This window comes from Klebsiella sp. KP20-425-1, assembly GCF_025813515.1.
In the GTDB taxonomy this organism is placed as follows: Bacteria; Pseudomonadota; Gammaproteobacteria; order Enterobacterales; family Enterobacteriaceae; genus Klebsiella; species Klebsiella pneumoniae.
Window position 1 is genome coordinate 3,547,900 of record NZ_CP109614.1, and the last position, 114,236, is coordinate 3,662,135.

The window sequence follows — 114,236 nt, forward strand, 5'->3', positions numbered from 1 at the left end:
AGAGAGCGCTTTGTCGGCCAGGCCTGCATCAAACACGTCAACGGGAACAACGATATTTTTATACATGAGATAATCCTTTTATTACCAATACAATGCGTAGTGATGAATAGCCCCTTACTTGGGGAGGAACGAAATCTCAACAACAGAAGCGGCGAGCGGAATAGATGTTATTAAACGTAGCACAGGAAAATTAACATTAGAAAATGGCGGATTAATAGACTGAAAAATATTATAAAAACCGCATATTCTCTGCGGATCTCCTGCGCTTTCCCCTCAATGCCGCCAACGCTCGCGGCATTCTCTTTTTTAACACTTCATATTTTCTCCGACTATGCTGATTACAAGCAGGCATGCCGCTCCGAATGTCCGGTGGTCACAGTGGGGGCCGAATTAAATGACATTCACGGTTCGGGTGGGAGTAAAGGGAGGAAATTATGTTGGGTTATAGCCTGTTACGCCTGGGTTTGTTTGTCGCGCTGGCCATTGTCGCCTGCACAGCGGTGGGGCTCTTCACTTATCTGGTCGTCGCCGCTCTCGCAGAATAAGCAGGCGCCATGTAATAAAAATGTAAAATAAATCCTGAATCTGAGGGGAATATTGTGAACCGTTATTTTTCTCTCATCCCGGTTGTTATTATATTTACAACCGCTTGCGATCAGAAAGCACCCACCGTCGAGTCCGCCCCGCGCATGGTTAAAGTGGCGCAGGTGACCGCCGTGGGCAATACCCAGCAGCGAACGTTTCCGGCACGCATTGAGTCTGGCGATTCCACCGAACTGTCGTTTAAGCGGGGTGGCCAGGTGGAGTCGCTAGATATTCGTCAGGGGGCAAGCGTCGCCCAGGGGCAAACGCTGGCGCGCCTGAATGCCCGCGAGGCCCAGCAACGGGTCAATGAGCGGCAAACGGCGGCCACTCTCGCCCAGCGTCAATTCGACCGCTTCCAGACTCTGGCCGGGCGCCAGGCGATTTCCCAGGCGGAGATGGACGTGCAGCGCGCCAATCGCGATGCCGCCAATGCGGCCTTAAAAATCGCTCGCGAAGAGCTGGCGCAAATGAGCCTCATCGCGCCCTTTAGCGGGATTGCCGCCGGCGTGCATATCCGCAACCATCAGGTGGTCGCCGCCGGCCAACCGGTGATCACCCTGACGCGGACCGACCTGCTGGATGTGGTCTTCAGCATTCCCGAAAATCTGTTCACCTCCCTGGATATCCGCAATACCGCCTACCGTCCCGTCGTCAGGATCAATACCCTGCCGGGCCGCGAGTTTACCGCGGAATACAAAGAGCATACCGGCAGCAGCGACAATAGCACCCTCACCTGGCAGATCGTGTTAACCATGCCGCGGCCAGATGATTTTCCCGCCGTCGGCGGGGTCAGCGGCACCGTGACGGTCAATCTCGGCAATTTACCGGCCAGCGCCGGACGGGAAACCCTCATTGTGCCAGCGGAGGCGGTGTTTAACCCCGATAACCGGCCAAAGAACGAGCCGGTAGTCTGGGTGGTGAAAGGCGATAACGCGCATCGATATCTTGAGGAGCGTAAGGTCACCGTCGGCGAGGTGACTTCGCAGGGAGTGGCGATCACCGACGGTCTCCGCGCGGGTGAACAGGTGGTTGCGGCGGGCGTGAGCGAGCTGCATGCCGGGCAGCCGGTGCGGGTCTGGACGCGTGAACGAGGATTATAAATGGATATTTCCCGTCAGTTTATTAACAACCCGACCCGCGTCTGGTTAGCCATTTTGCTGTTAGGGGTGGGTGGCCTGCTCGCCCTGCTCAATATCGGCCGCCTGGAAGATCCCGCCTTCACCATCAAAACGGCGGTGATCGTCACCCACTACCCTGGCGCGTCCGCTCAGCAGGTGGAAGAGGAGGTTACCCTGCCGCTGGAAAACGCGATTCAGCAGCTTCCCTCGCTGGATAACGTCAGCTCCATCTCCTCGAATGGCTTATCGCAAATTACGGTGAATATTGCTTCGCAGTACCATTCCAGCGAGCTGCCGCAAATCTGGGATGAGCTACGTCGCCGGGTCGGTGACGCCAGCCGCCTTTTCCCCCCTGGCGTAGTCCCCCCTTTCGTCAACGATGACTTTGGCGATGTGTTTGGCTTTTTCTTCGCTATCTCGGGCGACAGTTTTACCAACCCGGAGCTGGTGCGCTATGCCGAACAGTTGCGCCGGGAGCTGGTGCTGGTGCCGGGGGTCGGTAAAGTCGCTATCGGCGGCGTCATTCCGCAGCAGATCAATGTGGATATCTCGCTGGCGAAGATGGCGGCGCGCGGGATCACCCTCAACCAGCTCGCCGCAATCCTGGCCCGACTCAACGTGGTGTCCAGCGCCGGGGAGATCCGCGTTGGCAGCGAATCGATCCGCCTCCACCCCACCGGTGAGTTTCAGAGCATCGATGAGCTGGGAGATCTGCTGGTCAGCCCTCACGGCGCCAGCGCCACCACCCGACTGCGGGATATTGCTACGCTGTCGCGCGGGCTAACCGACTCGCCGGCCAGTATCTATCATGCCAACGGGCGCCAGGCGGTGACCATGGGAGTTTCTTTTATCCCTGGCGTCAACGTTATTGACGTCGGCCACGCTCTCGAGGCCCGCCTCCAGCAGATGGCCGCCGACAAACCGGCGGGCATCGACATCGCTATTTTTTACGATCAGGCAGCTGAGGTCGCCCACTCGGTCAATGGCTTTATTACCAATTTTCTGATGGCCCTGGCGATTGTCGTCGGCGTGCTGCTGGTATTTATGGGGGTGCGCAGCGGGATTATTATTGCTCTGTCGCTGGCGCTCAACGTTCTCGGCACCCTGCTTATCATGTATATCTGGGGGATCGAACTACAACGGATCTCCCTCGGAGCGCTTATCATCGCCCTGAGTATGTTGGTGGACAATGCCATTGTGATTGTCGAAGGGGTGCTCATCGCCCGTCAGCAAGGCTCTCCGCTGCTTGGCGCGATTAACTATGTGATCCGTCGCTCTGCCCTGCCGCTGCTTGGCGCGACGATCATCGCCATCCTCGCCTTCGCGCCGATTGGCCTTTCCCAGGACTCTACCGGGGAGTATTGCAAATCGCTGTTCCAGGTGCTGCTGATCTCCCTGATGCTGAGCTGGTTTTCCGCTCTGACCATCACCCCGGTGCTTATTAAGTGGTGGTTGTTTAAAAACGCCCCGTCGGCCGCCGCCGCGGAGGAAAAGGCCGATCCTTACCGCGGCAGCTTTTACCGTGGCTATCAGCAGGCGCTGCGAATACTGCTGCAGCAAAAGACCCTGACCCTGGTGCTGATGGGCGCGCTGTTAGCCGGAGCGATCTGGGGCTTTACCTTTGTTCGGCAGAATTTTTTTCCGTCATCGAATACGCCTATATTCTTTGTCAACCTGTGGCTACCCTACGGTACCGATATAAACGCCACGGAGAAGATGACCCGGGATATCGAGCGGTCGATAGCCGGTCAGCCGGGGGTGGTCACCACCGTCTCCACCATCGGCCAGGGCAGTATGCGTTTCATTCTCACCTACAGTGGGCAGCGCCAGTACAGCAACTACGCGCAGATTATGGTGCGGATGGATGATCAACGCGGCATCGCCCCTGTCACCCGCCACGTGGAGGACTGGATTGCCAGAAACTACCCGCAGGTTAACGCCAGCACCAAACGCATTATGTTCGGCCCCTCCGGAGATAGCGCGATTGAGGTGCGCATTAAGGGCCCAGACCCGGATACGCTGCGCGCGCTGGCGAGTCAGGTAGGCGATATCCTCGCCGCGGACCCGGCGACCGACAGCGTGCGTAATGACTGGCAGAACCGCAGCAAAGTGATCCGCCCGCAGTATTCCCCGGCGCTGGGACGCGAGCTGGGGGTGGATAAACAGGATATTGATAACGCGCTGGAGATGAATTTCTCCGGGAGTCGCGCCGGGTTATATCGTGAAGGGGCCGATCTGCTGCCAGTGATCGTCCGGCCGCCGGAAGCAGAACGTCAGGATGCCAACCATCTGAATAATGTGCTGGTCTGGAGCCAGAGTCGCCAGCAATATATCCCGCTGAGTAACGTCATCAATGGTTTCGCCCTGGAGTGGGAAGATCCGTTGATCCTCCGCCGGGATCGTACCCGGGTGCTGACGGTCCAGACCGACCCCAGCCCGCTAAGCGGCCAAACCTCGGGTGATATTCTCGCGCGGGTGAAACCGCGCATTGACGCACTGCCGCTGCCCCACGGCTACCGTATCGAATGGGGCGGCGATGCCGAGAACTCCAGTGAGGCGCAGCAGGGACTGTTTACAACCCTGCCGCTTGGCTATCTGGTGATGTTTATCATAACGGTGCTGATGTTCAGTTCGCTGAAAAACGCCGTCGCCATCTGGCTGACCGTTCCGCTGGCGCTGATCGGGGTCACACCCGGCTTTCTGCTTACCGGCATCCCCTTCGGCTTTATGGCCTTAATCGGCTTGCTCAGCCTGAGCGGTATGCTGATCCGTAACGGCATTGTGCTGGTAGAAGAGATAGAGCAACAAAAACAGGAGAAAGATCAACGACAAGCTATTATTGATGCGGCAACCTCTCGTCTGCGGCCGATCCTGCTGACCGCCTTCACCACCGTACTTGGCCTGGCCCCGCTGCTGCGCGATGTCTTTTTCCAGAGTATGGCGGTGGTGATCATGTTCGGCCTCGCCTTTGCCACCGTGCTGACGCTGCTGGTTCTGCCGGTGATTTACGCCTGCTTTCACCATAAGGATATGACGCCTCAACGATGAACAGTACCGGTCTGAGCATTATCAAGACATTAGGCTGTATGACAGCGGTGACCTTTTTCACCATCTATAACACCTGGGATCGCTTTGATTATGACTATCACTGGATCCTCGGGCTGCTGACCTTTATCTCGACCATCGCGACGCCGCTGTTTTTTGTCGTGGCCGGCTATCTTGATGCGCAGACGCGCCACGATGCCAACTGGCAAATTGGTAAAATTAAAAACGTGGTCATCGTCTTTCTGTTTTGGGTGACGGTCTATTATGTCTGGGAGCCTTACCAGCGCGGCTACCTGATCCAGCCCTGGTTTATTTTCGCCCTGATTGTCATCTATACCTTTCATCCTTTGATCGCCTGGCTCAGCCAGCGGCGCGGGCTCTTTTTCGCCGTGCTCCTGACGCTGCTGTGCTGCTCCTACGGTTACGACCTGCTCTCGGTGATCTACCCGGACAGACATCTTTTCAGTTTGCCGCCGCAGTATCGCCTGTGGATATGGCTACTGTTTTATTTAACCGGGCAGTTGTTTAACGATCCAAAGGTCGCGGAGTGGATACGCAACCCACAGGTGATTAAAGGGTCGATTATCGCCCTGCCCTTTGTCTATTTATTTACCTGGTTTTATGAACGCCATTTCTTCTTCGCCCTGTTTAAAGCAGATCGTAATGCGTTCATTCTCACGGGATCGCAAATTTATATCCTGATCGTCCTGCTGGTGATCGCCGCTAACGCCGTGCAGTTTAAAAAGAACCGCGAGTGGAAAGAGGCCGTGCTGGCGACGGTCAGTAAAGCGATGACCGGGGTTTATATCCTCCACTATTCCGTGTTTCACCTGCTGGTGATGCTCATCCCTGTGCACTCGCTAGCCACCAAGTTGGGGGTAATAGCGCTGACCTTTGTCCTGTCGGTGCTCATTTCCCTTGCCGCGCTCTCCAGTACGCTGCTCAGGAAGGTGATTACCTTGTAACCGACAACGGGACGATTTAGCGGAAGCTCCACTGGATACTGATCACAAACACGCTGGGAATAATAATGCCGCTTTCAACGGCGAAATAATCGGTGAAGTTATACTGGATAGCGTGGTAGATATAGGGTGAAAAGCCGATCCCCGTGGCGTCCTTAAAGTCTTTATAGGAGCCATGATCGCCGCAATGCTCGAAGGCGTCGAAGAAGAATTCGCCGGTATAGCCGTAAACGCCTTTGAAGGTCCACCCGCTGCCGCTGTGGTACCAGTCTCTTCTCACCCCCAGCGCCAGGCAGCGATCGTTGAAGCTGTTATTCATAGTGCCAAGCAGAAGGCTGTATTTGGAGTCTGCAGAGAATTTCCGCTCCACTGAGAAAAAATGATTTTCGAAATTCTCTGTATATTGTCCGTGATTATTGGTCAGATGGTAAACATAGGAACCGGTATTCACCGAATAGAGGTTAAGTTCGTTCGCCTGCGCGAGAGAGGCTAACCCGGCCAGGAGCATCACGCTTTTGCCGCGCATTTTCCCTCCTCAGTCCTCAAGGCCTGTCCAGGGACAGAAAGCTTTTGCCGTATTTACCGGTCGTGACAGGGGTATAAGACTCGACAGGGAAATGGGGGAAAAATAACGATGCCAAACCGCCGCGTCGTTACCAAAAAGCGTAGCACAGCCCTTATTCGCCAACAAATCGAATGGGCCGTTTACGACATGGCAGACGTTACCCCTTTACCTTACTGTGCAAAAAGCAGACAAAGCCTCATCATATTTTCCGCTATGCTCAGACTCCGACGCGGAAGAAAGCCACCTGTCGACGACAGCGTTGCTGTTTACCCCTTCGCGCGTCGGCGCAATTTCATGCATTTCGCCAGCCATGACAGAATTTTCACAATTGGCTTTCTTCTACCATCATCAGCTTCTTCCCGCTGGTTTTACAGCTAAATCCTGCACAACCCGACTTTTCTGTACAAGTTATTACTTAATAAAATTATTATAAATCAACAAATTAAAACACACACAAAAAATAAGCCGTTACGTTGTACATATAGTAATGAAAAAAGTTGTACATAGTGAAATCAGCGTCTATAGTTTTGGAGTGTTAACTGCTTGTTGCGCAACAAAGCGGGGAAGCTTGACGATTGCGCAGCGAGTCGGACGGTGGTTCCTGGTTATACATTTCCTGTTCGTGACTTGGCGCGTACCAACGGTACGCTGCGACTTTTATTGTCTGTTTGCTTTATACGTGGGAGAGTTCGAGCTATGCATATTAAAAATACCATTCCAGCAGAGTTTGTCTTCAATTCGGCCCTGATGAAGAATATTGAGAATACGCTCATTAAGCAGCACAGAACGGTAAATAATGAGCGGATGATTACGGAAATCCAGCATCGTCTGCAAACGGAAAGTAACGAAATACTTTCCGATCTCTATCTGCAGGCGCTGGATATGCTGTACAGCAAACCTCATCATTAAATAAACCCACTGTGCTGGCAGCAGGCTTCGACCTGCTGTACCGGCGCGCCTGGGTCTCTATCGGCTAACTGAGGCAAAAAAATGTCACACCATAATACTTGCTATCGTTCTGAGCATTACGATCTGTGGTTTGATAATGGTTTTCTTCTCTATGGGATGTCGCTGATCCTGAATAGCCTGCCGGCATCTTACTTCCGCAAAAAACATGTTTTCTTCACCAGCGACAATTATTTCGCGGTACTGCAGCACAACTATAATCGGCGGGATACATTATTTATTCTGTTAACCGAAGGCAACGATCTTAATTTTCTTAGTGAACTGCCTATGCTGCGCTTACCGGCCAACTCGACGCCGGAAGAGTTAAAGATATTTCTGCATCAACCCACCCGCTATTACAAAACCCATCCGGCGCCAGGCGCCTCGGTGCAGTTTACCGAGCGGGAAAAGAAAGTTATTCAACTTATCAGCAATGGCGAAGCAGTCGCCAGCATTGGCCGGTCGCTAAACCTGCATATAAAAACCATTTATCAGATCCGGCTGAATCTGATTAAAAAGCTCGGCTGCAGCGGTAGAACCGATTTTTTTAATATCAGCCGCAGCGAAACGTTCAAATCCTGGAGCCAGATTCACCTGTAACCAAGCACTCAAGCCCTGATCCGCACCACGGATCGGGGCGCTTAATTTTGGCCGTGAAAATGGATGCTGAAGCCCTGCTCCTGCCAGTGGCTGAGCAGCTCCTCCTGCAGAGGCGTGGCGGCACGTCCGGTCCAGACGAAAATATGCTGCCCGGGAAATAGCTCAGGCCGCGGCGACTCCAGCGGTTCGGCGAGAACGTTGACATGCCAGCCGCGTTGGGAAAGACGCCATGCCTCCAGCCACAGACGCGTCCTGTCCTCATTGCTCCAGCCCACCAGCAGCGTCTCTTTGCCATTTTTTTTACGCGCTTCGGCGAGAAACAACGCTACGCAGTCAATTAACAGGCCGTCCAGCATGCTGCTAATCACCAGCGAGGTATTCTGATCCAGCTTGAGACGCTGTCGTACCGGCACTAACAGGCTATCGATGAGGGTGTCGACGGGGTGTTGATGACTGAGCGCCATTAATTTGGCGCGGATTCTGGCGGGCTGCATATAACGCAGAATGGACATCATCTCTTCCTGAAGATGCGCGGATTCGTCGCGCGCCGCCGGCAGGTTATCCTCCAGCAGCGCTTTGACTTTCCCTACTGATACACCGCGCTCTATCCAGCGCTTGATCTCTTCGATACGCAGGATATCTTCTTCATCAAATTGTCGATGCCCGCCTTCGCTACGCTGCGGTTTCAGTAGACCGTAACGACGCTGCCAGGCGCGCAGTGTGACCGGATTGATTCCGCAACGTTCGGCGACTTCACCGATACTGTAAAACGCCATAGCAGCCTCACATCAACCTGATACCTTAATACCTAAACTAACGAATTCAGGCATCCTGTACAACTCTATTTTCTTGTACAGATAAAGATATCAGGTTGCGGCTCACAGCGCCCGGGAAAAAAGATGAAAAAATGTTTAGCTGATTTCGCGGTGGTTCATTTTTTCTCCGGCCATGCGACGGCGGGTAGGCCCCCCAGGCGCGCGCTGGCGAACAAATTGCCCTGAAACTGTGAAATACCGGCTGATTCCAGCCACATCCACTCTTCAGCACGCTCAACGCCGACGGCTGAGACCGCAATCTCCAGAGAAGTACAGCATTTGATAATCGCCTGTACAATCGACTGGCGCGGTCCGTCCTGGTGGATATTGCGGATCAGCTCATGGTCGATTTTAATTCTGTCGGGTTGGTATTGCGCCAGCAGCGATAGCCCGGCAAACCCGGCGCCGAAGTGATCGATGGCAAGATTAATTCCCGCGCCCTTCAGTTTGCGCACCGCATCGGTAAAATCGTCCATCCGCGAAATCACTTCCCGCTCAGTGAACTCGACAATAATCTGCTCCGGAATAAGGTCATTGCGACTAATTTCGTCGAGCAGGAAAGCCACCGCATTCGGCGCTTTGACCATGGTCATCGGCAGTAAATTAATGCTTAACGCCTTATTACGTAAACCTAATTTTCCCGCCAGCGACAACGCCACCCGTTTACTGTGCAGGTCGGCGAGATAAATATCGTCCCCGGTCAGCCCGGCAAAATAGGCGCCGGGGGATTGCCCGTCCGGTGTACGCAACAGCGCTTCCCACGAAATAATTTCGCAGGCGAAAGGGTCGACAATCGGCTGGAAGGCAAAGGAACAACCTTCCGTATTATCGATAATCGGGGTATCAGGATAGAACGTCTCCTTATCAGGAATAAAAACCCAACTATCTGCGGAAGGAATCTCAAAATAGTTCGCTTTTTCTGTGGCTTCGACAAAAGTACGGAAAAATTGCAGCGCCCGGTCATCATAGGTGAGCTGATATTTTGACGTCCCCCGGTCCATCACCGCCTGCAGAACTTCCTCGCGATCGTGTTCGCGTAAATCAAACAGTTCCATCCCGACCTTACCAAAACGACGGGACGGCGCATAATCGCAAAGCAACTCCACCAGATTATAGTGGCGAGGATCCCGGCAGATATGCTGATAAATATCCTGAACCTTTTCTTCAGGCCCCTCAATGAGTTGAAAAAAATGCGTCCCGTTAAAAAGTAAAATACCGGTGACGTCCGCCTGCCCATTTCTTTCGTTTGCCCTGGCGACCATGGCCTCGATCGATTTGAATGAGACATTGTCGCAGATATGGCTGCGATAAATGATGGTGGTTAGCATAGTGATTCCAGATGGGAGGGATAAGCATTCACAGTAGCAGTTATCAGACTAAGGGTCTCGTAAAACTACGTTTTGTCTTAACAAAAAAGATACACTAAAAATCCCTTTTTTGTGCAAGGTTTTCCCTTTTTTTCTTTCCTTGTACAACATGCAACGCTAAACCCCACCTTTACAAGCCAGAACCGCGCCAGGCAAAAAAAATTAAACAATTAAAAATCATATAGTTAAACTAACATGAATCATTATTGTGCAACTTTGTGTGTACAGGTTAATAATTATTGTATAAGTTTAATGGCAGTTAACAGATGAATGAAATGAAAGGAGCACATATGCAGCAGAATGGTTACATTCCAGATACAGCGAACGCAATTGCCCAGTATTTCAACAAAGCATCTTTGCCTTCCCAGCAGGAAACCCTGGGTCAGATCGTGATGGATATTCTTAACGAAGGGCGTCATCTCAACCGCAAAGCGCTATGCACCAAACTGTTGAGCCGCCTGGACCGCGCTCGCGCGCCGGAGGAAGAGAGCCACTATCAGACCTTAATTGGTCTGCTGTTTGCTGGCCAGGAATAACGCCATCGATCGTCGCCTGTTGCAGCGCCGCAGTAGCAGATGAGGGGCGATCGCTTCCACAAACCTGCTGCTGACCTGAATGCCGTTCGCCTATTCAGGAAAAGGGTGGCATGCATAGAGACGGTTATGAATAACAGTGAAACTGAGGAAATAACCGATGAAATCATCGGCGAGGCGGTTCTAGCGCTTCTGAAAACGAATCGCCCGATTACCACCCCGACCCTGCTGGTTCGACTTCGGTTAATGCAGGCGACAGAACCAGATCGCCAGCGTAGAAAGATCATCGCTGCCGTGATCGAAGAAATTTGCGCGAAGCTTATCCGTCAGCGGAAGTACGCGCCTTTACAGGTAAAGAAAATCAATGGCCGTTGGGAAACCAGAGGTTCGCTGGCGCCAGACAGCATGCCGTCGGAAGTTAAAAAGATCCACTGATTATCCCAACCATGGTGAATTAAACAGAGTGAGAATGTGATGAGACAGACTATGCATCAGCAACCAGATATTTACGCAAGACTGCAGGACACCGCGCTCTCCGACTATTTCCGTAACGCCGGTGATAAACTGGTTGATGAGTCCGCCGTCATGTCGCTCGCCATCAACAGTATTCTCCAGTCCGAGGGTCACCTGAACAATAAGGCCATTATTTTATGGCTGATTCAGGCGCTGGAAACCACCGATGACGTGGTGACCGCGGACGTGATCCGAAAAACGCTGGAGATTGTCGTTGGCTACACCATGGACGATATCTAACGTCGTCACGCTTCTGGCCCGCCAGGACAACGCCTTCTCCGCAGAGCCTGTCCGCTCTGAGCAAAAAAAACCTCGCTAAGGCGAGGTTTTTTCTTTTACCTGATGGCGGTTCAGTGGGCGTTGACCACCACCCACATCGGCCCCTGCCCAACCGCATAGCGGCCTTTCTCCTGCAGCAGTCCCTGCTCACCGACGATATCGTACACCGCGATATGGTGCGACTTCTGCCCGGCGGCAATGAGATATTTACCGCTGTGATCGAGGTTAAAGCCGCGCGGCTGGGTCTCGGTAGGCTGATAGCCTTCCACCGCCAGCACGCTACCATCTTCCGAAACGCTGAATACCGTGATGATGCTGGCGGTACGATCGCAGGCGTAAAGATGACGGCCATCCGGGGTGATATGAATATCCGCCGCCCAGCGCACGCCGCTAAAATCAGGCGGCATCATATCCAGGGTCTGTACACATTCGATGTTGCCCTTAGGATCTTTCAGCTCCCAGACGTCAATCGAGCTGTTTAGCTCATTGACGCAGTAACCATACTGCTGGTTGGGATGGAATACCATGTGACGCGGACCGGCGCCCTCGACGGTCGTCACTTCCGCGGGCTCCTGTGCCGAAAGGAAACCATCGTCGCTGAGGGTAAACAGGCAAATGCGATCCTGCTTCAGCGCCGGCACCCACAGGGTGCGATTATCCGGGGAGATATTGGCCGAGTGGCAGCCTTCCAGCCCTTCCACCACGGTGATGGTTTCGCCCGGCAGGCCGTCGTGCAGCGGGGTCACGCTGACACAGCCCTGATTGTAGGAGGCGCTGAAGACAAAGCGGCCATGACGATCGGTAGAGATATGGGTCGGGCTGCCCGGCAGCGCAGCTTCGCCCGCAAAGGTTAACGCCCCGTTATCCGGCGTGATGCGATAGGCCAGCACGCGAAACTCCGGACGAACGCCAACGTACAGAAATTCCTTGTTGGGGCTGACCACCATCGGCTGGACCTGCCCTGGGGCATCAACCACCTGCACCAGCGTCAGTTTGCCGTCCGCTTCAAGACTCCAGACATGGATTTGTTGGCTTTCCGGGCTGGCGGTATAAACGGTTTGTTTCATGACTACTCCTTCCCTCACTGCACGTGGAATTTTCATTTTCAGGATAACAGCACCCTGAAAATTATAAGACATCCGCCCATGATACTCGCATCGTCCGCCGAATTTCCGCCGGACGGCGGCACAAAGGGCATACAGACATTCACGACAGATGTGGAAAAATTGGTCCTGACGCCACGGCGGTGTACCATCATGGCCAGGTCACTTTTCAACATCAACCGGAAATAACACATGACAACACGCGTGATTGCCCTGGATTTAGACGGCACCCTGCTTACCAGCAAAAAAACCATTCTGCCCGCTTCGCTGGAGGCGCTGGCCCGCGCCAGAGAGGCAGGCTATCAGGTCATCGTCGTCACCGGACGTCATCACGTCGCTATCCATCCTTTTTATCAGGCACTGGCTCTCGATACACCTGCAATTTGTTGTAATGGCACCTATTTGTATGATTATCACGCAAAAAAGGTTTTGGCCGCCGATCCTATGCCGGTAGAGCAAGCGGTAAGCCTCACTGCCATGCTCGCCAAACAGCAGATCCACGGCCTGGCATATGTGGACGACGCGATGCTTTATGAACACCCCACCGGGCATGTGATCCGCACCCGCAACTGGGCGCAGGCGTTACCGGAAGATCAGCGTCCGGTTTTCGCTCAGGTCGATTCGCTGGCGCAGGCGGTTCGCGAAGTTAACGCGGTATGGAAATTCGCTCTCACCGATGACGACATTCCCCGCCTGCAGCGGTTTGCGCAGCAGGTTGGCGAGACGCTGGGCCTCGAGTGCGAATGGTCGTGGCACGATCAGGTAGATATCGCGCGCGCCGGCAACAGCAAAGGCAAACGCCTGGCGCAATGGGTGGCCGACCAGGGGCTGTCGATGCAGGATGTGGTGGCCTTCGGCGATAACTACAACGATCTTAGCATGCTGGAAGCGGCGGGCACCGGGGTGGCGATGGGCAACGCGGTGGACGAGGTGAAAGCCCGCGCCAACATAGTCATCGGCGACAATGAGTCCACGAGCATCGCCGAGTTTATCTACCGCCAACTGCTGTAATCAGGCGGCGATCGACACGCTTTTGATCTGGGCAAACACCTGCTGACCTGGCGCTATCGCCAGGTCGTCCCGCGCCCATGGGCTAATCCTGGCCCATAGCAGACGGCCACTCACTCTGAGCTGCACTTCAATCTGTCCGTTGACCTCCAGACACTGAGCCACCTCGGCGCGCAAGATATTGCGGATGCTGGTCCCGGACGGCTGGGCCAGTGTCAGCGAAACGTCCGACGCCTGAATGCGGATCCGTGCGGTGTCGCCTGCGGGACGTTCGAGCCGGTTGACCCACAGCAACTGGTCTCCCAGCGCCAGGGCCGTCATCGCATACTGCGGGTGCTGCGCGGCGACGGTGGCGCTAAGGATCGTACTCTGCTGTTCCGCCGGCAGCCAGGGGTGCATCACGCTGCTGCTCCAGACCTCCTCCAGCGGACCGAAAGCTTTCACCTTACCGGCCTCCAGCACCAGCACACGATCGGCCAGATGCTGGATCTCATCCAGCGAGTGGCTGACGTAGAGCATCGGAATATGGATCTCCTGCGCCAGCCGCTGCAGGTAGGGCAATAGCTCGCGTTTGCGCGGAATGTCCAGCGAGGCCAGCGGCTCATCCAGCAGCAGCAGCTCCGGCGCGGTCAGCAGAGCGCGGCCGATAGCCACTCGCTGCTTTTCGCCGCCGGATAACCGGCCCGGCAGCCGATCCAGCAAGGGCGCAATCCCCAGCAGATCCACCAGCTTATCGAACTGGCTGACCATGGATTTCGCCATCCCATACTGCAGATTGCCGCGCACTTTATAATGGGGAAACAGGCGCGCATCCTGAAAGACATAGCCGATACGGCGCTGCTCCGGCGCCAGGCAGATACGCTGCGCGGTGTCGTTCAGCACCCTGCCGTTGAGCACGATCCGCCCCGCCTGGGGTCGGGTCAGGCCGCTGATGGCGTTAATCAACGAGGTTTTGCCCGCGCCGGAGACGCCAAAGACGGCGGTGATCCCGCTGGCGGGCAGAGTTTCACAGATCTGCAGGCAGTGGCTACCGAGGGTCTGGGTAAAGTCCAGCTCCAGCATCATTATCCTCCCATGCGCTGGCGGCTCACGCGGGCCAGCCATTCCGAAATCAGCAGCGAAACCAGCGCCAGACCGATGGCGACGAGGCAGAGGCGGGCCGCCGCCCCCTCCCCGCCCGGGGTTTGAATCAAGGTGTACATAGCCGAAGGGAGGGTGCGCGTTTCACCGGGAATATTGGAAACGAACGTGATGGTCGCGCCAAACTCCCCTAACGAGCGGGCGAAGGCCAGCACCGTGCCGACAATAATTCCCGGCAGAGTCAACGGCAACGTAATGGTCAAAAATACCCGCCAGCGGCTGGCCCCGAGGGTTCTCGCCGCTTGCTCCAGTTTGACGTCCACCCCTTCCAGCGCCAGGCGAATGGCGCGCACCATCAGCGGGAAAGACATCACCGCCGCCGCCAGCACCGCCCCGCGCCAGCTAAAAGCAAAGCTGATGCCGAACCAGTCATACAGCCAGCTGCCAATAAACCCGCGCCGCCCCATGGCCACCAGCAGCAGGTACCCCACCACCACCGGAGGCAGCACCAGCGGCAGATGGAGAATACTGTCGAGCAGGGCCTTGCCGGGAAAGGTGCGCCGGACCAGCAGCCAGGAAAAAAAGATGCCAAAGGGCAGGCTCAAGGCCACCGCCAGGGAGGAGACTTTCAGGCTCAGCAGCACCGCCTGCCATTCGGGTTCGCTCAGAAACATCAGCGGGTGGTAAATCCGTAACGTTTAAAGATAGCGGACGCTTCCGGCCCTTTCAGGTAGTCATAGAAGGCGCTCACAGCCGCATTGCGGTGCCCATCGACAATCGCCAGCGGGTACTCGACTTTCTGATGCGAGGCTTCCGGGAAGGTGCCGACCACTTTCACCCCCTTGCTGGCCACGGCATCGGAGCCATAGACAATCCCCAGCGGCGCTTCGTTGCGCTCCACCAGCGCCAGCGCACCGCGCACGTCTTCAGCCGGGGCGAGCTTCGGCGACAACGTCTCCCAGGCACCGAGTTTCTGCAGTGCCTCTTTGGCATAGATACCGGCCGGGACATGCTGTGGATCGCCCACCGCCAGACGGCCTCCTTTCAGCAGGCTGGTCCAGTCGGTTTTCTCATCAATGGTTATCGCCCCCTGCGCACTGGCTTTCGGCGCGACCACTACCAGGCTGTTGCCAAGCAGAGTGGCGCGGGTTGCCGGATCGATGGCCTTTTTATCTGCCGCGTAATCCATCCATTTCTGATCGGCGGAGATAAACAGGTCCGCTGGCGCACCCGCTTCTATCTGCCGCGCCAGCGTCGAAGACGAGGCAAACGACGACACGACCTCGACGTTTTTTTCTTTCTTGTACGCCTGGGCAATATCCTGCATCGCGTTGGTTAACGATGCGGCGGCGAAAACGGTCACTTTACCCTCTGCCGCCAGCGCCTGACCCGCGACGCACAGCGTGAGTGATACCCCGACAACCCCGCGTAACCAAGAACCTGCCATCTTACTCTCCTGTCAATGCGTTATGTAGTCGATAATATAACGATATGCGAAGCGTTTTTATAGTGACACAGGACAATAAAACGAAGGGAAATGATACAGGAGGGAAATAGCACAGCGCCCGGTTAAACCGGGCGCCGGGAAATCAGTGATTTTGCTGGCTGCGATCTTTGTGGCCTACGCCGGAGAAGAGGTTGAACACTTCGCCAAGACCGTAAATCAGTCCCAGGATGACCGCCATCACCACCGGTACCATGATGACCGCAAAAACCAGACTTTTCAAAAGCTCTAACATGGTTCACTCCAGATAGTATGATTTCCTGATTGTAACGATTTCAGCCGAAAAAACACGTCCCATTTGTGCGGTGGGTAATGACCAACCGCGCAGAGAGGTTTTGCAAGTGGGCGACTATCGGTCACAATACCCTTTTTTGTCAGGAAACGATTATGCAGGCCGAAATTCTTCTCACCCTTAAGCTACAGCAGCGCCTGTTTGCCGATCCGCGGCGGATCGCCCTGCTCAAACAGATTGACCAGACCGGTTCGATAAGCCAGGGGGCGAAGCATGCGGGTATCAGCTATAAGAGCGCTTGGGATGCCATCAATGAGATGAACCAGCTCAGCGAACAACCGCTGGTGGATCGCGCCACCGGAGGAAAGGGCGGCGGCGGCGCGGTGCTGACCCGCTACGGGCAGCGTCTGATCCAGCTGTACGATCTGCTGGCGCAGATCCAGCAGAAAGCGTTTGATGTACTCAGCGATGACGATGCCCTGCCGCTGGATAGCCTGCTGGCGGCCATCTCGCGCTTTTCCCTGCAGACCAGCGCCCGCAACCAGTGGTTCGGCACCATTACCGGCCGCGATCGCCAGCAGGTGCAGCAGCACGTGGAAGTACTGTTGGCTGACGGAAAAACCCGCCTGAACGTCGCCATCACCGCCCAAAGCGCTGAGAAGCTGGGACTCGATGAGGGCCAGGAGGTGCTGGTCCTGCTCAAAGCGCCATGGGTCGGCATCACCCTCGATCCCGCAGCAGCCCGCCAGGCCGATAACCAGCTGTCGGGACGTATCAGTCATATCGAATGCGGGTCCGGACAGTGCGAAGTACTGATGACCCTGGCGGACGGTCAAACCCTGTGCGCCACCCTGCCACAGGCGCAGGCCGCTGGCCTGGCGGAAGGAACGGAGGCGATCGCTTACTTCAATGCCGATCGCATCATTCTCGCGACGTTATGCTGACCCCATTGACATTACGCGCCTGAAGTCGTATCCCTGATGCACATCGCTGCAAAAAATGGGATACATCATGTCATCATTGCAAATTTCGCAAGGCACGTTTCGCCTGAGCGATACAAAGACCTTAAAAATAGACCACCTGAGCGTGGCGGCGGGTGAAAGCTGGGCGTTCGTCGGCAGCAACGGCAGCGGCAAATCCGCCCTCGCGCGAGCCCTGGCCGGCGACCTGCCCCTGCTCAGCGGCCAGCGCGAAAGCCATTTCTCCCGCGTGACCCGCCTCTCCTTCGAACAGTTGCAGAAGCTGGTCAGCGACGAGTGGCAGCGCAATAACACCGACCTGCTCAGCCCAGGCGAAGAAGATACCGGCCGCACCACCGCGGAGATTATCCAGGATGAGGTGAAAGATCCTGCCCGCTGCGCGCGCCTGGCTGAACAGTTTGGCATCAGCGCCCTGCTGGACCGCCGGTTTAAATACCTGTCGACCGGGGAAACGCGTAAGACCCTGCTGTGTCAGGCCCTGATGACCGATCCGCAACTGCTGATCCTCGATGAACCTTTCGACGGTCTCGACGTCAACTCCCGCCAGCAGCTGGCTGCCCTGCTGGCCGACCTGCACAGCGCCGGCATCACCCTGGTGCTGGTGCTCAACCGTTTCGATGAGATCCCGGAGTTTGTGCAATTCGCCGGCGTGCTGGCTGACTGCACCCTCAGCGAGACCGGCGAGAAGTCTTCCCTGCTGCAGCAGGCGCTGGTCGCCCAGCTGGCGCACAGTGAAAAACTGGACGGCATCACCCTGCCGGAGCCGGATGTCCCACCGGCCCGTCATGCGCTGGCAGACTCGGCGCCGCGTATCGTGCTCAACGACGGCGTGGTCTCCTATAACGATCGCCCGGTCATCAATCACCTCTCATGGACCGTGAATCCAGGCGAACACTGGCAGATCGTCGGTCCCAACGGCGCCGGTAAATCTACGCTGCTGAGCCTGGTCACCGGGGATCATCCGCAGGGCTACAGCAACGATCTCACGCTCTTTGGCCGCCGGCGCGGCAGCGGTGAGACCATCTGGGATATTAAAAAGCATATCGGCTACGTCAGCAGCAGCCTGCATCTGGACTACCGGGTCAGCACCAACGTCCGCAACGTCATCCTGTCGGGCTATTTTGACTCGATCGGCATTTATCAGGCGGTCTCCGACAAGCAGCATAAGCTGGTGCAGCAATGGCTGGATATTCTCGGCATCGATAAGCGCACCGCCGACGCGCCGTTTCACAGTCTGTCGTGGGGCCAGCAGCGGCTGGCGCTTATCGTCCGCGCGCTGGTGAAGCATCCAACCCTGCTGATCCTCGATGAACCGCTGCAGGGGCTGGACCCCCTCAACCGCCAGCTGGTGCGCCGCTTTGTCGACGTGTTGATTGGCGAAGGGGCCACACAGCTGCTGTTTGTCTCGCACCATGCGGAAGATGCCCCGGACTGTATTACCCATCGCCTGGCGTTCGTTCCCAGTGGAGACGGTTACACTTATCAGCTCGGCCCCGTGGCCTGACGCCCCCTGCCGGGGATCGAAAGATCCCTGGTATTTTTGAGAAAAATAGCGCCAAAATAATATAATGACATGTTTTTAAATCAAAATATATTCAATGATATCATTTCGCCCTTGAGTGTAAACGATTCCACTAACTTGTGCTATGTCACACTTTTCACTTCTTTGATATGCTATCTTCCTCACAAACGATAAGCCGAATGGAGCGAATCATGAAAGTTCTGGTTACAGGTGGTAGCGGTTACATTGGAAGTCATACCTGCGTTCAACTGCTGCAGCAGGGACACGAGGTGGTGATCCTCGACAATCTCTGCAACAGCAAGCGCAGCGTACTGCCGGTGATTGAACGTCTCGGCGGCAAAGAAGCCACCTTTATTGAAGGCGATATTCGTAACGAAGCGCTGATGACGGAGATCCTCCACGATCACGCCATTGAGGCGGTGATCCACTTCGCCGGGCTGAAAGCCGTCGGGGAGTCCGTCGCCAAGCCGCTGGAATATTACGACAATAACGTCACCGGCACACTGAAATTAGTCTCTGCCATGCGCGCCGCTGGCGTGAAGAACTTTATCTTTAGCTCCTCCGCTACCGTCTACGGCGATCAGCCGAAAATCCCGTATGTCGAAAGCTTCCCGACCGGCACCCCGCAAAGCCCCTACGGCAAAAGCAAGCTGATGGTGGAGCAGATCCTGACCGACCTGCAGAAAGCCCAGCCGGAGTGGAGCATTGCCCTGCTGCGCTACTTCAACCCGGTCGGCGCCCACCCGTCGGGCGACATGGGGGAAGACCCGCAGGGGATCCCGAACAACCTGATGCCCTACATCGCCCAGGTCGCCGTTGGCCGTCGCGAATCGCTGGCCATTTTTGGTAACGACTATCCGACCGAAGATGGTACCGGCGTGCGCGATTACATCCATGTGATGGACCTCGCCGATGGCCACGTCGCGGCCATGGAAAAACTGGCTGACAAAGCCGGGGTGCATATCTACAACCTTGGCGCCGGCGTCGGCAGCAGCGTGCTCGACGTAGTCAATGCTTTCAGCAAGGCCTGCGGCAAACCCATTAACTACCATTTCGCGCCGCGCCGCGATGGCGACCTCCCGGCCTACTGGGCGGATGCTGCCAAGGCCGACCGCGAGCTGAACTGGCGCGTAACGCGCAACCTGGACGAAATGGCGCAGGACACCTGGCACTGGCAGTCCCGTCATCCGCAGGGTTATCCAGACTAAGGAACCTTCATGAGCGTATTTAACCCCGTTGACCATCCACATCGTCGTTATAACCCGTTAACCGGACAGTGGATTCTGGTTTCTCCGCATCGCGCCAAGCGCCCCTGGCAGGGGGCGCAGGAAACGCCGGCAAAACAGACCTTGCCGGCCCACGATCCGGACTGTTTCCTGTGCCCGGGCAACACCCGGGTGACCGGCGACACCAACCCGAATTACACCGGTACCTACGTATTTACCAACGACTTTGCGGCCCTGATGACCGACACCCCGGACGCACCGGAGAGTGACGATCCGCTGATGCGCTGCCAGAGCGCCCGCGGCACCAGTCGGGTGATCTGCTTCTCGCCAGACCACAGCAAAACGCTGCCGGAACTGAGCCTTGAAGCGCTGGAAGACGTGGTTAAAACGTGGCAGGAACAGACCGCGGACCTCGGGAAAAGCTACCCGTGGGTGCAGGTTTTTGAAAACAAAGGGGCAGCGATGGGCTGCTCCAACCCTCACCCGCATGGTCAGGTGTGGGCAAACAGTTTCCTGCCCAATGAAGCGGAACGGGAAGACCGTCTGCAGAAAGAGTATTACGCCGCACAGGGCCAGCCGATGCTGCTGGACTATGTGCAGCGCGAACTGGCCGACGGCAGCCGCACGGTGGTGGACACCGAGCACTGGCTGGCGGTGGTGCCCTACTGGGCCGCCTGGCCGTTCGAAACGCTGCTGTTGCCGAAAGCGCACGTGCAGCGCATAACCGATCTCACCGACGCCCAGCGCAGCGATCTGGCGCTGGCGTTGAAAAAGCTGACCAGCCGTTACGACAACCTGTTCCAGTGCTCATTCCCCTACTCCATGGGCTGGCACGGCGCGCCGTTTAACGACGAAGACCATAACCACTGGCAGCTTCATGCCCACTTTTATCCGCCGCTGCTGCGCTCCGCGACGGTCCGCAAGTTTATGGTTGGTTATGAGATGCTGGCCGAAACTCAGCGCGATCTGACCGCCGAGCAAGCTGCCGAACGACTGCGCGCCGTCAGCGACGTCCATTTTCGTGAATCCGGAGTGTAATGATGAGTCTGAAAGAGAAAACCCAAACCCTGTTCGCTGACGCCTTCGGCTACCCGGCCAGCCATGTCATTCAAGCGCCAGGCCGCGTCAACCTGATCGGCGAGCATACCGATTACAACGACGGTTTTGTGCTGCCCTGCGCTATCGACTACCAGACGGTGATCAGCTGTGCGCCGCGCGACGATCGTACCGTGCGGGTGATTGCCGCCGATTACGACAATCAGACCGATGAGTTCTCTCTCGACGCGCCGATTATCAGCCACGACACCCAGCAGTGGTCGAACTATGTCCGCGGCGTGGTAAAGCATCTGCAGCAGCGGAACAGCCACTTTGGCGGCGCGGATCTGGTGATCAGCGGCAATGTACCGCAGGGTGCGGGGTTAAGCTCATCAGCCTCGCTGGAAGTCGCCGTCGGCACCGTGTTCCAACAGCTGTATCATCTGCCGCTGGATGGCGCGCAAATCGCCCTCAACGGCCAAGAGGCGGAAAACCAGTTCGTCGGCTGCAACTGCGGCATCATGGATCAGCTGATTTCAGCGCTGGGCAAAAAAGACCACGCGCTGCTGATCGACTGCCGTTCGCTGGGCACCAAAGCCGTCTCGATGCCGAAAGGCGTGGCGGTGGTGATCATCAACAGCAACTTTAAGCGTACCCTCGTCGGCAGCGAGTACAACACCCGTCGTGAACAGTGCGAAACCGGCGCGCGCTTCTTCCAGCAGCCCGCCCTGCGCGATGTCACCCTTGAGCAATTTAACGCCGTCGCCCATGAGCTGGATCCGGTGGTCGCGAAGCGCGTACGCCATGTGCTGACGGAGAATGCCCGCACTGTGGAAGCCGCCAGCGCCCTCGAAAAAGGCGACCTGAAGCGGATGGGTGAGCTGATGGCAGAGTCCCACGCCTCGATGCGTGATGATTTCGAGATCACCGTCCCGCAGATCGACACCCTGGTGGAGATCGTTAAGGCCGCGATCGGCGATAAGGGCGGCGTGCGCATGACCGGCGGCGGCTTTGGCGGCTGCGTGGTAGCGTTAATCCCGGAAGAACTGGTCGATACCGTTCAGCAGGCCGTTGCCAACGAGTATGAAGCGAAAACCGGTATTAAAGAGACATTCTATGTCTGCAAACCGTCACAGGGGGCCGGGCAATGCTAACGCAAACCACCGCGCTGGCCCCGGACGGTCAGCCATGGCAGCAGGTGACCCTGCGCAATAAGTCGGGGATGACCGTCACCGTGGCGGACTGGGGCGCGACGCTGCTCAGCGCCGAGGTGCCGTTGGCCGATGGCAGCCTGCGCCGACCGCTGCTGGGCTGCGCAAAGTTGGAAGACTATGCTCGCCAGGCCGCATTTCTTGGCGCCTCGGTAGGCCGCTACGCCAACCGTATCGGCCACAGCCGCTTCCCGCTTGACGGCCAGGTCGTCAACGTCACGCCGTCAAACGACGCGGGCCACCAGCTCCACGGCGGCCCGGAAGGGTTTGATAAGCGCCGCTGGCGCATTGTCCGCGCCGACGAGCAGGAAGTGCTGTTCGCCCTGACCTCGCCCGATGGCGATCAAGGCTTTCCGGGTACCCTGCAGGCCACCGCGCACTATCGTCTGACCGACGATAACCGCATCGCGATTACCTATCGCGCCACCGTGGACCAACCCTGCCCGGTGAATATGACCAATCACGTCTATTTCAACCTCGACGGTGAGCAGGGCGATGTGCGCCAGCATCAGCTCCAGATCCTCGCCCAGAGGTATCTGCCGGTGGAAAGCGACGGTATCCCGGATGGCGAACTGAAAGATGTTGCTAACACCAGCTTTGATTTCCGCCAGCCGAAAACCATCGCCGCCGACTTCCTCGCGGATGCCGATCAGCAAAAGGTGAAGGGATACGATCATGCCTTCCTGCTGGATGCCAAAGGCGACGCCAGCCAGCCTGCGGCACAGGTCTGGTCGCAGGATGGCAAGCTGCAGATGACGGTCTATACCTCCGCTCCGGCGCTGCAGTTTTACTCCGGCAACTATCTCGGCGGCACCCCGTCGCAGACGACGGAGCCCTACGCCGACTGGCAGGGACTGGCGCTGGAGAGCGAATTCCTGCCGGATTCGCCGAACCATCCGCAATGGCCGCAGCCGGACTGTGTATTACGTCCGGGCCAGGAGTACGTCAGCCTGACGGAATATCAGTTTATCGCCCGATAATCGCCAGCGCCCTCCATCAGGGGGCGCTGCTTTTCGTCCCCGCCCTCCTCTCTGCCGCCTCTTTTTTCAGCAACCTGCTCTATTTTCCGTCACCAAAGGACAAAAAAATAACCTGTGTATTACAAGCACCTTACACTGCGCCACTATTTTCGCTATGGTTAGGGATAAGCATTGCCGTGCGCCAAATCACGGCAATATAATGAGAATAGTTATCAATCAATAACACATACACCATCACATTCAGCGCACCGTTCGCGGCGCGAGGGATGGCGTGTAGAGAGGAGTGAGAGAATGGCTGTAACTAAGCTGGTACTGGTTCGTCATGGCGAAAGCCAGTGGAACAACGAAAACCGCTTCACCGGTTGGTACGACGTGGATCTGTCCGAGAAAGGCGTTAGCGAAGCGAAAGCAGCGGGTAAACTGCTGAAGGCTGAAGGCTTCAGCTTTGATTTTGCTTATACCTCCGTGCTGAAACGTGCCATCCACACCCTGTGGAACGTGCTGGACGAACTGGATCAGGCCTGGCTGCCGGTTGAGAAATCCTGGAAGCTGAACGAGCGTCATTACGGCGCGCTGCAGGGCCTGAACAAAGCGGAAACCGCTGAGAAATATGGTGACGAGCAGGTTAAACAGTGGCGTCGCGGCTTCGCTGTCACTCCGCCGGAGCTGACCAAAGACGACGAGCGCTACCCGGGCCACGATCCGCGCTATGCAAAACTGACCGACGCCGAACTGCCGACCACTGAAAGCCTGGCGCTGACCATCGACCGCGTCGTGCCTTACTGGAACGAAACCATTCTGCCGCGCCTGAAAAGCGGTGAGCGCGTGATCATCGCCGCTCACGGTAACTCCCTGCGCGCGCTGGTGAAATACCTCGACAACATGGGCGAAGACGAGATCCTCGAACTGAACATCCCGACCGGCGTACCGCTGGTATATGAGTTCGATGAAAACTTCAAGCCGATCAAACATTACTATCTGGGTAACGCGGAAGAGATCGCGGCGAAAGCTGCTGCCGTCGCCAACCAGGGTAAAGCGAAGTAATTTCTCCTGGTGAGAACAAAAAAGCGTGGAAATCTCCACGCTTTTTTTATGACCTGCGCTAGCGCGGAGTAGCTTAGCCGCGGCGGGTTTTCACCGCTTCCGCCAGCTGACGCAGGATCGTTTCGGTATCCTCCCAGCCGATGCAGGCGTCGGTGACGCTCTTGCCGTAGGTCAGCGGTTCACCGCTCTCGAGGCTCTGGTTGCCTTCCACCAGATGGCTTTCAATCATCACGCCCATAATGGCGCGCTCGCCGCCGGCGATCTGCTGGCATACGTCGGCGCCCACTTCCATCTGCTTCTTGAACTGCTTGCTGGAGTTGGCATGGCTGAAGTCGATCATCACCTGGGCCGGAAGACCCGCTTTCGCCAGACCGATTTTCACCTCCGCCACGTGCTTCGCGCTGTAGTTAGGCTCTTTGCCGCCGCGCAAAATAATATGGCAGTCGCCGTTACCGCTGGTATTCACGATGGCGGAGTGGCCCCACTTGGTGACCGACAGGAAACAGTGCGGCGCGCCGGCGGCGTTAATCGCATCGATAGCCACCTTGATGGTGCCATCGGTACCGTTTTTAAAGCCCACCGGGCAGGAGAGTCCGGAGGCGAGCTCACGGTGCACCTGGGATTCGGTGGTTCGCGCGCCAATGGCGCCCCAGCTCATCAGATCGGCGACATACTGCGGGGTGATCATATCGAGGAATTCCCCAGCCGCCGGCAGGCCGCTGTCGTTAATGTCCAGCAGCAGTTTGCGCGCGATGCGCAACCCGTCGTTGATGCGGAAGCTGTTATCCATATGGGGATCGTTGATGAGCCCTTTCCAGCCGACGGTGGTGCGCGGTTTTTCAAAATAGACCCGCATGACGATCTCGAGCTCGCCCTTCAGCGCCTCGCGCAGGGTCAGCAGGCGGGCGGCATACTCTTTCGCCGCTGCCGGATCGTGAATAGAACAAGGCCCAATCACCACCAGCAGACGGTCATCGTCGCCTTTGAGGATCTGATGAATCGCTTTGCGAGCATGTGCAACGGTGTTTGCAGCATTTTCGGTAGCAGGGAATTTTTCCAGGAGCGCAACGGGAGGTAATAATTCGTTGATCTCTTTAATGCGTAAATCGTCGTTCTGATAATTCATCTTCTTTCCAGCGTTGCCATACTTATTCAATGAAATGCAATCCCTCCAATCTATCTCTTCGCTGAAATAGTGTAAACATGATTTTACAGTAGTGATGGAATAATCCTGGAAATAGGCAAAAATACGCCATAAAGTAGCGAAACCAGGCTCATGAACTACAATATTTAACTGTTAAAGCTAATTAAGTCTTACGTTTCAGGATTATATAGTGACACTGCGATCGTCTGCGGAGTCTTAAACCATAGCGAGTCAGATCCCTGGCACACTCACCGCGGGAAGCGCATTTCCCCTTCCCGGCTCAACAGGAGTATCCGATGAATATGAAAAAACTGACGACCCTTTTGCTCACCGCCACCTTAGGTCTTGCCAGCGGCGCGGCCCTGGCGGCAGACACCGGCGCCCAGTCCAATAATGGCCAGGCCAACTCTTCCGCGGATGCCGGTCAGGTGGCGCCGGATGCCCGTGAGAACGTGGCCCCGAACAACGTGGACAATAGTCAGATCAACTCTGGCTCTGGGGGCACCACGGGCTCGACGATGACCCAGGATAATATGTCGAGCGATGAGGTACATAAAAACTCGATGTGTAAAGACGGCCGCTGTCCGGACACCGGTAAAAAACTGGACAACGGCGGCAATACGACCCAAGACAACAGCAAAACCGACGGCACCACCCAGTAACACATGAGGTGGGCAGATCGAAGAAAAGGCGAGCCGGTCTCGCCTTTTCTTCGTTTTTTATCGCTCTCTGTTTATGATGTCATAGCGTAATAATGATAACTATTAAGGGACGACACTATGGCGCACTCGCATTCGCACTCCTCTGTCCAGGCTCCGGATAACAGCAACGCCCGCCGGCTGCTATGGGCGTTTATCGTCACCGCCGGCTTTATGCTGATTGAAGCCGTCGGCGGCGCGATCTCCGGCTCGCTGGCCCTGCTGGCGGATGCCGGCCATATGCTCACCGACTCCGCCGCTCTGCTGTTTGCGCTGCTGGCGGTTCGCTTCGCCAGCCGCCCACCAAATGCCCGCCATACCTTTGGCTGGTTGCGTTTAACCACCCTGGCGGCGTTTCTCAATGCTATTGCTCTGATGGTGATCACCATGCTGATTGTCTGGGAGGCGATTCAGCGCTTCCAGCATCCGCAGCCGGTAGCCGGCGTGACGATGATGGTCATTGCAGTCGCCGGTCTGCTGGCCAACGTGCTGGCGTTTTGGATTCTACATCGGGGTAGCGAGGAGCGGAATCTTAACGTACGCGCCGCAGCGCTACACGTGCTTGGCGACCTGCTGGGCTCGGTCGGCGCGATCGTGGCGGCCGTGGTGATCCTCACCACCGGCTGGACGCCTGTCGACCCGATTCTTTCCGTGCTGGTTTCCTGCCTGGTATTACGTAGTGCCTGGCGCTTACTGAAAGAGAGTCTGAATGAATTGCTGGAAGGCGCGCCGCGTTCGCTGGATGTGGCGGCCCTGCAGCGGGATATCCGTCGCTCTATCCCAGAGGTACGCGATGTTCACCACGTCCACGTCTGGCTGGTGGGGGAAAAACCGGTGATGACGCTCCATGTACAGGTCGTTCCACCGCACGACCATGACGCGTTACTCAACCGCATCCTGCATTTCCTGGAACATAAATATGAAATTGCGCATGCCACGGTGCAGATGGAGTACCAGCCCTGCAGCGGCCCGGAGTGCCATCTCAACACGATGCACGCCGGGCACGATCATCACCACCACCATTAGCCAGAAAACGCGTGAGAACCTCGCTCACGCGCGCTGTTTATCCACATCCGGCTGCCGTTCAACGCAATGAACGTCAGCAAGAGGTATTCCAGCGACATGGCATAGACGCCCTGACGGGCAAAAATCACCACGCTTATCACGTTGACGATCACCCACAGCAGCCAGTTTTCAACATACTTGCGGGTCATTAAGATCATCGCCACCACCGACAGCACCGTCATACAGGAGTCCCAGAACGGGAAAGCATCCGGCTGCAGTTCCGGCATAGTGACCTGCAAACCGAGCGCTTGCATCAGGCTGACCGCAATCCGCGTCAGGAAAGCAAAGAACGGGTTGATAAACAGGGTCAGCAAGCCGATCGCTACCACGCAGGCCGCCAGCCAGCCCAGCGCTTTGCTGCGCGGCAGCCAGCGGATCTGCAGCTCAGCCTCATGGTTGCTGCTTTGTCGCGACCATGCATACCAGCCATAAACGTTTGCGGCAAAAAAGAACAGCTGCAGCAGCAGGCTGGCGTACAGCTGGATCTGAAAGAAGATGATGGCGAACAGCGTGACGTTGACCAGCCCGAAAGCATAGTTACTGATCTTCTCCAGGCTCGCCAGCCAGATACACAACAGCCCGGCAATCGTCCCCACGGCCTCTATCCAGGAGAGATCGTACCCCCCAGCGCCGATGGGTATATGTACTAAAATATTCTGCGTGCTAAAAAAATCCATTTCCTCCCCTCAGCGTCTGGCGACGCGACAATAGGTTATCCCCGTAGTGTAGCCGCAAAATCCAGCATCCGGTTAAGGGGAATTAATGCGCCGGTTCGCAGCGCTTCGTCGACATGGATTTCATGTTCAGCGCCGCCCTGCTCGAGACCCTCGGCAATAGCTTTCAGGCCATTCATCGCCATCCACGGACAATGCGCGCAGCTGCGGCAGGTCGCCCCTTCGCCGGCGGTGGGCGCTTCCAGCAGCGTTTTCTCCGGCACCGCCTGCTGCATTTTATAGAAAATACCGCGATCGGTGGCCACGATCAGCTGGCGCTGGGGCAGGCTTTTCGCCGCCGCAATCAGCTGGCTGGTGGAGCCTACGGCATCGGCCATCTCAACGATCGCCTGCGGCGACTCGGGATGGACCAGCACGGCGGCTTCGGGATGCAGAGCCTTCATCCGCATCAACGCCTGGGTTTTAAACTCGTCGTGCACGATGCACGCCCCCTGCCAGCACAGCACGTCTGCGCCGGTCTGACGCTGAACGTAGCGCCCAAGGTGGCGGTCCGGCGCCCAGAGGATCTTTTGACCAAGACTATCCAGATGGTCAATGAGTTCCACGGCGATGCTGGAGGTCACCACCCAGTCGGCGCGGGCCTTCACCGCGGCGGACGTATTGGCATAGACCACTACGGTGCGGTCAGGATGGGCGTCGCAAAAGGCGTTGAATTCCTCAATCGGACAGCCCAGATCCAATGAACACTCGGCGTTCAGGGTCGGCATCAAAATGGTCTTTTCCGGGCTGAGGATTTTGGCGGTTTCCCCCATAAAACGCACCCCGGCGACCAGCAGCGTGGAGGCCGAATGGCGGGCGCCAAAGCGCGCCATCTCCAGCGAGTCGGCGATACAGCCGCCGGTCTCTTCCGCCAGCTGTTGAATTTCAGGATCGGTGTAGTAATGCGCCACCATCACGGCATCGCGCTCGCGCAGCAGGCGCTTGATTTTTTCGCGGTAAAACTGCTTTTCGTCGACGGTCAGCGGCTGCGGTTTAGCAGGGAAAGGATAAATCGCCGTTTCAGGATCAAACATTACGCTCATCATGCAATCTCGTTTTACTGGCTTAACTCTACAACCGTCAGTATGGCCTTTCGGCGGCTTAACACGGTCATGGTGTTTTATATGCTAAACAAGATAGCCGATTACGAGCTAAAAGTCGTGATGAATTTTGTACATCAGACCCTTTTCCCGGGGACGGTGCTGCGCATCTGCCCGAACGACCGGTTCGTATCCTGTGCAGGCACGATAAGCGCAGCGTGACCGTGGGAAAATGATGAATTAAGAAAGTATTAACATTGATGAGTGGCAGGGAAATGCAGATAGTAAAAAGGCGCCTTTAGGGCGCCTTTTTACATTGGTGGGTCGCGCAGGATGACTCGGCTTCGCCTCGCCCTGCGGGCCGTCGCCGCAAGCGGCTCCGTTGTCTCACTACGTTCGACCCGAACCTGCTGCAGGTTCGAATCGTTGAGTTCTGCGCATAGCAAAAAGGCGCCTTTAGGGCGCCTTTTTACATTGGTGGGTCGTGCAGGATTCGAACCTGCGACCAATTGATTAAAAGTCAACTGCTCTACCAACTGAGCTAACGACCCCTTGCGGGATTTTACTGCTGCCATCATTCAGGATGGTGGGTCGTGCAGGATGACTCGACTTCGCCTCGCCCTTCGGGCCGTTGCTGTCGCAACGTTATCCTTCACGTTCAGCATCTGAGTTAAATGCTGAAATTGGTGGGTCGTGCAGGATTCGAACCTGCGACCAATTGATTAAAAGTCAACTGCTCTACCAACTGAGCTAACGACCCGCTCTGGTGCTACCTGAATAATTTCACTCGACACCAATTCAGAAATTGGTAGGTCGTGCAGGATGACTCGGCTTTGCCTCGCCCTTCGGGCCGTTGCTGACGCAACGTTATCCTTCACGTTCAGCATCTGAGTTAAATGCTGAAATTGGTGGGTCGTGCAGGATTCGAACCTGCGACCAATTGATTAAAAGTCAACTGCTCTACCAACTGAGCTAACGACCCGAGTGGTGGGTGATGACGGGATCGAACCGCCGACCCCCTCCTTGTAAGGGAGGTGCTCTCCCAGCTGAGCTAATCACCCGAAACTGCGCTGGATACTACTGATACTGCCTCCACCGACCCCATCATTATAATGGTGGGTCGTGCAGGATTCGAACCTGCGACCAATTGATTAAAAGTCAACTGCTCTACCAACTGAGCTAACGACCCGGTGGTGGGTGATGACGGGATCGAACCGCCGACCCCCTCCTTGTAAGGGAGGTGCTCTCCCAGCTGAGCTAATCACCCGATACTACGCTGGATACTACTAAGCGGTGGGTCGTGCAGGATGACTCGGCTTCGCCTCGCCCTACGGGCCGTTGCTGACGCAACGTTATCCTTCACGTTTTACTATCGCGTTCCACCAGAACGATTGGTGGGTCGTGCAGGATTCGAACCTGCGACCAATTGATTAAAAGTCAACTGCTCTACCAACTGAGCTAACGACCCACTCTGGCATTGCTTTGGGTTTGTTTGATATCCCTTGGCAACGGCGGCATATATTACTGATTTCAGAATTCAGCGCAACTAAAATTTCGATAAAGATCACTTAACTGCTGGCGATTCAGGCGACAAGACCAGAAATAACGCGATTTCTGGTCATGCCGTAATCAACCAAGAGCATTAAGTCGTTTTTGCGCTTGTTTCGCACCGTCGGTGCCGGGGAATTTATTGATCACCTGCTGGTAAACCGCTTTCGCTTTCGCGGTATCACCTTTGTCCTGCATGATCACGCCGACTTTAAACATCGCGTCAGGCGCTTTTGGCGATTTCGGGTAGTTCTTCACCACCGAAGCGAAGTAAAACGCCGCGTCGTCTTTTCTCCCCTTATTGTAGTTCAACTGCCCGAGCCAGTAGTTAGCGTTTGGCTGGTAGGTTGAATCCGGGTACTTTTTGACGAAGTTTTGAAACGCCACCATCGCGTCATCCTGGCGTGAGGCATCCTTCACCAGGGCAATAGCGGCATTATAATCGGTGTTCGCATCGCCGGTCATCGCCGGGGCGCCTGAGGTGGCCGCTGGCGCTGCGCTGGTGGCAGCCGCGCTCTGATCGCCAGAAGACGACGGAGCCTGCGCACCTGATGCTGCGCCGCCACCGCTGCTCAAACTATCTATCTGCAGCAGAATCTGTTTCTGGCGCTCAACGATCTGATTCAGCTGGTACTGGTTCTCCTGGATCTGCCCGCGGAGAGAATCAATGTCAGTCTGGTTATCAGAGAGTTGTTGCTGGAGTTGGGTTAAAAGCTGGCTGTGAGCATTGGAAATACGCTCGAGTTGAGTGACGCGGTCTTCGACCGAGCCTGAGCCGACACTACTGATTGGCGCCTGAGCAAAAGCGGCCCAGGGGGCCGCTATGCCAACCAGTAACGACAGACTCAATAAATGATGTCTGAAGTTACTGCTCATGCAATTCTCTTAGTAAACCAGTACGGCGCGACGGTTTTTGGCATATGCCGCTTCGTCATGACCCAGTACTGCTGGTTTTTCTTTACCGTAAGAAACGATGGAGATCTGATCGGCAGAAACACCTTTGCCCTGCAGATACATCTTAACGGCGTTAGCACGACGCTCACCCAGAGCGATGTTGTATTCCGGCGTACCGCGCTCATCCGCGTGACCTTCTACAGTCACTTTGTAGGACGGGTTGCTGCGCAGGAAGTTAGCGTGCGCGTCCAGCATAGCAGCGAAGTCAGAACGGATATCGTACTTGTCGAGATCGAAGTAAACGATGTTGTTCTGCTGCAGCTGCTGCATCTGCAGACGAGCTTGCTCTTCAGAAGACATGTTGCCGCCGTTACCGTTAGCGTCCATACCAGTGCCGGCACCCAGCATGCCTTCACCGCTCTGGTCGTTGCTGGCGTTCTTGTTAGAAGAACATGCCGCGATTGCCATAACCGGCAGAGCGATCATCAGCCCTTTCAGCACTTTGTTCAGTTGCATTTCTTTGATTCCTTTAATAATCAATTATTTATTATCACAGATACGGCGACCAGGCAGGCGATTTTACCTGTCCATCAGTTGCCGGAAGACGCGCTTTGAAACGCCCATCTGTAGAAACCAGATTCAGCACGGATCCCATCCCCTGAGAAGAGCTGTAGATTACCATAGTGCCGTTAGGTGCCAGACTTGGCGTTTCGTCTAAAAACGTTGATGACAGAACCTGTACACCACCCGTTTCCAGATCTTGTTTGGCAATGTGCTGCTGACCGCCGGCCGAGCTGACCATTACCATGGTTTTACCATCCGCGCTCACGTCGGCGTCCTGGTTCTGAGAACCTTCCCAGGTGATACGCTGCGGCGTGCCGCCATTAATGTTGACTTTATATACCTGCGGACGACCTGCCTGGTCAGAAGTGAAGGCCAGATTCTGGCTGTCCGGGAACCAGCTTGGTTCGGTGTTGTTGCTGCGACCGTTGGTCACCTGACGAATCTGACCGGATCCCAGATCCATTACGTACAGGTTCAGGCTACCGGTTTTCGACAGCGCGAACGCCAGTTTAGAACCATCCGGTGAGAACGCCGGGGCGCCGTTGTGCTGCGGGAAGGAGGCGATCTGACGCACAGAGGCGTTCGCCAGGGTCTGAACCACCAGCGCAGAACGACCGCTTTCAAAGGTAACGTAGGCCAGTTTAGAACCGTCCGGAGACCAGGCCGGGGACATCAGCGGCTGGGAGGAACGGTGAACCAGGAACTGGTTGTAACCATCGTAGTCGGACACGCGCAGTTCGTAAGGGTACTGGCCGCCGTTTTTCTGCACCACGTAGGCGATACGGGTACGGAAGGCGCCCTTGATGCCGGTCAGCTTCTCAAATACCGCGTCGCTGGCCGCGTGCGCCGCATAGCGCAGGTACTGCTTAGTGACTTTAAAAGAACCTTGCGCCAGCGTTGTGCCCGGCGCTCCGCCGGTGTCCACCAGTTGATACGCAACCTGATAAGAACCATCCGGATTTTGCGTGACCTGGCCGACGACTACCGCGTCAATACCCAGCGCAGACCAGGCAGCAGGCTGCACTTCCTGGGCACTGGTCGGCTGCTGCGGCAGACGAGAGCGATCCAGCGGATTGAATTTACCGCTGTTGCGCAGGTCAGCTGCCACGATACCACCGACATCTTCCGGCGCAGCGCCCTGGCCGGCCCACTGGAACGGTACCACGCCGATAGGGCGCGCCGAGTCCACCCCCTGGGTGATCTCGATACGTACTTCTGCGTGCAGCACCGCCGCCCACAGCATTAAAAAACCAAATGCTACTCGTAATGCCTGCTTCATCATATCTCCCTTATCCGGGCGGAAAGCCCACGATAATTTAGCAGAATGTTAACAAACTCAAATATACAAAACTACCAAAACCCTGTGACTACCATAGATTGTTTTTCCCCGTTTGCACGGGGAAAAATGTCACTGAGGTTTGAAGTCCAGTGGCGCATTTTTGAAGACTTCATATACTGCCTGGCTAGGTGGTTTCGGAAACTTAGCCTGTCGGGCTGCGGCAAGAGCGGCCTGGCACAGAGCAGGATCACCACCTTCGGACTGTATATTTAACAACAGGCCGTCAGGAGCAAGTTTGATACGCAAGGTACATGTTTTGCCCGCATAGGACGATGCGTCATAAAACTTACTTTCAATCGCCGATTTTATCTGTCCGGCATAGTTGTTGATATCAGCCCCTGAGGCACTGTTTTTAGTATTACCACTCCCGGCAGCGGAGGCATTGTTTCCTTTGGCCCCACCGCCTGTTTTAGGCGCATTCTTACCAGAACTCAGATCGCCGAGCAGGTTGTCTACGCCGTCCGCTTCTTTCGCAGCCGCCGCTTTCTTCGCCGCCGCGGCTTTTGCTGCTGCCGCCTTGGCCGCTTTATCAGCTGCAGCCTTCTCTGCTGCAGCCGCTTTCGCTGCCGCCGCTTTTTCAGCGGCTGCGGCTTTCTCGGCGGCGGCCTTCTCAGCGGCCGCTTTTTGCGCGGCGGCTTTCTCAGCGGCTTTTTCGGCAGCCGCTTTTTCAGCTGCCGCCTGCTTAGCCGCTTCCTGCTGGGCTTTTTTCTCCGCTTCCTGTTGCGCTTTCTTCGCAGCCGCCGCTTCCGCTTTCTTCTGCGCCTCGGCCGCAGCTTTCGCCGCTTCAGCTTCCGCCTGTTTCTTCGCCTCGGCAGCGGCTTTCGCTGCAGCGGCTTCGGCCTGCTTCTTCGCGTCAGCAGCCGCCTTGGCCGCCGCCTGTTCTGCCGCTTTCGCCTGGGCATCCGCCTTCGCTTTCGCCTCGGCGGCCGCTTTGGCAGCGGCTTCCTGCGCTTCTTTTGCCTGTGCGTCCGCTTTGGCTTTTGCCGCCGCGGCGGCCTTGGCAGCCGCTTCTTCAGCTTGCTTCTGCTGCTCCTTCGCTTCTTTCGCCGCTTCCTGCGCCTGCAGCCGCTCCTGTTCGAGCTGTTTCAGCCGTTCCTGTTCCGCCGCCTGTTTCTCACGTAACTCTTCCGCCTGCTGCTGCGCCTGTTTTTCACGCTGTTCAGCGGCGCGACGTGCGCTGGCCTGCTGCTGTTGCTGACGGTTATAGTTATTTACCACCGCCCCCGGATCGACCATGACGGCATCAATCGACGATCCGCCGCCGCCGCCGGCAGAGGCATCCAGATGCTCGTCAAACGAACTCCAGATCAGCAGCGCGATCAGAATGATGTGCAGCGCGACTGAAATGATGATCGCTCGTTTAAGCTTGTCGTTTTGTTCGGTTGCCTTTGACACTATCGGTTCCCAAAAACTGTTCGCCTGTATCCGCGATGCGCACCGACGGCGAGCGATACCCGCCACCGGACGCCGCGCGGACGCACCTACCTGAAGCGATTAAATAGGTTTGGTCATCAAGCCGACCGATTTAACCCCTGCACTATGCAACAGGTTCAGCGCTTTAATAATTTCATCGTAAGGGACGTCTTTCGCACCGCCGATCAGGAATACCGTTTTTTCATTGGCTTCAAGACGACGCTTCGCTTCGGCAATCACCTGCTCCGGCGGCAGCTGGGACAGCGTCTCCTGCCCCACCTTCACGCTGTACTGCCCTACCCCGGAGACTTCCACAATCACCGGCGGATCGTCATTGCTTTTCACCGCTTGCGATTCCGTGGCGTCCGGCAGATCGACTTCCACGCTCTGCGTAATGATCGGCGCCGTTGCCATAAAGATCAGCAGCAGCACCAGCAGGACATCCAGCAGCGGAACGATGTTGATCTCGGACTTCAGTTCGCGACGTCCGCGTCCACGTGCTCTGGCCATGGCTTACCCCTTATTGCTTTCGCTGGTGGTAAAGGCCTGACGGTGCAGAATAGCGGTGAACTCTTCCATAAAGTTGTCGTAATTCAGTTCAAGCTTGTTCACGCGCTGGTTCAGGCGGTTATACGCCATGACCGCCGGGATCGCGGCGAACAGACCAATCGCGGTGGCGATCAGCGCTTCGGCGATACCTGGCGCCACCATCTGCAGGGTGGCCTGCTTCACCGCGCCAAGGGCGATAAAGGCGTGCATAATCCCCCAGACGGTACCGAACAGACCGATATACGGGCTGATCGAGCCTACGGTGCCGAGGAACGGAATATGGGTCTCCAGCGTTTCCAGTTCGCGGTTCATCGAAATACGCATCGCACGCGATGCCCCTTCGACAATCGCTTCCGGCGCATGGCTGTTAGCCCGATGCAGGCGTGCAAACTCTTTGAAACCGCTGTAGAAGATTTGTTCCGAACCGGTCAGGTTATCGCGACGCCCCTGGCTCTCCTGGTACAGACGAGAGAGCTCGATCCCGGACCAGAATTTGTCCTCGAACGCTTCAGCTTCACGCGCGGCCGAGTTAAGGATACGCGTTCTCTGAATAATGATAGCCCAGGAAGCGATAGAAAAACCAATCAAAATCAACATGATAAGTTTTACCAGAAGGCTCGCCTTCAGGAACAAATCAAGGATATTCATGTCAGTCACTGCTTAAACTCCGCGACAATAGACTTGGGAAGCGCACGTGGCTTCATTAAGAGTGGATCAACGCACACAATGAGAACCTCAGCTTCGTTTAACACTGTATTCTCGGCGTTGACGATTCGCTGCGTGAAAACCAAAGAGGTGCCGCGCATCGAGGTAATTTCCGTCTGGACTTCGAGCATGTCGTCGAGTCTGGCGGGGGCAAAATACTCCAGCGTCATTTTGCGAACCACGAAGGCAACGCGTTCAGCCAACAGCACCTGTTGACTAAAGTGGTGGTGGCGCAGCATCTCTGTGCGTGCTCTTTCATAAAAAGCGACGTAACTGGCGTGGTAAACCACACCACCGGCATCGGTATCTTCGTAGTAGACCCGAACCGGCCATCGAAACAGCGTTGTATTCACTTTACATCCCGGTAATGCAAAAAAAGGTTAGAGCTTTCAAACTTCGCTACTATACGCGCGGGAAAGGTGGTTTGGAATGGGGGAAAGTAAACGGGGCGTAAATTTTTATGGGCTTATGCAAGCCCATAGCATTAACAGAGATCTCTTATTCAAAAGAAGAAAAAGAAGAGACCTAAAGCGAGCACGATATCAGCGATAAGCGGACAAAAAATCCCCTGCCAGTGAACGGCACGCGGGCGAAAGCCCACGCCGTGAATAACGCCGCTGCAAACCGCCCACATCAGCAAGAAACCATGCCAGATTTCCAGCTCGCTGGTCTTCGCCGCAAAGCGCGACGGATCCCAGAAAATGCAGCCAGCCAGCAGCAGCGCCATCAATAAGGAAAGCGCCCGGAGCGGGCGCTTGTCCATTATCGCGTACAGAGTAGCGATAAATTTCATCAGATTTCTTCTTTCTTCCCGGCTTTGGTGGCTTCCACGTGCTCAAGCGCCAGCGCGGTAATGACCCCAAAAGCACAGGCAAGAAGCGTTCCCAAAATCCATGCGAAGTACCACATATATAGCTCCTTACCTTAGTACAGCGAGTGGGTATTCTTTTCGATGTCTTCGCGCGTGATGCGGCCAAACATCTTCCAGTAACACCAGCTGGTGTAGGCCAGAATGATCGGCACGAAAACAATCGCCACGTAGGTCATCAGGTTCAGCGTCCGCTGACTGGAGGTCGCGTCCCACATTGTCAGGCTGGCGTTCAGCATGGTGCTGGACGGCATGATGAACGGGAACATCGCGATACCGGCAGTCAGAATGATGCAGGCCAGGGTCAGCGAGGAGAACAGGAATGCCCAGGCACCTTTATCCGCTTTGGTCGAAACGACGGTCAGCAGCGGCAACACCACGCCCAGGGCAGGCACCGCCCACAGCGCTGGCATATTGTTAAAGTTCACCATCCACGCGCCAGCTTCCCGCACCACTTCCTTGGTCAGCGGGTTAGACGGGCCGGTATGGTCAATCACCGATTTCACCACATAGCCGTCGATGCCGTAGTAGACCCACACGCCCGCCAGCGCGAAGCAGACCAGCGTCACCAGCGCCGCCACCATGGAAACGGTGCGAGTACGCAGGTGCAGTTCGCCTACGGTACGCATCTGCAGGTAGGTGGCGCCCTGAGTCAGGATCATCGCCACGCTGACGATACCGGCCAGCAGACCAAACGGGTTCAGCAACTGGAAGAAGTTACCGGTATAGAACAGACGCAGGTATTCATCGACGTGGAACGGCACGCCCTGCAGCAGGTTGCCAAAGGCCACGCCAATCACCAGCGGCGGCACGAAGCTACCGATGAAGATGCCCCAGTCCCACATGTTGCGCCAGCGGGTGTCCTCGATCTTGGAACGGTAGTCAAAACCGACCGGACGGAAGAACAGCGAGGCCAGCACCAGAATCATTGCCACATAGAAGCCAGAAAACGCCGCGGCGTAAACCATCGGCCAGGCAGCGAACAGCGCGCCGCCGGCGGTGATCAGCCACACCTGGTTACCGTCCCAGTGCGGGGCGATGGCGTTGATCATGATCCGACGCTCGGTGTCGTTGCGGCCGAGGAAGCGGGTGAGCATGCCCACCCCCATGTCGAACCCGTCGGCGACGGCAAAACCAATCAGCAGAATGCCAATCAGCAGCCACCAGATAAAACGCAATACTTCATAATCGATCATTTGACGACTCCTGTCTTAGCGTGCCGACTGAATAGCCGCAGAGGACTGTTCAAAGTGATAGCGGCCGGTTTTCAGGCTGCTAGGTCCTTTGCGGGCAAACTTGAACATCAGGAACAGTTCAGCCACCAGGAACAGCGTGTACAGACCGCAGATCAGCAACATTGAGAAGATCAGGTCGCCCGCGGTTAATGATGAGTTAGCCACCGCCGTCGGCAGGACCTCACCAATCGCCCACGGCTGACGGCCGTATTCGGCAACAAACCAGCCCGACTCCACGGCAATCCACGGCAGCGGCAGGCCGTAGAATGCGGCGCGCAGCAGCCATTTTTTCTCGCCGATGCGGTTACGGATCACGCTCCAGAAGGAGGCGCCTATAATCAGCAGCATCAGGATGCCGCACGCCACCATGATACGGAAGGCGAAGTACAGCGGTGCGACGCTTGGAATGGAATCTTTGGTCGCTTTGGCGATCTGCTCTTCCGTGGCGTCAGCGACGTTCGGGGTATAGCGCTTCAACAGCAGGCCATAACCGAGGTCCTTCTTCACGTTATTGAACTGGTCACGCACGGCCTGATCGGTTGAACCGGCGCGCAGCTGTTCCAGCAGCGCGTAGGCTTTCATGCCGTTACGGATACGCTCTTCGTGCTGAACCATCAGATCCTTGAGGCCGATAACCGGTTTATCCACCGAGCGGGTAGCAATGATGCCCAGCGCGTAGGGGATCTGGATCGCAAAGTGGTTGGTCTGCGCATTCTGATCGGGAATACCAAACAGGGTGAAGGCCGCCGGCGCAGGCTGGGTTTCCCACTCTGCTTCGATAGCCGCCAGTTTGGTTTTCTGCACGTCACCCATTTCGTAACCGGATTCGTCACCCAGCACAATAACGGAGAGGATCGCCGCCATACCGAAGCTGGCTGCGATGGCAAAGGAGCGCTTGGCAAAGGCGAAGTCGCGACCTTTCAGCATGTACCAGGAGCTAATCGCCAGGATGAACATCGCGCCGGTGACATAGCCCGACGCCACAGTGTGAACGAATTTCACCTGGGCGACCGGGTTGAGCACCAGTTCAGAGAAGCTGACCATCTCCATACGCATGGTTTCGAAGTTGAAGTCCGATGCGATAGGGTTCTGCATCCAGCCGTTGGCGACAAGGATCCACAGCGCGGAGAGGTTGGAACCCAGCGCAACCAGCCAGGTGACGGCCATGTGCTGAACTTTGCCCAGACGATCCCAACCGAAGAAGAACAGACCTACAAAGGTGGATTCGAGGAAGAAGGCCATCAGACCTTCAATGGCCAGCGGCGCACCAAAGATATCGCCCACGTAGTGTGAGTAATACGACCAGTTAGTCCCGAACTGGAACTCCATGGTCAGACCGGTCGCCACACCCAGCGCGAAGTTAATACCAAACAACTTGCCCCAGAATTTGGTCATATCTTTATAAATCTGTTTGCCGGAAAGGACGTAGACCGTTTCCATGATGGCCAGCAGGAACGCCATACCGAGCGTTAGCGGCACAAACAGGAAGTGGTACATCGCGGTCAAGGCAAACTGTAAGCGCGACAGTTCGACTATATCTAACATCATGACTCCTTGCTCATCGCATGAAGACTCCGAAAATGAACCGAGAAGCTCTGGCTCATACGCATGCCCCAATACAAATTTATTTGTCGCCCGTCCACAGCAGGTTTCAATCGAAGGTAAAACCATGCCAGGGTAAGGTTACAAATACGTTAACGAAAAACCCAATTGATTCCCCAATATATTACGCCGCAATAACCTTACAATAAATATGTTTTTATTGTTCCAGTTTTACATTTTTCGACGGTGATCAATATATAGTGAAGATGGCTGAATTCAGCCAATTTGACTTGAGACAATTTAACGTTTTTTGAGGGATTTTTCCAAGGATTAAGTATTGATATAAATCAATTTTTACTCTATGTGTTAATTATGTAGCCCAATAAAGAATATTGGTGAACTTAATGTTAATTAAGTGTTTAAACTATGGCTTTTCCAGTTACTAAAAAGAGAGATATGAGAATCATAGGTAATATTATTTAACGTCGTGGAAAAAAAACAAAAAAAAGGAACCGATCCGAATAATGTTAGACCGCTCACAGTATTTTATCTGCCTCCTTATCCCCTGCCCCACGCTTTTTCGCTGCCGCTTTTGTTTCCTTACGGTACACCCGGGGTATATTTTTTTAGCCAGTACAGCGCATCGAAAATACTTATTAAATAATAAATTAAATCAATATGATAGATAGGGCTTTTCGCAGAAAATCAATTCGTTGTTGGCGCTGCGGTTCTGACGAGACGGGATAACGGTCACAAAAAAGGCCACCTGACGGTGGCCAACCATGTCGAAATCGGACAGATTTCTGCTTGCGGACAAGCAGAGAGGGTTTACTTGATAATAGCTTTCAGCGCTTCGCCGATGTCGGCCAGGCTGCGAACAGTTTTCACACCCGCCGCTTCCAGCGCTGCGAATTTCTCATCCGCTGTACCTTTACCGCCGGCGATGATAGCGCCCGCGTGGCCCATACGCTTGCCTTTCGGCGCGGTAACACCCGCGATGTAGCCGACAACCGGCTTAGTGACATGATCTTTAATATAAGCAGCCGCTTCTTCTTCCGCGCTGCCGCCGATCTCACCGATCATGACGATCGCTTCGGTCTGCGGATCTTCCTCGAACATCTTCAGGATATCGATGAAGTTGGAGCCCGGGATCGGGTCGCCGCCGATACCGACGCAGGTAGACTGGCCGAAGCCGTAGTCGGTGGTCTGCTTAACCGCTTCATAGGTCAGGGTGCCGGAACGGGAAACGATGCCCACTTTACCCGGCTTGTGAATGTGACCCGGCATGATGCCGATTTTGCACTCGCCCGGAGTGATAACGCCCGGGCAGTTCGGGCCGATCATACGCACGCCCGCTTCGTCCAGCTTCACCTTCACGGTCAGCATATCCAGCGTTGGGATACCTTCGGTGATGGTGATGATAAGCTTAATGCCCGCGTCGATCGCTTCCAGGATGGAATCTTTGCAGAACGGCGCCGGAACGTAGATCACGGTCGCGGTCGCGCCGGTCGCTTCAACGGCTTCGCGCACGGTGTTGAACACCGGCAGGCCCAGATGAGTGGTGCCGCCTTTGCCTGGCGTCACGCCGCCAACCATTTGCGTACCGTAAGCGATCGCTTGTTCAGAGTGGAAGGTCCCCTGGCTACCGGTGAAGCCCTGGCAGATAACCTTGGTATCTTTATTAATTAAAACTGACATTATTTCCCCTCCACTGCGGCAACAACCTGCTGTGCTGCGTCCGTCAGACTTTTCGCTGCAATAATATTCAGGCCGCTGTCAGCCAGTTTTTTCGCGCCCAGTTCGGCGTTGTTACCTTCCAGACGAACCACAACCGGAACGTTAACCCCTACTTCCGCTACCGCGCCGATGATGCCGTCAGCGATCAGGTCGCAACGCACGATGCCGCCGAAGATGTTAACCAGCACCGCTTTAACGTTGTCGTCAGAGAGGATGATTTTGAACGCTTCGGTCACGCGCTCTTTGGTCGCGCCGCCGCCTACGTCGAGGAAGTTAGCCGGTTCGCCGCCGTGCAGCTTAACGATGTCCATGGTACCCATCGCCAGGCCTGCGCCGTTAACCATGCAGCCGATGTTGCCGTCCAGCGCGACGTAGTTCAGTTCCCACTGCGCCGCCTGCGCTTCACGTGGGTCTTCCTGAGACTGATCGCGCATTTCGCGCAGATCCGGCTGGCGGAACAGCGCGTTGCCGTCAGCGCCCAGTTTGCCGTCGAGGCAGATCAGGTCGCCCTGCTTGGTGATCACCAGCGGGTTGATCTCGATCAGCGCCAGGTCGCGCTCAAGGAAAATGGTCGCCAGACCCATGAAAATCTTGGTGAACTGCTGAACTTGTTTACCTTCCAGACCCAGTTTGAACGCCAGTTCACGACCCTGGTAAGGCATCGGGCCCGCCAGCGGATCGATGGCGATCTTGTGGATCAGGTGCGGGGTCTCTTCCGCCACTTTCTCGATTTCCACGCCGCCTTCGGTAGACGCCATGAACACCACGCGACGGGAGCTACGGTCAACAACCGCGCCCAGGTACAGCTCTTTGTCAATATCGGTCGCCGCTTCAACCAGGATCTGGTTAACCGGCTGGCCGTTCGCATCTGTTTGATAGGTCACCAGACGTTTGCCCAGCCAGTGCTCGGCAAATGCGCGGATCTCTTCTTTGCTCTTAACTACTTTCACACCGCCCGCTTTGCCGCGGCCACCAGCGTGAACCTGACATTTCACTACCCACGGACCCGCGCCGATTTTTGAAGCGGCTTCTTCTGCTTCACGCGGAGTAGTACAGGCATAACCCACCGGCGCCGGTAAGCCATAGCGGGCAAAAAGTTGTTTTGCCTGATATTCATGTAAGTTCATGTGTTCAGTCCATCCTTCAGGGTGTAATTATCTTTAAACCTGTAGGCCTGATAACGGCGCTAACGCATGTTATCCGGCCTACGGTAGGTAATACGCTTGCTGACTACACGTCCAGCAGCAGACGGGTCGGATCTTCCAGCAGCTCTTTAATCGCCACCAGGAAGCCTACCGATTCACGTCCGTCGATCAGACGGTGGTCATAGGAGAGCGCCAGGTACATCATCGGCAGGATCTCTACCTTGCCATTGACCGCCATCGGACGGTCTTTAATGGCATGCATACCCAGAATAGCGCTCTGCGGTGGGTTGATGATCGGCGTGGACATCAGGGAGCCGAAGACGCCGCCGTTGGTAATAGTGAAGTTACCGCCGGTCAGGTCGTCTACGGTCAGCTTGCCGTCGCGGCCTTTCACTGCCAGCTCTTTGATATTCTTTTCGATATCCGCCATGCCCAGCAGGTCGACGTCACGCAGAACCGGGGTGACCAGACCGCGCGGAGTGGATACGGCCATGCTGACGTCGAAGTAGTTGTGGTACACCACGTCGTCGCCATCGATGGAAGCGTTCACTTCCGGATAGCGTTTCAGCGCTTCCACTACCGCTTTCACGTAGAAGGACATAAAGCCCAGGCGGATGCCATGACGTTTTTCGAACGCCTCACCGTACTGCTTACGCAGATCCATGATGGGCTTCATGTTGACTTCGTTAAAGGTCGTCAGCATGGCGGTAGAGTTTTTCGCTTCCAGCAGACGTTCGGCTACGCGTTTACGCAGACGGGTCATCGGGACGCGTTTTTCCGAACGGTGGCCCAGCTGCGGCGCCGGCGCGGCTGCCGGGGCGGCGGCTGGCGCTTTGGCTTCTGCCGGCGCCGGGGCTTTCGCCAGATGTTTCTCAACGTCTTCGCGGGTCAGACGGCCGCCGACGCCAGTGCCTTTGATGGCCGCTGGGTCAAGGTTGTGTTCAGCCAGCAGACGACGGATCGCCGGGCTCAGCGCGTCGTTGTTCTGCTCTTCCAGAGAGGCCTGCTGACGCTGCGCCGGAGTGGACGCTTTCGCATCGGCTTTCTCGCTGCTTTCTTTACCTGCGCTGTTGCCTTCGCGCAGGCGGCCAAGGATCTGGCGAGACAGGACGGTGGCGCCCTCGTCTTCCAGCACTGCATCCAGAATGCCGTCCGCTGATGCCGGTACTTCCAGTACCACTTTGTCAGTTTCGATTTCGACCAGAACTTCGTCACGGACGACCGCGTCGCCCGGTTTTTTGTGCCAGGTGGCGACGGTTGCGTCAGCTACGGACTCAGGCAGGTCGGGAACCAGAATATCTACGCTACTCATTGTGTATCCTTTAATTAATCGACGTTCAGCGCGTCATTGACCAGATCTTGTTGCTGTTTCTGGTGAACGGACATATACCCTACCGCCGGAGAGGCGGAGGCCGGGCGGCCTGCATAACGCAGAGAGGCCCCAAACGGAATCACTTCACGGAAGTGATGCTGGCTGCAGTACCATGCGCCCTGGTTGAGCGGCTCTTCCTGGCACCAGACAAAATCATGCACGTGCGCATACGCTTTCAGCGCTTCCTGCACCGCCTGATGCGGGAACGGATAGAGCTGCTCGATACGAACGATAGCGACATCTTTTTGCTCGTTTTTGCGGCGCTGTTCCAGCAGGTCGTAGTAAACCTTACCAGAGCACAGCACAACGCGCTTCACAGCCTGCGGATCAAGTTGATCGATTTCACCAATAGCCGGCAGGAAAGTGCCGTTCGCCAGCTCATCCATGCTGGAGACCGCCAGCGGATGACGCAGCAGCGACTTCGGCGACATCACCACCAGCGGACGACGCATACCGCGCAGCGCCTGGCGACGCAGCATGTGATAAACCTGTGCCGGCGTGGACGGCACGCAGACCTGCATGTTTTGTTCAGCGCACAGCTGCAGATAACGCTCCAGACGCGCGGAGGAGTGCTCCGGGCCCTGGCCTTCGTAACCGTGCGGCAGGAGCATCACCAGGCCGCACATCCTTCCCCACTTCTGCTCACCGGAGGAGATGAACTGGTCGATCACCACCTGCGCACCGTTGGCGAAGTCGCCAAACTGCGCTTCCCAGATGGTCAGAGTGCGCGGCTCGGCGGTGGCGTAACCATATTCGAACGCCAGCACCGCTTCTTCAGACAGTACCGAGTCCCAAACGCGGAACTGGCCCTGGCCGTTATGGACATGCTGCAGCGGCGTGTAGGTTGAACCATTGGTCTGGTTATGGATCACCGCATGACGGTGGAAGAAGGTGCCGCGGCCGGAGTCTTCGCCGGACAGACGAACCGGAATACCTTCGTCAACCAGCGTGGCGTAGGCCAGATTTTCGGCGCCGCCCCAGTCAAACAGCTTCTCGCCTGCCGCCATCGCCTGGCGGTCGGCGTAAATTTTCGCCACGCGGGACTGCATTTCGATACCTTCCGGTACCGTGCTGATGCGTTTGGCCAACTCCTGCAGACGTTTCGGCTCAACTTTATCCGGATAGCTCTCGTCCCACTCGTGGTTGAGGTACGGCGACCAGGTAAAGGAATGCATATTCATCGGACGCCATTCCTGCACCACGCATTCGCCGGCATCCAGCGCATCGCGATAGAGGTTAACCTGCTCGGTCGCATCTTCCAGAGTCGCCACCTTCTCCTGCTCCAGCTTGTCAGCATAGATTTTGCGCGGAGTCGGATGCTTTTTGATCTTCTGATACATCAGCGGCTGGGTTGCGCTCGGCTCATCGGCTTCGTTGTGGCCGTGACGGCGGTAGCACACCAGGTCAATGAAGACATCGCGTTTAAAGGTATTGCGGAAATCAAGCGCCAGACGGGTGACGAAGGCGACCGCTTCCGGATCGTCCGCATTGACGTGGAAAATCGGCGCCTGCACCATTTTACCGATGTCGGTGCAGTACGGCGTTGAGCGCGCATCCAGCGGGTTAGAGGTCGTGAAGCCCACCTGGTTGTTGATAACGATGCGCACGGTACCGCCCACTTCGTAACCGCGGGCTTTGGACATGTTCAGAGTTTCCTGAACCACGCCCTGGCCGGTGACGGCGGCGTCGCCGTGGATGGTAATAGGCAGAACTTTGTTGCTGCTTGGCTCGTCCAGACGATCCAGACGGGCGCGTACGGAACCGATAACCACCGGGCTGACGATCTCGAGGTGCGACGGGTTAAACGCCAGCGCCAGGTGCACCAGACCGCCTTCGGTTTCCATATCGGAAGAGAAGCCCATGTGGTACTTCACGTCGCCGGTGCCGAGGTGTTCTTTATGTTTGCCCGCGAACTCGTCGAACAGGTCCTGCGGTTTTTTACCCAGCACGTTGACCAGCACGTTCAGACGGCCGCGGTGCGCCATGCCCAGCACCACTTCGCGGGTGCCGCTTTTGCCTGCATGGCGGATCATCTCTTTGAGCATCGGGATCAGGGCGTCGCCACCCTCCAGCGAGAAGCGCTTCGCCCCCGGGAATTTGGCGCCGAGGTAGCGCTCCAGACCTTCCGCGGCGGTCAGTTCGCTGAGGAAGCGTTTTTTCTCTTCCGCGGTAAAGCTCGCTTTGCCAGCTACCGATTCAATGCGCTGCTGGATCCAGCGTTTTTCTTCGGTAGAGGTGATATGCATGTATTCCGCGCCGATGGAGCCGCAGTAGGTTTGCTTGAGGGCGGCAATCAGCTCGCCCAGCTTCATCGTGTCTTTACCGATGGCAAATGAACCTACGTTATAGCTTTCCTGGAAATCGGCCTCGGTCAGATCGTGGTAGGCCGGATCGAGATCCGCCACTCTCTCTTGCTTCCACAGCCCCAGCGGATCGAGATTCGCATGCTGGTGGCCACGGAAACGGTATGCGTTGATGAGCTGCAGGACTTTAACCTGCTTCACATTGGTGTCTGGGTCGGAAATCGAAGAAGTGTAACGTGAGGCATCCTTCGCCAGTCGACGGAAATAATCACGCGTTTTGGAATGAAATTGATCCGGTTTAACTCCGGTGCCAGGTAACTGCTGGAACATTGAACGCCAGTTGGCGTCAACAGAGTCAGGATCGGTTAAGAAGTCTTCATAGAGCTGTTCTATCCAGCTCTGGTTCGAACCAGAGAGGTAAGAAGAGTCCAGCCAGGCTTTCATTGCGCCGTTCTGCATCGTGATCCCTTAAGCATTCATATGCTTATTTCGCCGTAGAAACTACCACGCACACCGAGTGCACGTGCCGGGGTTCACTTGTTGCGGACGAGTTGTGGTTTCTATCCGCTAAGGAACCTTTAAAAACTGCCATTAATCTTCAGCGTTCAGGCTGCGGTTGCGTTGGCTGCCTTCGCTTACCCCGGTCACATAGTTCACTATGCTCCCGGGGATGCGCTCAGTTGCCGCCTTACCTCGCACTGAACGCCTCGATTACTGGTACATCTTGTGGCGGTTTTTAAAGATTTCCTGCTATATCCCCCGGCGGCGCTAACGCTTGCCGGGGCTACTGCTTTGGTAGCCCGGATAAGCGCTAGCGCCATCCGGGACAGACCGTGTTGCTTACGCGCTGCGCTGCAGCAGCATCGACTTAATATGGCCGATGGCGCGAGTCGGGTTCAGCCCCTTCGGACACACACTGACGCAGTTCATAATGCTGTGACAGCGGAATACGCTGAAAGCATCGCTCAGGCCGTCCAGGCGCTCGCTGGTTTCGGTATCGCGACTGTCGATCAGGAAGCGATACGCGGCCAGCAGGCCAGCCGGGCCGATGAACTTGTCCGGGTTCCACCAGAACGACGGGCACGAGGTCGAACAGCAGGCGCACAGAATACACTCGTACAGCCCGTCGAGTTTCTCACGCTGCTCAGGCATCTGCAGATGCTCGCGAGCCGGAGGATTTTGCCCATTATTCAACAAGTAAGGCTTAATCTTCTCATATTGTGCATAGAATTGCCCCATGTCCACCACCAAATCACGGATAACCGGTAATCCTGGCAGCGGACGGATAACAATCTTCTTGCCCGGCTGATTCAGCGCGGAGATTGGCGTGATGCACGCCAAACCGTTTTTCCCGTTCATGTTCAGACCATCGGACCCGCAGACCCCTTCACGGCAGGAGCGGCGGAACGACAGCGACGGATCTTTTTCTTTCAGCTGGATCAGCGCATCCAGCAGCATCATGTCGCGACCTTCTTCCGCTTCAAGGGTGTAATCCTGCATGTGCGGAGCGTCGTCAACATCCGGGTTATAGCGATAAATTGAAAACTCGAGTTTCATTTTCCTGTCTCCGCATTAGTAAGTACGAATCTTCGGCGGGAATGCCGGACGCAGTTTCGGTTCCATATTGACGCTACGACGCGTCATGGATTCCGACTCTGGCAGGTACAGGGAATGGCACAGCCAGTTTTCATCATCACGATCCGGGAAGTCGAAGCGGCTGTGGGCGCCACGGCTCTCGGTACGGAAGTTAGCGGATACGGCGGTCGCGTAGGCGGTTTCCATCAGGTTATCCAGCTCCAGGCACTCAACGCGCTGGGTGTTGAACTCGCTGGAGGTATCGTCGAGACGGGCGTTTTTCAGGCGCTCGCGGATCACTTTCAGTTGCTCCAGACCTTTGTGCATCGCATCGCCTTCGCGGAACACCGAGAAGTTATGCTGCATACATTCCTGCAGCGCTTTACGAATCGCCACCGGATCTTCACCAGAGCGGGTGTTGTTCCAGCGGTTGAGGCGATCCAGCGAGCCTTCGATATCGGATTCGCTAGCGTCGCGCAGCGTGCCCTGCTCGGCAATGGATTCCTGCAGATGCAGGCCCGCCGCGCGGCCGAAGACCACCAGGTCGAGCAGCGAGTTGCCGCCCAGACGGTTGGCGCCGTGGACCGATACGCAGGCGATTTCGCCTACCGCGAACAGGCCCGGGATCACCACGTCTTCGCCCTTCTCATTCACGGTCAACGCCTGGCCGGTGACTTTGGTCGGGATACCGCCCATCATGTAGTGACAGGTTGGGATAACCGGGATCGGCTCTTTCACCGGATCGACGTGGGCAAAGGTACGGGAAAGCTCAAGGATACCCGGCAGACGAGATTCCAGAACCTCTTTACCGAGGTGATCCAGTTTCAGTTTCGCGTGCGGGCCCCACGGACCGTCGCAGCCGCGGCCTTCGCGGATTTCGATCATGATGGAACGCGCCACCACGTCACGGCCCGCAAGGTCTTTAGCGTTCGGGGCATAACGCTCCATAAAGCGTTCGCCGTGTTTGTTCAGCAGGTAACCGCCTTCGCCGCGGCAACCTTCGGTAACCAGAACCCCAGCCCCGGCGATACCGGTCGGGTGGAACTGCCACATTTCCATATCCTGCACCGGCACGCCGGCGCGGATGGCCATCCCGACGCCGTCACCCGTATTGATGTGGGCGTTGGTGGTGGACTGATAGATACGGCCTGCGCCGCCGGTCGCCAGCACGGTGGCGCGGGCTTTAAAGTAGACCACTTCGCCGGTCTCGATGCACAGGGCGGTACAACCGACTACCGCGCCGTCCTGGTTTTTCACCAGATCGAGGGCGTACCATTCGGAGAAGATAGTGGTGTGGTTTTTCAGGTTCTGCTGATACAGAGTGTGCAGCAGGGCGTGACCGGTACGGTCAGCCGCCGCCGCGGTACGCGCCGCCTGTTCGCCGCCGAAGTTCTTCGACTGGCCGCCAAACGGGCGCTGATAAATACGGCCATCGTCAAGACGAGAGAACGGCAGTCCCATGTGCTCCAGCTCAAGAATCGCTTCCGGGCCGGTCTTACACATGTATTCGATGGCGTCCTGGTCGCCGATATAGTCCGACCCTTTTACGGTGTCGTACATATGCCATTCCCAGTTATCTTCATGGGAGTTACCGAGCGCGACGGTGATGCCACCCTGCGCGGATACGGTATGGGAACGGGTAGGGAACACTTTGGAGAGCAGTGCACAGGTCTGTCCGCTCTGGGAAATTTGCAGCGCCGCGCGCATACCTGCGCCGCCGGCACCGATGACAACAGCATCAAACTCTCTGACTGGCAATTTCATTACACACCCCACACCACAACAAATCCATAAAGAACGTAAGCCACCAGCGCCACAACGATAGCCAGTTGCAGAACCAGGCGCAGAGCCAGTGGTTTAACGTAGTCCGTTAACACCTGCCACATCCCGATCCAGGCATGGATGAGAATGGAAACGAGAGCCAGCAGAGTGAAGACCTTAGTGAAGCCGGAGGCAAAGAATCCGGTCCACACTTCCCATGAGATTTCACCGGTGGTGGCGAAGAAGCCAACCATGTAGATGATGTAGAGGGTCAGAACGATGGCGGTAGCACGGACCAGGATAAAGTCATGTACGCCGTTGCGTCCCAGTGCTGAGGCGTTGCTTACCATACGAGGACTCCTGCGAGAAGTGAAAGCACGACAGTAATAACAAAAGAAATTTTGGCGGAACGTTTCCCTGCTTCGAGGGTTTCGTCCAGGTAGCCAAAGTCCATCATCAGATGGCGAATACCGACAACGACGTGATAGGCCAGCGCGGTGAGAATGCCCCACATGATGAACTTCACAAAGAAGCTATCCATGATGGAGGCCGCCGTCAGAAAACCTTCTGGGGAGGAAAGGCTGGTGCCCAGCAGCCAAAGCAGAATTCCGACCGCCACGAAGGTGATGACACCGGAAACGCGATGGAGAATGGACGCTATCGCCGTGATTGGGAACCGTATCGTTTGTAGATCCAGATTGACAGGTCTTTGTTTTTTCACATTTCTTACCATGAATAACGCCCACATGCTGTTCTTATTGTTTCCTTCCTCCGGTCTGCTTGCGGGTCAGACAGCGTCCTTTCTATAACCAGAAGTCATGTTAAAACGTCTTTTCAGGCATTAAAACATCACTAAACAACGCTGGGTGGCTCGGGATTGCAGGGTGTTCCGGAGACCTGGCCGCAGTATAGGCCGTTCACAAAATCATTACAATTAACCTACATATAGTTTGTTGGGTTTTCTCCGGAACAGTGATCAAGGTCACGATACCAACATTTTTTTAATTTTTAATCACCTGATTTGACAAATATTAAACATTCTTGTTACAACCATTACCAGTTAAATGCAATAATGCTCAAAAGTTATGGGGTCACTCTTTCACCTGAGAATAAGTTATGTAACAGTGTGTCAGTATTGACCGATGTAATCAGGACAGTTATTAGTGGTATATAGGTTTTAATATTCGGACTGCTAAAACGCTGATTTGCTGTTGTTTCACCGCAGCCCTGAAGGACGTGCCATCAAGCGCCGTTGCTCTGTACCCTGCCCTTTTCGCTGACGCAGAGCTGTGTGCAACATAACAAACTGGTAACGTATGCAGGCGCGGGCCGAAAGCAAATCCACCACCCGGCAGTCTTAAGCAATAAAGGCGCTAAGGAGACCATAAATGTCTGATGCTAAAGCAAAAATCACCCTGGGTGGTGACACTGCTATTGAACTGGATGTGCTAAAAGGCACGCTCGGTCAGGATGTTATTGATATTCGTAGTCTTGGTTCAAAAGGCGTATTTACCTTTGACCCAGGTTTCACATCAACGGCTTCTTGTGAATCTAAAATTACGTTTATCGATGGTGACGAGGGGATCCTGCTGCACCGCGGCTTCCCGATCGACCAGTTAGCGACCGAATCTAATTATCTTGAAGTCTGTTATATCCTGCTGTACGGCGAAAAGCCGACCCAGGCCGAATATGACGAATTCAAAACTACCGTCACCCGCCACACCATGATTCATGAGCAGATCACCCGTCTGTTCCACGCGTTCCGTCGCGATTCCCACCCGATGGCGGTGATGTGCGGGATCACCGGCGCGCTGGCGGCGTTCTATCATGATTCCCTCGACGTGAATAACCCGCGTCACCGCGAGATTGCCGCCTACCGTCTGCTGTCCAAAATGCCAACCATGGCAGCCATGTGTTACAAATATTCTATCGGCCAGCCGTTTGTTTATCCGCGCAACGACCTCTCCTACGCCGGCAACTTCCTGCGCATGATGTTTGCGACACCGTGCGAAGAGTATGAAGTCAATCCGGTGCTGGAGCGCGCGATGGATCGTATTCTGATCCTGCACGCCGATCACGAGCAGAACGCGTCGACCTCCACGGTACGTACCGCGGGCTCCTCCGGCGCTAACCCGTTCGCCTGTATCGCTGCGGGCATCGCCTCCCTGTGGGGACCGGCACACGGTGGCGCCAACGAAGCGGCGCTGAAAATGCTGGAAGAGATCAGCTCCGTTGAGCACATTCCGGAATTTGTTCGTCGTGCGAAAGACAAGAATGACTCTTTCCGCCTGATGGGCTTCGGCCATCGTGTTTACAAAAACTACGATCCGCGCGCCACCGTGATGCGTGAAACCTGCCATGAAGTGCTGAAAGAGCTGGGCACCAAAGACGACCTGCTGCAGGTGGCCATGGAGCTGGAGCATATCGCGCTGAACGACCCGTACTTCATCGAGAAGAAACTGTATCCGAACGTCGACTTCTACTCCGGTATCATCCTGAAAGCGATGGGTATTCCGTCCTCCATGTTTACCGTTATCTTCGCCATGGCGCGTACCGTGGGCTGGATTGCGCACTGGAACGAAATGCACAGCGATGGCATGAAGATCGCCCGTCCGCGTCAGCTGTATACCGGCTACGCCAAACGCGATTTCCAGTCCGACATTAAGCGTTGATCGCACTGTCCGGATCATAAAAACGCGCCTGCTGGCGCGTTTTTTTATGCCTGATAACGCGCTTCATGCTGAAATCGCCCGCCAGCCGGCTTAATGCTGGCATCCTGGACACCAGTAAAATGGCCGCGAGGAGAGCGTCGTCTTCTCAATGATTCCCCCACAGCGTTCGCACCTTTCCCCATCGCGATGGAAGACCTTAAAGCGAAACAGCGCGCCATGATGCTTGTTGTCATCCACCAGACCGCGAGTACGATAGGACAGCCGCGGGATATCGAGCAGCGCGTGCGCCAGCGCATCCAGCTGACTGTCGCTCAGTTCAGCGGCTTTACGCTTCCCGCTTAATCCCACCTGCCAGAGAATTTCCACCCGCAGATAGTTTCCGAGCCCGGCAAGAAAAGCCTGATCCAGCAGCAGGCCGGAAAACTGACGATTGCGGAATTTGGCCGACAGCAGCCGCGCTTTCACCTGCTCCGCGGTTAACGTCATGTCCAGCACGTCCGGTCCGACGCGCAGCAAGAACGGATGGTTGGCAACCTGCTCCGCCGTGAGGATATCAATGTCCGACGCGCTGTAGAGCAAAATCGCCTTGCTGGCGGTCTGCAGCCTGACGCGCAGTACGCGGTTCGATTGCGGCTCAACGCCGGCATCCACCACGCGCCAGACGCCGTACAGCTGGTTATGGCTATACAGGGTCAATCCGCCGGAGAAGTGGGTTAGCAGGGCCTTGCCGCGGGTGGCGATATGGGTCACCCGCTGACCAGTTAGCTGAGTTTGATAGGGTTGCAACTGAGGAAAGGCGAACCAAACGTTGGTTAAGGGTTCGCCTTTGATTGCCGCCTCCAGTTTATCCGCCGCACGGCGGATCTCCGGACCTTCCGGCATACTGTCATCCTTCTGTTAATGGGTGGCGCCGCCGCCAATTTTGACATCGTCATCCTGTTCAAGAGCGACGGCAATCGCCGTTTCCAGCGCCGCGCGTACCGTCGCGACCGACATACTCGCCTGCCCCGGGTGGGCCGCCGCCTGTTCAGGCAGATACGGAATATGGATAAAACCGCCCTTCTGTCCGCGTTTTCCCTGCAGCTGATGCAGCAAACCATACATCACGTGATTGCAGACGAAGGTGCCCGCGGTTTGCGACACCGAGGCCGGGATCCCCTGCTGGCGCAGCGCGCTGACGATCGCTTTGATCGGCAGCGTACTGAAGCAGGCAGCAGGGCCATTAGCGACGATCGGCTCATCGATCGGTTGCTGGCCTTTATTGTCGGGGATCCGCGCATCATCGACATTGATCGCTACACGTTCGACGGTGATATCGACACGGCCGCCGGCCTGTCCGACGGCAATCGTCAGCCGCGGTTGATAGGTTTCCAGCGCCGCCTTCAGCACCGTCAGCGCTTCGCCGAATACGCAGGGTAACTGTTTAGCCACCACCTGCTGTCCGCGAATAATCATGCCATCCAGCTGCTTAACCACTTCCCATGAAGGATTAACCGTTTCGCCGCCGAACGGCTCAAAACCGGTAATCAATACGCCAGCCATCATCCCTCCTTACAGGAACATCAGGAAATAGAGTAAGAATACATTGACGATAAGCAACAGGATACCGGTCGGTATCTGGGCTTTAATCACCGCGTTTTTATCCGGCAGTTCCAGCAGCGCCGCCGGGACAATATTGAAGTTCGCCGCCATCGGCGTCATCAGCGTGCCGCAGTAGCCGGAAAACATACCAATCGCCGCCATTACCGCCGGATTGCCGCCGTGCTGCAGGACTAAAATCGGAATGCCAACTCCGGCGGTCACAATAGGGAAAGCGGCAAAGGCGTTGCCCATCACCATTGTCAGCACCGCCATGCCGATGGCATACACAGCCACGGCGATAAAGCGGTTATCGACCGCCAGATAGTGCTCGGTCAGCCATGAAATGCTGGTTCCGACGCCCGCTGCGGTAAACAGCAGCCCCAGCACCGCGAGGATTTGCGGCAGGATAAAGGCCCAGCCGACGGAATCAAGCAAACGGCGCGCTTCCTGCATTGGCTGCGCCACCGTTTCATGCGTCATACGAATCGCCATCGCCAGGCCAATCAGCGTACCGACAGTCATCGAGAACAGAGTAATCAGCGTCGCGTGGTTGCCCGGCCCGAAGAGCGCCACCTGCCATGAGGGCAGATTGTTAAACAGCAGTACGCCAATGACGGTGACGACCGGAATCGCCAGCGCCGGAAAGAAAAGTTTGTTGCCGAGGCGTTTCGCGCTGGTGGTTTTCTCTTCCTGGGTACGCTGATGGTAGCTGCCGAGACGCACGCCGCCAAAACCGGCGATCAGCGCCAGGATGACCACCACCCCGCCGACAGCGATATTCACCGTACGCTTATCGCCCACCAGTTGATATGTCCAGTCGCCGAGCAAGAACACCAGCCCGTACAGGCCCCAGAACAGACCGGTTGTCAGACGCCGCGGATTGCTTTTGTCGCGCCAGGACATGATAGCCACGACCAGCAGTACCGCGCCGGCCAGCCAGTATAAATAGGTTTGCTGGAAATTCATGCCGCACCGCCTTTCGCCTGTCCGGCGTTTATCCGGTCCAGCTCGCGCTGGAGATGGCGATCGAGTCGCCACAGGCGCGCGGCGTGGATCAGAAAGGCGCAGATCGCCGTCGGGATCCCCCACAGGGCAATATGCAACGGTTCTGTCTGGATCCCACCCGACTCCAGCATAAAGTTGTGCATGAAGATGATCGCGCCGAAGGCGACAAAAATATCTTCGCCGAAGAACAGCCCGACGTTATCGGTCGCCGCCGACATCGCGCGCAGGCGGTACCGTATATTGCCCGGCAGCGGGCCAAAGCGCTTTTCCGCCGCCCCCTCCGCCATCGGCGCCAGCAGCGGGCGCACCATTTGCGGATGTCCGCCGAGGCTGGTCAACCCCAGAGCGGCGGTGGCTTCGCGCACAAACAGATAGACGATCAGCAGACGTCCGGCGGTCGCGCTATGGATCTTCGCGATCCACGCCTGCGCCCGCTCTTTCAGACCATGGCGCTCCAGCAGCCCGATCACCGCCAGCGGCAGCAGCAGAATAAACGGCAGATTACGGGTATTCAGGAAGCCCTCGCCCAGTTTCTCCAGAATAGTGGCTATTGGCATATGCGCCGCCACGCCGGTGACGATCCCGGAGATAATCACCACCAGCACCGGGTTAAAGCGTAATACAAAACCGACCACAATCACGGCAATGCCGATTAGCGGCCAGAGGGATATCGCCTCTTGCATAATAACGTCCTGTTCAGTTGTGAGTATTGTGAGTGTTGTTAATTATTTGATTTAATTATTATTAATAACTTAGGCGGACTATTACTCGAGGTCCGCGCTGACGTCGATATTCCGCCCGGCAAACGCGGCGCGCAAGCGTCGGGCGAAATCGAGCGCGTGAGCGCCATCGCCATGCAGGCAGACCGTTTCCGCCTTTACATGCGCCCATTCGCCGCTCAGGCTGCGCACCCGATTGTGCTGCACCATTTCCAGCGTTTGCGCCAGCGCCTGCTCTTCGCTCTCAATCAGCGCGCCCGGTTGGCTACGCGGCACCAGGCTGCCGTCGGCCTGATAGCCGCGATCGGCGAAGACTTCCTGGCGCGTCGTCAACTGATAATGCTGTCCGGCGCGGATAAGCTCGCTGCCCGCCAGCCCAACCAGCACCAGGTCGGCGTCGGCATCGCGCACCGCACGGGCGATAGCGTCGGCCAAAGGCGGCTCTTTCGCCGCCTGGTTGTACAACATGCCATGCGGTTTGACGTGCCGCAGCTCGCCCCCCTGGGCGTGTACGATTGCCGCCAGCGCGCCAATTTGGTACAGCACCTGGGCGTAGACCGTCTCTGGCGGTAACTGCATCGCGGTTCGACCGAAATTTTCCCGGTCCGGGAAGCTCGGGTGTGCGCCAATAGCGACGCCGTTTTTCAGCGCCTCGCGCACGCATTGCTGCATAAGAACCGCATCGCCGGCGTGAAAGCCGCAGGCGATATTGGCGGAAGAGACCAGCTGCAGCAGCGCGCTATCGCTGGCGCAGCCTTCGCCGAGGTCGGCATTTAAATCAATTTTCATCGCTTAATCTCCAGGCCAGTTGTTCAAGGTAGCGCTGCTGGTCGGCGCGCGCTTTTAGCGCTTCCTCCAGCGAACAGGGGGTGAAATGGATCGGCTGACCTAGCGGAATTTGCGCCAGTTGGTACATATCGGCTTCAATAATGCAGGCTATACGCGGATAGCCGCCGGTGGTTTGCGCATCGTTCATCAACACAATCGGCTGGCCGTTATGCGGTACCTGTACCACGCCGGGCAGCAGGCCATGAGAGAGCATTTCCCGGTCGGTTGTGCGCCTGAGCGGCTGCCCCTGCAGGCGGTAGCCCATACGGTTGCTTTGCGGACTCAGCTTCCACGGCGAGCGCCAGAAAGACTCCTGCGACACGCTGTCGAATTCGTGATACTCCGGCCCCGGCAGCGCGCGAATAATATTGCCTATCGGCAGCTGTTTAACGCCGCGCGAGGCGCTAAAGCGGCGGGACGATTTCCCAATCTTCACTTGATCGCCATCCTGCAACCGGCGCCCTTCGATTCCGCCGATACCGACTTTCAGATCCGTAGAGCGGGAACCTAAAACTTCAGGGACATCAATACCGCCCGCGACCGCCAGATAGCTGCGGATCCCATGCTGAGGATTTTTCAGCACCAGCCGCTGCCCGGCCTTCGCCTCCATTCGCCAGCCCAACCAGACCGGCGCGCCGTCGAGCGTCGCTTCACAGGCGGCGCCGGTCAACGCGAACCAGCAGTGGCGGGTAAACTGCACATCGACCTGACCCAGCGTAATTTCCAGCGCCGCCGCCTCCGGCGCATTGCCCACCAGCAGATTGGCAATGGTCATCGCCGGTTTATCCAGCGCGCCGCAGCGGCTAATCCCCCACTGGCGCTGGCCTTCCCGGCCGCCATCCTGTACCGAGGTATACATGCCGGCGCGGATAAATTTCAACATACCCCCTCCTTCTGCGGCACAAAGCGCACGCGATCGCCGGAACGCAGCAGCACCGGCTCTTCACGTTTTGGATCGAATAATGCCAGCGGCGTGCGCCCCAGCAGCTGCCAGCCGCCCGGCGTCGCCAGCGGATAAATACCGGTTTGCGATCCGCCGATGCCGACGGATCCCGCCGGTACCAGTACGCGCGGCTCGGCGCGACGCGGCATCGCCAGCTGCTCCGGCAGGCCGCCAAAGTACGGAAACCCCGGCTGGAAACCCAGAAACCACACCATATACTCCACCGAAGAGTGCAGTTCGACCACCTGCTTTTCGCTCAAACCGCTATGGCGCGCGACGTCGCCAAGATCTGGCCCCGCCTCGCCGCCGTAGATAACCGGGATACTTATCTCACGGGATTCCGGCTCCAGCGCATCGCTCTCTTCCCACCAGCGCTGCAGCTTGTCAATCGCCTCCCACGCCATCTCCTGCGGATGACGCAGCACAACGGTGATGTTGTTCATCCCCGGGATCACTTCAACCACCTCTTCGCGATCGGTCAACCGCTGCGTCAGGCCCCAGATACGTTTTTGGCTCTCCAGGGTCACCGGAGGCTCAAGCTCCAGGACCACCGCCGTTTCACCTAACAGATAACAACGCGCTCGCTGCACTTTCTTCTCTCCCGTCAGGCAGGGTTAGGAATATCAATAAAGGTAACATCCAGATCGGTCGTTTCCGTCAGCCATTCGCTGAGGGCGCGAATGCCGCCCCGCTCGGTGGCGTGGTGGCCGGCGGCATAAAAATGCAGGCCCTGCTCGCGGGCAGAGTGAATAGTTTGTTCCGACACTTCGCCGGTGATAAAGGCGTCCACGCCAAAGCGCGCCGCGGCGTCGATAAAGCTCTGGCCGCCGCCGGTACACCAGGCGACGCGGCTGACGGTATCCGGCCCGGTATCGCCGCACCACAGCGGCTTGCGCCCCAGTCGCGCTTCGATCCACGAGGCCAGTTCGAGGCCGGAAACCGGCATCGACAGCTCGCCCCACGGCACCAGCGGTTCGATTTCGCCGAGCACGTTAATCCCCAGCAGATGCGCCAGCTGCGCGTTATTGCCCAGCTCCGGATGGGCATCCAGCGGCAGGTGCCAACCGTAGAGATTGATATCGTTGGCCAGCAGGGTTTTCAGGCGACGGCGCTTCATGCCGCAGATCACTGGCGATTCGTTTTTCCAGAAATAGCCGTGATGAACAATCACCGCATCCGCCTGCAGACGGACGGCCTCATCCAGCAGCGCCTGGCAGGCCGTCACTCCGGTGACGATCTTGTGCACCGTTTCGCGTCCTTCCACCTGCAGACCGTTAGGGGCGAAGTCACTGATGGCCGCACTATTGAGCTTGTCGTTAATCAGTTGTTCCAGTTCGCTATTTTTCATCGCCACTCCAGCAGATAATCAGGTTATACAAAGGCATAACATAACCATATCCATTCGGGTCGTCGATAGTCCGCTACCGTCACTGACCATGACTTTTTAACGAATCCCGCAATTTGTCTATTCATCCCGCCGCGCATTAGTGTATATTTATGCACTAATAAAGCATATTAAATAATCAGAAAGCCCCTCAAGCCATGAATATGACTGATAAATCGCTATTCATGCAGAACGATCGACTTTCGCTTTACGCCAGGAAACACACTTCATATGCAGACAACATCATCGCAGCCGCGGGCGATCTACTACGTCGTGGCGCTGCAAATCTGGGAGTATTTTAGCTTTTACGGCATGCGCGCCCTGCTGATCCTCTATCTCACCAATCAGCTCAAATATGACGATAACCATGCCTACGCCCTGTTCAGCGCCTACTGTTCGCTGGTCTATGTGACGCCGATCCTCGGCGGCTATCTGGCCGATAAGCTGTTAGGCAACCGGATGGCGGTCATGCTCGGCGCGCTGCTGATGGCCATTGGCCATCTGGTGCTCGGGGCCAGCGAAACCGCTCCGGTTTTCCTGTACCTGTCGCTGGCGATCATCGTCTGCGGCTACGGGTTGTTTAAATCCAACGTCAGCTGTCTGCTGGGCGAGCTGTACGAACCCGCCGATCCGCGTCGCGATGGCGGCTTTTCGCTGATGTATGCCGCCGGCAATATCGGCTCGATTATCGCGCCGATCGCCTGCGGCTACGTACAGGAGGAGTATAGCTGGGCGATGGGCTTTGCCCTGGCGGCCATCGGCATGGTCGCGGGGCTGGTGATTTTCCTCTGCGGCAACCGTCATTTCCAGTATACCGCCGGCGTCAACCGCCAGGCGCTGTGCGCGCGCCGCTTCCTGTTGCCGAACTGGGGCTGGCTGCTGGTATTGCTGGTTACCGCCCCGCTGCTGATTGCGGTACTGTTCTGGCAGGAGTGGTCGGTGTATGCCCTGATGGTCGCCACGGCCATTGGCCTCGCGGTACTGGCGCGGATCTACCTGCGCGCCGAAACCGATAAACAGCGCAAGGATCTGCGCCTGATCGTCGTCCTGACCGCCTTCAGCCTGCTGTTCTGGGCCTTCGCCCAACAGGGCGGGAGCTCCATCAGCCTGTATATTGACCGCTTCGTTAACCGCCATATCATGAGCTACGAAGTCCCTACCGCTATGTTCCAGTCAATCAACGCCTTCGCGGTGATGCTCTGCGGGATGGTGCTGGCGTGGCTGGTGAAAGAGAGCGTGAACGGCAATCGCACCGTGCGCATCTGGGGGAAATTTGCCCTCGGTCTGGGCCTGATGAGCGCCGGGTTCTGCATTTTGACCCTCAGCGCCCGCTGGTCGGCGGCCTATGGTCAGTCGTCCATGCCGCTGATGGTGCTGGGTCTGGCGGTGATGGGCTTTGCCGAACTGTTTATCGACCCGGTCGCGATGTCGCAGATCACCCGCATTGAGATCCCGGGTGTCACTGGGGTGCTGACCGGTATCTATATGCTGCTCTCAGGGGCCATCGCCAACTATCTGGCCGGCGTTATCGCCGACCAGACCTCGCAGGCGTCATTCGACGCCGCCGGAGCGGTGAACTACTCCATTGACGCCTACATTACCGTCTTCAGCCAGATCACCTGGGGCGCGCTGGCCTGCGTCGGCGTGGTGCTGGTCATCTGGCTGTATCATTCGCTGAAAGTCAGGACCCGCCGTCTGGCGGTGGAGTAATTCCTTTTCTGGCGGCCTCCCAGGCCGCCAGCGTCTCCTGCCGCGCCTGCTTGTGATCAACTATCGGGCGCGAATAGTCCAGCGTGATCCCTTGTTTATCCGCCCACGCCCACGGCTGATGCAGGGCCTTCTCCGGCACCTTTGCCAGCTCCGGCAGCCAGCGACGTATAAACACCCCCTGTTTATCAAACTTTTCGCCCTGGGTGGTGGGGTTAAATATGCGAAAATAGGGCGCGGCGTCGGTGCCCGTTGAAGCCGCCCACTGCCAGCCGCCGTTATTCGCCGCCAGGTCGCCATCAATCAGCTGGCTCATGAAATAGCGCTCGCCCGCCCGCCAGTCGAGGCGCAAATCTTTCGTCAGGAAGCTGGCGACAATCATGCGCAACCGGTTATGCATCCAGCCGGTGGCGTTCAGCTGGCGCATGGCGGCATCAACAATCGGAAAACCGGTCTCCCCGCGCTGCCAGGCCTGCAGGGCGGCCTCCTCTGCGCGCCAGGCGACCTTATCTGTCCAGGCAGTAAATGGCCGTCCTTTACAGAGCTTCGGATAGTAGACCATCAGATGGCGGTAAAACTCGCGCCAGATCAGCTCGTTAAGCCAGGTGGCGCCGGCTCCGCCGTCCAGCGCGGCGGGATGTTCCGTCAGCAGACGATGCAGGCACTGGCGGGGGGACAGCACGCCGATGGCCAGGCAGGGCGACAGGCGACTGGTCCCTTCCACGGCCGGGAAGTCGCGCTGCCCCTCGTAATCCGCCGCCGCTTGCTGACAAAACGCGCGCAGACGCGCCAGCGCCGTTTTTTCATCCGCGGCAAACAGCAGCCCGTCGAACGGCGTTTGCGGGTAGTTAAGCTCAGGCAGCGGCGGCGCCTGGCGGGCAGGCGCCTGGCGCGGCTTCGGGGCCGCCACGCACGCCGGCAGTCCGTCCCGCAGACGGCGAATAAACGCATTTTTAAACGGGGTGAAGACTTTATACATTTCGCCGCCACCGGTCAGTACGCTGCCGGGCGGCAACAGGACGCTGTCGTCGAAGCCCTGGCAAATCACGTCGCGCAAGGTGTTCTCAACGGCGGCATCGCGCTGGCGTTCATTGAATTCGTACTGATAGTTGTAGAACAGGTGACTGACCTGATGCTGCTGGCAAAAATCGGCCAGCCGTTCGACGCTGGCGGTAAAATCGTCCGCCTCTTCCACCCACAGCGGTATACCCCGTTCCGCCAGCGCGGCATGCAGACTCTGTAAATGGCTGGCGATAAAAGCGGCCTGCCGTGGCGCCAGGTGATGTTCACGCCACTGCCCCGGGGTGGCGATATACAGCGCCAGCACCTGCGCCTGCGGATCGCGGCAGGCGGCAGCCAGCGCCAGGTTATCGTGAATGCGTAAATCCGTGCGTAACCAGACCAGATGGGTGGCCATATCACTCCTTATTATCCGTCAGCAATACTCATCTTATGATCTAAGCCGGCAAAAATAGCGCGCTCCGGCAAAATACGCACCTGCCAATTCCAAGGCGGCGCATAAAAACGAGTGTAGACAAGCGGCGAAAAAAAACCGCCGGGGCAACCCGGCGGTCTTGTTATTTTCTTCGCAGCAGGAGGATTAATAGAAATCGTGAGCGGCTTTCTCCGCCTGCGCCATCCACACCGGCTGCTCGCTGGTTTTCGACCACACCCGGTGCAGCCAGCTGTAGTAGCGGGCGCGATCTTTCCAGAACAGCATCACCGGCAGCGCCGCGACGCCAGCCACGACGGCGAAAGCACGACGCAGCAAAATAATATGAGCAGGATAAGCTTTGTACAACGCCATCATTTCTCTCCCCTTTGTCAGGCCGGCAAGCAGCGCCGGTAAAATTAATCATGTTTGTCTGAGCAAAATAATACCGCTCTGCTTGTAATTTTACTACTCATCCGACCACTAAAAAGCACGTATTTATACTTAATTTACATTCGCCACGTAAATTAGTTACGAAAAAGTTAAATTAATACTAACCATCAGTTAATTTGTGCCTTTGTCATTTTTATACTTTTTTTACACCGCACCCGCGGATTTTTGCGAAATCTTTGCGCCGTAATTTCTATCCTCCAGGTAAATCGAAAACACACCCGGAGGTGGATTGTGACTGCAGGCGTACTCACTGGCGTTGGGCTGGTGTTCCTGTTACTGGCTTATCTGGTTTATGCCTTGATACATGCGGAGGCATTCTGATGGCTGCCCAGGGATTTTTATTATTAGCCAGCTATCTGCTGGTATTGCTGGTGCTGGCGCGCCCGCTGGGGATGTGTCTGGCGAGAATGGTGAATGACATCCCGCTTCCCGGCCTGGCCGGGGTCGAGCGCGTCTTGTGGCGCGTGGCCGGGATCCGCGCCGAAGAGATGGGCTGGCTGCAGTATTTGCTGGCGCTCCTGCTGTTTAACGCCCTCGGCGGCCTGGCGCTGTTTGCCCTGCTGATGCTCCAGGGCGTGCTGCCGTTTAACCCGCAGCACCTGCCGGGGCTGTCATGGGATCTGGCGCTCAATACCGCGATCAGCTTTGTCAGCAATACCAACTGGCAGGCTTACGCCGGCGAAAGCACCATGAGTTATCTCAGCCAGATGGTCGGCCTGACGGTGCAGAATTTCCTCTCCGCCGCCACCGGCATCGCCGTGGTCTTCGCCCTGACCCGCGCCTTCGCCCGGCAGAAAATGTCGACCCTCGGCAATGCCTGGGTCGACCTGACGCGCATTACCCTGTGGCTGCTGCTGCCGCTCTCTCTGCTGGTGGCCCTGTTCTTTATTCAGCAGGGTGTGCCGCAGAATCTGCAGGCCTACCAGCCCTTTACCACCCTCGAAGGGGTGCACCAGCTGCTGCCGATGGGGCCTGTCGCCTCACAGGAAGCGATTAAGCTGCTGGGCACTAACGGCGGCGGTTTCTTCAATGCCAACTCCGCCCATCCGTTTGAAAACCCGACCGCGCTGACCAATCTCGTGCAGATGCTGGCGATCTTCCTGATCCCGGCGGCGCTGTGCTTCGCCTTCGGCGAGGTGGTAAGCGATCGGCGTCAGGGACGCGCCATCCTGTGGGCAATGACGCTGATCTTTATCCTCTGCGTCGCCGTGGTGATGTGGGCGGAGACCCGCGGCAATCCGCATCTGCTGACGCTGGGCGCCGACAGCAGCCTGAATATGGAAGGAAAAGAGAGTCGCTTCGGTATTCTCGCCAGCAGTCTGTTCGCGGTGATCACCACCGCCGCCTCCTGCGGCGCGGTCAATGCCATGCATGACTCCCTCACCGCGCTGGGCGGCATGGTGCCGATGTGGCTGATGCAGATTGGCGAAGTGGTATTCGGCGGCGTCGGCTCGGGCCTGTACGGCATGCTGCTGTTCGTTATGCTGGCGGTATTTATCGCCGGGCTGATGGTCGGCCGCACCCCGGAGTACCTCGGGAAGAAAATCGATGTCCGGGAAATGAAAATGATCGCCCTCGCCATTCTGGTCACCCCGACGCTGGTGTTGCTCGGCACGGCGCTGGCGATGATGACCGACGCCGGCCGCGCCGGGATGTTCAACCCTGGACCGCACGGCTTTAGCGAAGTGCTGTACGCCGTCACCTCGGCGGCCAATAACAACGGTAGCGCCTTCGCTGGCCTGGGCGCGGCGACGCCGTTCTGGAACCTGCTGCTGGCGTTCTGCATGCTGGTCGGCCGCTTCGCCGTCATCATTCCGGTGATGGCCATCGCCGGCTCGCTGGTGGCGAAGAAAATTCAACCGGCCAGCCCCGGCACCCTGGCCACCCACGACGCCCTGTTTATCGGTTTACTGATCGGCACCGTGCTGCTGGTGGGCGCCCTGACCTTTATTCCTGCGCTGGCGCTTGGCCCGCTGGCTGAACACTTTTCCTTACTTTGAGCGATGCGGAGCACCCTGTTATGAGTCGCAAACAATTAGCCCTGCTGGAGCCGACGCTGGTGCGCCAGGCGCTGCTGGATGCCGTGAAAAAACTCAGCCCGATGGTGCAATGGCGCAATCCGGTGATGTTTATCGTCTGGGTGGGCAGTCTGTTAACCACCCTGCTGGCGATCGCCATGGCTGGCGGCGCCCTGACCGGTAGCGCCACCTTTACCGCCGCCGTCAGTATCTGGCTGTGGTTTACCGTGCTGTTCGCCAACTTTGCCGAAGCGATGGCGGAAGGCCGCAGCAAAGCCCAGGCCAACAGCCTGAAAGGGGTGAAAAAAACGGCCTTCGCCCGCAAACTGCGCGCCCCGCAGCATGACGCGCCGGTCGATCACGTGCCGGCGGAAGACCTGCGCAAAGGCGACGTGGTACTGGTGGAAGCCGGGGATATTATCCCCTGCGATGGCGAAGTCATCGAAGGCGGCGCCTCGGTGGACGAAAGCGCCATTACCGGCGAGTCTGCCCCGGTGATCCGTGAATCCGGTGGCGATTTTGCCTCGGTGACCGGCGGGACACGCATTCTCTCCGACTGGCTGGTGATCCGCTGCAGCGTGAACCCGGGAGAAACCTTCCTCGACCGGATGATCGCCATGGTGGAAGGCGCCCAGCGCCGTAAAACGCCGAACGAGATCGCCCTGACGATCCTGCTGATCGCCCTGACGCTGGTGTTCCTGCTGGCCACCGCCACCATCTGGCCCTTCTCGGCGTGGAGCGGCAATGCGGTCAGCGTTACCGTACTGGTCGCCCTGCTGGTGTGCCTGATCCCGACCACCATCGGCGGGCTGCTGTCGGCCATCGGCGTCGCCGGGATGAGCCGTATGCTCGGCGCCAACGTGATCGCCACCAGCGGCCGCGCGGTGGAAGCCGCTGGCGACGTCGATGTCCTGCTGCTGGATAAAACCGGGACCATTACCCTCGGCAACCGCCAGGCTTCCGCCTTCCTGCCGGCTCGCGGCGTGGAAGAGCGAACCCTCGCCGACGCCGCCCAGCTCTCCTCGCTGGCGGATGAAACCCCTGAGGGGCGCAGCATCGTGGTGCTGGCGAAACAGCGCTTTAATCTGCGCGAACGCGATCTGCAGTCGCTGCACGCCACCTTTGTCCCCTTTACCGCGCAAACGCGGATGAGCGGCATCAATATCGATCAGCGCATGATCCGCAAAGGGTCGGTGGACGCCATTCGCCGCCACGTGGAGGCCAACGGCGGCCACTTCCCTGCCGATGTCGATAAACAGGTGGAAGAGGTCGCCCGCCAGGGGGCCACGCCGCTGGTGGTCGCCGAAGGGGAAAAGGTGCTGGGGATTATTGCGCTCAAAGATATCGTCAAAGGCGGCATCAAAGAACGTTTCGCCCAGCTGCGCAAAATGGGCATTAAAACGGTGATGATCACCGGCGATAACCGCCTGACCGCCGCGGCGATCGCCGCCGAGGCCGGCGTCGATGATTTCCTCGCCGAAGCGACGCCGGAAGCCAAGCTGGCGCTGATCCGCCAGTACCAGTCGGAAGGTCGGCTGGTGGCGATGACCGGCGACGGCACCAACGACGCGCCCGCGCTGGCTCAGGCCGACGTGGCGGTAGCCATGAACTCCGGTACCCAGGCGGCGAAGGAAGCGGGCAACATGGTCGACCTGGATTCCAACCCCACCAAGCTGATTGAGGTGGTCCATATCGGCAAACAGATGTTAATGACGCGCGGTTCGCTGACCACCTTCAGTATTGCCAACGACGTGGCGAAATATTTCGCCATTATTCCGGCGGCGTTTGCCGCGGTCTATCCTCAGCTGGCCATGCTGAACGTGATGGGCCTGCATTCGCCCTCATCGGCGATCCTCAGCGCCGTTATCTTCAACGCGCTGATCATCGTCTTTCTGATCCCGCTGGCCCTGAAAGGCGTCAGCTATCGCCCGCTCTCCGCCTCGGCGATGCTGCGCCGCAACCTGTGGATCTACGGCCTCGGCGGTCTGCTGGTGCCCTTTATCGGTATTAAAGCCATCGACCTGCTGCTGACCCTGAGCGGTCTGGTGTGAGGAACAAACTATGTCATTGATTCGTTCGGCACTTGTGCTATTTATTCTGTTAACGCTGCTCACCGGCGGCGTCTATCCTCTGCTTACCACCAGCCTGGGACAATGGTGGTTTAACTCACAGGCCAACGGCTCGCTGATCCGCCTGAACGGTGAAGTGCGCGGCTCGGCGCTGATTGGCCAGAACTTCACCGCCGCAGGCTATTTCCAGGGCCGCCCGTCGGCCACCGCGGAGACGACGGATAATCCCATGGCCTCTGGCGGCAGCAACCTCGCCGCCAGCAACCCGGCGCTGGATAAAGCGGTGAGCGAGCGCGTGCAGGCCCTGCGCGCCGCCAACCCGGACGCCGACCCGCGGGTGCCGGTCGAACTGGTCACCACCTCGGCGAGCGGTCTCGATAACAACCTGACTCCGGCCGCCGCGCTGTGGCAGGTGCCCCGGGTGGCTCAAGCGCGCCAGCTGAGCGTTGAGCAGGTAACCCAGTTGGTGAATCAGGCCACACAAACCCCGCTGCTGAGCTTCCTTGGCCAGCCGGTGGTCAATATACTGCAACTCAATATGGCGCTGGATACCCTGAAGGATAAGTAAATGAGTGACGAGCCGCTGCGCCCGGACCCTGACCGCCTGCTGCAGCACACCGCCGCCCCGCATCGCGGCAAACTGAAAGTGTTCTTTGGCGCCTGCGCCGGGGTGGGGAAAACCTGGGCGATGCTGGCGGAAGCGCAGCGGCTGCGCGCCCAGGGGCTGGATATTCTGATTGGCGTGGCGGAGACCCACGGCCGTAAAGAGACCGCCGCGATGCTGCAGGGCCTGAGCACTCTGCCGCCGCGGCGGCTTGCCCATCGCGGGCGGTACGTCTATGAGTTCGATCTCGACGCCGCCCTCGCCCGCCGTCCGGCGCTGATTCTGGTGGATGAGCTGGCGCACAGCAATGCGCCAGGCTCCCGCCATCCAAAGCGCTGGCAGGATGTGGATGAACTGCTGGAGGCCGGGATAGATGTTTTCACTACCGTTAACGTCCAGCATCTGGAAAGCCTGAATGACGTCGTCAGCGGGATCACCGGCGTGCAGGTGCGGGAAACGGTTCCCGATCCCTTCTTTGACGCCGCGGACGACGTGGTGCTGGTGGACCTCCCCCCTGACGATCTGCGCCAGCGGCTCAATGAGGGCAAAGTCTACATCGGCGGCCAGGCCGAGCGCGCTATCGAAAACTTTTTCCGCAAGGGCAATCTGATTGCGCTGCGCGAGCTGGCCCTGCGCCGCACCGCCGACCGCGTCGATGAGCAGATGCGCGCCTGGCGCGACCGCCAGGGCCAGGAGAAAGTCTGGCACACCCGCGATGCGATCCTGCTCTGTATCGGGCACAACACCGGCAGCGAAAAGCTGGTGCGCGCCGCCGCCCGGCTCGCCGCCCGCCTGGGCAGCGTCTGGCATGCGGTGTATGTCGAGACCCCTTCCCTGCACCGGCTACCGGAAGGCCGGCGGCGGGCTATTCTCGCCGCGCTGCGTCTGGCCCAGGAGCTGGGGGCCGAAACCGCCACCCTCTCCGACCCGTCGGAAGAGAAAGCGGTCCTCCATTACGCCCGCGAACATAACCTCGGCAAAATCGTCATTGGCCGCCAAAGCAAGCGCCGCTGGTGGGATCGCAGCGGCTTCGCCGATCGTCTGGCTCGCCATGCGCCGGACCTCGATCTGGTGGTGATCGCCCTCGATGAGAAACCCTTCCCCCTTGCCGCACGCGCCAGCGACAGCCGTCCGGCGCTGGAGAAATGGCGCCTGCAGCTGCAGGGCTGCGCGGTGGCGGTGGCGCTATGCGCCATCATTACCCTGGTGGCCATGCAGTGGTTGATGGCTTTCGAAGCCGCCAACCTGGTGATGCTCTATCTGCTGGGGGTGGTGATCATCGCCCTGGTCTATGGCCGCTGGCCGTCGGTGCTGGCGACGGTGATCAACGTCATCAGCTTCGATCTCTTTTTTGTCGCCCCGCGCGGGACGCTGGCGGTGTCGGATGTCCAGTATCTGCTCACCTTCGGCGTGATGCTCACCGTGGGCCTGCTTATCGGCAACCTCACCGCCGGCGTGCGCTACCAGGCGCGGGTGGCGCGCTACCGTGAACGCCGTACCCGCCATCTGTATGAGATGTCTAAAGCGCTGGCGGTGGGTCGCAGCCAGCAGGATATCGCCACCACCAGCGAGCGATTTATCGCCTCCACCTTTCAGGCCCGCAGCCAGCTGCTGCTCCCGGACGCCCAGGGAAAACTGCTGCCCTTAACCCACCAGCCAGGGCTGACCCCGTGGGATGATGCCATCGCCCGCTGGAGCTTTGATAAGGGCCAACCTGCCGGCGCCGGCACCGATACCCTGCCCGGCGTGCCGTATCAGATCTTGCCCCTGAAGAGCGCCGCCCGCACCTGGGGACTACTGGTGGTGGAACCGGAGAATCTGCGCCAATTGATGATCCCGGAGCAGCAGCGGCTGCTGGAGACCTTTACTCTGCTGGTGGCCAGCGCCCTGGAGCGCCTCACCCTGACCGCCAGCGAAGAGCAGGCCCGGCTGACCAGCGAGCGGGAAAGCCTGCGTAACTCGCTGCTCGCCGCCCTGTCGCACGATCTGCGTACTCCGCTAACCGTGCTGTTTGGCCAGGCGGAAATTCTGACCCTCGATCTGGCCAGCGAAGGTTCAAAACATGCCCCGCAGGCCAACGAAATCCGCCAGCATGTGCTCAACACCACCCGGCTGGTGAACAACCTGTTGGATATGGCGCGGATCCAGTCCGGCGGCTTTAATCTGCATAAGGAGTGGCTGACGCTGGAGGAAGTGGTCGGCAGCGCGCTGCGCATGCTCGAGCCAAGCCTCGGCGGCCAGCATATTCAGCTGGATTTACCCGATCCCCTCCAGCTGGTGCATGTCGACGGACCGCTGTTCGAGCGGGTGCTGATCAACCTGCTGGAAAATGCCCATAAGTATGCCGGCGCCCGGGCGAGCATCGGCATCCGCGCCGAGGCGGACGCCCGGCAGCTGTCGCTGGAGGTATGGGATAACGGTCCTGGGATCCCGGCAGGCCAGGAGCAGACTATCTTTGATAAATTCGCCCGCGGCAACAAAGAGTCGGCGATCCCTGGCGTCGGGCTGGGCCTTGCCATCTGTCAGGCCATCGTCGACGTCCACGGCGGGACCATCTCCGCCAGCAACCGGCCCGAGGGCGGCGCCTCATTCCGTGTTACACTGCCGGGAGAAACGCCCCCTGAACTGGAAGAGCTACCTGAGGAATTGTGATTAACGTTCTGATTATCGAAGACGAACACGCTATCCGACGCTTTCTCCGCACCGCGCTGGAAGCCGACGGCATGCGCGTATTTGAAGCGGAAACCCTGCAGCGTGGGCTGATTGAAGCCGCCACCCGTAAGCCCGACCTCGCGATCCTCGATCTCGGCCTGCCGGATGGTGACGGCATTGATTTTATTCGCGACCTGCGTCAGTGGAGCCAGATGCCGATTATCGTCCTGTCAGCGCGTAGCGAAGAGCATGACAAAATTGCCGCCCTGGATGCCGGCGCCGATGACTACTTAAGTAAACCCTTTGGCATCGGCGAGCTGCAGGCCCGCCTGCGCGTCGCGCTGCGTCGCCACGGCGCGGCGCAGGCCGATGAGCCGGTGGTGCGCTTCGCTGACCTGGAGGTCAATATCCCCGCCCGCCGCATCCTGCGCGGCAGCGAAGAGATCCACCTGACGCCTATCGAGTTTCGCCTGCTGGCGGCGCTGTTGAATAATCCCGGCAAAGTGCTTACCCAGCGTCAGCTGCTGAATCAGGTGTGGGGGCCTAACGCCGTGGAGCACAGCCACTATCTGCGGATCTATATGGGTCATCTGCGACAAAAGCTGGAGGCCGATCCGGCACGGCCGCAGCATTTGCTGACCGAAACCGGGATTGGCTATCGCTTTATGCCCTGAATCCCGCCTCTGCAGTACCAGAGGCTGGCGATTTTCAGCCCTTCAGAGAGCAGCAGAAAGCCTGCCAGGATCGCTACATGCCTGATGCCGGCAGCCTGAATCAGCCACAGGCCCAGCGATAGCGAAGGCTGCATAAACAGCAGCCTGAGCGGCGCCTGCCCCCAGGCCAGCCACAGCGCATAGCGGCTCTGGCGGAAAAAAAAGATCATCGATAGCGGGATGCTGATAATCAGCAGAACATTCAGCGGGTACAGCCAGACCGCCGCGGAGCCCCAGGTGTGCAGCAGCTGGAGATAAGCCAGCAGATCGTCGTAAAAAGGGAGGCGGCGGTGGGCAATATTCCACCATAAGAATTGCAGGACGAAAAAGAGATCCATCCACGCCCAGAACAAAAACAGGGACTTCCGTTGTATTTTCATCGCTATCCTTGCGAAAAAAATCAGGCCCGCAAGGGGCCTGATGGTAGTGCGTCGTTAAGCGTTCTTCAGCACTTCGCTGACAATCTCCACCGCTTCTTTTTCAATCTGCTTGCGATGCTCTTCGCCGAGGAAGCTTTCGCAGTAGATCTTGTAGGCGTCTTCGGTGCCTGACGGACGCGCCGCGAACCAGCCGTTGTCGGTCATCACCTTGAGGCCGCCAATCGCCGCCCCGTTGCCCGGCGCCGCGGTCAGACGGGCAGTGATCGGATCCCCCGCCAGGGTGTCAGCGCTGACCATTTCCGGAGAGAGCTTGGACAGCGCCGCTTTCTGCGCGGAGGTCGCGGAAGCCTGCAGACGGTTGTAGCTCGGCGCGCCGAAGCGTTCCGCCAGTTCGTTGTAATGCTCCTGCGGGTTTTTCCCGGTCACCGCGGTGATCTCCGCCGCCAGCAGGCACATGATGATGCCGTCTTTATCGGTGGACCACGGCGTGCCGTCGAAGCGCAGGAAGGAGGCCCCGGCACTCTCTTCGCCGCCGAAGCCGAAGCTGCCGTCGAACAGACCGTCGACAAACCACTTAAAGCCCACCGGCACTTCCACCAGCTTGCGGCCCAGATCGTTCACCACGCGGTCAATCATCGCGGAGGAGACCAGCGTTTTACCCACCGCCACCTCTTTGCCCCACTGCGGACGATGCTGGAACAGGTAGTTGATCGCTACCGCCAGGTAGTGGTTCGGGTTCATCAACCCCGCCGGGGTCACAATCCCGTGGCGGTCGTAATCCGGGTCGTTAGCAAACGCCAGATCGAACTTATCGCGCAGCGCCAGCAGGCCGGCCATCGCACACTCTGAGGAGCAATCCATGCGGATGGCGCCGTCTTTATCGAGGTGCATAAAGCGGAAGGTCTGATCCACCTGATCGTTAACAATGGTCAGATTGAGCTTGTAGTGCTCGCCAATGCGCTTCCAGTATTCGATACCGGACCCGCCCAGCGGATCGACGCCCAGCGTCAGGCCGGCTTTCTGGATTGCGGCCATATCGACGATATCCGCCAGCCCTTCGATGAACGGCTGCACCAGATCCTGTTCTTTAACGTGGCCAGAAGCCAGCGCCGCGTCCAGAGAAATGCGTTTCACGCCCTGCAGGCCCGCGGCCAGCAGTTCGTTGGCGCGGTTTTCCACCACTTTGGTGACGTTGGTATCAGCCGGGCCGCCGTTTGGCGGATTGTACTTGATACCACCATCTTCCGGCGGGTTGTGTGACGGGGTGATCACAATGCCGTCCGCCAGCGGACCGCCTTTTTTGTTATGCACCAGAATCGCGTTGGAGACCGCCGGCGTCGGGGTGAAGCCGTTGTTTTCCTGCACGATCACGTCGACGCCGTTGGCGGTTAACACTTCCAGCACCGAAATAAACGCCGGCTCGGAGAGGGCGTGGGTATCTTTGCCGACATAGCACGGACCGGTGATCCCGTTTTTCGCACGATCTTCCGCAATGGCCTGGGCGATGGCCAGGATATGCGGTTCGTTGAAGTTGTGGCGCGCCGCGCTACCGCGATGGCCAGAGGTGCCGAATTTTACCGCATGCTCCGCATTACCGACTTCAGGCTTCAGCACGTAGTACTGAGCAGTCAGTTGGGCGACGTTAATCAAATCACTCTGTTGCGCAGGCTGCCCCGCACGTTTATCGATTGCCATTGCCTGATCCTTCTGGTGCAAATGTTAAAAAGCTAGATCGTGCCGCAAACCTTTTCAATCAGCTCCGCAGGGAACTGCATCGACTGCATGATGTGCTCAATCATGCTGCATTTACGGCCGGTATTGGTATTGGTGATCACCCACCACGGTGTACCAGGAACCTGTTTCGGTTTGGTCTGATTACCGCTTTTCAGCAGCGTACGCGCATCTTCCGCGAAGTAAACGCGCGTGCGGCCGTGCAGAGACTCGGTGGCCTCGGCAAATGCTTTACTGTCCAGGGAGTAGAGGGTCGTCAACACCAGCATAAAACGGTTCACCGCGCGCTTCTGCTCGGCGTATTCATCAGATAACAGCATCTCGCGCATGGCGCGGACTTTATCTTTCACCGGGTTAGCGGGTTTCACCTCAGCGACAGGCGCTGACGCCAGCGTCGGCGAGGCTTTGCTGACCGGTGTAGCCGGTTGGGAAACGGCGGAAAATTTCAGCATACGCCGTAAAATGTCGGATGCGCTCTCGCCGATATGCAGAGTGTGGCTGGCAATATAGCGATAGAGTTCATCATCAACTTCAATTGTTTTCATCTTAATCCAGTGCGATATCTTTTCTGAATACAAATCGTTGGGATTATAAGTACAAATCCCAACCGCGGATAGCGTCAAACCAGGATGGCGGTAAAACTCAGAAAACTTCTGGGTCTTGCAGCCGGATGGCAGAATGTCCAACATAATACCCTAACCCGACGGAGCGAAAAAAAGAACTTTGCCATGAAATTAAATAGCCGAGCGCAATCTGCACAGAATCCGCACAACCACTCCCCGATCGTGCTGGTCCACGGTCTGTTTGGCAGCCTGGACAACCTGGGCATCCTCGCCCGCGACCTGATCGCCGACCATGATATTGTGCAGGTCGATATGCGCAACCACGGTTTGTCGCCGCGGTCGCCAGAGATGACCTACCCCGCCATGGCGCAGGATCTGCTTGATACGCTCGACGCGCACCAGATCGAGCGCGCCACCTTTATCGGCCATTCGATGGGCGGGAAAGCGGTAATGGCGCTTACCGCCCTGGCGCCTGAACGCATCAGCGGTCTGGTGGCGATCGATATCGCGCCGGTGGATTATCACGTTCGCCGCCATGATGAGATCTTCGCCGCTATCCGCGCCGTCAGCGAATCCGCCGCCAGCACCCGCCAGCAGGCGGCGCAGGTGATGCGCGAGCACCTGCAGGAAGAAGGCGTGATTCAGTTCCTGCTGAAATCATTCGTCGACGGCGACTGGCGCTTCAACGTGCCGGTGCTGTGGGACCAGTATCCGCATATCGTCGGCTGGGAAACCATCCCGGCCTGGCCGCACCCGACGCAGTTTATTCCCGGCGGCAACTCGCCCTATGTGACCGACGCCTACCGCGACGCGCTGCTGGCCCAGTTCCCGCAGGCCCGGGCCCACGTCATCGCCGGCGCCGGACACTGGGTCCATGCTGAGAAACCCGAGGCGGTGTTACGCGCCATCCGCCGCTATCTGACGAGCATCGCCGCCTGATTGGCTAAAATATGCCCGACCGCGCCGCAGAATGCCCACGGTCGTTGGCGCAGCCGTTCGCCTGATGTATGATGGCGCGCTATCTGCGCCGGCTAGAGCCCGGCAGCTTGTTTCCCCGAAGTCACTCAGAATCATGGCAAAAGAACAAACGGACCGTACGACATTAGATTTGTTCGCAAACGAGCGTCGCCCGGGAAGACCGAAAACCAATCCGCTGTCGCGCGATGAACAACTGCGCATCAACAAACGTAACCAGCTGAAACGCGATAAGGTTCGCGGGCTGAAGCGCGTGGAGTTAAAACTCAACGCCGATGCGGTCGATGCGCTCAACGAGCTGGCGGAAGCGCGTAATATGAGCCGCAGCGATCTCATTGAAGAGATGCTGATGACCCAGTTAACCGCCCTGCGCAGCCAGGGAAAAGTCTAACTTTCCGCGAAAAACCCGCATTCATGTAGCAGAGTGTGCAGTCGGGCGTGATTGCTGTTTCCGCGCCCTTGCCTGTTCTGCTATGATTGCCGTTATCTATGGGCATTGCGTCCCTACCACATCATTTAAGTTTCAAGAGGTTATTTTACTCATGGCAATCATCGGCATCTTTTTTGGCAGCGACACCGGCAACACCGAAAATATTGCAAAAATGATTCAAAAGCAGCTTGGTAAAGATGTTGCTGATGTTCACGACATTGCCAAAAGCAGCAAAGAAGACCTGGAAGCCCACGACATCCTGCTGCTCGGTATCCCGACCTGGTACTACGGTGAAGCGCAGTGTGACTGGGATGACTTCTTCCCGACGCTGGAAGAGATCGACTTCAATGGCAAACTGGTGGCGCTGTTCGGCTGCGGCGACCAGGAAGATTACGCAGAATACTTCTGCGACGCGCTGGGCACCATCCGCGACATCATTGAGCCGCGCGGCGCGACCATCGTCGGTCACTGGCCAACGGCGGGGTATCATTTTGAGGCTTCCAAAGGCCTGGCGGATGACGACCACTTCGTCGGCCTCGCCATCGATGAAGACCGCCAGCCGGAGCTGACCAACGAGCGCGTTGAGAAATGGGTGAAGCAGGTTGCCGAAGAGCTGCACCTCGAAGAAATCAAAAACGCCTGATGATTAAGCGGCGCAATCATTGAGTTGCGCCGCATTAATAGACAAAAGCAATCAAACTAATAGCTACAAGTTTTTAACTTTTAATCACATATCTGTACAATGTCCTCTGATTCTACGAGGCACGTGACGCAGTTTGTAGCTGGTGCCTCGTTTTTGACAGCAAACCAGGCCTGATGCTTGCAGTTTTCATTTACCAGTGGCAGTTCTATAATGAGACGCATTACGTCGGGTTAATTTCTGTATGACTTCCGTTGAAGGAAGTAGATCGTTTAGCAACAGGACAGATTCCGCATGACTGACAACAATACCGCATTAAAGAAGGCTGGCCTGAAAGTCACACTTCCTCGACTAAAAATCCTTGAAGTGCTGCAGGAACCGGATAACCATCATGTCAGTGCGGAAGACTTATATAAACGCCTGATCGACATGGGCGAAGAGATCGGTCTGGCGACCGTTTACCGCGTCCTCAACCAGTTTGATGACGCCGGCATCGTGACTCGTCATAATTTCGAAGGCGGAAAATCCGTTTTCGAACTGACCCAGCAGCATCACCACGATCACCTGATCTGCCTCGACTGCGGCAAAGTGATCGAATTCAGCGACGACTCGATCGAATTACGCCAGCGTGAAATTGCCTCCCGCCACGGCATCCGCCTGACCAACCACAGTTTATATCTGTACGGTCACTGTGCGGAAGGGGATTGCCGCGAGGACGAACACGCCCACGACGCGGTGGAAAAATAATTCCCCGTTTCGCTGAGACTGAAAAGCCAACCTGCCGGTTGGCTTTTTTATGGGCGCCTCTGGCACCCTTCCCGCACACGCCCCTGGGGTGACTTTCCTCATCCCCGCTTTGTCCGGAGAGTTGATATGGAACTTCGCCAGCGGGGCGATCTCTGATCGGATCGGTCGTCGTCCGGTGCTGATGGGCATTACCGTGCTGGCCCTGCTCACCACCTGGCCGGTGATGCACTGGCTCACCGTCGCGCCCGATTTCACCCGTATGACGCTGGTCCTGCTATGGTTCTCGTTCTTCTTTGGCATGTATAACGGCGCGATGGTCGCGGCGCTTACCGAAGTGATGCTGGTACACGTCCGCACCGTGGGCTTTTCGCTGGCCTTTAGTCTCGCTACTGCCATTTTCGGCGACCTGACGCCAGCTATTTCCACCGCACTGGTCGAGCTCACCGGCGATAAAAGCCCGCCGGGCTGGTGGCTAATGTGCGCCGCGCTGTGCGGATTCATTGCCACCGCGCTACTGTTCGTGCGGCTGAGCCGCGGCTATCAGCCGGCGGAGAGTCAGCGCAAAAAAAACAAACGGGCGGAGATATGCCCCGCCCGTTTGCCGCTGTCGTCTGATTTAATGGGTCGTATTATTGCTGCGGATCTCCTTCCAGATCTGATCGCAGCGCGCTTTCACCGCCTGATCGTTGCCGGTGCGGGTGGCCTGAATACACTGTTGGTAATCCAGGACGCGAACGCTCTCCTGGTTGGCGAACTGCTGGTGCTGTTTATCCTTTTTCAGCACATTCAGTACGCTCTGGCAGGCTTCAATCTTGTCCGGATTCCCTTCCGCCGTATTAATACAGGCGCTATAGGCATCTTTCAGTTTGGTGTCTTCTTTCGGCGCCGGCGACGTGGTGCAGGCCACCAGGCCCGCTGCCATCATGGCAATAAGCAGCATTTTTTTCATTGTCGTTCTCCCAGAGGTGCGGCAGGCTCACGCCCGCCGCGCAGGCATCAGAAAATAGTGAACGGGGCGATAACCATGAACTTCACGTCGCGCTCATCCTGGAAGATGTTGCCGTAGCCGCCGCTCCAGCTCGGAATATCGGAATGGTTGTCGTATTGGGTAAAGTGCAGTTTGAACAGGGTGCCCTTCGCCCGCCCTTCCTGTACGGTATACATTGCATCCAGGCTATAGGCCGACTCTTTCAGGCGATAGTCAGGGTCATAGTACGCATCCGGAGAGGACATTCGGCCCGGCTTCGCATCCCAGGCGTAGACATAAGACGCGCCGAACGCCCAGCCCGGCATATCCCAGTTTTTCATGTCATACATCGCGCCAAAGAAGACCGCTTTTTCGCCGTTGGCGTTAAAGTCGGAGCGGTTATCCCACCAGATATCGAGACGACCATTGGAAGAGGCGTAGGTCGGGGTCATACGCTGCAGGAAGTAGCCCTGCTGGCCATCAGCCTTCACCCAGGTTCCCTCGAGACGCAGATCCAGGACATCCGCCACCTTATAACCAAAGGTTAACGCCTGCAGCCATGCGGTGCCATCATAGATGTCGTTGACCCCGCCGTTGCTGACCTTATCGCGGGTGCCGTAGAACTGGTAGCTGGTGCTCAGCGGCGCGCCGGCGACATCAAACTTGTAGCTGGCTTTAGCAAAGTACTGATCGATATAGCCCTGAGCCTGACCAAATGCCGCCTCCAGCACCAGGTCATTTTTGAAATCATATTTAGCGCCGACGGAGTGGAGATAATCGACTTTGGTCTTCTTATCGTTCTGATAGAAATCGTCCATCTCGATATGCCATGGCGCTTTATACTCGTTCGTCCACATATAGGAGAAACTTAACGCGCCCGCCGTGCCATAGTCGAAGTTAGCCCCGGCCTCCGCCCCCTGATAGGTACCTGGCATAAAACTCCAGTGCGGGGCCAGCAGAGTCTGGCCGGTTGGCTGGATATAGCCCGCACGTGCCCACGCCGGACCATATTTGAATTTCGCTGCGGCTTTATACAGGCTGATGCCGCTCTTATCGCCGGAATAGTCTTCGTCATAGGCTTTGTTACGTGACGAGAAAGCAATTTCGTTCGGGTGACCGCTATCGCCGTTCTCCGCCATTTCAATCGCGGTAAACGCGGCAATATCAAGGCCAAACATATCGGCGGCATAGCCGGACTGGAAGTCCAGGTTGGCGTTCCAGGTGGAGTGGGAAAGGTTGGTTTTGTATTTGTCGCCGTCGGTCACATCTTTACGGTCACGCTCACGCTGCCAGTAATAGATACCGCCGGTTAAGGTTGAATCATCGATAAAGCCTGCTGCGCTGGCATGTGGAGCCACAACCCAGCCCGACATCGCGGTGACGGCGGCAATAGCCAGCGCCAGCGTACTACGTTTGCCACTAAACGTACGCATGTGCATATCCTCTTTGACGTTTTAAAAGGCGAAGACCAGCGGTCAATCGCTAAAAAATAAATAAAACTGCAAAATGTGGGGCGGTAAAAAAGACCGCGAAACCACTGTAGATAGACTATTTTTCGTGGCGCGAATTATCAATGTTTTTCGTGAGGCAAAGCTTAAGATTATGACAAAGCGCACATATTTTATGTCGTTTTGTTACAGTCTTATCTCTGATGATTTTGTTATGGAAGTCATTGCAAAATCAGGGAAAAACGCAATCATTGAAAGCGATTACATTGGTTTTTTGTATGTGACAGGAAACATCAGAAGCGCTATTTATTACCGCGCAGAAACAGAATTAATTCGCATCGCGAAAATGAAAAGTTTAATTAGCTGATTCTGAAACAAAAAAAGCGCCGCTGGGAGCGACGCTTTGACAGAAAAGAAATGTTATTCGCCCGCTTTCGCCCAGGTATCACGCAGCCCGACGGTGCGGTTGAACACCAGATTGGTTGCGGTTGCATAGCGGCTGTCGAGGCAGAAATAGCCTTCACGCTCAAACTGGTAAGCTTTACCGGCTTCGGCCTGCGCCAGGCTCGGCTCCGCGTACCCCTGTTTGATCACCAGCGATTCCGGGTTGATCACTGCGAGGAAATCGTCCGCCGCGCCCGGGTTTGGCACGCTGAACAGACGATCGTAGAGACGGATCTCTACCGGCAGCGCATGCGCCGCGCTTACCCAATGGATCACGCCTTTGACCTTGCGGCCATCGGCCGGATCTTTGCTCAGGGTGTCGGCATCGTAGGTGCAGAAGATGGTGGTAATATTGCCTTCGGCATCTTTCTCCACGCGTTCCGCTTTGATGACGTAGGCGTTGCGCAGACGCACTTCTTTACCCAGCACCAAACGCTTGTACTGTTTGTTGGCTTCTTCGCGGAAGTCCGCGCGATCGATCCAGATTTCGGCGCTGAACGGCACTTCACGACTGCCCATTTCCGGCTTGTTCGGATGGTTCGGCATCACCACCATTTCGCTTTCGCCCTGCGGATAGTTCTCGATAACCAGTTTCACCGGATCGATCACCGCCATCGCGCGCGGGGCGTTTTCGTTCAGATCTTCACGAATGCAGGACTCCAGCGACGCCATCTCGATGGTGTTGTCCTGCTTGGTCACGCCGATGCGCTTGCAGAACTCGCGGATGGATTCGGCGGTGTAGCCGCGACGACGCAGACCGGAGATGGTCGGCATACGCGGGTCGTCCCAGCCTTCCACGTGCTTCTCAGTCACCAGCTGGTTCAGCTTACGCTTGGACATCACGGTGTATTCGAGATTCAGGCGCGAGAATTCGTACTGACGCGGATGCACCGGGATGCTGATGTTGTCTAGCACCCAATCGTACAGGCGGCGGTTGTCCTGGAACTCCAGGGTACACAGCGAGTGGGTAATGCCTTCCAGCGCATCGCTGATGCAGTGGGTGAAGTCGTACATCGGGTAGATGCACCACTTGTTGCCAGTCTGATGATGCTCAGCGAACTTAATGCGGTACAGCACCGGATCGCGCATCACGATAAACGGCGACGCCATATCGATCTTCGCGCGCAGGCAGGCTTTGCCCTCTTCGAAGCCGCCGCTGCGCATTTTTTCAAACAGCGCCAGGTTCTCTTCCACGCTGCGGTCGCGATACGGGCTGTTTTTACCCGGCGCTTTCAGGGTGCCGCGGTATTCGCGAATTTCATCAGGAGAGAGTTCATCAACATAGGCCAGACCTTTGTTGATCAGCTCAACCGCATACTGATGCAGCTGATCGAAATAATCAGACGAGTAGCATACGTCCCCGGACCAGTGGAAACCTAACCACTGCACGTCGTTTTTAATCGACTCAACGTATTCGATATCTTCTTTCACCGGGTTGGTGTCATCGAAACGCAGGTTGCATTGGCCCTGATAATCCTGGGCGATGCCGAAGTTCAGGCAGATGGATTTTGCATGGCCAATGTGCAGATAACCGTTCGGCTCCGGCGGGAAGCGAGTGTGAACGGTGGTATGTTTACCGGTAGCCAGATCTTCATCAATAATCTGACGGATAAAGTTAGTCGGGCGGGCTTCTGCCTCACTCATCACGGGTTCCTCAAAGCGTAAACAACGTATAACGGCACATGATCTTACAAGCAGGGCGTAGTGACAACTATTAGTTACGTAAAATAGGTATCAGAAGAGGATTATGGGGCCGATTGCTGGAAAAAAAAGCGGCGAAGGTTTCCCTTCGCCGCTGAGGCAAAAACTCGACTCAGGAGCCTTACTTGCCTTTAATCTCATACAGCGGCGTCTGGCCAGCAACGACCTTACCGCTCGCCAGTATCACCAGCGCGCTGTAGTCATCGCTGTTGCTGCAGACGACCGGACTGATCATTGAGCGCGCGTTGGCGTTGAGGAAGTCCAGATCCATTTCCAGAATCGGCTCACCCGCCTTCACGTCCGTGCCCTCTTCAACCAGACGTTTGAAGCCCTTGCCTTCCAGCGCCACGGTGTCGATACCCATGTGAACGACGATTTCCGCACCGTTGTTGGTTTCGAGGCAGAACGCGTGGTTAGTGTTGAAAATTTTCACCACGGTACCGGCGGCCGGGGCCACCACGATGTTGCTGGTCGGTTTCACCGCGATCCCGTCGCCAACGGCTTTGCTGGCGAAGGCTTCGTCCGGCACCTGCTCGAGGGCCACCACGTCACCGGTAATCGGCGAAACCAGCGACTCAACGGTCTTCGCGTTCGCTACCGCCTGCGGTTTAGCCGCGGGCGCTGCGGTGGCGACGTTGCCAGCCGGTGCGGCTGCCGCTGCCGCTACCGGGCCGCGGGTAACCACTTTTTTCATCTCATCGCCGATAGACTCTGCTTTCGCACCGACGATAACCTGGATGGTTTGCTTATTCAGTTTCACCACCCCGGACGCGCCGAGACGTTTACAGGCGGCGTCGTTCACCTTCGCCGAATCGCCCACGGTCAGACGCAGACGGGTGATACAGGCGTCAATGGCTTTCAGGTTGTCCGTTCCGCCCACCGCGGCGATATAGCTGGTCGCCAGTTGGGTCAGCCCCTCTTCAGTGTTGCTGTTGGCTTCTTCCGTTACCACGTCAGCGGCTTTGTCTTCACGACCCGGCGTTTTCAGGTTGAACATGCGGATCACCGCGCTGAACAGCAGGAAGTAGACGAAGAAGAACACCACGCCCATCACCAGCAGCATCCAGACGTTTTTGCTGGCGGCCGGCAGGCTGTACATCAGCACGTAGTCAATTGCACCTGCGGAGAAGGAGAAGCCCGCATGGATCCCGAGCGCCGTTGCGATGAACAGGCTGATACCGGTCAGCACCGCATGCAGGAGGTACAGCAGCGGAGCCAGGAACATGAACAGGAATTCCAGCGGCTCGGTTACCCCGGTCAGGAACGCGGTGATGGCCACGGACAGCAGCATACCGCCTACCATCGGACGACGCGCTTTCGGCGCCGCCAGATACATCGCCAGCGCCGCACCCGGCAGACCAAACATCATGATTGGGAAGAAGCCGGACATGAACATCCCCGCGGTGCCGTCGCCGGCGTAGAAGCGGTTGATGTCGCCGTGGAACACAGCGCCAGCGGCGTTAGTGAACTCACCAATCTGGAACCAGGCGATGGTGTTCAGCACCTGATGCAGACCGGTTGGGATCAGCAGACGGTTGATGAAACCAAAGATACCGGAACCCAGCGCCCCTGCGGAGACGATCCATTCGCCGCCAGAGTGGATAGCGTGCTGCACCGGCGGCCAGACGTAGCCGAAGATCGCCGCGAGGATCAGACAGAAGAAGCCGGTGGCGATCGGCACGAAGCGTTTGCCGCCGAAGAAGCTCAGGAAGTCCGGCAGCTTGATGCCGGCCCAGCGGTTGTATACCGCCCCTGCCACCAGACCGGTAATGATACCGGCCAGCACGCCCATATTGATTTCCGGGTTGATGGTGACCATCGCTTTGGTCATCACGAAATACCCTACCGCACCGGCCAGCGCCGCAGAACCGGCGTTATCCTTGGACCAGCTTGATGCCACACCAATTGCGAAGATCAGCGCCAGATTATCGAAGATCGCCCCACCCGCTTGCGCGATGAAGGGTACATTCAACAGGTCTGGTTGCCCGAAACGCAGCAGCAATGCCGCGACCGGCAGCACTGCGATAGGGAGCTGCAACGCCCTACCCAGTCGCTGAAAGAAACCTAAAATATTCATCTTATTCCCCCTATGAGACCCCGATGAGGCTCATTTCAAAGCCACTTTTTTATTGTGTAACAAGGTCGGTTTTATCACTTACCGGCAAAGTGTGTGAAAAATTAATTCGTATCGCAAATTAAACGGGTATTTTTTGTGATAATTATCACCAAATATCGTATTCCCTCCTCCCTTGCACTGGCTAACAACGAAAACTTATTTTATCATTCAAAAAATCAACACGGATTGACCCCGGTCGGCGCAGTTGCTGCAATACTCTCCTTAGAGTGCTGGCGCCAATCCGCCAGAATCTACTTTGACTATAGAGGTGAAGAATGAGACTGATTCCCCTGGTAACCGCTGAGCAGGTCGGTAAATGGGCTGCCCGCCATATCGTTAACCGCATTAATGCATTTAAACCAACCGCGGACCGTCCGTTCGTCCTGGGTCTGCCAACCGGTGGTACCCCGCTGACCGCCTACAAGGCGCTGGTTGAAATGCATAAAGCAGGCCAGGTTAGCTTCAAGCACGTCGTCACCTTTAACATGGATGAATACGTTGGCCTACCGAAAGAGCATCCGGAAAGCTATCATAGCTTTATGCACCGTAATTTCTTTGACCACGTTGATATTCCGGCAGAAAATATCAACCTGCTGAATGGTAACGCGCCGGACATCGATGCGGAATGCCGTCGCTATGAAGAAAAAATTCGTTCCTACGGTAAAATCCACCTGTTCATGGGCGGCGTGGGCAACGATGGTCATATCGCGTTTAACGAACCGGCCTCTTCTCTGGCGTCCCGCACCCGTATTAAGACCCTGACCCATGAAACCCGCGTAGCGAACTCCCGCTTCTTCGACGGCGATGTGGATCTGGTGCCGAAATATGCGCTGACCGTCGGCGTGGGCACCCTGCTGGACGCAGAAGAAGTGATGATTCTGGTGCTGGGTCATCAGAAAGCACTGGCGCTGCAGGCGGCGGTAGAAGGTAACGTCAACCACATGTGGACCATTACCTGTCTGCAGCTGCATCCGAAGGCGGTGATCGTCTGCGACGAACCGTCCACCATGGAGCTGAAAGTGAAGACGCTGAAATATTTCAACGAATTAGAAGCTGAAAATATTAAAGGTCTGTAATGTAGTCCTTCCCGCGCCCTGGCGCGGGATCATCTTTTTCTTTGTACGCACCATCATGCCGGCGGCAAACGAACGAACGCTGACCTGATGAGGCGTATATACCGGGGGTCGTAATGTATGCATTAACCCAGGGCCGGGTTTATACCGGTCATGAAATTCTCGATGACCATGCGGTTGTTATCGCTAATGGCTTTATCGAACGTCTTTGTCCGCTGGCAGATTTGCCGTCTGACATCGAGCAGCGCTCAGTCAACGGCGCAATAATCGCCCCCGGTTTTATCGACGTCCAGCTCAACGGCTGCGGCGGCGTGCAGTTTAACGACAGCCCAGAGGCGGTCACTGTCGAAACGCTGGAGATCATGCAGAAGGCCAACGAACGCTCAGGCTGCACCAGCTTCCTGCCGACGCTGATTACCTCCAGCGACGATCTGATGAAGCAAGGCGTGCGCGTGATGCGCGAATATCTGCAAAAACATCCGAACCAGGCGCTGGGCCTGCATCTCGAAGGGCCGTGGCTGAATATCGTTAAGAAAGGCACCCACAATCCGGACTACGTGCGTAAACCGGACGCGGCGCTGGTCGATTTCCTGTGCGACAACGCCGATGTGATCACCAAAGTGACCCTCGCCCCTGAGCGCGTTGAGCCAGAAGTGATCCGCAAACTGGTCGCCGCCGGGATCGTTGTCTCCGCGGGCCACTCCAACGCTACGCTGAAAGAGGCGAAAGTCGGCTTCCGCGCGGGCATTACCTTTGCCACCCACCTGTATAATGCGATGCCGTACATTACCGGCCGCGAACCGGGTCTTGCCGGGGCGATTTTTGACGAGCCGGATGTCTACTGCGGTATCATCGTCGACGGGATGCACGTCGATTACGCCAACGTGCGCAACGCCAAGCGCCTGAAAGGCGACAAGCTGTGCCTGGTCACCGACGCCACCGCGCCGGCGGGGGCGAATATTGACCAGTTCATTTTTGCCGGGAAAACAATATACTACCGCAATGGGCTGTGCGTAGATGAAAACGGCACCCTCAGCGGATCTTCCCTGACCATGATTGAAGGGGTGCGTAATCTGGTTGAGCATTGCGGCGTGGCACTGGACGAAGTATTGCGCATGGCGACGCTCTATCCTGCGCGCGCTATCGGCGTGGACAAGCAGCTCGGCAGCATTGCGCCGGGCATGGTCGCTAACCTGACCGCCTTTACACGCGATTATAAAATCACCAAGACCATCGTTAATGGTAACGAGGTCGTCACTGAGTAAGTAAAAGTATGACAGCAGGCGGACAAGCTCAAATTGGTAACGTTGACCTCGTAAAACAACTGAACAGCGCGGCCGTGTACCGCCTGATTGACCAGCATGGGCCCATCTCGCGCATTCAGATAGCCGAACAAAGCCAGCTTGCCCCTGCCAGCGTGACCAAAATCACGCGTCAGCTTATTGAGCGCGGCCTGATCAAAGAAGTCGATCAGCAGGCCTCCACCGGTGGCCGCCGCGCTATCTCTATCATCGCAGAAACTCGCAACTTCAACGCCATCGGCGTGCGGCTTGGCCGCTATGACGCCACTCTGACCCTGTATGATTTAAGCAGCAAGACCCTGGAAGAGGAGCACTTCCCGCTGCCCGAGCGCACCCAGGAAACGCTGGAACACGCCCTGCTGAATATCATCGCCACCTTTATCGAAAACTGTCAGCGCAAAATTCGCGAGCTGATCGCTATCTCAGTGATCCTGCCGGGCCTCGTCGACCCGGAAAGCGGCGTGATCCGCTATATGCCGCACATTGCGGTGGAAAACTGGGGCCTGGTCGGGGCGCTGGAGAAACGCTTCAATGTTACCTGCTTTGTTGGCCACGATATCCGCAGCCTGGCGCTGGCCGAGCACTATTTTGGCGCAAGCCAGGATTGCGAAGACTCCATTCTGGTGCGCGTGCACCGCGGTACCGGGGCGGGGATTATCTCCAACGGGCGCATTTTTATCGGCCGCAACGGCAACGTCGGCGAAATTGGCCATATTCAGGTCGACCCGCTGGGCGAACGCTGCCACTGCGGCAACTTCGGCTGTCTGGAGACCGTCGCGGCCAATGCCGCCATTGAACAGCGGGTTCGCCACCTGCTGGAGCAGGGCTACCAGAGCCGTCTGACGCCGGATGACTGCACGATCAAAACTATCTGCAAAGCGGCCAACAAGGGCGATGCCCTGGCCTGCGAGGTGATTGAGTACGTGGGGCGCCACCTCGGGAAAACGATCGCCATCGCCATTAACCTGTTCAACCCACAAAAAATCGTCGTCGCCGGCGAAATAGTGGAAGCTGAAAAGGTCCTTCTTCCGGCCATCGAAGGCTGCATTAACGCCCAGGCGCTTAAGGCGTTTCGTAAGAACCTGCCGGTGGTGCGCTCCACCCTCGATCACCGCTCTGCAATCGGCGCCTTCGCGCTGGTCAAACGCGCCATGCTCAATGGCACGCTGCTGCAGCGTTTGCTTGAGAGCTAATCGCCCCTTTTCTGATAGCGCGTCACCTTGATACGGGCGGGCCTCGCCCGTCAGAGGTGTGAAACCTCATCGATGACGCGTATAGTTTCGTCTTTGTTAATGATTCTGGACCCACCATGACCATTCAAAACATAATTTGTGATATTGACGGCGTACTGATGCACGATAACGTCGCCGTTCCCGGCGCAGCCGAGTTTATCAAGCGCATCCTCGATAAAGGCATGCCGCTGGTAATGCTGACCAACTACCCGTCGCAAACCGGCCAGGATCTGGCGAACCGTTTCGCCACCGCTGGAATTGATGTTCCGGATAGCGCCTTTTACACCTCAGCAATGGCCACCGCCGATTTTCTGCGTCGCCAGGAAGGCAAAAAAGCCTACGTGGTGGGAGAAGGGGCGCTGATCCACGAGCTGTACAAAGCCGGCTTTACCATTACCGATGTGAACCCGGATTTTGTCATCGTCGGGGAAACTCGCTCCTTTAACTGGGAAATGATGCATAAGGCCGCCTTCTTCGTCGCCAACGGCGCCCGCTTCATTGCCACTAACCCGGATACGCACGGTCGCGGCTTCTACCCTGCCTGCGGCGCGCTGTGCGCCGGGATCGAGAAGATCTCCGGCCGTAAGCCGTTTTACGTCGGCAAACCCAGCCCGTGGATCATCCGTTCAGCACTGAATAAAATGCAAGCTCACTCCGAGCAGACGGTGATCGTCGGCGATAACCTGCGCACCGATATACTGGCCGGTTTCCAGGCGGGGCTGGAGACTATTCTGGTGCTCTCCGGCGTCTCCACCCTCGACGATATCGACAGCATGCCGTTCCGCCCGTCGTGGATTTACCCTTCCGTCGCGGAAATCGATATTTTCTGATGCCAACCACGTCGCAGGACGTGGTTTTTCATTTCTAGCGCCCTTCAGAATTACCCCATCTAATAAAAACGGCTTATAAATACGAATTCCTCAATAAAGCCGTTCAAAAGATACTCTTTTTTCACTGTTCAACAATCACGGTTGCGTTTTTTCTTTTTCCGGCCGCAAAACCCTTGCGCCTGCTCCCCCTTTACGGCATTTTCTTAAGCACGCACTCAGGCTTCGCCACGAGACGAAGCCAGCACAACATCAAACACGACAGGGTAATGGAGAAGGCTATGTGTTCTATTTTTGGCGTACTGGATATTAAAACTGACGCAGGCGAGCTGCGTAAAAAGGCGCTGGAGCTTTCCCGCCTGATGCGCCACCGCGGTCCGGACTGGTCTGGCGTATATGCCAGCGACAAAGCGATTCTGGCGCACGAGCGCCTGTCGATTGTCGACGTCAACGCCGGGGCCCAGCCGCTGTACAACGCCGAAAAAACCCATGCGCTGGCCGTTAACGGCGAGATCTACAACCACCAGGCGCTGCGCGCGGAGTATGGCGATCGCTACCAGTTCCAGACCGGTTCCGACTGCGAAGTGATCCTCGCGCTGTATCAGGAAAAAGGCCCGGAGTTCCTCGACGACCTGCAGGGAATGTTCGCCTTCGCCCTGTACGACAGCGAAAAAGACGCGTACTTAATTGGCCGCGACCATATCGGCATTATCCCGCTGTATATGGGCCATGACGAACACGGCAACTTCTATGTCGCCTCCGAAATGAAAGCGCTAGTGCCGGTATGCCGCACCATTAAAGAGTTCCCGGCGGGCAGCTACCTGTGGAGCAAAGACGGCGAAATTCGCCAGTACTATCAGCGCGACTGGTTTGATTACGACGCGGTGAAAGACAACGTTACCGATAAGAACGAGCTGCGCCAGGCGCTGGAAGAGTCGGTGAAAAGCCACCTGATGTCCGACGTGCCTTACGGCGTGCTGCTCTCCGGCGGTCTTGATTCATCGGTCATCTCGGCTATCACCAAGAAATTCGCCGCCCGTCGCGTCGAAGATCAGGAGCGTAGCGAAGCCTGGTGGCCGCAGCTGCACTCTTTCGCGGTCGGTCTGGAAGGCTCTCCTGACCTGAAAGCGGCGCAGGAGGTGGCCAACCACCTCGGCACCGTGCACCACGAAATTCACTTTACCGTCCAGGAAGGGCTGGATGCCATCCGCGACGTTATCTATCACATCGAAACCTACGATGTGACCACTATTCGCGCCTCGACGCCGATGTACCTGATGTCGCGGAAAATTAAAGCCATGGGCATCAAAATGGTGCTTTCCGGCGAAGGTTCGGACGAAGTGTTCGGCGGCTACCTCTACTTCCATAAGGCGCCGAACGCCAAAGAACTGCACGAAGAGACGGTGCGTAAGCTGCAGGCGCTGCATATGTTTGACTGCGCCCGCGCCAACAAAGCGATGTCCGCCTGGGGCGTGGAGGCCCGCGTGCCGTTCCTCGACAAGAAGTTCCTCGACGTCGCGATGCGCATTAACCCGCAGGATAAGATGTGCGGCAACGGCAAAATGGAAAAACACATTCTGCGCGAATGCTTTGAATCCTACCTGCCGGCCAGCGTCGCCTGGCGCCAGAAGGAGCAGTTCTCTGACGGCGTCGGCTACAGCTGGATCGATACCCTGAAAGAAGTGGCCGCCAAACAGATCAGCGACCAGCAACTGGAAACCGCAAGCTTCCGCTTCCCGTACAACACGCCGACCTCCAAAGAAGGCTATCTGTACCGCGAGATCTTCGAAGAGCTGTTCCCGCTGCCGAGCGCGGCGGAGTGCGTCCCTGGCGGTCCGTCGGTGGCCTGCTCTTCAGCGAAAGCCATTGAGTGGGATGAAGCGTTCAAAACCATGAACGATCCATCAGGCCGCGCGGTCGGTGTCCACCAGTCGGCCTACAAATAAGCCCAGACGGGCGGTGAAACGCAAAACGGACCCTCCGGGGTCCGTTTTCTTTTTGCCGGATTTATACCGCTGAAAAACGATAAATAACCAATAATTGCCGAATATTCCAGCGAGCTGTTCGCAACCTAACCAAACAGTCACATTACAACGATTTTCCTTGAAAAAGAGGTTGACGCTCGCAGGCCCAATACGCATAATGCGCCCCGCAACGCCGATAAGGTTACGCGAAAAAAAGATGGCTACGTAGCTCAGCTGGTTAGAGCACATCACTCATAATGATGGGGTCACAGGTTCGAATCCCGTCGTAGCCACCATCTTTTTTGCGGGAGTGGCGAAATTGGTAGACGCACCAGATTTAGGTTCTGGCGCCGCAAGGTGTGCGAGTTCAAGTCTCGCCTCCCGCACCATTCACCAGTTAGCGTTGTACGGATGGGGTATCGCCAAGCGGTAAGGCACCGGTTTTTGATACCGGCATTCCCTGGTTCGAATCCAGGTACCCCAGCCATATTTCTTCGATATTTGCGGTTCACCGCGACGGTATTGGGGTATCGCCAAGCGGTAAGGCACCGGTTTTTGATACCGGCATTCCCTGGTTCGAATCCAGGTACCCCAGCCATCGAAGAAGCAGCAAGACAATTAGGCTACGTAGCTCAGCTGGTTAGAGCACATCACTCATAATGATGGGGTCACAGGTTCGAATCCCGTCGTAGCCACCAAATTCTGGACGTATCGATACGCATCGATAAATCCGCAAACAATTTGTTGGGGTATCGCCAAGCGGTAAGGCACCGGATTCTGATTCCGGCATTCCGAGGTTCGAATCCTCGTACCCCAGCCAAATTTAAAAGTCGTTCAGCAGTGAACGCACTGTTGCCCTCAACCGGCGTAGTTACGGTCAAGTGCAACAGACAATTGGGGTATCGCCAAGCGGTAAGGCACCGGATTCTGATTCCGGCATTCCGAGGTTCGAATCCTCGTACCCCAGCCACTTCAATGCAAAAAAGCTCACTTCGGTGGGCTTTTTTGCTATTGGCGTCCTGACATGCTTACTCCGTACTGACTGCCGGGCAGGTGCTCTCCGCTACGCCCCTGCCCGGGAAGCCGGTTTTACAAGCCTAACGCATACTTCAGCGCCTGACGCTTCAGCATCCCGGCGCGTTCAGCCGCCATCAGGCCAATATTACGCAGCATCCGCACCGGCGCCAGGTCATTGCTGAAACCGGCATAAAACAGATCCATCCCCGACTGCATGATAAAATTATCCGCTCGCCGCCGCGCCTGGTAGCGCTTCAGCACCGGCAGGCTGGCCCAGTCTTCGCCGCGGCCGCGCGCTTCCGCCAGGATCTCCAGCAGGGCATCGACATCACGATAGCCAAGGTTAACCCCCTGCCCCGCCAGTGGATGAATGGTGTGCGCCGCATCGCCCACCAGCGCTAGGCCGGGCTGAACATACTGCAGCGCATGACGCCGGGTGAGCGGGAAGGCGCCGGCCGCCTGCGGCGTCACCCGTCCCAGCCGCGCCGGAAAGTGACTGGCGATCTCCTGCTGGAGCTGCGCCATGGTCATGCTCTGCAGCTGACGGATCCGCGCCGGGGCGTCGTACCAGACCAGCGAGGCCCAGTGGTCGAACAGCGGCAGGAAGGCGCGTGGGCCGCTGGGAGTAAACTGCTGCCAGGTGCTGTCGCCGGGATCGTCGGCGCATTCGACGCTGATCAGCATACAGGACTGCTGATATTGCCAGGCGTGCACGCCGATGCCGGCCATCTCCCGCACCTGGGAGTTAGCGCCGTCGGCGCCGATAACCAGCCGGGCGTGGATCGTCTCCCCCTCGCGCAAATGCAACGCCGTCTGCGTCTCGCCGCGCTGCATCTTTTTCAGTTCGCTACCGACGCGCAGGGTAACCGCCTCATGCGCCGCCAGCGCTTGCCACAGGCCCCATTGCAGAACCTTGTTCTCGACCATATAGCCCAGCTCCGGCAGCTTGAGCTCCGCGGCGTCGAAGGCGACGTGCGCGCTCTCCCACTCCCAGGTCTCCAGACGGCGATAAGCATGGACGCGCATCGCCCGTATGGCATCCCAGACGCCGAGACTCTTCAGCAGGCCGACCGAAGCCGCGCTGATCGCCGAGATCCGCACATCCGGGGCGGATGCCGGTTCGAACGCCGGTGGCGCCGCTTTCTCAAGCACCGTCACGGTAAATCCCTGTTGCGCCAGCCCTAACGCCAGGGCGCCGCCGACCATGCCGCCGCCCACGATGGCGACATCTGTTACGTGAATTGTCATGGCTATTATCCTTAAAGCAGAATCCGTTAAGTTTACCGGATTTTTCGCCCTCTTGCGGCGATAACGCTCGCACTGGTCAGGGGGCGACCAAAGCATTACAATACGCGCCCTGGAATGCGAAATTCACCCTGTATATATCCCCGCGTTTTGGATATCTATTACTGAGCATGAGCAAGTCAATGACAAAAAAACTCCATATTAAAACCTGGGGCTGTCAGATGAACGAGTATGATTCATCAAAGATGGCCGATCTGCTGGATGCGACACATGGGTATCAACTGACCGAGGTGGCGGAAGAAGCAGATGTGCTGTTGCTCAATACCTGCTCAATTCGTGAGAAGGCCCAGGAAAAAGTTTTCCATCAGCTTGGCCGCTGGAAGCTGCTGAAAGAGAAGAACCCGGACCTGATTATTGGCGTCGGCGGCTGCGTGGCTTCCCAGGAAGGCGACCATATTCGCCAGCGCGCGCACTATGTCGATATTATTTTCGGGCCGCAAACCCTGCACCGCCTGCCGGAGATGATTAACTCCGTGCGCGGCAACCGCAGTCCGGTAGTTGATATCAGCTTCCCGGAAATTGAAAAATTCGATCGCCTGCCAGAGCCGCGCGCCGAAGGGCCGACCGCCTTTGTCTCGATTATGGAAGGTTGCAATAAATACTGCACCTACTGCGTGGTGCCGTATACCCGCGGAGAAGAAGTTAGCCGTCCGTGCGACGATATCCTGTTTGAAATCGCCCAACTGGCGGCGCAGGGCGTGCGTGAGGTCAATCTGCTGGGGCAGAACGTTAACGCCTGGCGCGGTGAGAATTACGACGGCACCACCGGCAGCTTTGCCGACCTGCTGCGCCTGGTCGCCGCCATCGACGGCATCGACCGCATTCGCTTCACCACCAGCCACCCGATCGAATTTACCGACGATATCATCGACGTTTATCGCGATACGCCGGAGCTGGTGAGCTTCCTGCACCTGCCGGTGCAGAGTGGCTCCGACCGTGTGCTGAACCTGATGGGACGCACCCATACCGCGCTGGAGTATAAAGCGATTATTCGCAAGCTGCGTGAAGCGCGCCCGGATATTCAGATAAGCTCCGACTTTATCGTCGGCTTCCCGGGCGAAACCACGGAAGATTTCGAAAAGACCATGAAGCTTATCGCCGACGTCAATTTCGATATGAGCTACAGCTTTATCTTCTCCGCTCGCCCGGGCACCCCGGCGGCCGATATGGTCGACGACGTGCCGGAGGCGGACAAAAAACAGCGTCTGTATATCCTGCAGGAACGCATTAACCAGCAGGCGATGGCCTGGAGCCGTCGCATGCTCGGCACGGTACAGCGCATCCTGGTGGAAGGCACCTCGCGTAAGAACATCATGGAGCTTTCCGGACGTACGGAGAATAACCGGGTGGTCAACTTCGAAGGTACCCCGGACCTCGTCGGTAAGTTTGTCGATGTCGAAATCGTCGATGTATACACCAACTCGCTGCGCGGTAAAATCGTGCGCACCGAAGCGGAGATGGGTCTGCGTATCGCTGAATCACCCGAATCAGTGATTGCCCGCACCCGTAAAGAGAACGATCTTGGCGTGGGAATTTACCAGCCATGATCCCTTCAGGCCTGTCGGTTCCGGCAGGCCTTGTAATTCCTCTCTCCGTCCCTATATCTACAGCAATGCTTGCGCCATTTTCCTGTGACGTAAATAATTTCCTGATTAGCCGGCCACGCGCCGCGTCCGGCCACCTGCGTAAAGAGGAATAGTTTGAACATAGACACTCGTGAGATTACCCTGGAGCCAGCGGATAACGCACGCCTGTTAGCCCTGTGCGGCCCGTTTGACGACAACATTAAACAGCTGGAGCGTCGGTTAGGCATTGAGATCAACCGCCGTGACAATCACTTTAAGCTGACCGGTCGCGCCCTGTGCGTGCACGCTGCCGCCGATATTCTGCGCAGCCTGTATGTCGACACAGCGCCAATGCGCGGTCAGATTCAGGATATTGAACCAGAGCAGATCCACCTGGCGATCAAGGAAGCGCGCGTACTGGAGCAGAGCGCCGAAAGCGTGCCTGAGTACGGTAAAGCCGTCAATATCAAGACCAAGCGCGGGGTAATCAAACCGCGTACGCCGAACCAGGCGCAGTACATCGCCAATATCCTCGATCACGACATCACTTTCGGCGTGGGTCCGGCGGGTACGGGTAAAACCTATCTGGCGGTGGCGGCGGCGGTCGATGCGCTGGAGCGCCAGGAGATCCGCCGTATTCTGCTGACCCGTCCGGCCGTCGAGGCAGGCGAAAAGCTCGGCTTCCTGCCCGGCGATCTGAGCCAGAAGGTCGACCCGTATCTGCGCCCGCTGTATGACGCGCTGTTTGAGATGCTCGGCTTTGAGAAAGTGGAGAAGCTGATTGAGCGTAACGTCATCGAAGTGGCCCCGCTGGCCTATATGCGCGGACGGACGCTGAATGACGCCTTTATCATTCTTGATGAAAGCCAGAACACCACCATCGAACAGATGAAGATGTTCCTGACCCGCATCGGCTTTAACTCCAAGGCGGTGATCACCGGCGACATCACGCAGATTGACCTGCCACGCAGCACCAAATCCGGTCTGCGCCATGCCATCGAAGTGCTGGCGGAAGTCGATGAGATCAGCTTTAACTTCTTCCATAGCGAAGACGTGGTGCGCCATCCGGTGGTCGCCCGCATCGTGAACGCCTATGAGGCATGGGAAGCCGCAGATCAGAAACGTAAAGCAGAGCTGGCCGCCGAGCGCAAACGCGAAGCCCAGGAACAGGAGCAAAAATGAGTCAGGTGATCCTCGATTTACAGCTGGCCTGCGAAGAGACCAGCGGCCTGCCGGACGAAGCCCTTTTCCAACGCTGGGTCGACGCCGTCATTCCGCCGTTTCAGGAGGAGTCAGAGTTAACGATTCGTCTGGTCGACGTTGCAGAAAGCCATGAGCTGAACCTGACCTATCGCGGCAAGGATAAGCCGACCAACGTCCTCTCCTTCCCGTTTGAAGCGCCGCCGGGAATTGAAATGCCGCTGCTCGGCGATCTGATCATCTGCCGTCAGGTGGTAGAACAAGAAGCCAGCGAGCAAGGTAAGCCGCTGGAGGCGCACTGGGCGCATATGGTGGTGCACGGTAGCCTGCATCTGCTGGGCTACGATCATATCGAAGACGACGAAGCGGAAGAGATGGAAGGCCTTGAAACAGAGATAATGCTTGCTCTGGGCTATGAGGACCCGTACATTTCCGAGAAGATTGCGGAATAGCGCCCAGCCGGATGGCGGTGCTTGCGCCTCATCCGGCCGCTGTTTCTGCGTTTTACCTGCCAGAAAGTCAGGCAACCCATGCCGTCCGGCGCTGAGTTTACGCGCGACGAGCGACAGTTAAATCAACATGAGAACCCAAACGACGCCATGAGCGACGACAATTCACACAGTAGTGACACAGTAAACAGCAAAAAGGGATTTTTCTCCCTGTTACTCAGCCAGCTTTTTCACGGGGAACCGAAAAACCGCGATGAACTGCTGGCGCTGATCCGTGATTCCGGGCAAAACGACCTTATCGATGAAGATACGCGTGACATGCTCGAAGGGGTAATGGATATCGCCGACCAGCGGGTCCGCGACATTATGATCCCCCGTTCACAAATGATAACCCTGAAACGCAACCAGACGCTGGACGAGTGCCTGGATGTCATCATCGAATCCGCCCACTCGCGTTTCCCGGTCATCAGTGAAGATAAAGATCACATCGAAGGGATTCTGATGGCCAAGGATCTGCTGCCGTTTATGCGCAGCGACGCCGAAGCCTTCAGCATGGAAAAAGTGTTACGGCCGGCGGTTGTCGTCCCGGAAAGCAAGCGGGTCGACCGCATGCTGAAAGAGTTTCGCTCACAGCGCTATCATATGGCGATCGTTATTGACGAATTCGGCGGCGTCTCTGGCCTGGTGACCATCGAGGATATCCTTGAGCTCATCGTCGGGGAAATTGAAGACGAGTACGACGAAGAAGAAGATATCGATTTCCGCCAGCTGAGCCGCCACACCTGGACGGTGCGCGCCCTGGCCTCCATCGAAGACTTCAACGACGCCTTCGACACGCACTTTAGCGATGAAGAAGTGGATACCATTGGCGGGCTGGTGATGCAGGCCTTCGGCCATCTGCCGGCCCGCGGCGAATCTATCGACATTGATGGTTACCAATTCAAGGTAGCAATGGCAGATAGTCGTCGTATCATTCAGGTGCATGTAAAGCTGCCCGATGACGCTCCCCAGCCGAAGCTGGAAGAGTAAGCGGTAGCGCTGAAATGGCCAGCCGGGAGACCGCGAGTCATACACGGTTGTAGGTGCCCCGCGTCCGGCTGGCAAAAAGAATAGCCTGTAGCAGCAGGCGTTAATTAACGGGACGATTAACCTAAATGGTATTTGCCTCTCTTCTTGAACGCCAGCGCATACGTCTGTTGCTGGCGCTGTTGTTTGGAGCCAGCGGAACGCTGGCTTTTTCACCTTATGACTTCTGGCCAGCGGCTATCGTTTCGCTGATCGGTCTGCAGGCGTTAACCCTCAACCGACGCCCGCTGCAAAGCGCCGGGATCGGCTATTTCTGGGGACTCGGGCTGTTCGGCACGGGTATCAACTGGGTCTATGTCAGCATCGCGCAGTTTGGCGGAATGCCCGGCCCGGTTAACGTCTTCCTCGTCGTTCTGCTGGCGGCCTATCTCTCGCTCTACACCGGCCTGTTTGCCGGCCTGCTCGCCCGTCTGTGGCCTAAAACTAACTGGATACGGATGGCTATCGCTGCCCCTGTCGTCTGGCAAATCACCGAGTTCCTGCGCGGCTGGGTGCTGACCGGCTTTCCGTGGCTACAGTTCGGCTACAGCCAGATTGACGGCCCGCTGAAAGGTCTCGCGCCGGTGATGGGCGTCGAGGCGATTAACTTCCTGCTGATGGTAGTCAGCGGCCTGCTGGCCCTGGCCCTCGTCCAGCGCAACTGGAAGCCGCTGGCGATTGCCGCGCTGCTGTTCGCCCTGCCCTTCCCGCTGCGCTATATCCAGTGGTATCAGCTGCTGCCGGCGCGCGCGACCCAGGTCTCGCTGGTGCAAGGCGATATCCCACAGGCCATGAAATGGGACGAAAAGCAGCTGGTCAATACCCTGAAAACCTACCTGGCGCTGACCCAGCCGCATATCGGCCACTCGCAGCTGATTATCTGGCCTGAATCGGCGATCCCGGATCTGGAGATCAACCAGCAGCAGTTCCTCAGCATGATGGACGATCTGCTGCGCGCAAAAGACAGCTCGCTGATCACCGGCATTGTCGATGCGCGTCTCAACAAGCAGAACCGTTACGATACCTACAACACCATCATTACTCTCGGCAAAGATAACCCGTACCGCTACGACTCGACCAACCGCTACAACAAGAACCATCTGGTGCCGTTCGGCGAGTTTGTACCGCTGGAGTCGATTCTGCGTCCGCTGGCGCCGTTCTTTGACCTGCCGATGTCCTCCTTCAGCCGCGGCCCCTACGTGCAGCCGCAGCTGATGGCGCATAACCTGAAGCTGACCGCGGCCATCTGCTACGAGATAATCCTCGGTGAACAGGTGCGGGATAACTTCCGGCCGGACACCGACTTCCTGCTGACCATCTCCAACGACGCCTGGTTCGGCAAGTCCATCGGCCCGTGGCAACACTTCCAGATGGCGCGAATGCGCGCCCTGGAGCTGGCCCGCCCGCTGCTGCGCAGCACCAACAACGGCATTACTGCGGTGATCGGCCCGCGCGGCGAGATCCAGAAGATGATCCCGCAGTTTACCCGCGAGGTGTTGACCACCACCGTGACCCCCACCAGCGGCTTAACCCCTTACGCCCGCACCGGCAACTGGCCGCTATGGGCGCTGACGGCGCTGTTTGGTTTCGCCGCGCTGCTGATGAGCCTGCGCCAGCGTCGCCGATAAGTTTCTCCGCCGGCGACGCCCGTCGCCGGCTTTTTCTTCCCATCATCTGCCACTCTGGCACAGTCATTGCTTTATTTAACCTGGTAGCGGCCTCGTCCGACCCAGTGCAACCGGGTTGCACCAGAAACGATCGGTGGTCGCGCTATTTTGGTGCAATGGAAGATATTTGCCTCCGATTGGTGCGGAGCGCTTCGCAAAAATAAACAATAAAGCAGCAAAATCTTTACATTAAGCCAAACTAAATGCTAACAAACACATACAAATGCGGCACGTGGACGCGTGCCCCCAATAACAACACACACAATCACAATGGGTATCAATAGCGTCGCTGACGCTGCGGATAAGGAGTTGGATATGCAATTACGTAAACTGGCCACGGCAATGCTGGTAATGGGAATGACCGCTGGTCTGGCGCAGGCGGAAGATGCTGCCCCGGCGGCTGGCCAGAACACCCTGGATAAGATCGCCAAAAACGGGGTTATCGTTGTCGGCCATCGTGAATCTTCGGTCCCGTTCTCTTACTACGATAACCAGCAGAAGGTTGTGGGCTACTCTCAGGATTATTCCAACGCCATCGTCGATGCCATCAAGAAAAAACTGAACAAACCCGATCTGCAGGTCAAACTGATCCCGGTCACCTCGCAGAACCGTATCCCGTTGCTGCAGAATGGCACCTTTGATTTCGAGTGCGGCTCAACCACCAACAACCTTGAGCGCCAGAAACAGGCGGCCTTCTCCAATACCATCTTCGTGGTCGGTACCCGTCTGCTGGTGAAGAAAGGCGGTCCGATCAAAGATTTCCCGGACCTGAAGGATAAAGCGGTCGTCGTCACCTCCGGAACCACCTCGGAGATCCTGCTGCATAAGCTGAACGATGAGAAAAAAATGAATATGCGCATTATCAGCGCCAAAGATCATGGCGACTCTTTCCGCACCCTGGAGAGCGGACGCGCCGTGGCCTTTATGATGGATGATGCCCTGCTGGCTGGCGAACGCGCCAAGGCGAAGAAACCGGATAACTGGGAAATCGTCGGCACCCCGCAGTCGAAGGAAGCCTATGGCTGCATGCTGCGGAAGGACGATCCGACGTTCAAGGCGCTGGTTGATGAAACCGTCGCCCAGGCTCAGACCTCTGGCGAAGCGGAGAAGTGGTTTGACAAATGGTTCAAAAACCCTATTCCGCCAAAAAATCTTAACCTCAACTTCGAGCTGTCGGACGACATGAAAGCGCTGTTCAAATCACCTAACGACAAAGCACTGAACTAATTATAACAACCAGGGGCGGGATATCCTGCCCTCCCGATGATTGTCACAGCACGGACAGACTATACGGCGGCTGGTCGTTCCCCAGCCGCCGCGAATACCGAAACAAGCTGGACAACCGTCTTCGAGGGTAGCACTGGCTACCCTTTTTTTTCCAGGAGTCATGTATGTCAATAGACTGGAACTGGGGGATATTCCTGCAACAGGCCCCCTTCGGCAACACTACCTACCTGGGCTGGCTGTGGAGCGGTTTTCAAATCACCGTCGCCCTCTCCATCTCGGCCTGGATCATCGCTTTTCTCGTCGGCTCACTGTTCGGCATTTTACGCACGGTACCCAATCGCTTCCTCTCGGGCATTGGCACCTGCTATGTCGAACTGTTTCGCAACGTGCCGCTGATCGTGCAGTTCTTTACCTGGTACCTGGTGGTGCCGGAGTTCCTGCCGGAAAATATCGGCATGTGGTTTAAATCGGAGCTGGACCCAAACATTCAATTCTTTGTCTCCTCCATGCTGTGCCTGGGGCTGTTTACCGCCGCTCGCGTCTGCGAGCAGGTACGCGCCGCCATCCAGTCGCTGCCGCGCGGGCAGAAGAACGCCGGCCTGGCGATGGGCCTGACCCTGCCGCAAACCTACCGCTACGTGCTGCTGCCGAACGCCTACCGCGTTATCGTGCCGCCGATGACCTCGGAGATGATGAACCTGGTGAAAAACTCGGCCATCGCCTCCACCATCGGTCTGGCCGATATGGCCGCGCAGGCGGGCAAACTGCTGGACTACTCCGCTCATGCCTGGGAGTCTTTTACCGCCATCACCCTGGCCTATGTTTTCATCAACGCGGTGATTATGCTGATTATGTATGTGGTCGAGCGTAAGGTTCGCCTGCCTGGCAATATGGGAGGCAAATAATGTACGATTTTGACTGGAGTTCGATCGTTCCCTCCATGCCCTATCTGCTGGCAGGGCTGGTGATCACCCTGAAGATTACGGTGATCGCCATCGTGGTCGGCATCGTCTGGGGCACCCTGCTGGCGGTTATGCGCCTGTCCAGCTTTCTGCCGCTGGCCTGGTTTGCTAAATCCTACGTCAACGTATTCCGCTCAATCCCACTGGTGATGGTCCTGCTGTGGTTCTACCTGATTGTCCCGGGCTTCCTGCAGAACGTGCTGGGACTGTCGCCGAAAACGGATATTCGCCTGATCTCGGCGATGGTGGCGTTTTCGATGTTCGAAGCCGCCTACTATTCAGAGATTATCCGCGCCGGCATTCAGAGCATCTCCCGCGGCCAGTCCAGCGCCGCGCTGGCGTTGGGGATGACCCACTGGCAGTCAATGCGGCTGGTGATCCTGCCGCAGGCCTTCCGCGCCATGGTGCCGCTGCTGCTAACCCAGGGGATCGTCCTGTTCCAGGATACCTCGCTGGTGTATGTATTGAGTCTCGCCGACTTCTTCCGTACCGCCTCCACCATTGGCGAGCGTGACGGAACCCAGGTCGAAATGATCCTGTTCGCGGGCGGCGTCTATTTTGTGATTAGCCTCAGCGCCTCGCTGTTGGTCAGCTGGTTGAAGAAAAGGACTGTGTAATGATTACCCTGAAAAACGTTTCAAAATGGTATGGTCACTTTCAGGTGCTGACCGATTGCTCCACGGAAGTGAAAAAAGGCGAAGTCGTGGTGGTCTGCGGGCCGTCAGGCTCCGGTAAATCCACGCTGATTAAGACTGTGAACGGCCTTGAGCCGGTACAGCAGGGGCAGATTATTGTCGATGGCACCGTGGTTAACGATAAAAAGACCAACCTGGCTAAACTGCGCTCGCACGTCGGCATGGTGTTTCAGCATTTTGAACTGTTCCCGCATCTGTCGATTATCGACAACCTGACGCTGGCGCAGGTCAAAGTGCTTAACCGCGATAAAGCCTCAGCGCGCAAGAAAGGCCTCAAGTTGCTGGAGCGCGTTGGCCTGGCGGCGCATGCGGAAAAATACCCGGCGCAACTCTCCGGCGGCCAGCAGCAGCGCGTGGCCATTGCCCGTGCCCTGTGTATGGACCCAATCGCCATGCTGTTTGATGAGCCCACCTCAGCGCTTGACCCGGAGATGATTAACGAGGTGCTGGACGTTATGGTCGAACTGGCCAACGAGGGGATGACCATGATGGTCGTGACCCATGAGATGGGCTTTGCCCGCAAGGTGGCGAACCGGGTGATCTTTATGGATGAAGGGAAGATTGTCGAGGATGCCGATAAAGAGGCCTTCTTTGCCAATCCGCAATCCGAGCGTGCCAAAGATTTCCTCGCCAAAATACTTCATTAATGGTTTTTCTCTGCGCATACCGCCCGGTATGCGCAGTTAATCTTTTCCGCCATATTATTCGCCAATGTTATTTATGCGGCAGATTATCGCTACTATCATTTACGTACCCAATAAACCTGGGCGATAAAAGCTGAACTTATTTATTAAATCGATCAATTCATAAAGAATTCAATAATGAATTCGTGGACCGGCCTTGCCACCGCCGCTAGCATATAACGCCTCGTAACAGGTTCGTCGCACGATTATTTTATTAATTGAATATAATATTCTTGCCTGACCTCGCCTGCGCCGAAATAAAGGCCATCAATATTCTCTGCCGCTCGCAGAATAATGGATGCGCCACCAAACCAATGAAACAAATGGATATTGCTTCATGTTAATTCGATCTCGCACGCTCACCGGGCTGCTGTTTATCACGCTGGCGGGCACCTCAGCCGCCGGGGCCGCGCCATTGGCCTCTTCTACTCACCAGACGGAGCAGGATAAAGCCCGCCAGGAGGCGCTGGCGCCGCAGCAACAGGATTTTCAGTCTTCACAACAGCGCGTGGCGCCGCAGGGGATCCCTTTTCCTGAGGAAACGCATTGCAAATTGATCAACCGGGTCGATATCGACTCCGATAACCAGGCGCTCACCCGGAAATTACTGGCGAAAACCGCACGGCAGGCGCAGGGACGCTGTCTGGGTAGCGAAGGCATTCGCCTGCTGGCCTATACCTTGCAAAATGAGCTGATCGCGCAAGGCTACATCACCTCGCTGATTGATGTGCCCTCCCAGTCGCTGGAGCACGGCATACTCAGGTTCACGCTGCACTATGGCAAAGTGGGCGCTATCGACTATGCCGACGGCTCGGACACCACCCGCCTGTGGAATTCCCTACCCACCTCTTCCGGTACTATCCTGCGCTTAAGCGACCTTGAGCAAGGGATGGCCAACCTGCAGCGTCTGCCCGGCGCCACCGCGCACATGAAACTGTTGCCGGGCCAACACGAGGGAGAAAGCGATATCCAGATCGCCCGCAGCCTGGCGAAAAAATGGCAGCTTGGCGCCTGGCTTGACGACGCCGGCAGCAAAGCCAGCGGACGCTACCAGGCCGGCGGGGCCCTCTATCTCTATGACCTGACCACCCTCAACGATATCCTGTACCTTTCCGGCGGGGGCGATATTGAATTCAATCAGCATAACGACGGCAACCACAACGGCAGCCTGTATTACTCCATTCCCTTTGGCTACTGGACACTAAGCGCCTACGGGGCATACAGCCAGTATCGTCAGCAGTTTAACGGCAACTGGTCGACGATGGATTATAAGAGTAAAAATCGCTACTACAGCGCCACGCTGAGTCGTCTGCTCTCCCACACCCGGCAGCAAAAAACCACCGCTGACCTGCGGATCGCCAAGAGCACCTCGCATTATTACTTCGGCGGCAGTGAGCTACTGGTGATGCGCAAGCAGAACCCCTCATGGGAATTCACCCTCAACCACCAGCACTACTTTAACAAAAAGATTGTTGATGCCAGCATCGGCATCCAGCGCAGCCTGCCGTGGCTCAGCTCGACAGCAACGCCGGAAGAGCAGGCCGGGCTGTATAGCCCGCTGTCGCGGATTGTGCATGGTAATCTGCAGGCAATGATGAAATTTGACGCCACCGGCGACAAATTTACCTGGGCTCCCCGCCTCAGCGCCCAGTTCAGCCCGGACAAACTCGCTTCCGATAATAAATTCAATATTGGTAGTCGCTGGAGCGTGCGCGGTTTTGACGGTGAAAACAGCCTGTCCGGCAATCAGGGATGGTACTGGCGCAACGATTTTATCTGGGATCTGGCCACCCACGAGCGGCAATTCTATTTGGGCGCGGATATAGGCCGTCTTATCGGCGCCGATCTATATCAAAAAGGCAAAGTGCTCTCCGGCGCCGTCAGCGGGCTGCGCGGTCAGCTATGGTCAACGCAGTACGATCTGTTTATTAGTACCCCGCTGAGTAAACCGGATAAGTTTCATAGCGACGCCCTGAATATGGGCTTTTCATTACAGTGGAGGTATTAATTCGCACATTATTGACTCGTCATATTTACATTATTTATTAATCATTATTTAAAGGAATAAAGAAAATGTTTAAGTTTAAGGCTTCTTATGTCGCACTGGCGGCAGTATTAACCTCGTCGGTAGTTTATGCCGACCCCACAAGCTATACGCACTCTTCCGGCGCCACGGTTATCGATATTGAAAAGCCGAACGCCGCCAGTGTCTCCCATAACCTGTACCGCGACTTCAACGTCGGCACCAATGGCACCATCCTCAATAACAGCGGCGATGATGTCAGCCACAGCACATTTGGCAATATCGCCCGCAACAATAATCTGACCGCCGGCAGCGCTTCGGTGATTTTGAACGAGGTGACCTCCAAAAACGCCAGTAGCCTGAAGGGCTTTATCGAAGTCAACGGTCAGAAAGCGGATGTGGTAATCGCCAACCCGAACGGCATCACCTGTTCCGGCTGTAGCTTTGTTAATACCAACAAGGCTATCCTGACCACCGGCAAGGTTAATATGACCGACGATGGCGCCATCGGCAGCTATACCGTAACGGGAGGCACCCTCACCATCGGCGAAAATGGCATGAACGCCGCCAACGGCTACGCGGTTCTGCTCGCCGACGCGATTAAGATTAACGGTAAAGTGCAGGCCAACAACGCCCTGGTCAGCGCGGGCAACTTCACCATGGATAACAGCTCTGGCTCGGTGACCTCCGCCGGTAAAAAGGCCACCCTGATCCAGATGACGGTTAACCCGCAGTACAGCATCGACGTCAGCAGCCTTGGCGGCATTGAGGCCAACAGCATCAGCATGGTCGGCAATAATATCGGCTTTGGCGTACGTAATAAGGGTTCTATTATCTCCAACGGCACGCTGATGCTCACCAGCAACGGTAATTTGCTGAACAAAGGGTCAATAACGGGCAAAGGTTTGCTGAGCCAGGTTTCCACCGTCACGGGCATCACCAATGACGGTAGCATCGCCGGCGCCTATTATTTAATGCTCTCCAGTGGCGATTATATCGTTAACACCGGTTCTCTCTCCGGCGGCCAGCTGATTGCCACCGCTAACGGCAACATCACCAACGGCGACTCAGGCACGATGACCGGCACCAGTGGATTAAGCCTGACCAGCGGCGGGAAAATCCGCAACGAAGAAAAAGCCTCCCTGCTGTCAAATAACCAGATTGCCGCCACGGCAATCGGTGATTTCCTCAATGAAGGCAAAATCAGCGCCAAACACACCAGCCTGACGTTTGTCGGCGACAGCTTTAAAAACACCGGCAATATTAACTCTACTGGCCAAACCACCATTCAGTCGCTTACACAGGACGGCAGCGCCAATACGGGCGAGATCTATAACCTCGGCAATATCACCGGCGAAAATATCAATCTGCAGACCAATGGCACGCTGGCGCAAAGCAGCAGTGGTCGTATTGAGGCAACCAACGCGATTACCGCCCACAGCTACTGGCTGAACCAAAATGGTTATATGAATGCCGCCGATATCACCACCGATCACGGCGTAGTGAATAATTATGGCAATATTACTGCCAAAAATATTTCAATCACGACCTACTCAGATATCACCAACGAAGGGCAGATCAGCAGCACCGGCGACCTGACCTTAAATACCAAAAATAAAGGCGCGATCTACAATTATTCAACCCTCAGCGCGGGCGGCAACATGACGTTAACCGCCACCAAAGTGGTCAATGGTGGTAAAAGTTGCGGCATCCTGGGCCTGGCGAAATGCGGCGTCGGGACGTTAACTGCTGACAAGCTGGTACTGAACTCATCGCAGAAATATGTTAGCGACATGGGTGGAAAACAGTATTTCAAGAGCACCGAAGTCAACACGGTGAAATAAGACAAACCACGATGCGCGAAGCCTCGCGCATCGTTTTTCGCACGCTTAGGGCTCGAAGGGCCGACGCTGGAACTGATCGTGGCCACATTTTGGACAGCGCGGCAGCACGTCCGGGGTGTATACCGCCAGGTGATAGTGGCACTTCTCGCAGACCAGGTTGCCCAGACCGACCACTTCGCCGCTGTGGTACACGCCGTGATGATTCAGATCCTGAAAGACTTCCCGCCACTCGAGCTGGGTTTTGTCGGTGATATCAGCCAGCTCCTGCCACAGGCTCTCTTTGATCACCCGCATAAACACGCTGTCGCTCTCGTCTTCGTGACTCTCTTCGTAGCTGCGGGCAAACTCCTCGAGGTCGCGTTTGACCGCCGCAATCACCGACTCGATCTCGCTCTGCGTCAGATCGCCGGCGCGGACGATTTTTTCCCGCGCCTGCGTCACCAGCGCGTCGATATCGCGCTCTCCATGGCGGAGCCGTTCGCTGAGCGAGGAGACCAGTTCACGGTAATATTGAGCAACCTTGTTCATCATTTCGCCTCCGGTGGGGTTAACGTCTTCTGATAATAGACCTTATTCCTCTCCCGCTGTGTCTGACAAGCCACAGAGTCGCGAAATAATCTGCGCAGCTTTTGCCGATGTTGATGTGCGAAAAGCTGTTTTGACGTGGGCGTTTGGGCTATGCTATGCCGATCTGAAATAACACATCCATTGGCTACACTTTGTAGCTGTATTGAAAACAGGACCACTGGCTGCCATGCAAGAGCAATACCGCCCGGAAGAGATAGAATCGAAAGTCCAGCTTCACTGGGACGAAAATCGTACATTTGAAGTAACTGAAGACGAGAGCAAAGAGAAGTATTACTGCCTGTCGATGCTTCCTTATCCTTCTGGTCGACTACACATGGGTCACGTGCGTAACTACACCATCGGCGACGTGATTGCCCGCTACCAGCGCATGCTGGGCAAAAACGTCCTGCAGCCGATCGGCTGGGATGCGTTCGGTCTGCCGGCAGAAGGGGCGGCGGTGAAAAACAACACCGCGCCAGCGCCGTGGACCTACGACAACATCGCCTACATGAAAAACCAGCTAAAAATGCTGGGCTTCGGCTATGACTGGAGCCGCGAGCTGGCGACCTGCACCCCGGAATACTACCGCTGGGAGCAGAAGTTCTTCACCGAGCTGTACAAAAAAGGCCTGGTGTACAAAAAAACCTCCGCAGTGAACTGGTGCCCGAATGACCAGACCGTGCTTGCCAACGAACAGGTTATCGACGGCTGCTGCTGGCGCTGCGATACCAAGGTCGAGCGTAAAGAGATCCCGCAGTGGTTTATTAAAATCACCGCCTACGCCGATGAACTGCTGAACGATCTGGATAAGCTGGACCACTGGCCGGACACCGTGAAGACCATGCAGCGCAACTGGATCGGCCGTTCGGAAGGGGTAGAAATCTCCTTTGACGTCAACGACTACGCTGACAAACTGACTGTCTACACCACCCGTCCGGACACCTTTATGGGTTGTACCTACCTGGCCGTCGCGGCGGGTCACCCGCTGGCGCAGCAGGCTGCGGCGAATAATCCGGCGCTGGCCACCTTTATCGACGAGTGCCGCAATACCAAAGTGGCCGAAGCCGACATGGCGACGATGGAGAAAAAAGGCGTCGATACCGGCTTTAAAGCCATTCATCCGCTGACCGGTGAAGAAATTCCGGTCTGGGCGGCAAACTTTGTGCTGATGGAATACGGCACCGGCGCGGTAATGGCCGTTCCGGGTCACGACCAGCGCGACTACGAGTTCGCCAGCAAGTACGGTCTGAACATTAAGCCGGTTATCCTCGCTGCCGACGGCTCCGAGCCGGATCTCTCCGAGCAGGCGCTGACCGAGAAAGGCGTCCTGTTTAACTCCGGCGAGTTCAGCGGTCTTGATTATGAAGCGGGCTTCAACGCCATTGCCGACAAACTGGCTGCCATGGGCGTGGGCGAGCGTAAAGTTAACTACCGTCTGCGCGACTGGGGCGTATCCCGTCAGCGCTACTGGGGCGCGCCGATCCCGATGGTGACCCTGGAAGATGGCACCGTGCTGCCGACCCCGGAAGATCAGCTGCCGGTGATCCTGCCGGAAGACGTGGTCATGGACGGCATCACCAGCCCGATCAAAGCCGATCCTGAATGGGCCAAGACCACCGTCAACGGCCAGCCGGCGCTGCGCGAAACCGACACCTTTGACACCTTTATGGAATCCTCCTGGTACTATGCGCGCTACACCTGCCCGCAGTATCAGGAAGGAATGCTGGATTCGAAAGCGGCCAACTACTGGCTGCCGGTAGATATCTACATCGGCGGTATCGAACACGCCATCATGCACCTGCTCTACTTCCGCTTCTTCCATAAGCTGATGCGCGACGCGGGCATGGTGAACTCCGATGAGCCGGCGAAACAGCTGCTGTGCCAGGGCATGGTGCTGGCTGACGCGTTCTACTATGTGGGCGAAAACGGCGAACGTAACTGGGTTTCCCCGGTTGACGCCATCGTTGAGCGCGACGAAAAAGGCCGCATCGTGAAGGCCAAAGACGCGGCGGGCCACGAGCTGGTGTACACCGGCATGAGTAAGATGTCCAAGTCGAAAAACAACGGCATCGACCCGCAGGTGATGGTTGAGCGCTACGGCGCGGATACCGTGCGTCTGTTCATGATGTTTGCGTCCCCGGCGGATATGACCCTCGAGTGGCAGGAATCTGGCGTTGAAGGGGCGAACCGCTTCCTGAAACGCGTCTGGAAACTGGTCTACGAGCACACCACTAAAGGAGAGGTTGCGGCACTGAACGTGGCGGCTCTGAGCGAAGATCAGAAAGCGCTGCGTCGCGATATCCACAAAACCATCGCCAAAGTGACCGATGACATCGGCCGTCGTCAGACCTTCAACACCGCCATCGCGGCAATTATGGAGCTGATGAACAAGCTGGCGAAAGCGCCGCAGGAAGATGAGCAGGATCGTGCGCTGATGCAGGAAGCTCTGCTGGCGGTGGTGCGTATGCTCAACCCGTTCACTCCGCACGCCAGCTTCACCCTGTGGCGTGAGCTGAACGGCGAAGGCGATATCGACAACGCGCCGTGGCCGGTGGCGGATGAGAGCGCGATGGTGGAAGACAGCACCCTCGTCGTCGTCCAGGTCAATGGCAAAGTTCGTGGTAAAATTACCGTTGCGGTAGATGCAACTGAAGAGCAGGTTCGCGAGCGCGCCGGCCAGGAACATCTGGTGGCGAAATATCTCGACGGTAAAACCGTGCGTAAAGTGATTTACGTTCCGGGTAAACTGCTCAATCTGGTCGTTGGCTAAGCGCGGGAGGAAGCGTGCGATATCTGGTAACAATGTTGTTATCTCTGGCGGTGCTCGTCACCGCCGGCTGTGGCTGGCATTTGCGTAGCACTACCAAGGTGCCCGCCACCATGAAAACCATGATTTTCCAGTCGAGCGATCCGAACGGCCCGTTAAGCCGCGCGGTACGTAATCAGCTGCGTCTTAACGGCGTGGAACTGATCGACGCCAGCACGCTGCGTAAAGATGTCCCTTCTCTGCGCCTCGATGGCTCGTCGATTCAGAAAGATACCGCATCGGTGTTCCAGGATGGTCGTACGGCGGAGTATCAGATGGTCATGACCGTTCATGCCAGCGTCCTGATCCCGGGTCACGATATCTATCCGATTACCACCAAGGTCTATCGGTCGTTCTTTGATAACCCGCAGGCGGCATTAGCGAAAGACGCCGAGCAGGATATGATTATCCAGGAAATGTACGACAAAGCGGCGGAACAGCTGATTCGTAAGCTGCCAAGCGTTCAGGTAGCGGATGTTGAAGCAACCCAGCAGGAAGAGAAACCGGTCGCCAGCAGCGCGGCGCCGGCTTCCTCGGGTAACCGCGTCTCCACCACGCTGGGTCAATGATGATTCGGTTGTACCCGGAACAGCTCCGCGCGCAGCTCACTGAAGGGCTGCGCGCGGCCTATCTGCTGCTTGGCAACGATCCCCTGCTGTTGCAGGAAAGCCAGGACGCCATTCGCGAAGCTGCTGCCGCGCAGGGCTTTACCGAGCACCATACTTTTTCAATCGACAACAGCACCGACTGGCAGGCGATTTTCGCCTTAAGCCAGGCGATGAGCCTGTTTGCCAGCCGGCAAACCCTGCTGTTGATCCTACCGGAAAACGGCCCCAACGCGGCGATCAATGAACAGCTCGCCACGCTGGTTGGCCTGCTGCACGACGACCTGCTGCTGATAGTTCGCGGAAATAAGCTGACCAAAGCCCAGGAGAATGCCGCATGGCTCACCGCCCTGGCTCAGCGCGCCGTCCAGGTCAGTTGCCAGACGCCGGAATACGCGCAGCTGCCGCGCTGGCTGGCCGCCCGGGCCAAACAGCATCAGCTGCAGCTCGACGACGCGGCCAGTCAGCTGCTGTGCTACTGTTACGAAGGCAATCTGCTGGCGCTGGCGCAGGCGCTGGAGCGTCTGGCGCTGCTCTGGCCGGACGGTAAGCTAACCCTGCCCCGCGTTGAGCAAGCGGTAAACGATGCCGCGCACTTTACGCCTTACCATTGGGTCGATGCCCTACTGGCAGGCAAAAGTAAGCGCGTGCTGCACGTCCTGCAGCAGTTACGCCTTGAAGGCTGCGAGCCGGCGATCCTGCTGCGTACTCTGCAGCGGGAGCTGCTGCTGCTGGTTACCCTCAAGCGCCAGGCGACGCACACGCCGCTGCGCTCGCTGTTTGATAAACATCGGGTCTGGCAAAACCGCCGTCAGCTGCTCAGCGACGCCCTCACGCGCCTGAGCGGGGAACAGCTGCGCCAGGCGGTGACCCTTCTGACCCGCGCGGAGCTCACCTTTAAACAGGATTACGGGCACGACGTCTGGCCCGAACTGGAAAGTCTTTCGTTGTTGCTCTGCCACAAAGCCCTGGCGGACGTTTTTATTGATGGTTGATATGACTCAGTTACAGGCAATCTATGGCGGCACCTTCGATCCGGTGCATTACGGTCACCTCAAGCCGGTTGAGATCCTGGCGAATCAGATTGGCCTGAGCAAGGTCATCATCATGCCTAACAACGTCCCGCCGCACCGGCCGCAGCCGGAAGCCACCAGCGCCCAGCGCGTGCACATGCTGAAGCTGGCGATTGCCGATAAACCGCTGTTCACGCTCGATGAACGCGAACTACGGCGCGATACCCCCTCCTGGACGGCGCAAACGCTGCAGGAGTGGCGCCAGGAGCAGGGGCCGCGCAAACCGCTGGCGTTTATCATTGGCCAGGATTCGCTACTGACCTTTCCCACCTGGCACAACTATGAAATCATTCTCGACAATGTCCACCTGATTGTTTGCCGCCGCCCGGGTTACCCGCTGACCATGGCGCAGGAAGCGGATCAGCGCTGGCTGGATCGCCATTTAACCCACGACGTGGAGTCTCTGCATAACCGCCCTTCCGGCGTGATCTACCTGGCTGAGACGCCGTGGTTCGATATTTCCGCGACGATCATCCGCCAGCGCCTTGAGCGCGGCGAGTCCTGCGACGAGATGCTGCCTGCCGCCGTGCTGGATTACATCCGCGAGCAGGGACTCTATTGCTAACCCCAGGCTGGGCCTGGCGCGAAAAAAGCGCTATCGTAACGCCATCTTTTCATCGCCTGTCAGAGCCTGTTCATGAAATTGTGGTTAGTTCGCCATGGCGAAACCGAAGCCAACGTTGCCGGGTTATACAGCGGCCATGCCCCAACGCCCCTGACGCCGCGCGGCGTCGCTCAGGCGCGCGCGCTCGGCGAACGGCTGCGCCTGGCGCCTTTCGATAAAGTATTCTGTAGCGAGCTGGCGCGGACCGGGACAACGGCCGATCTGCTGCTTGGCGACCGCGCTATTCCGCGTGAGCGCCATCCCGCGCTCAATGAGATGTTTTTCGGCGACTGGGAGATGCGTCATCATCGCGACCTCCAGCGAGAAGATGCGGAAAACTATGCCGCCTGGTGTGCCGACTGGCAGCATGCGGCCCCCACCAACGGCGAAAGCTTTCAGAATTTTGCCCGCCGCGTCAGCGAGTTTATCCCAACGCTGACCGACTGCCGCCATCTTGACCATCTGCTGATCGTCGGCCATCAGGGCGTCCTGAGCCTGCTGACCGCCCTGCTGTTGCAGATGCCTGCGGCGGCGATGTGGCACTTTCCCATTGCCCATGGCGCCTGGAGCCTCCTCGAAATCCGCGACGATTTCACCACCCTGCGGGTATTAAATAGCCAGGCCGTCTGGCAGCCGCAAGAAGAATTCCCGCCAGACCATTGACAGGCCAGAGCAGGCTGTTATTCTCCGCTGCCAGGCAGCATCCGCCAAAGCCGGTTTGCAGAAATTGTTTTACAAAAATGGCGATGCAATCCGCGGCGAGGGATGGGATGATAGCCCGCCACGAACGCCTGCCGACAGACATTTCACCCGACTTTTTCATCAGTTCAGGTATACTGTCAGGCTCTTTATGATTATCAATCTTCACGCACCCAGGGGGAACACTTGCAGGGTAAAGCACTCCAGGATTTTGTTATCGACAAAATTGATGACCTGAAAGGTCAGGACATCGTTGCCATTGATGTACATGGCAAATCCAGCATCACCGATTGCATGATTATCTGCACCGGCACCTCCACGCGTCATGTGATGTCTATCGCCGACCACGTGGTTCAGGAGTCCCGCGCCGCCGGCATGCTGCCGCTGGGCGTTGAAGGGGAAGCCGCCGCCGACTGGATCGTCGTCGACCTCGGCGACGTGATGGTCCACGTCATGCAGGAAGAGAGCCGTCGTCTGTACGAGCTGGAAAAACTCTGGAGTTAATGCGTGAAGTTGCAGCTGGTGGCCGTTGGCACCAAAATGCCGGACTGGGTACAGACCGGCTTTAGCGAGTATCTGCGCCGTTTTCCCAAAGATATGCCGTTCGAGCTGGTGGAGATCCCTGCCGGTAAGCGCGGTAAGAACGCTGATATCAAACGCATCCTCGAAAAAGAGGGCGAGATGATGTTAGCCGCTGCCGGTAAGAACCGCATCGTGACCCTGGATATTCCGGGTAAACCATGGGATACACCGCAGCTGGCGCGCGAACTGGAACGCTGGAAACAGGACGGGCGCGACGTCAGTTTACTGGTAGGCGGTCCGGAGGGTCTCTCTCCCGCCTGTAAAGCAGCGGCGGAACAGAGTTGGTCGCTCTCCACCCTCACCTTACCTCACCCGCTGGTGCGCGTACTGGTGGCCGAGAGTCTGTACCGGGCGTGGAGCATCACCACCAACCACCCGTACCACCGTGAGTAATGATGATCAGGGTAGACTAAGCAGCGAATGAAATTACAGAATTCTTTCCGCGACTATACGGCTGAATCCTCGCTGTTCGTGCGCCGGGCGCTGGTCGCTTTTTTGGGGATTTTGCTGCTTACCGGCGTTCTGATCGCCAACCTGTACAATGTGCAAATCGTTCGCTTCGACGACTATCAGACGCGCTCGAACGAAAACCGCATCAAGCTGGTGCCGATCCCGCCGAGCCGCGGCATTATTTACGATCGCAACGGCACCCCGCTGGCGCTTAACCGCACCATTTACCAGCTGGAGATGATGCCGGAGAAAGTCGATAACGTACAGCAGACGCTGGATGCGCTACGCGACGTCGTCGATTTAACCGACGATGACATCGCCGGTTTCAAAAAGGAGCGCGCCCGCTCCCATCGTTTTACCTCGATTCCGGTAAAGGTCAACCTCAGCGAAGTGCAGGTGGCCCGCTTTGCCGTCAACCAGTACCGCTTTCCCGGCGTGGAAGTCAAAGGCTACAAGCGTCGTTATTACCCCTATAATTCGGCGCTGACTCACGTCATTGGCTATGTCTCAAAAATTAACGATAAAGACGTCGACCGCCTGGATAAAGAGGGCAAGCTGGCCAACTACGCCTCGACGCACGACATTGGTAAGCTGGGTATAGAGCGTTATTACGAGGACGTTCTGCACGGTCAGACCGGCTACGAAGAGGTTGAAGTGAACAACCGCGGCCGCGTCATTCGTCAGCTGAAAGAGGTGCCTCCGCAGGCCGGACGCGACATCTACCTCACCCTCGACCTCAAGCTGCAGCAGTATATTGAAACGCTGCTGGCCGGCAGCCGCGCCGCCGTGGTGGTGACCGACCCGCGTACCGGCGCTATTCTGGCGCTGGTTTCAACCCCGAGCTATGACCCGAACCTGTTCGTCGACGGCATCTCCAGCAAAGATTACTCCGCGCTGCTCAACGACCCGAACACACCGCTGGTCAACCGAGCAACGCAGGGGGTCTATCCGCCGGCGTCGACGGTCAAACCGTACGTCGCCGTCTCGGCGCTGAGCGCCGGGGTGATCACCCGCAACACCAGCCTCTTCGACCCCGGCTGGTGGCAGTTGCCTGGCTCAGAGAAACGCTATCGTGACTGGAAAAAGTGGGGCCACGGCCATCTGAACGTCACCAAAGCGCTCGAGGAGTCTGCAGATACCTATTTCTACCAGGTCGCCTATGACATGGGCATCGACCGTCTCTCAGAGTGGATGAGCAAGTTTGGCTACGGCCACTACACCGGTATCGACCTCTCCGAGGAGCGCTCTGGCAACATGCCGACCCGCGAATGGAAGCTCAAGCGCTTTAAGAAACCCTGGTACCAGGGTGACACCATTCCGGTGGGCATCGGCCAGGGTTACTGGACCGCCACGCCGATCCAGATGAACAAAGCGCTGATGATCCTGATTAATGACGGCGTGGTGAAGGTGCCGCATCTGCTGCAGAGCACCGTGGAAGACGGCAAGCCCGTACCCTGGGTCCAGCCCCATGAGCCGCCGGTAGGCGATATCCATTCCGGCTATTGGGAAATCGCCAAAGACGGCATGTACGGCGTGGCCAACCGCGGCAACGGCACCGCGCACAAATACTTCGCCAGCGCGCCGTATAAAATCGCGGCCAAGTCAGGTACCGCTCAGGTGTTCGGCCTGAAGGCCAACGAAACCTATAACGCGCACCGGATCTCCGAGCGCTTGCGCGACCATAAACTGATGACAGCGTTTGCGCCTTATAACAACCCGCAGGTTGCCGTGGCGATGATTCTGGAAAACGGCGGCGCCGGCCCGGCGGTCGGTACGATTATGCGCCAGATCCTCGATCACATCATGCTGGGCGATAACAACACTACGCTGCCAAGCGAAAACCCGGCGGTAACCGCAGGGGAGGATCAATAATGACGGATAATCCGAACAAAAAATCGCTATGGGATAAAATCCATCTTGACCCCACCATGCTGCTTATCCTGCTGGCGCTGCTGACCTACAGCGCGCTGGTTATCTGGAGCGCCAGCGGTCAGGACGTCGGCATGATGGAGCGTAAAATCGGCCAGATCGCCATGGGCGTGGTGATCATGATCGTCATGGCGCAGATCCCGCCGCGGGTCTATGAAGGCTGGGCGCCCTACCTCTATATTTTCTGTATCATCCTGCTGGTAGCCGTTGACGCCTTCGGCGCCATCTCCAAAGGGGCGCAGCGCTGGCTGGATCTCGGTATTGTGCGCTTTCAGCCGTCGGAGATCGCCAAAATAGCCGTGCCGCTGATGGTGGCGCGGTTTATTAACCGCGATGTCTGTCCACCGTCGCTGAAGAACACCGGCATTGCCCTGGTGCTAATCTTCCTGCCGACGCTACTGGTGGCGGCGCAGCCTGACCTCGGGACCTCGATCCTGA

Annotated in this window: 108 protein-coding genes, 14 tRNA genes, 1 other RNA gene and 1 pseudogene (2 of these 124 only partly in view); 65 read left to right on the forward strand and 59 right to left on the reverse strand. The window is 57.0% G+C overall.

The window, feature by feature from the left end:
* Positions 1-66 carry the start of a universal stress protein gene (locus OHJ17_RS17465; RefSeq protein ID WP_004183465.1) on the reverse strand. It extends 366 nt beyond the left edge of the window, so the window shows 66 of its 432 coding nt (coding positions 1-66); the start codon lies at positions 64-66; its stop codon lies beyond the left edge, outside the window.
* Positions 67-599: 533 nt separating this feature from the next.
* Here OHJ17_RS17465 and OHJ17_RS17470 point away from each other — a divergent pair.
* The 3 genes from OHJ17_RS17470 to OHJ17_RS17480 are packed head-to-tail and all read left to right on the forward strand — an operon-like array spanning position 600 to position 5,713.
* The gene (locus OHJ17_RS17470; RefSeq protein WP_004147662.1) at positions 600-1,685 is read left to right on the forward strand and encodes an efflux RND transporter periplasmic adaptor subunit; all 1,086 of its coding nucleotides are present in this window, start codon (positions 600-602) and stop codon (positions 1,683-1,685) included.
* Positions 1,686-4,751, forward strand: a complete 3,066-nt coding sequence (locus OHJ17_RS17475; RefSeq protein WP_032432821.1) for an efflux RND transporter permease subunit — start codon at positions 1,686-1,688, stop codon at positions 4,749-4,751.
* Positions 4,752-4,789: 38 nt separating this feature from the next.
* On the forward strand, positions 4,790-5,713 hold the full coding sequence (locus OHJ17_RS17480; RefSeq protein ID WP_072223227.1) for an acyltransferase: 924 nt from the start codon (positions 4,790-4,792) through the stop codon (positions 5,711-5,713).
* A 16-nt stretch (positions 5,714-5,729) separates the two neighbouring features.
* On the opposite strand, the gene OHJ17_RS17485 is transcribed toward OHJ17_RS17480, so the two are convergent.
* Positions 5,730-6,236, reverse strand: coding sequence for a hypothetical protein (locus tag OHJ17_RS17485; RefSeq protein ID WP_002895283.1), 507 nt, complete (start codon positions 6,234-6,236; stop codon positions 5,730-5,732).
* 204 nt (positions 6,237-6,440) lie between these two features.
* Entirely contained in the window at positions 6,441-6,587 is a 147-nt protein-coding gene (locus OHJ17_RS17490; RefSeq protein WP_009483834.1) for a hypothetical protein, read from the reverse strand.
* Between the two features lie 384 nt (positions 6,588-6,971).
* Between OHJ17_RS17490 and OHJ17_RS17495 the strand changes: the two genes are divergently transcribed.
* A complete protein-coding gene (locus tag OHJ17_RS17495; RefSeq protein WP_002895280.1) occupies positions 6,972-7,184 on the forward strand; it encodes a biofilm development regulator YmgB/AriR family protein in 213 nt (70 codons plus the stop codon).
* An 81-nt stretch (positions 7,185-7,265) separates the two neighbouring features.
* Entirely contained in the window at positions 7,266-7,820 is a 555-nt protein-coding gene (locus tag OHJ17_RS17500) for a helix-turn-helix transcriptional regulator (RefSeq protein ID WP_004151695.1), read from the forward strand.
* Between the two features lie 41 nt (positions 7,821-7,861).
* On the opposite strand, the gene OHJ17_RS17505 is transcribed toward OHJ17_RS17500, so the two are convergent.
* Positions 7,862-8,596, reverse strand: coding sequence for a MerR family transcriptional regulator (locus tag OHJ17_RS17505; RefSeq protein ID WP_004176830.1), 735 nt, complete (start codon positions 8,594-8,596; stop codon positions 7,862-7,864).
* Positions 8,597-8,751: 155 nt separating this feature from the next.
* A complete protein-coding gene (locus tag OHJ17_RS17510; RefSeq protein ID WP_004147656.1) occupies positions 8,752-9,963 on the reverse strand; it encodes a diguanylate phosphodiesterase in 1,212 nt (403 codons plus the stop codon).
* A gap of 329 nt (positions 9,964-10,292) precedes the next feature.
* On the opposite strand from OHJ17_RS17510, the gene ycgZ reads away from it, so the two are divergent.
* The 3 genes from ycgZ (at position 10,293) to OHJ17_RS17525 (ending at position 11,288) form a co-directional block, all read left to right on the forward strand.
* Positions 10,293-10,538, forward strand: coding sequence for a regulatory protein YcgZ (gene ycgZ, locus OHJ17_RS17515; RefSeq protein ID WP_004151693.1), 246 nt, complete (start codon positions 10,293-10,295; stop codon positions 10,536-10,538).
* Between the two features lie 126 nt (positions 10,539-10,664).
* Positions 10,665-10,970: a hypothetical protein gene (locus tag OHJ17_RS17520; protein ID WP_032433858.1), complete on the forward strand. Its 306-nt coding sequence runs from the start codon at positions 10,665-10,667 to the stop codon at positions 10,968-10,970.
* 51 nt (positions 10,971-11,021) lie between these two features.
* Positions 11,022-11,288 carry a biofilm development regulator YmgB/AriR family protein gene (locus tag OHJ17_RS17525; protein WP_002895168.1) on the forward strand — a complete coding sequence of 89 codons (267 nt, stop codon included), beginning with the start codon at positions 11,022-11,024 and terminating at the stop codon, positions 11,286-11,288.
* A 110-nt stretch (positions 11,289-11,398) separates the two neighbouring features.
* Here the strand turns inward: OHJ17_RS17525 and pgl are convergent, their stop codons facing one another.
* Positions 11,399-12,394: a 6-phosphogluconolactonase gene (pgl, locus tag OHJ17_RS17530; protein WP_002895166.1), complete on the reverse strand. Its 996-nt coding sequence runs from the start codon at positions 12,392-12,394 to the stop codon at positions 11,399-11,401.
* 228 nt (positions 12,395-12,622) lie between these two features.
* Here pgl and OHJ17_RS17535 point away from each other — a divergent pair, with 228 nt between their 5' ends.
* A complete protein-coding gene (locus OHJ17_RS17535; protein ID WP_002895164.1) occupies positions 12,623-13,441 on the forward strand; it encodes a pyridoxal phosphatase in 819 nt (272 codons plus the stop codon).
* Here the strand turns inward: OHJ17_RS17535 and modC are convergent, their stop codons facing one another.
* The 4 genes from modC to OHJ17_RS17555 all read right to left on the reverse strand — a co-directional run bounded on the left by modC (position 13,442) and on the right by OHJ17_RS17555 (position 16,257).
* The gene (gene modC / locus OHJ17_RS17540) at positions 13,442-14,500 is read right to left on the reverse strand and encodes a molybdenum ABC transporter ATP-binding protein ModC (protein WP_020953483.1); all 1,059 of its coding nucleotides are present in this window, start codon (positions 14,498-14,500) and stop codon (positions 13,442-13,444) included.
* A gap of 2 nt (positions 14,501-14,502) precedes the next feature.
* Positions 14,503-15,192, reverse strand: a complete 690-nt coding sequence (modB, locus tag OHJ17_RS17545) for a molybdate ABC transporter permease subunit (RefSeq protein WP_019705950.1) — start codon at positions 15,190-15,192, stop codon at positions 14,503-14,505.
* On the reverse strand, positions 15,192-15,965 hold the full coding sequence (modA, locus tag OHJ17_RS17550) for a molybdate ABC transporter substrate-binding protein (protein WP_004176834.1): 774 nt from the start codon (positions 15,963-15,965) through the stop codon (positions 15,192-15,194). The genes modB and modA overlap by 1 nt, the downstream gene beginning before the upstream one ends.
* Before the next feature lie 142 nt (positions 15,966-16,107).
* Positions 16,108-16,257 (reverse strand): AcrZ family multidrug efflux pump-associated protein, encoded by a 150-nt coding sequence (locus tag OHJ17_RS17555; protein ID WP_002895156.1) that lies wholly within the window; start codon positions 16,255-16,257, stop codon positions 16,108-16,110.
* A 152-nt stretch (positions 16,258-16,409) separates the two neighbouring features.
* Here OHJ17_RS17555 and modE point away from each other — a divergent pair, with 152 nt between their 5' ends.
* From modE to gpmA, 7 genes are all read left to right on the forward strand, one after another.
* Positions 16,410-17,198 carry a molybdenum-dependent transcriptional regulator gene (modE, locus tag OHJ17_RS17560; protein WP_002895154.1) on the forward strand — a complete coding sequence of 263 codons (789 nt, stop codon included), beginning with the start codon at positions 16,410-16,412 and terminating at the stop codon, positions 17,196-17,198.
* Between the two features lie 67 nt (positions 17,199-17,265).
* Complete coding sequence (modF, locus tag OHJ17_RS17565; protein WP_002895152.1) at positions 17,266-18,738, forward strand: molybdate ABC transporter ATP-binding protein ModF; 1,473 nt, start codon at positions 17,266-17,268, stop codon at positions 18,736-18,738.
* Positions 18,739-18,947: 209 nt separating this feature from the next.
* On the forward strand, positions 18,948-19,964 hold the full coding sequence (gene galE, locus OHJ17_RS17570; protein WP_002895150.1) for a UDP-glucose 4-epimerase GalE: 1,017 nt from the start codon (positions 18,948-18,950) through the stop codon (positions 19,962-19,964).
* Positions 19,965-19,973: 9 nt separating this feature from the next.
* Complete coding sequence (galT, locus tag OHJ17_RS17575; protein ID WP_002895147.1) at positions 19,974-21,020, forward strand: galactose-1-phosphate uridylyltransferase; 1,047 nt, start codon at positions 19,974-19,976, stop codon at positions 21,018-21,020.
* A gap of 2 nt (positions 21,021-21,022) precedes the next feature.
* Complete coding sequence (galK, locus tag OHJ17_RS17580) at positions 21,023-22,171, forward strand: galactokinase (RefSeq protein ID WP_004176842.1); 1,149 nt, start codon at positions 21,023-21,025, stop codon at positions 22,169-22,171.
* Positions 22,165-23,208, forward strand: coding sequence for a galactose-1-epimerase (galM, locus tag OHJ17_RS17585; protein WP_023284862.1), 1,044 nt, complete (start codon positions 22,165-22,167; stop codon positions 23,206-23,208). Before galK ends, galM begins: the two co-directional genes overlap by 7 nt.
* A gap of 291 nt (positions 23,209-23,499) precedes the next feature.
* Positions 23,500-24,252, forward strand: coding sequence for a 2,3-diphosphoglycerate-dependent phosphoglycerate mutase (gene gpmA, locus OHJ17_RS17590; RefSeq protein ID WP_002895089.1), 753 nt, complete (start codon positions 23,500-23,502; stop codon positions 24,250-24,252).
* Positions 24,253-24,325: 73 nt separating this feature from the next.
* On the opposite strand, the gene aroG is transcribed toward gpmA, so the two are convergent.
* Positions 24,326-25,378 carry a 3-deoxy-7-phosphoheptulonate synthase AroG gene (gene aroG, locus OHJ17_RS17595; protein ID WP_002895086.1) on the reverse strand — a complete coding sequence of 351 codons (1,053 nt, stop codon included), beginning with the start codon at positions 25,376-25,378 and terminating at the stop codon, positions 24,326-24,328.
* 314 nt (positions 25,379-25,692) lie between these two features.
* On the opposite strand from aroG, the gene OHJ17_RS17600 reads away from it, so the two are divergent.
* Positions 25,693-26,058 carry a YbgS-like family protein gene (locus OHJ17_RS17600; RefSeq protein ID WP_002895084.1) on the forward strand — a complete coding sequence of 122 codons (366 nt, stop codon included), beginning with the start codon at positions 25,693-25,695 and terminating at the stop codon, positions 26,056-26,058.
* Positions 26,059-26,175: 117 nt separating this feature from the next.
* Positions 26,176-27,120, forward strand: a complete 945-nt coding sequence (gene zitB, locus OHJ17_RS17605) for a CDF family zinc transporter ZitB (protein WP_032432817.1) — start codon at positions 26,176-26,178, stop codon at positions 27,118-27,120.
* Here the strand turns inward: zitB and pnuC are convergent.
* Positions 27,117-27,836, reverse strand: a complete 720-nt coding sequence (gene pnuC, locus OHJ17_RS17610) for a nicotinamide riboside transporter PnuC (RefSeq protein ID WP_004151689.1) — start codon at positions 27,834-27,836, stop codon at positions 27,117-27,119. The two genes, zitB and pnuC, sit on opposite strands and share 4 nt — an antisense overlap.
* A gap of 35 nt (positions 27,837-27,871) precedes the next feature.
* Entirely contained in the window at positions 27,872-28,915 is a 1,044-nt protein-coding gene (gene nadA, locus OHJ17_RS17615; protein ID WP_002895074.1) for a quinolinate synthase NadA, read from the reverse strand.
* Positions 28,916-28,984: 69 nt separating this feature from the next.
* On the opposite strand from nadA, the gene OHJ17_RS17620 reads away from it, so the two are divergent.
* Complete coding sequence (locus tag OHJ17_RS17620; RefSeq protein ID WP_032424328.1) at positions 28,985-29,134, forward strand: hypothetical protein; 150 nt, start codon at positions 28,985-28,987, stop codon at positions 29,132-29,134.
* A 95-nt stretch (positions 29,135-29,229) separates the two neighbouring features.
* On the opposite strand, the gene OHJ17_RS17625 is transcribed toward OHJ17_RS17620, so the two are convergent.
* The 27 genes from OHJ17_RS17625 to sdhC form a co-directional block, all read right to left on the reverse strand.
* Positions 29,230-29,365: non-coding RNA, RtT sRNA (locus OHJ17_RS17625), on the reverse strand.
* Positions 29,366-29,387: 22 nt separating this feature from the next.
* Positions 29,388-29,463: transfer RNA gene (locus tag OHJ17_RS17630), tRNA-Lys, on the reverse strand.
* A gap of 133 nt (positions 29,464-29,596) precedes the next feature.
* A tRNA-Lys gene (locus OHJ17_RS17635) sits at positions 29,597-29,672 on the reverse strand.
* 146 nt (positions 29,673-29,818) lie between these two features.
* Positions 29,819-29,894, reverse strand: a tRNA-Lys gene (locus OHJ17_RS17640).
* 3 nt (positions 29,895-29,897) lie between these two features.
* Positions 29,898-29,973, reverse strand: a tRNA-Val gene (locus OHJ17_RS17645).
* Positions 29,974-30,025: 52 nt separating this feature from the next.
* Positions 30,026-30,101 (reverse strand) — tRNA-Lys (locus OHJ17_RS17650).
* Positions 30,102-30,103: 2 nt separating this feature from the next.
* Positions 30,104-30,179: transfer RNA gene (locus OHJ17_RS17655), tRNA-Val, on the reverse strand.
* 125 nt (positions 30,180-30,304) lie between these two features.
* A tRNA-Lys gene (locus OHJ17_RS17660) sits at positions 30,305-30,380 on the reverse strand.
* Positions 30,381-30,541: 161 nt separating this feature from the next.
* Positions 30,542-31,336, reverse strand: a complete 795-nt coding sequence (gene cpoB, locus OHJ17_RS17665; protein ID WP_002895071.1) for a cell division protein CpoB — start codon at positions 31,334-31,336, stop codon at positions 30,542-30,544.
* 9 nt (positions 31,337-31,345) lie between these two features.
* Positions 31,346-31,870, reverse strand: coding sequence for a peptidoglycan-associated lipoprotein Pal (gene pal / locus OHJ17_RS17670; RefSeq protein WP_002895068.1), 525 nt, complete (start codon positions 31,868-31,870; stop codon positions 31,346-31,348).
* A gap of 34 nt (positions 31,871-31,904) precedes the next feature.
* Positions 31,905-33,197: a Tol-Pal system beta propeller repeat protein TolB gene (tolB, locus tag OHJ17_RS17675; protein ID WP_002895066.1), complete on the reverse strand. Its 1,293-nt coding sequence runs from the start codon at positions 33,195-33,197 to the stop codon at positions 31,905-31,907.
* 129 nt (positions 33,198-33,326) lie between these two features.
* Positions 33,327-34,652, reverse strand: a complete 1,326-nt coding sequence (gene tolA, locus OHJ17_RS17680) for a cell envelope integrity protein TolA (RefSeq protein ID WP_004179068.1) — start codon at positions 34,650-34,652, stop codon at positions 33,327-33,329.
* Positions 34,653-34,751: 99 nt separating this feature from the next.
* Positions 34,752-35,180 (reverse strand): colicin uptake protein TolR, encoded by a 429-nt coding sequence (tolR, locus tag OHJ17_RS17685; RefSeq protein ID WP_002895061.1) that lies wholly within the window; start codon positions 35,178-35,180, stop codon positions 34,752-34,754.
* Positions 35,181-35,183: 3 nt separating this feature from the next.
* The gene (tolQ, locus tag OHJ17_RS17690) at positions 35,184-35,876 is read right to left on the reverse strand and encodes a Tol-Pal system protein TolQ (RefSeq protein ID WP_004152221.1); all 693 of its coding nucleotides are present in this window, start codon (positions 35,874-35,876) and stop codon (positions 35,184-35,186) included.
* Positions 35,873-36,277, reverse strand: coding sequence for a tol-pal system-associated acyl-CoA thioesterase (ybgC, locus tag OHJ17_RS17695; RefSeq protein WP_002895056.1), 405 nt, complete (start codon positions 36,275-36,277; stop codon positions 35,873-35,875). Before ybgC ends, tolQ begins: the two co-directional genes overlap by 4 nt.
* A 149-nt stretch (positions 36,278-36,426) precedes the next feature.
* A complete protein-coding gene (gene ybgE, locus OHJ17_RS17700; RefSeq protein ID WP_002895053.1) occupies positions 36,427-36,717 on the reverse strand; it encodes a cyd operon protein YbgE in 291 nt (96 codons plus the stop codon).
* Positions 36,717-36,833 (reverse strand): cytochrome bd-I oxidase subunit CydX, encoded by a 117-nt coding sequence (cydX, locus tag OHJ17_RS17705; protein ID WP_002895051.1) that lies wholly within the window; start codon positions 36,831-36,833, stop codon positions 36,717-36,719. Before cydX ends, ybgE begins: the two co-directional genes overlap by 1 nt.
* A 15-nt stretch (positions 36,834-36,848) precedes the next feature.
* Positions 36,849-37,988: a cytochrome d ubiquinol oxidase subunit II gene (gene cydB / locus OHJ17_RS17710; RefSeq protein WP_002895049.1), complete on the reverse strand. Its 1,140-nt coding sequence runs from the start codon at positions 37,986-37,988 to the stop codon at positions 36,849-36,851.
* Positions 37,989-38,003: 15 nt separating this feature from the next.
* Positions 38,004-39,572: a cytochrome ubiquinol oxidase subunit I gene (cydA, locus tag OHJ17_RS17715; RefSeq protein WP_002895047.1), complete on the reverse strand. Its 1,569-nt coding sequence runs from the start codon at positions 39,570-39,572 to the stop codon at positions 38,004-38,006.
* An 825-nt stretch (positions 39,573-40,397) separates the two neighbouring features.
* Complete coding sequence (gene sucD / locus OHJ17_RS17720; RefSeq protein ID WP_002895043.1) at positions 40,398-41,267, reverse strand: succinate--CoA ligase subunit alpha; 870 nt, start codon at positions 41,265-41,267, stop codon at positions 40,398-40,400.
* A complete protein-coding gene (gene sucC / locus OHJ17_RS17725; RefSeq protein WP_002895039.1) occupies positions 41,267-42,433 on the reverse strand; it encodes an ADP-forming succinate--CoA ligase subunit beta in 1,167 nt (388 codons plus the stop codon). Before sucC ends, sucD begins: the two co-directional genes overlap by 1 nt.
* Positions 42,434-42,536: 103 nt before the next feature.
* A complete protein-coding gene (odhB, locus tag OHJ17_RS17730; RefSeq protein WP_004142209.1) occupies positions 42,537-43,763 on the reverse strand; it encodes a 2-oxoglutarate dehydrogenase complex dihydrolipoyllysine-residue succinyltransferase in 1,227 nt (408 codons plus the stop codon).
* A 14-nt stretch (positions 43,764-43,777) separates the two neighbouring features.
* Positions 43,778-46,585, reverse strand: a complete 2,808-nt coding sequence (gene sucA / locus OHJ17_RS17735; RefSeq protein WP_004147623.1) for a 2-oxoglutarate dehydrogenase E1 component — start codon at positions 46,583-46,585, stop codon at positions 43,778-43,780.
* A gap of 381 nt (positions 46,586-46,966) precedes the next feature.
* Positions 46,967-47,683: a succinate dehydrogenase iron-sulfur subunit SdhB gene (gene sdhB, locus OHJ17_RS17740; RefSeq protein ID WP_002894954.1), complete on the reverse strand. Its 717-nt coding sequence runs from the start codon at positions 47,681-47,683 to the stop codon at positions 46,967-46,969.
* A 15-nt stretch (positions 47,684-47,698) separates the two neighbouring features.
* Positions 47,699-49,465, reverse strand: a complete 1,767-nt coding sequence (gene sdhA, locus OHJ17_RS17745; protein WP_004179067.1) for a succinate dehydrogenase flavoprotein subunit — start codon at positions 49,463-49,465, stop codon at positions 47,699-47,701.
* Entirely contained in the window at positions 49,465-49,812 is a 348-nt protein-coding gene (gene sdhD, locus OHJ17_RS17750; protein ID WP_002894949.1) for a succinate dehydrogenase membrane anchor subunit, read from the reverse strand. The genes sdhA and sdhD overlap by 1 nt, the downstream gene beginning before the upstream one ends.
* A complete protein-coding gene (gene sdhC, locus OHJ17_RS17755; protein WP_004142216.1) occupies positions 49,806-50,210 on the reverse strand; it encodes a succinate dehydrogenase cytochrome b556 subunit in 405 nt (134 codons plus the stop codon). Before sdhC ends, sdhD begins: the two co-directional genes overlap by 7 nt.
* 640 nt (positions 50,211-50,850) lie before the next feature.
* On the opposite strand from sdhC, the gene gltA reads away from it, so the two are divergent.
* A complete protein-coding gene (gene gltA, locus OHJ17_RS17760; protein ID WP_002894943.1) occupies positions 50,851-52,134 on the forward strand; it encodes a citrate synthase in 1,284 nt (427 codons plus the stop codon).
* Between the two features lie 90 nt (positions 52,135-52,224).
* Here gltA and nei read toward each other — a convergent pair whose 3' ends face one another.
* The 8 genes from nei to OHJ17_RS17800 all read right to left on the reverse strand — a co-directional run bounded on the left by nei (position 52,225) and on the right by OHJ17_RS17800 (position 58,558).
* Entirely contained in the window at positions 52,225-53,016 is a 792-nt protein-coding gene (gene nei / locus OHJ17_RS17765; RefSeq protein ID WP_004223693.1) for an endonuclease VIII, read from the reverse strand.
* Between the two features lie 15 nt (positions 53,017-53,031).
* The gene (pcp, locus tag OHJ17_RS17770) at positions 53,032-53,676 is read right to left on the reverse strand and encodes a pyroglutamyl-peptidase I (RefSeq protein ID WP_016947164.1); all 645 of its coding nucleotides are present in this window, start codon (positions 53,674-53,676) and stop codon (positions 53,032-53,034) included.
* Positions 53,677-53,685: 9 nt separating this feature from the next.
* Positions 53,686-54,681, reverse strand: coding sequence for a DUF979 domain-containing protein (locus OHJ17_RS17775; protein ID WP_021470144.1), 996 nt, complete (start codon positions 54,679-54,681; stop codon positions 53,686-53,688).
* Positions 54,678-55,403 carry a DUF969 domain-containing protein gene (locus OHJ17_RS17780; protein ID WP_032432815.1) on the reverse strand — a complete coding sequence of 242 codons (726 nt, stop codon included), beginning with the start codon at positions 55,401-55,403 and terminating at the stop codon, positions 54,678-54,680. The genes OHJ17_RS17775 and OHJ17_RS17780 overlap by 4 nt, the downstream gene beginning before the upstream one ends.
* An 81-nt stretch (positions 55,404-55,484) precedes the next feature.
* Positions 55,485-56,228: a 5-oxoprolinase subunit PxpA gene (pxpA, locus tag OHJ17_RS17785; protein ID WP_004176856.1), complete on the reverse strand. Its 744-nt coding sequence runs from the start codon at positions 56,226-56,228 to the stop codon at positions 55,485-55,487.
* Positions 56,218-57,150 carry a 5-oxoprolinase subunit PxpC gene (gene pxpC / locus OHJ17_RS17790; protein ID WP_004183433.1) on the reverse strand — a complete coding sequence of 311 codons (933 nt, stop codon included), beginning with the start codon at positions 57,148-57,150 and terminating at the stop codon, positions 56,218-56,220. Before pxpC ends, pxpA begins: the two co-directional genes overlap by 11 nt.
* Positions 57,144-57,800 carry a 5-oxoprolinase subunit PxpB gene (gene pxpB / locus OHJ17_RS17795; protein WP_004214454.1) on the reverse strand — a complete coding sequence of 219 codons (657 nt, stop codon included), beginning with the start codon at positions 57,798-57,800 and terminating at the stop codon, positions 57,144-57,146. The genes pxpC and pxpB overlap by 7 nt, the downstream gene beginning before the upstream one ends.
* Positions 57,801-57,814: 14 nt before the next feature.
* Positions 57,815-58,558, reverse strand: a complete 744-nt coding sequence (locus OHJ17_RS17800) for a type 2 GTP cyclohydrolase I (protein ID WP_267302464.1) — start codon at positions 58,556-58,558, stop codon at positions 57,815-57,817.
* A 267-nt stretch (positions 58,559-58,825) separates the two neighbouring features.
* Here OHJ17_RS17800 and dtpD point away from each other — a divergent pair, with 267 nt between their 5' ends.
* Complete coding sequence (dtpD, locus tag OHJ17_RS17805) at positions 58,826-60,304, forward strand: dipeptide permease DtpD (RefSeq protein WP_004183429.1); 1,479 nt, start codon at positions 58,826-58,828, stop codon at positions 60,302-60,304.
* Here the strand turns inward: dtpD and phrB are convergent.
* Entirely contained in the window at positions 60,276-61,718 is a 1,443-nt protein-coding gene (phrB, locus tag OHJ17_RS17810; RefSeq protein WP_009308193.1) for a deoxyribodipyrimidine photo-lyase, read from the reverse strand. The two genes, dtpD and phrB, sit on opposite strands and share 29 nt — an antisense overlap.
* A 183-nt stretch (positions 61,719-61,901) precedes the next feature.
* Complete coding sequence (locus OHJ17_RS17815) at positions 61,902-62,111, reverse strand: DUF2517 family protein (protein WP_004142243.1); 210 nt, start codon at positions 62,109-62,111, stop codon at positions 61,902-61,904.
* 306 nt (positions 62,112-62,417) lie between these two features.
* On the opposite strand from OHJ17_RS17815, the gene kdpF reads away from it, so the two are divergent.
* Genes kdpF through kdpE form a run of 6 tightly spaced genes read left to right on the forward strand, consistent with a single transcriptional unit; the run spans position 62,418 to position 70,203 of the window.
* Positions 62,418-62,507, forward strand: coding sequence for a K(+)-transporting ATPase subunit F (kdpF, locus tag OHJ17_RS17820; protein WP_020323459.1), 90 nt, complete (start codon positions 62,418-62,420; stop codon positions 62,505-62,507).
* Positions 62,507-64,186, forward strand: coding sequence for a potassium-transporting ATPase subunit KdpA (kdpA, locus tag OHJ17_RS17825; RefSeq protein WP_032432813.1), 1,680 nt, complete (start codon positions 62,507-62,509; stop codon positions 64,184-64,186). Before kdpF ends, kdpA begins: the two co-directional genes overlap by 1 nt.
* A gap of 20 nt (positions 64,187-64,206) precedes the next feature.
* A complete protein-coding gene (gene kdpB, locus OHJ17_RS17830) occupies positions 64,207-66,255 on the forward strand; it encodes a potassium-transporting ATPase subunit KdpB (protein WP_004147607.1) in 2,049 nt (682 codons plus the stop codon).
* Positions 66,256-66,265: 10 nt separating this feature from the next.
* Entirely contained in the window at positions 66,266-66,841 is a 576-nt protein-coding gene (gene kdpC / locus OHJ17_RS17835; RefSeq protein WP_032432811.1) for a potassium-transporting ATPase subunit KdpC, read from the forward strand.
* Positions 66,842-69,529 carry a two-component system sensor histidine kinase KdpD gene (gene kdpD / locus OHJ17_RS17840; RefSeq protein ID WP_004142255.1) on the forward strand — a complete coding sequence of 896 codons (2,688 nt, stop codon included), beginning with the start codon at positions 66,842-66,844 and terminating at the stop codon, positions 69,527-69,529.
* Positions 69,526-70,203 carry a two-component system response regulator KdpE gene (kdpE, locus tag OHJ17_RS17845; RefSeq protein ID WP_002894776.1) on the forward strand — a complete coding sequence of 226 codons (678 nt, stop codon included), beginning with the start codon at positions 69,526-69,528 and terminating at the stop codon, positions 70,201-70,203. Before kdpD ends, kdpE begins: the two co-directional genes overlap by 4 nt.
* Here the strand turns inward: kdpE and OHJ17_RS17850 are convergent.
* Genes OHJ17_RS17850 through seqA form a run of 3 tightly spaced genes read right to left on the reverse strand, consistent with a single transcriptional unit; the run spans position 70,185 to position 72,898 of the window.
* Entirely contained in the window at positions 70,185-70,622 is a 438-nt protein-coding gene (locus OHJ17_RS17850; protein WP_004223677.1) for a hypothetical protein, read from the reverse strand. The genes kdpE and OHJ17_RS17850 overlap by 19 nt on opposite strands.
* A gap of 54 nt (positions 70,623-70,676) precedes the next feature.
* Positions 70,677-72,317 carry a phosphoglucomutase (alpha-D-glucose-1,6-bisphosphate-dependent) gene (gene pgm, locus OHJ17_RS17855; RefSeq protein WP_004183423.1) on the reverse strand — a complete coding sequence of 547 codons (1,641 nt, stop codon included), beginning with the start codon at positions 72,315-72,317 and terminating at the stop codon, positions 70,677-70,679.
* A gap of 32 nt (positions 72,318-72,349) precedes the next feature.
* Entirely contained in the window at positions 72,350-72,898 is a 549-nt protein-coding gene (gene seqA, locus OHJ17_RS17860; RefSeq protein ID WP_032432809.1) for a replication initiation negative regulator SeqA, read from the reverse strand.
* Between the two features lie 183 nt (positions 72,899-73,081).
* On the opposite strand from seqA, the gene ybfF reads away from it, so the two are divergent.
* The 5 genes and pseudogenes from ybfF to OHJ17_RS17885 all read left to right on the forward strand — a co-directional run.
* Positions 73,082-73,855: an esterase gene (ybfF, locus tag OHJ17_RS17865; RefSeq protein ID WP_004152229.1), complete on the forward strand. Its 774-nt coding sequence runs from the start codon at positions 73,082-73,084 to the stop codon at positions 73,853-73,855.
* A gap of 133 nt (positions 73,856-73,988) precedes the next feature.
* Positions 73,989-74,282 (forward strand): LexA regulated protein, encoded by a 294-nt coding sequence (gene ybfE / locus OHJ17_RS17870; protein WP_002894767.1) that lies wholly within the window; start codon positions 73,989-73,991, stop codon positions 74,280-74,282.
* 151 nt (positions 74,283-74,433) lie between these two features.
* On the forward strand, positions 74,434-74,964 hold the full coding sequence (gene fldA, locus OHJ17_RS17875; protein WP_002894765.1) for a flavodoxin FldA: 531 nt from the start codon (positions 74,434-74,436) through the stop codon (positions 74,962-74,964).
* Positions 74,965-75,255: 291 nt separating this feature from the next.
* Positions 75,256-75,708: a ferric iron uptake transcriptional regulator gene (fur, locus tag OHJ17_RS17880; RefSeq protein ID WP_002894761.1), complete on the forward strand. Its 453-nt coding sequence runs from the start codon at positions 75,256-75,258 to the stop codon at positions 75,706-75,708.
* 133 nt (positions 75,709-75,841) lie between these two features.
* A pseudogene (locus OHJ17_RS17885) lies at positions 75,842-76,267 on the forward strand (MFS transporter); the annotation flags it as partial.
* A 57-nt stretch (positions 76,268-76,324) separates the two neighbouring features.
* Here the strand turns inward: OHJ17_RS17885 and chiQ are convergent.
* On the reverse strand, positions 76,325-76,657 hold the full coding sequence (gene chiQ / locus OHJ17_RS17890; RefSeq protein ID WP_002894759.1) for a ChiQ/YbfN family lipoprotein: 333 nt from the start codon (positions 76,655-76,657) through the stop codon (positions 76,325-76,327).
* Between the two features lie 47 nt (positions 76,658-76,704).
* Positions 76,705-78,108 carry a chitoporin ChiP gene (gene chiP, locus OHJ17_RS17895; RefSeq protein WP_032432807.1) on the reverse strand — a complete coding sequence of 468 codons (1,404 nt, stop codon included), beginning with the start codon at positions 78,106-78,108 and terminating at the stop codon, positions 76,705-76,707.
* 229 nt (positions 78,109-78,337) lie between these two features.
* Here chiP and OHJ17_RS26475 point away from each other — a divergent pair, with 229 nt between their 5' ends.
* Positions 78,338-78,490 (forward strand): hypothetical protein, encoded by a 153-nt coding sequence (locus tag OHJ17_RS26475; protein WP_410404544.1) that lies wholly within the window; start codon positions 78,338-78,340, stop codon positions 78,488-78,490.
* A gap of 53 nt (positions 78,491-78,543) precedes the next feature.
* Here the strand turns inward: OHJ17_RS26475 and glnS are convergent, their stop codons facing one another.
* Together glnS and nagE are read right to left on the reverse strand one after the other, a co-directional pair.
* A complete protein-coding gene (gene glnS / locus OHJ17_RS17905; protein WP_002894753.1) occupies positions 78,544-80,211 on the reverse strand; it encodes a glutamine--tRNA ligase in 1,668 nt (555 codons plus the stop codon).
* Between the two features lie 178 nt (positions 80,212-80,389).
* On the reverse strand, positions 80,390-82,345 hold the full coding sequence (gene nagE, locus OHJ17_RS17910) for a PTS N-acetyl glucosamine transporter subunit IIABC (protein WP_004147599.1): 1,956 nt from the start codon (positions 82,343-82,345) through the stop codon (positions 80,390-80,392).
* Between the two features lie 314 nt (positions 82,346-82,659).
* Between nagE and nagB the strand changes: the two genes are divergently transcribed.
* The 12 genes from nagB (at position 82,660) to OHJ17_RS17970 (ending at position 89,751) form a co-directional block, all read left to right on the forward strand.
* Complete coding sequence (nagB, locus tag OHJ17_RS17915) at positions 82,660-83,460, forward strand: glucosamine-6-phosphate deaminase (RefSeq protein WP_002894749.1); 801 nt, start codon at positions 82,660-82,662, stop codon at positions 83,458-83,460.
* A 113-nt stretch (positions 83,461-83,573) separates the two neighbouring features.
* On the forward strand, positions 83,574-84,722 hold the full coding sequence (gene nagA, locus OHJ17_RS17920; protein WP_002894747.1) for an N-acetylglucosamine-6-phosphate deacetylase: 1,149 nt from the start codon (positions 83,574-83,576) through the stop codon (positions 84,720-84,722).
* Between the two features lie 8 nt (positions 84,723-84,730).
* Positions 84,731-85,951 (forward strand): DNA-binding transcriptional regulator NagC, encoded by a 1,221-nt coding sequence (gene nagC, locus OHJ17_RS17925; RefSeq protein WP_002894742.1) that lies wholly within the window; start codon positions 84,731-84,733, stop codon positions 85,949-85,951.
* 116 nt (positions 85,952-86,067) lie between these two features.
* The gene (locus tag OHJ17_RS17930) at positions 86,068-86,820 is read left to right on the forward strand and encodes an HAD-IIA family hydrolase (protein ID WP_002894738.1); all 753 of its coding nucleotides are present in this window, start codon (positions 86,068-86,070) and stop codon (positions 86,818-86,820) included.
* A gap of 278 nt (positions 86,821-87,098) precedes the next feature.
* Positions 87,099-88,763 carry an asparagine synthase B gene (gene asnB, locus OHJ17_RS17935; protein ID WP_002894734.1) on the forward strand — a complete coding sequence of 555 codons (1,665 nt, stop codon included), beginning with the start codon at positions 87,099-87,101 and terminating at the stop codon, positions 88,761-88,763.
* 237 nt (positions 88,764-89,000) lie between these two features.
* Positions 89,001-89,077, forward strand: a tRNA-Met gene (locus tag OHJ17_RS17940).
* Positions 89,078-89,085: 8 nt separating this feature from the next.
* Positions 89,086-89,170, forward strand: a tRNA-Leu gene (locus OHJ17_RS17945).
* A gap of 23 nt (positions 89,171-89,193) precedes the next feature.
* Positions 89,194-89,268 (forward strand) — tRNA-Gln (locus OHJ17_RS17950).
* A gap of 36 nt (positions 89,269-89,304) precedes the next feature.
* A tRNA-Gln gene (locus OHJ17_RS17955) sits at positions 89,305-89,379 on the forward strand.
* Between the two features lie 23 nt (positions 89,380-89,402).
* Positions 89,403-89,479 (forward strand) — tRNA-Met (locus OHJ17_RS17960).
* 47 nt (positions 89,480-89,526) lie between these two features.
* Positions 89,527-89,601 (forward strand) — tRNA-Gln (locus tag OHJ17_RS17965).
* Positions 89,602-89,676: 75 nt separating this feature from the next.
* Positions 89,677-89,751: transfer RNA gene (locus OHJ17_RS17970), tRNA-Gln, on the forward strand.
* A gap of 119 nt (positions 89,752-89,870) precedes the next feature.
* Here the strand turns inward: OHJ17_RS17970 and ubiF are convergent.
* Positions 89,871-91,046: a 3-demethoxyubiquinol 3-hydroxylase gene (gene ubiF / locus OHJ17_RS17975; protein WP_004191309.1), complete on the reverse strand. Its 1,176-nt coding sequence runs from the start codon at positions 91,044-91,046 to the stop codon at positions 89,871-89,873.
* A gap of 179 nt (positions 91,047-91,225) precedes the next feature.
* Here ubiF and miaB point away from each other — a divergent pair, with 179 nt between their 5' ends.
* From miaB to OHJ17_RS18030, 11 genes are all read left to right on the forward strand, one after another.
* A complete protein-coding gene (gene miaB, locus OHJ17_RS17980) occupies positions 91,226-92,650 on the forward strand; it encodes a tRNA (N6-isopentenyl adenosine(37)-C2)-methylthiotransferase MiaB (protein WP_002894730.1) in 1,425 nt (474 codons plus the stop codon).
* Positions 92,651-92,803: 153 nt separating this feature from the next.
* Positions 92,804-93,850 (forward strand): PhoH family protein, encoded by a 1,047-nt coding sequence (locus tag OHJ17_RS17985; RefSeq protein WP_004176871.1) that lies wholly within the window; start codon positions 92,804-92,806, stop codon positions 93,848-93,850.
* Positions 93,847-94,320 (forward strand): rRNA maturation RNase YbeY, encoded by a 474-nt coding sequence (gene ybeY / locus OHJ17_RS17990; RefSeq protein WP_002894722.1) that lies wholly within the window; start codon positions 93,847-93,849, stop codon positions 94,318-94,320. The genes OHJ17_RS17985 and ybeY overlap by 4 nt, the downstream gene beginning before the upstream one ends.
* Positions 94,321-94,467: 147 nt before the next feature.
* Positions 94,468-95,346 carry a CNNM family magnesium/cobalt transport protein CorC gene (corC, locus tag OHJ17_RS17995; RefSeq protein WP_004197606.1) on the forward strand — a complete coding sequence of 293 codons (879 nt, stop codon included), beginning with the start codon at positions 94,468-94,470 and terminating at the stop codon, positions 95,344-95,346.
* A 125-nt stretch (positions 95,347-95,471) separates the two neighbouring features.
* Positions 95,472-97,010 (forward strand): apolipoprotein N-acyltransferase, encoded by a 1,539-nt coding sequence (lnt, locus tag OHJ17_RS18000; RefSeq protein WP_004147589.1) that lies wholly within the window; start codon positions 95,472-95,474, stop codon positions 97,008-97,010.
* 354 nt (positions 97,011-97,364) lie between these two features.
* Positions 97,365-98,276 carry an amino acid ABC transporter substrate-binding protein gene (locus tag OHJ17_RS18005; protein ID WP_032432805.1) on the forward strand — a complete coding sequence of 304 codons (912 nt, stop codon included), beginning with the start codon at positions 97,365-97,367 and terminating at the stop codon, positions 98,274-98,276.
* 164 nt (positions 98,277-98,440) lie between these two features.
* A complete protein-coding gene (locus OHJ17_RS18010; protein ID WP_002894709.1) occupies positions 98,441-99,181 on the forward strand; it encodes an amino acid ABC transporter permease in 741 nt (246 codons plus the stop codon).
* Positions 99,181-99,855: a glutamate/aspartate ABC transporter permease GltK gene (gene gltK / locus OHJ17_RS18015; protein WP_002894707.1), complete on the forward strand. Its 675-nt coding sequence runs from the start codon at positions 99,181-99,183 to the stop codon at positions 99,853-99,855. The genes OHJ17_RS18010 and gltK overlap by 1 nt, the downstream gene beginning before the upstream one ends.
* On the forward strand, positions 99,855-100,580 hold the full coding sequence (locus OHJ17_RS18020) for an amino acid ABC transporter ATP-binding protein (RefSeq protein WP_002894706.1): 726 nt from the start codon (positions 99,855-99,857) through the stop codon (positions 100,578-100,580). The genes gltK and OHJ17_RS18020 overlap by 1 nt, the downstream gene beginning before the upstream one ends.
* 373 nt (positions 100,581-100,953) lie before the next feature.
* Positions 100,954-102,624 carry a ShlB/FhaC/HecB family hemolysin secretion/activation protein gene (locus OHJ17_RS18025; protein ID WP_004176875.1) on the forward strand — a complete coding sequence of 557 codons (1,671 nt, stop codon included), beginning with the start codon at positions 100,954-100,956 and terminating at the stop codon, positions 102,622-102,624.
* A gap of 65 nt (positions 102,625-102,689) precedes the next feature.
* On the forward strand, positions 102,690-104,483 hold the full coding sequence (locus tag OHJ17_RS18030; protein WP_032432803.1) for a filamentous hemagglutinin N-terminal domain-containing protein: 1,794 nt from the start codon (positions 102,690-102,692) through the stop codon (positions 104,481-104,483).
* A 45-nt stretch (positions 104,484-104,528) separates the two neighbouring features.
* On the opposite strand, the gene OHJ17_RS18035 is transcribed toward OHJ17_RS18030, so the two are convergent.
* Positions 104,529-105,011: a zinc ribbon-containing protein gene (locus tag OHJ17_RS18035; protein WP_002894699.1), complete on the reverse strand. Its 483-nt coding sequence runs from the start codon at positions 105,009-105,011 to the stop codon at positions 104,529-104,531.
* Between the two features lie 226 nt (positions 105,012-105,237).
* On the opposite strand from OHJ17_RS18035, the gene leuS reads away from it, so the two are divergent.
* The 9 genes from leuS to mrdB all read left to right on the forward strand — a co-directional run.
* Complete coding sequence (gene leuS, locus OHJ17_RS18040; RefSeq protein WP_004147581.1) at positions 105,238-107,820, forward strand: leucine--tRNA ligase; 2,583 nt, start codon at positions 105,238-105,240, stop codon at positions 107,818-107,820.
* A gap of 14 nt (positions 107,821-107,834) precedes the next feature.
* Positions 107,835-108,425, forward strand: coding sequence for an LPS assembly lipoprotein LptE (lptE, locus tag OHJ17_RS18045; RefSeq protein WP_002894693.1), 591 nt, complete (start codon positions 107,835-107,837; stop codon positions 108,423-108,425).
* Positions 108,425-109,456: a DNA polymerase III subunit delta gene (gene holA, locus OHJ17_RS18050; RefSeq protein ID WP_002894692.1), complete on the forward strand. Its 1,032-nt coding sequence runs from the start codon at positions 108,425-108,427 to the stop codon at positions 109,454-109,456. The genes lptE and holA overlap by 1 nt, the downstream gene beginning before the upstream one ends.
* Positions 109,449-110,099: a nicotinate-nucleotide adenylyltransferase gene (gene nadD, locus OHJ17_RS18055; RefSeq protein WP_032432800.1), complete on the forward strand. Its 651-nt coding sequence runs from the start codon at positions 109,449-109,451 to the stop codon at positions 110,097-110,099. The genes holA and nadD overlap by 8 nt, the downstream gene beginning before the upstream one ends.
* A gap of 72 nt (positions 110,100-110,171) precedes the next feature.
* The gene (locus tag OHJ17_RS18060) at positions 110,172-110,801 is read left to right on the forward strand and encodes an adenosylcobalamin/alpha-ribazole phosphatase (RefSeq protein ID WP_004191320.1); all 630 of its coding nucleotides are present in this window, start codon (positions 110,172-110,174) and stop codon (positions 110,799-110,801) included.
* Positions 110,802-111,023: 222 nt separating this feature from the next.
* Complete coding sequence (gene rsfS, locus OHJ17_RS18065) at positions 111,024-111,341, forward strand: ribosome silencing factor (protein WP_002894623.1); 318 nt, start codon at positions 111,024-111,026, stop codon at positions 111,339-111,341.
* A gap of 3 nt (positions 111,342-111,344) precedes the next feature.
* Positions 111,345-111,812, forward strand: a complete 468-nt coding sequence (gene rlmH, locus OHJ17_RS18070; protein WP_002894620.1) for a 23S rRNA (pseudouridine(1915)-N(3))-methyltransferase RlmH — start codon at positions 111,345-111,347, stop codon at positions 111,810-111,812.
* A 27-nt stretch (positions 111,813-111,839) separates the two neighbouring features.
* Positions 111,840-113,741, forward strand: coding sequence for a peptidoglycan DD-transpeptidase MrdA (gene mrdA, locus OHJ17_RS18075; RefSeq protein WP_002894617.1), 1,902 nt, complete (start codon positions 111,840-111,842; stop codon positions 113,739-113,741).
* On the forward strand, positions 113,741-114,236 hold the start of the coding sequence (gene mrdB, locus OHJ17_RS18080) for a peptidoglycan glycosyltransferase MrdB (protein ID WP_002894613.1). Its footprint extends 617 nt past the window's final position; 496 of the gene's 1,113 nt are visible here — the first part of the coding sequence; the start codon lies at positions 113,741-113,743; the stop codon falls past the right edge of the window. The genes mrdA and mrdB overlap by 1 nt, the downstream gene beginning before the upstream one ends.

Excerpts from the sequence above, each read along its gene's own strand:
- nagC (WP_002894742.1), top strand. The coding sequence starts at position 84,731 with ATGACAGCAGGCGGACAAGCTCAAATTGGTAACGTTGACCTCGTAAAA.
- OHJ17_RS26475 (WP_410404544.1), top strand. The coding sequence starts at position 78,338 with ATGGAAGTCATTGCAAAATCAGGGAAAAACGCAATCATTGAAAGCGAT.
- fur (WP_002894761.1), top strand. The coding sequence starts at position 75,256 with ATGACTGACAACAATACCGCATTAAAGAAGGCTGGCCTGAAAGTCACA.
- OHJ17_RS18030 (WP_032432803.1), top strand. The coding sequence starts at position 102,690 with ATGTTTAAGTTTAAGGCTTCTTATGTCGCACTGGCGGCAGTATTAACC.
- OHJ17_RS17485 (WP_002895283.1), bottom strand. The coding sequence starts at position 6,236 with ATGCGCGGCAAAAGCGTGATGCTCCTGGCCGGGTTAGCCTCTCTCGCG.
- nadA (WP_002895074.1), bottom strand. The coding sequence starts at position 28,915 with ATGAGCGTAATGTTTGATCCTGAAACGGCGATTTATCCTTTCCCTGCT.
- nagB (WP_002894749.1), top strand. The coding sequence starts at position 82,660 with ATGAGACTGATTCCCCTGGTAACCGCTGAGCAGGTCGGTAAATGGGCT.
- chiQ (WP_002894759.1), bottom strand. The coding sequence starts at position 76,657 with ATGAAAAAAATGCTGCTTATTGCCATGATGGCAGCGGGCCTGGTGGCC.
- pxpA (WP_004176856.1), bottom strand. The coding sequence starts at position 56,228 with ATGAAAATTGATTTAAATGCCGACCTCGGCGAAGGCTGCGCCAGCGAT.
- nadD (WP_032432800.1), top strand. The coding sequence starts at position 109,449 with ATGGTTGATATGACTCAGTTACAGGCAATCTATGGCGGCACCTTCGAT.
- OHJ17_RS18020 (WP_002894706.1), top strand. The coding sequence starts at position 99,855 with ATGATTACCCTGAAAAACGTTTCAAAATGGTATGGTCACTTTCAGGTG.
- kdpC (WP_032432811.1), top strand. The coding sequence starts at position 66,266 with ATGTCATTGATTCGTTCGGCACTTGTGCTATTTATTCTGTTAACGCTG.
- galT (WP_002895147.1), top strand. The coding sequence starts at position 19,974 with ATGAGCGTATTTAACCCCGTTGACCATCCACATCGTCGTTATAACCCG.
- sdhA (WP_004179067.1), bottom strand. The coding sequence starts at position 49,465 with ATGAAATTGCCAGTCAGAGAGTTTGATGCTGTTGTCATCGGTGCCGGC.
- ybfE (WP_002894767.1), top strand. The coding sequence starts at position 73,989 with ATGGCAAAAGAACAAACGGACCGTACGACATTAGATTTGTTCGCAAAC.
- seqA (WP_032432809.1), bottom strand. The coding sequence starts at position 72,898 with ATGAAAACAATTGAAGTTGATGATGAACTCTATCGCTATATTGCCAGC.
- leuS (WP_004147581.1), top strand. The coding sequence starts at position 105,238 with ATGCAAGAGCAATACCGCCCGGAAGAGATAGAATCGAAAGTCCAGCTT.
- sucD (WP_002895043.1), bottom strand. The coding sequence starts at position 41,267 with ATGTCAGTTTTAATTAATAAAGATACCAAGGTTATCTGCCAGGGCTTC.
- gltA (WP_002894943.1), top strand. The coding sequence starts at position 50,851 with ATGTCTGATGCTAAAGCAAAAATCACCCTGGGTGGTGACACTGCTATT.
- nagE (WP_004147599.1), bottom strand. The coding sequence starts at position 82,345 with ATGAATATTTTAGGTTTCTTTCAGCGACTGGGTAGGGCGTTGCAGCTC.
- cydB (WP_002895049.1), bottom strand. The coding sequence starts at position 37,988 with ATGATCGATTATGAAGTATTGCGTTTTATCTGGTGGCTGCTGATTGGC.
- OHJ17_RS17490 (WP_009483834.1), bottom strand. The coding sequence starts at position 6,587 with ATGGCTGGCGAAATGCATGAAATTGCGCCGACGCGCGAAGGGGTAAAC.
- glnS (WP_002894753.1), bottom strand. The coding sequence starts at position 80,211 with ATGAGTGAGGCAGAAGCCCGCCCGACTAACTTTATCCGTCAGATTATT.
- ycgZ (WP_004151693.1), top strand. The coding sequence starts at position 10,293 with ATGCAGCAGAATGGTTACATTCCAGATACAGCGAACGCAATTGCCCAG.
- OHJ17_RS18025 (WP_004176875.1), top strand. The coding sequence starts at position 100,954 with ATGTTAATTCGATCTCGCACGCTCACCGGGCTGCTGTTTATCACGCTG.
- OHJ17_RS17780 (WP_032432815.1), bottom strand. The coding sequence starts at position 55,403 with ATGCAAGAGGCGATATCCCTCTGGCCGCTAATCGGCATTGCCGTGATT.
- modC (WP_020953483.1), bottom strand. The coding sequence starts at position 14,500 with ATGCTGGAGCTGGACTTTACCCAGACCCTCGGTAGCCACTGCCTGCAG.
- kdpB (WP_004147607.1), top strand. The coding sequence starts at position 64,207 with ATGAGTCGCAAACAATTAGCCCTGCTGGAGCCGACGCTGGTGCGCCAG.
- sucC (WP_002895039.1), bottom strand. The coding sequence starts at position 42,433 with ATGAACTTACATGAATATCAGGCAAAACAACTTTTTGCCCGCTATGGC.
- sdhD (WP_002894949.1), bottom strand. The coding sequence starts at position 49,812 with ATGGTAAGCAACGCCTCAGCACTGGGACGCAACGGCGTACATGACTTT.
- OHJ17_RS17555 (WP_002895156.1), bottom strand. The coding sequence starts at position 16,257 with ATGTTAGAGCTTTTGAAAAGTCTGGTTTTTGCGGTCATCATGGTACCG.
- corC (WP_004197606.1), top strand. The coding sequence starts at position 94,468 with ATGAGCGACGACAATTCACACAGTAGTGACACAGTAAACAGCAAAAAG.
- mrdA (WP_002894617.1), top strand. The coding sequence starts at position 111,840 with ATGAAATTACAGAATTCTTTCCGCGACTATACGGCTGAATCCTCGCTG.
- pnuC (WP_004151689.1), bottom strand. The coding sequence starts at position 27,836 with ATGGATTTTTTTAGCACGCAGAATATTTTAGTACATATACCCATCGGC.
- gltK (WP_002894707.1), top strand. The coding sequence starts at position 99,181 with ATGTACGATTTTGACTGGAGTTCGATCGTTCCCTCCATGCCCTATCTG.
- pcp (WP_016947164.1), bottom strand. The coding sequence starts at position 53,676 with ATGGCTGGCGTATTGATTACCGGTTTTGAGCCGTTCGGCGGCGAAACG.
- cydA (WP_002895047.1), bottom strand. The coding sequence starts at position 39,572 with ATGTTAGATATAGTCGAACTGTCGCGCTTACAGTTTGCCTTGACCGCG.
- OHJ17_RS18060 (WP_004191320.1), top strand. The coding sequence starts at position 110,172 with ATGAAATTGTGGTTAGTTCGCCATGGCGAAACCGAAGCCAACGTTGCC.
- OHJ17_RS17775 (WP_021470144.1), bottom strand. The coding sequence starts at position 54,681 with ATGAATTTCCAGCAAACCTATTTATACTGGCTGGCCGGCGCGGTACTG.
- sdhB (WP_002894954.1), bottom strand. The coding sequence starts at position 47,683 with ATGAAACTCGAGTTTTCAATTTATCGCTATAACCCGGATGTTGACGAC.
- OHJ17_RS17930 (WP_002894738.1), top strand. The coding sequence starts at position 86,068 with ATGACCATTCAAAACATAATTTGTGATATTGACGGCGTACTGATGCAC.
- pxpC (WP_004183433.1), bottom strand. The coding sequence starts at position 57,150 with ATGTTGAAATTTATCCGCGCCGGCATGTATACCTCGGTACAGGATGGC.
- fldA (WP_002894765.1), top strand. The coding sequence starts at position 74,434 with ATGGCAATCATCGGCATCTTTTTTGGCAGCGACACCGGCAACACCGAA.
- OHJ17_RS18010 (WP_002894709.1), top strand. The coding sequence starts at position 98,441 with ATGTCAATAGACTGGAACTGGGGGATATTCCTGCAACAGGCCCCCTTC.
- cpoB (WP_002895071.1), bottom strand. The coding sequence starts at position 31,336 with ATGAGCAGTAACTTCAGACATCATTTATTGAGTCTGTCGTTACTGGTT.
- ybgE (WP_002895053.1), bottom strand. The coding sequence starts at position 36,717 with ATGAAATTTATCGCTACTCTGTACGCGATAATGGACAAGCGCCCGCTC.
- phrB (WP_009308193.1), bottom strand. The coding sequence starts at position 61,718 with ATGGCCACCCATCTGGTCTGGTTACGCACGGATTTACGCATTCACGAT.
- asnB (WP_002894734.1), top strand. The coding sequence starts at position 87,099 with ATGTGTTCTATTTTTGGCGTACTGGATATTAAAACTGACGCAGGCGAG.
- OHJ17_RS17510 (WP_004147656.1), bottom strand. The coding sequence starts at position 9,963 with ATGCTAACCACCATCATTTATCGCAGCCATATCTGCGACAATGTCTCA.
- OHJ17_RS17525 (WP_002895168.1), top strand. The coding sequence starts at position 11,022 with ATGCATCAGCAACCAGATATTTACGCAAGACTGCAGGACACCGCGCTC.
- galK (WP_004176842.1), top strand. The coding sequence starts at position 21,023 with ATGAGTCTGAAAGAGAAAACCCAAACCCTGTTCGCTGACGCCTTCGGC.
- nei (WP_004223693.1), bottom strand. The coding sequence starts at position 53,016 with ATGCCGGAAGGTCCGGAGATCCGCCGTGCGGCGGATAAACTGGAGGCG.
- ybfF (WP_004152229.1), top strand. The coding sequence starts at position 73,082 with ATGAAATTAAATAGCCGAGCGCAATCTGCACAGAATCCGCACAACCAC.
- tolB (WP_002895066.1), bottom strand. The coding sequence starts at position 33,197 with ATGAAGCAGGCATTACGAGTAGCATTTGGTTTTTTAATGCTGTGGGCG.
- OHJ17_RS17500 (WP_004151695.1), top strand. The coding sequence starts at position 7,266 with ATGTCACACCATAATACTTGCTATCGTTCTGAGCATTACGATCTGTGG.
- OHJ17_RS18035 (WP_002894699.1), bottom strand. The coding sequence starts at position 105,011 with ATGAACAAGGTTGCTCAATATTACCGTGAACTGGTCTCCTCGCTCAGC.
- OHJ17_RS17600 (WP_002895084.1), top strand. The coding sequence starts at position 25,693 with ATGAATATGAAAAAACTGACGACCCTTTTGCTCACCGCCACCTTAGGT.
- OHJ17_RS17520 (WP_032433858.1), top strand. The coding sequence starts at position 10,665 with ATGAATAACAGTGAAACTGAGGAAATAACCGATGAAATCATCGGCGAG.
- galE (WP_002895150.1), top strand. The coding sequence starts at position 18,948 with ATGAAAGTTCTGGTTACAGGTGGTAGCGGTTACATTGGAAGTCATACC.
- chiP (WP_032432807.1), bottom strand. The coding sequence starts at position 78,108 with ATGCGTACGTTTAGTGGCAAACGTAGTACGCTGGCGCTGGCTATTGCC.
- tolR (WP_002895061.1), bottom strand. The coding sequence starts at position 35,180 with ATGGCCAGAGCACGTGGACGCGGACGTCGCGAACTGAAGTCCGAGATC.
- galM (WP_023284862.1), top strand. The coding sequence starts at position 22,165 with ATGCTAACGCAAACCACCGCGCTGGCCCCGGACGGTCAGCCATGGCAG.
- gpmA (WP_002895089.1), top strand. The coding sequence starts at position 23,500 with ATGGCTGTAACTAAGCTGGTACTGGTTCGTCATGGCGAAAGCCAGTGG.
- modB (WP_019705950.1), bottom strand. The coding sequence starts at position 15,192 with ATGTTTCTGAGCGAACCCGAATGGCAGGCGGTGCTGCTGAGCCTGAAA.
- modE (WP_002895154.1), top strand. The coding sequence starts at position 16,410 with ATGCAGGCCGAAATTCTTCTCACCCTTAAGCTACAGCAGCGCCTGTTT.
- pgl (WP_002895166.1), bottom strand. The coding sequence starts at position 12,394 with ATGAAACAAACCGTTTATACCGCCAGCCCGGAAAGCCAACAAATCCAT.
- OHJ17_RS17475 (WP_032432821.1), top strand. The coding sequence starts at position 1,686 with ATGGATATTTCCCGTCAGTTTATTAACAACCCGACCCGCGTCTGGTTA.
- OHJ17_RS17480 (WP_072223227.1), top strand. The coding sequence starts at position 4,790 with ATGACAGCGGTGACCTTTTTCACCATCTATAACACCTGGGATCGCTTT.
- sucA (WP_004147623.1), bottom strand. The coding sequence starts at position 46,585 with ATGCAGAACGGCGCAATGAAAGCCTGGCTGGACTCTTCTTACCTCTCT.
- sdhC (WP_004142216.1), bottom strand. The coding sequence starts at position 50,210 with ATGTGGGCGTTATTCATGGTAAGAAATGTGAAAAAACAAAGACCTGTC.
- aroG (WP_002895086.1), bottom strand. The coding sequence starts at position 25,378 with ATGAATTATCAGAACGACGATTTACGCATTAAAGAGATCAACGAATTA.
- OHJ17_RS17505 (WP_004176830.1), bottom strand. The coding sequence starts at position 8,596 with ATGGCGTTTTACAGTATCGGTGAAGTCGCCGAACGTTGCGGAATCAAT.
- OHJ17_RS17815 (WP_004142243.1), bottom strand. The coding sequence starts at position 62,111 with ATGATGGCGTTGTACAAAGCTTATCCTGCTCATATTATTTTGCTGCGT.
- nagA (WP_002894747.1), top strand. The coding sequence starts at position 83,574 with ATGTATGCATTAACCCAGGGCCGGGTTTATACCGGTCATGAAATTCTC.
- modA (WP_004176834.1), bottom strand. The coding sequence starts at position 15,965 with ATGGCAGGTTCTTGGTTACGCGGGGTTGTCGGGGTATCACTCACGCTG.
- OHJ17_RS17800 (WP_267302464.1), bottom strand. The coding sequence starts at position 58,558 with ATGAAAAATAGCGAACTGGAACAACTGATTAACGACAAGCTCAATAGT.
- kdpD (WP_004142255.1), top strand. The coding sequence starts at position 66,842 with ATGAGTGACGAGCCGCTGCGCCCGGACCCTGACCGCCTGCTGCAGCAC.
- ybeY (WP_002894722.1), top strand. The coding sequence starts at position 93,847 with ATGAGTCAGGTGATCCTCGATTTACAGCTGGCCTGCGAAGAGACCAGC.
- pal (WP_002895068.1), bottom strand. The coding sequence starts at position 31,870 with ATGCAACTGAACAAAGTGCTGAAAGGGCTGATGATCGCTCTGCCGGTT.
- holA (WP_002894692.1), top strand. The coding sequence starts at position 108,425 with ATGATTCGGTTGTACCCGGAACAGCTCCGCGCGCAGCTCACTGAAGGG.
- odhB (WP_004142209.1), bottom strand. The coding sequence starts at position 43,763 with ATGAGTAGCGTAGATATTCTGGTTCCCGACCTGCCTGAGTCCGTAGCT.
- dtpD (WP_004183429.1), top strand. The coding sequence starts at position 58,826 with ATGCAGACAACATCATCGCAGCCGCGGGCGATCTACTACGTCGTGGCG.
- ubiF (WP_004191309.1), bottom strand. The coding sequence starts at position 91,046 with ATGACAATTCACGTAACAGATGTCGCCATCGTGGGCGGCGGCATGGTC.
- pgm (WP_004183423.1), bottom strand. The coding sequence starts at position 72,317 with ATGGCAATCGATAAACGTGCGGGGCAGCCTGCGCAACAGAGTGATTTG.
- modF (WP_002895152.1), top strand. The coding sequence starts at position 17,266 with ATGTCATCATTGCAAATTTCGCAAGGCACGTTTCGCCTGAGCGATACA.
- OHJ17_RS17620 (WP_032424328.1), top strand. The coding sequence starts at position 28,985 with ATGGTGTTTTATATGCTAAACAAGATAGCCGATTACGAGCTAAAAGTC.
- cydX (WP_002895051.1), bottom strand. The coding sequence starts at position 36,833 with ATGTGGTACTTCGCATGGATTTTGGGAACGCTTCTTGCCTGTGCTTTT.
- OHJ17_RS17495 (WP_002895280.1), top strand. The coding sequence starts at position 6,972 with ATGCATATTAAAAATACCATTCCAGCAGAGTTTGTCTTCAATTCGGCC.
- kdpA (WP_032432813.1), top strand. The coding sequence starts at position 62,507 with ATGGCTGCCCAGGGATTTTTATTATTAGCCAGCTATCTGCTGGTATTG.
- OHJ17_RS17850 (WP_004223677.1), bottom strand. The coding sequence starts at position 70,622 with ATGAAAATACAACGGAAGTCCCTGTTTTTGTTCTGGGCGTGGATGGAT.
- OHJ17_RS18005 (WP_032432805.1), top strand. The coding sequence starts at position 97,365 with ATGCAATTACGTAAACTGGCCACGGCAATGCTGGTAATGGGAATGACC.
- lnt (WP_004147589.1), top strand. The coding sequence starts at position 95,472 with ATGGTATTTGCCTCTCTTCTTGAACGCCAGCGCATACGTCTGTTGCTG.
- miaB (WP_002894730.1), top strand. The coding sequence starts at position 91,226 with ATGACAAAAAAACTCCATATTAAAACCTGGGGCTGTCAGATGAACGAG.
- zitB (WP_032432817.1), top strand. The coding sequence starts at position 26,176 with ATGGCGCACTCGCATTCGCACTCCTCTGTCCAGGCTCCGGATAACAGC.
- OHJ17_RS17535 (WP_002895164.1), top strand. The coding sequence starts at position 12,623 with ATGACAACACGCGTGATTGCCCTGGATTTAGACGGCACCCTGCTTACC.